The organism is Mesorhizobium sp. B2-3-15, assembly GCF_006442875.1.
Lineage (GTDB): Bacteria > Pseudomonadota > Alphaproteobacteria > Rhizobiales > Rhizobiaceae > Mesorhizobium > Mesorhizobium australicum.
The window spans coordinates 339,204-450,188 of sequence record NZ_VFVO01000003.1 but is presented as its reverse complement, the minus strand read 5'-3'; the positions used below and the strand labels follow the sequence as shown (position 1 = coordinate 450,188).

At 62.1% G+C, this 110,985-nt stretch carries 113 protein-coding genes and 5 tRNA genes (2 of these 118 running past the window's edge); 36 read left to right on the top strand and 82 right to left on the bottom strand.

From position 1 onward, the window contains the following. The 7 genes in view from FJ954_RS09385 to cpaB are tightly spaced (at most 33 nt apart) and all read right to left on the bottom strand, a layout consistent with a single transcriptional unit that may run on beyond the window. On the bottom strand, positions 1 to 74 hold the beginning of the coding sequence (locus tag FJ954_RS09385; RefSeq protein ID WP_015317598.1) for a type II secretion system F family protein. It extends 889 nt beyond the left edge of the window; the window shows 74 of its 963 coding nt (coding positions 1-74); it begins with the start codon at positions 72 to 74; its stop codon lies beyond the left edge, outside the window. Position 75: 1 nt separating this feature from the next. Continuing rightward, entirely contained in the window at positions 76 to 1,041 is a 966-nt protein-coding gene (locus FJ954_RS09380) for a type II secretion system F family protein (protein WP_140661162.1), read from the bottom strand. Between the two features lie 5 nt (positions 1,042 to 1,046). Next, on the bottom strand, positions 1,047 to 2,465 hold the full coding sequence (locus tag FJ954_RS09375; protein WP_140661161.1) for a CpaF family protein: 1,419 nt from the start codon (positions 2,463 to 2,465) through the stop codon (positions 1,047 to 1,049). Continuing rightward, a complete protein-coding gene (locus tag FJ954_RS09370) occupies positions 2,462 to 3,670 on the bottom strand; it encodes a response regulator (RefSeq protein WP_015317595.1) in 1,209 nt (402 codons plus the stop codon). Before FJ954_RS09370 ends, FJ954_RS09375 begins: the two co-directional genes overlap by 4 nt. Positions 3,671 to 3,703: 33 nt before the next feature. After that, positions 3,704 to 3,973 carry a hypothetical protein gene (locus tag FJ954_RS09365; protein ID WP_140661160.1) on the bottom strand — a complete coding sequence of 90 codons (270 nt, stop codon included), beginning with the start codon at positions 3,971 to 3,973 and terminating at the stop codon, positions 3,704 to 3,706. 3 nt (positions 3,974 to 3,976) lie between these two features. Then, positions 3,977 to 5,422 carry a type II and III secretion system protein family protein gene (locus FJ954_RS09360; RefSeq protein WP_140661159.1) on the bottom strand — a complete coding sequence of 482 codons (1,446 nt, stop codon included), beginning with the start codon at positions 5,420 to 5,422 and terminating at the stop codon, positions 3,977 to 3,979. A 30-nt stretch (positions 5,423 to 5,452) separates the two neighbouring features. Continuing rightward, complete coding sequence (gene cpaB, locus FJ954_RS09355) at positions 5,453 to 6,379, bottom strand: Flp pilus assembly protein CpaB (RefSeq protein WP_245262879.1); 927 nt, start codon at positions 6,377 to 6,379, stop codon at positions 5,453 to 5,455. A 238-nt stretch (positions 6,380 to 6,617) separates the two neighbouring features. On the opposite strand from cpaB, the gene parE reads away from it, so the two are divergent. Then, a complete protein-coding gene (gene parE / locus FJ954_RS09350) occupies positions 6,618 to 8,675 on the top strand; it encodes a DNA topoisomerase IV subunit B (RefSeq protein WP_140616147.1) in 2,058 nt (685 codons plus the stop codon). A gap of 44 nt (positions 8,676 to 8,719) precedes the next feature. Continuing rightward, positions 8,720 to 10,789, top strand: a complete 2,070-nt coding sequence (locus FJ954_RS09345) for an FUSC family protein (protein WP_140661158.1) — start codon at positions 8,720 to 8,722, stop codon at positions 10,787 to 10,789. Here the strand turns inward: FJ954_RS09345 and FJ954_RS09340 are convergent. After that, on the bottom strand, positions 10,786 to 11,910 hold the full coding sequence (locus FJ954_RS09340; RefSeq protein ID WP_140661157.1) for a DUF2336 domain-containing protein: 1,125 nt from the start codon (positions 11,908 to 11,910) through the stop codon (positions 10,786 to 10,788). The genes FJ954_RS09345 and FJ954_RS09340 overlap by 4 nt on opposite strands. Before the next feature lie 152 nt (positions 11,911 to 12,062). Between FJ954_RS09340 and FJ954_RS09335 the strand changes: the two genes are divergently transcribed. Continuing rightward, the gene (locus FJ954_RS09335; protein WP_140661156.1) at positions 12,063 to 12,515 is read left to right on the top strand and encodes a MaoC family dehydratase; all 453 of its coding nucleotides are present in this window, start codon (positions 12,063 to 12,065) and stop codon (positions 12,513 to 12,515) included. Then, complete coding sequence (locus tag FJ954_RS09330) at positions 12,515 to 13,396, top strand: CoA ester lyase (protein WP_140616141.1); 882 nt, start codon at positions 12,515 to 12,517, stop codon at positions 13,394 to 13,396. The genes FJ954_RS09335 and FJ954_RS09330 overlap by 1 nt, the downstream gene beginning before the upstream one ends. A 3-nt stretch (positions 13,397 to 13,399) precedes the next feature. Here the strand turns inward: FJ954_RS09330 and FJ954_RS09325 are convergent, their stop codons facing one another. Beyond that, on the bottom strand, positions 13,400 to 14,008 hold the full coding sequence (locus FJ954_RS09325; RefSeq protein WP_140661155.1) for a flavin reductase family protein: 609 nt from the start codon (positions 14,006 to 14,008) through the stop codon (positions 13,400 to 13,402). Further along, on the bottom strand, positions 14,009 to 14,593 hold the full coding sequence (locus tag FJ954_RS09320; RefSeq protein WP_015317585.1) for a nitroreductase: 585 nt from the start codon (positions 14,591 to 14,593) through the stop codon (positions 14,009 to 14,011). It lies immediately after the preceding gene. Between the two features lie 155 nt (positions 14,594 to 14,748). Between FJ954_RS09320 and FJ954_RS09315 the strand changes: the two genes are divergently transcribed. Further along, entirely contained in the window at positions 14,749 to 15,711 is a 963-nt protein-coding gene (locus FJ954_RS09315) for a hypothetical protein (protein ID WP_140616135.1), read from the top strand. Positions 15,712 to 15,714: 3 nt separating this feature from the next. Here FJ954_RS09315 and FJ954_RS09310 read toward each other — a convergent pair whose 3' ends face one another. The 4 genes from FJ954_RS09310 to yidD all read right to left on the bottom strand — a co-directional run bounded on the left by FJ954_RS09310 (position 15,715) and on the right by yidD (position 20,191). Continuing rightward, positions 15,715 to 16,653 (bottom strand): GNAT family N-acetyltransferase, encoded by a 939-nt coding sequence (locus FJ954_RS09310; RefSeq protein ID WP_140616133.1) that lies wholly within the window; start codon positions 16,651 to 16,653, stop codon positions 15,715 to 15,717. A gap of 86 nt (positions 16,654 to 16,739) precedes the next feature. Then, positions 16,740 to 18,716 (bottom strand): threonine--tRNA ligase, encoded by a 1,977-nt coding sequence (gene thrS / locus FJ954_RS09305; RefSeq protein ID WP_140661154.1) that lies wholly within the window; start codon positions 18,714 to 18,716, stop codon positions 16,740 to 16,742. 143 nt (positions 18,717 to 18,859) lie between these two features. Further along, on the bottom strand, positions 18,860 to 19,678 hold the full coding sequence (blaOXA, locus tag FJ954_RS09300) for a class D beta-lactamase (RefSeq protein ID WP_140661153.1): 819 nt from the start codon (positions 19,676 to 19,678) through the stop codon (positions 18,860 to 18,862). A 138-nt stretch (positions 19,679 to 19,816) separates the two neighbouring features. Beyond that, positions 19,817 to 20,191, bottom strand: a complete 375-nt coding sequence (yidD, locus tag FJ954_RS09295; RefSeq protein ID WP_140616127.1) for a membrane protein insertion efficiency factor YidD — start codon at positions 20,189 to 20,191, stop codon at positions 19,817 to 19,819. A gap of 322 nt (positions 20,192 to 20,513) precedes the next feature. Here yidD and FJ954_RS09290 point away from each other — a divergent pair, with 322 nt between their 5' ends. After that, a complete protein-coding gene (locus FJ954_RS09290; RefSeq protein ID WP_140661152.1) occupies positions 20,514 to 21,431 on the top strand; it encodes a LysR substrate-binding domain-containing protein in 918 nt (305 codons plus the stop codon). A 22-nt stretch (positions 21,432 to 21,453) separates the two neighbouring features. Here FJ954_RS09290 and FJ954_RS09285 read toward each other — a convergent pair whose 3' ends face one another. Together FJ954_RS09285 and FJ954_RS09280 are read right to left on the bottom strand one after the other, a co-directional pair. Next, positions 21,454 to 21,939, bottom strand: coding sequence for a cell envelope integrity protein TolA (locus tag FJ954_RS09285; protein ID WP_140661151.1), 486 nt, complete (start codon positions 21,937 to 21,939; stop codon positions 21,454 to 21,456). A gap of 2 nt (positions 21,940 to 21,941) precedes the next feature. Then, positions 21,942 to 22,388 carry an iron-sulfur cluster assembly scaffold protein gene (locus tag FJ954_RS09280; protein WP_015317578.1) on the bottom strand — a complete coding sequence of 149 codons (447 nt, stop codon included), beginning with the start codon at positions 22,386 to 22,388 and terminating at the stop codon, positions 21,942 to 21,944. Between the two features lie 240 nt (positions 22,389 to 22,628). Here FJ954_RS09280 and folE point away from each other — a divergent pair, with 240 nt between their 5' ends. The 4 genes from folE to FJ954_RS09260 all read left to right on the top strand — a co-directional run bounded on the left by folE (position 22,629) and on the right by FJ954_RS09260 (position 25,472). After that, positions 22,629 to 23,264, top strand: a complete 636-nt coding sequence (folE, locus tag FJ954_RS09275; protein ID WP_015317577.1) for a GTP cyclohydrolase I FolE — start codon at positions 22,629 to 22,631, stop codon at positions 23,262 to 23,264. A 42-nt stretch (positions 23,265 to 23,306) separates the two neighbouring features. Next, positions 23,307 to 23,768 carry a phosphoribosyl-AMP cyclohydrolase gene (gene hisI / locus FJ954_RS09270; RefSeq protein WP_015317576.1) on the top strand — a complete coding sequence of 154 codons (462 nt, stop codon included), beginning with the start codon at positions 23,307 to 23,309 and terminating at the stop codon, positions 23,766 to 23,768. 83 nt (positions 23,769 to 23,851) lie between these two features. Beyond that, positions 23,852 to 24,823, top strand: a complete 972-nt coding sequence (locus FJ954_RS09265; protein ID WP_015317575.1) for a patatin family protein — start codon at positions 23,852 to 23,854, stop codon at positions 24,821 to 24,823. Positions 24,824 to 24,914: 91 nt separating this feature from the next. Then, positions 24,915 to 25,472: a dihydrofolate reductase family protein gene (locus FJ954_RS09260; protein WP_140661150.1), complete on the top strand. Its 558-nt coding sequence runs from the start codon at positions 24,915 to 24,917 to the stop codon at positions 25,470 to 25,472. A gap of 23 nt (positions 25,473 to 25,495) precedes the next feature. Here FJ954_RS09260 and recJ read toward each other — a convergent pair whose 3' ends face one another. From recJ to FJ954_RS09225, 7 genes are all read right to left on the bottom strand, one after another. After that, entirely contained in the window at positions 25,496 to 27,277 is a 1,782-nt protein-coding gene (gene recJ / locus FJ954_RS09255; protein WP_015317573.1) for a single-stranded-DNA-specific exonuclease RecJ, read from the bottom strand. A gap of 219 nt (positions 27,278 to 27,496) precedes the next feature. After that, positions 27,497 to 28,480, bottom strand: a complete 984-nt coding sequence (gene glpX, locus FJ954_RS09250) for a class II fructose-bisphosphatase (protein ID WP_015317572.1) — start codon at positions 28,478 to 28,480, stop codon at positions 27,497 to 27,499. A 201-nt stretch (positions 28,481 to 28,681) separates the two neighbouring features. After that, a complete protein-coding gene (locus tag FJ954_RS09245) occupies positions 28,682 to 28,849 on the bottom strand; it encodes a Thivi_2564 family membrane protein (RefSeq protein WP_015317571.1) in 168 nt (55 codons plus the stop codon). A gap of 69 nt (positions 28,850 to 28,918) precedes the next feature. Continuing rightward, positions 28,919 to 29,275 (bottom strand): hypothetical protein, encoded by a 357-nt coding sequence (locus FJ954_RS09240; RefSeq protein ID WP_015317570.1) that lies wholly within the window; start codon positions 29,273 to 29,275, stop codon positions 28,919 to 28,921. A gap of 128 nt (positions 29,276 to 29,403) precedes the next feature. Further along, positions 29,404 to 30,717 (bottom strand): homoserine dehydrogenase, encoded by a 1,314-nt coding sequence (locus FJ954_RS09235; protein WP_140661149.1) that lies wholly within the window; start codon positions 30,715 to 30,717, stop codon positions 29,404 to 29,406. 37 nt (positions 30,718 to 30,754) lie between these two features. Continuing rightward, positions 30,755 to 31,972, bottom strand: coding sequence for an LL-diaminopimelate aminotransferase (locus FJ954_RS09230; protein WP_015317568.1), 1,218 nt, complete (start codon positions 31,970 to 31,972; stop codon positions 30,755 to 30,757). A 44-nt stretch (positions 31,973 to 32,016) separates the two neighbouring features. Continuing rightward, positions 32,017 to 32,409: a hypothetical protein gene (locus tag FJ954_RS09225; RefSeq protein WP_015317567.1), complete on the bottom strand. Its 393-nt coding sequence runs from the start codon at positions 32,407 to 32,409 to the stop codon at positions 32,017 to 32,019. A 98-nt stretch (positions 32,410 to 32,507) separates the two neighbouring features. Between FJ954_RS09225 and phaC the strand changes: the two genes are divergently transcribed. The 4 genes from phaC to FJ954_RS09205 all read left to right on the top strand — a co-directional run bounded on the left by phaC (position 32,508) and on the right by FJ954_RS09205 (position 36,884). Then, positions 32,508 to 34,343 carry a class I poly(R)-hydroxyalkanoic acid synthase gene (gene phaC / locus FJ954_RS09220; protein WP_140661148.1) on the top strand — a complete coding sequence of 612 codons (1,836 nt, stop codon included), beginning with the start codon at positions 32,508 to 32,510 and terminating at the stop codon, positions 34,341 to 34,343. Positions 34,344 to 34,558: 215 nt separating this feature from the next. Beyond that, positions 34,559 to 35,806, top strand: coding sequence for a YcbK family protein (locus tag FJ954_RS09215; RefSeq protein WP_140661147.1), 1,248 nt, complete (start codon positions 34,559 to 34,561; stop codon positions 35,804 to 35,806). Positions 35,807 to 36,050: 244 nt separating this feature from the next. Continuing rightward, positions 36,051 to 36,125: transfer RNA gene (locus FJ954_RS09210), tRNA-Glu, on the top strand. 120 nt (positions 36,126 to 36,245) lie between these two features. Continuing rightward, positions 36,246 to 36,884 carry a DUF4145 domain-containing protein gene (locus tag FJ954_RS09205; RefSeq protein WP_348641123.1) on the top strand — a complete coding sequence of 213 codons (639 nt, stop codon included), beginning with the start codon at positions 36,246 to 36,248 and terminating at the stop codon, positions 36,882 to 36,884. A gap of 53 nt (positions 36,885 to 36,937) precedes the next feature. Here the strand turns inward: FJ954_RS09205 and FJ954_RS09200 are convergent, their stop codons facing one another. Beyond that, entirely contained in the window at positions 36,938 to 37,579 is a 642-nt protein-coding gene (locus FJ954_RS09200; RefSeq protein ID WP_140661145.1) for a hypothetical protein, read from the bottom strand. 721 nt (positions 37,580 to 38,300) lie between these two features. Further along, on the bottom strand, positions 38,301 to 38,540 hold the full coding sequence (locus FJ954_RS09195) for a hypothetical protein (protein ID WP_140661144.1): 240 nt from the start codon (positions 38,538 to 38,540) through the stop codon (positions 38,301 to 38,303). 133 nt (positions 38,541 to 38,673) lie between these two features. Between FJ954_RS09195 and FJ954_RS09190 the strand changes: the two genes are divergently transcribed. Further along, positions 38,674 to 38,886, top strand: coding sequence for a hypothetical protein (locus FJ954_RS09190; RefSeq protein WP_140661143.1), 213 nt, complete (start codon positions 38,674 to 38,676; stop codon positions 38,884 to 38,886). 153 nt (positions 38,887 to 39,039) lie between these two features. Continuing rightward, a complete protein-coding gene (locus FJ954_RS09185; protein ID WP_181177782.1) occupies positions 39,040 to 39,942 on the top strand; it encodes a hypothetical protein in 903 nt (300 codons plus the stop codon). A gap of 167 nt (positions 39,943 to 40,109) precedes the next feature. On the opposite strand, the gene FJ954_RS09180 is transcribed toward FJ954_RS09185, so the two are convergent. The 12 genes from FJ954_RS09180 to FJ954_RS09125 all read right to left on the bottom strand — a co-directional run bounded on the left by FJ954_RS09180 (position 40,110) and on the right by FJ954_RS09125 (position 50,932). After that, positions 40,110 to 40,418: a hypothetical protein gene (locus FJ954_RS09180; RefSeq protein WP_140661141.1), complete on the bottom strand. Its 309-nt coding sequence runs from the start codon at positions 40,416 to 40,418 to the stop codon at positions 40,110 to 40,112. Continuing rightward, positions 40,408 to 43,464: a hypothetical protein gene (locus FJ954_RS09175; RefSeq protein ID WP_140661140.1), complete on the bottom strand. Its 3,057-nt coding sequence runs from the start codon at positions 43,462 to 43,464 to the stop codon at positions 40,408 to 40,410. Before FJ954_RS09175 ends, FJ954_RS09180 begins: the two co-directional genes overlap by 11 nt. A 3-nt stretch (positions 43,465 to 43,467) precedes the next feature. Next, the gene (locus FJ954_RS09170) at positions 43,468 to 43,692 is read right to left on the bottom strand and encodes a hypothetical protein (protein ID WP_140661139.1); all 225 of its coding nucleotides are present in this window, start codon (positions 43,690 to 43,692) and stop codon (positions 43,468 to 43,470) included. Positions 43,693 to 43,706: 14 nt separating this feature from the next. Further along, positions 43,707 to 44,510, bottom strand: a complete 804-nt coding sequence (locus tag FJ954_RS09165; RefSeq protein WP_140661138.1) for a hypothetical protein — start codon at positions 44,508 to 44,510, stop codon at positions 43,707 to 43,709. A gap of 13 nt (positions 44,511 to 44,523) precedes the next feature. Beyond that, positions 44,524 to 44,817 (bottom strand): hypothetical protein, encoded by a 294-nt coding sequence (locus FJ954_RS09160; protein ID WP_140661137.1) that lies wholly within the window; start codon positions 44,815 to 44,817, stop codon positions 44,524 to 44,526. A gap of 11 nt (positions 44,818 to 44,828) precedes the next feature. Then, on the bottom strand, positions 44,829 to 46,334 hold the full coding sequence (locus FJ954_RS09155) for a hypothetical protein (protein ID WP_246681034.1): 1,506 nt from the start codon (positions 46,332 to 46,334) through the stop codon (positions 44,829 to 44,831). Further along, complete coding sequence (locus FJ954_RS09150) at positions 46,331 to 46,723, bottom strand: hypothetical protein (RefSeq protein WP_140661136.1); 393 nt, start codon at positions 46,721 to 46,723, stop codon at positions 46,331 to 46,333. The genes FJ954_RS09155 and FJ954_RS09150 overlap by 4 nt, the downstream gene beginning before the upstream one ends. Positions 46,724 to 47,047: 324 nt before the next feature. Beyond that, positions 47,048 to 48,061 carry an AAA family ATPase gene (locus FJ954_RS09145; protein WP_140661135.1) on the bottom strand — a complete coding sequence of 338 codons (1,014 nt, stop codon included), beginning with the start codon at positions 48,059 to 48,061 and terminating at the stop codon, positions 47,048 to 47,050. 449 nt (positions 48,062 to 48,510) lie between these two features. Next, positions 48,511 to 48,708, bottom strand: coding sequence for a hypothetical protein (locus FJ954_RS09140; protein ID WP_140661134.1), 198 nt, complete (start codon positions 48,706 to 48,708; stop codon positions 48,511 to 48,513). Continuing rightward, positions 48,708 to 48,896 carry a helix-turn-helix domain-containing protein gene (locus FJ954_RS09135; protein ID WP_210243311.1) on the bottom strand — a complete coding sequence of 63 codons (189 nt, stop codon included), beginning with the start codon at positions 48,894 to 48,896 and terminating at the stop codon, positions 48,708 to 48,710. The genes FJ954_RS09140 and FJ954_RS09135 overlap by 1 nt, the downstream gene beginning before the upstream one ends. A gap of 105 nt (positions 48,897 to 49,001) precedes the next feature. Beyond that, entirely contained in the window at positions 49,002 to 49,553 is a 552-nt protein-coding gene (locus FJ954_RS09130; RefSeq protein ID WP_140661133.1) for a hypothetical protein, read from the bottom strand. Next, positions 49,553 to 50,932 (bottom strand): tyrosine-type recombinase/integrase, encoded by a 1,380-nt coding sequence (locus FJ954_RS09125; protein ID WP_140661132.1) that lies wholly within the window; start codon positions 50,930 to 50,932, stop codon positions 49,553 to 49,555. Before FJ954_RS09125 ends, FJ954_RS09130 begins: the two co-directional genes overlap by 1 nt. Before the next feature lie 393 nt (positions 50,933 to 51,325). Here FJ954_RS09125 and FJ954_RS09120 point away from each other — a divergent pair, with 393 nt between their 5' ends. Continuing rightward, a complete protein-coding gene (locus tag FJ954_RS09120; protein ID WP_140616111.1) occupies positions 51,326 to 52,465 on the top strand; it encodes a hypothetical protein in 1,140 nt (379 codons plus the stop codon). 100 nt (positions 52,466 to 52,565) lie between these two features. Here the strand turns inward: FJ954_RS09120 and FJ954_RS09115 are convergent. From FJ954_RS09115 to FJ954_RS09090, 6 genes are all read right to left on the bottom strand, one after another. Continuing rightward, positions 52,566 to 52,641 (bottom strand) — tRNA-Cys (locus tag FJ954_RS09115). A 150-nt stretch (positions 52,642 to 52,791) separates the two neighbouring features. Beyond that, on the bottom strand, positions 52,792 to 53,196 hold the full coding sequence (locus FJ954_RS09110) for a TadE/TadG family type IV pilus assembly protein (protein ID WP_140661131.1): 405 nt from the start codon (positions 53,194 to 53,196) through the stop codon (positions 52,792 to 52,794). Continuing rightward, positions 53,186 to 53,626, bottom strand: a complete 441-nt coding sequence (locus FJ954_RS09105) for a TadE/TadG family type IV pilus assembly protein (RefSeq protein ID WP_041163437.1) — start codon at positions 53,624 to 53,626, stop codon at positions 53,186 to 53,188. The genes FJ954_RS09110 and FJ954_RS09105 overlap by 11 nt, the downstream gene beginning before the upstream one ends. Before the next feature lie 6 nt (positions 53,627 to 53,632). Next, positions 53,633 to 54,874, bottom strand: a complete 1,242-nt coding sequence (locus FJ954_RS09100) for a pilus assembly protein TadG-related protein (RefSeq protein WP_181166292.1) — start codon at positions 54,872 to 54,874, stop codon at positions 53,633 to 53,635. A gap of 113 nt (positions 54,875 to 54,987) precedes the next feature. Next, positions 54,988 to 55,251 (bottom strand): DUF6074 family protein, encoded by a 264-nt coding sequence (locus FJ954_RS09095; protein ID WP_140661130.1) that lies wholly within the window; start codon positions 55,249 to 55,251, stop codon positions 54,988 to 54,990. Positions 55,252 to 55,408: 157 nt separating this feature from the next. Further along, entirely contained in the window at positions 55,409 to 55,705 is a 297-nt protein-coding gene (locus FJ954_RS09090) for a DUF982 domain-containing protein (protein ID WP_015317559.1), read from the bottom strand. Between the two features lie 325 nt (positions 55,706 to 56,030). Here FJ954_RS09090 and map point away from each other — a divergent pair, with 325 nt between their 5' ends. After that, positions 56,031 to 56,858, top strand: coding sequence for a type I methionyl aminopeptidase (map, locus tag FJ954_RS09085; protein WP_015317558.1), 828 nt, complete (start codon positions 56,031 to 56,033; stop codon positions 56,856 to 56,858). 594 nt (positions 56,859 to 57,452) lie between these two features. Continuing rightward, entirely contained in the window at positions 57,453 to 58,214 is a 762-nt protein-coding gene (gene radC / locus FJ954_RS09080) for a DNA repair protein RadC (RefSeq protein WP_140616103.1), read from the top strand. Positions 58,215 to 58,369: 155 nt separating this feature from the next. On the opposite strand, the gene FJ954_RS09075 is transcribed toward radC, so the two are convergent. Then, positions 58,370 to 58,894, bottom strand: a complete 525-nt coding sequence (locus FJ954_RS09075) for a hypothetical protein (protein WP_224528020.1) — start codon at positions 58,892 to 58,894, stop codon at positions 58,370 to 58,372. Between the two features lie 152 nt (positions 58,895 to 59,046). Further along, positions 59,047 to 60,531 carry a trigger factor gene (gene tig / locus FJ954_RS09070; RefSeq protein WP_140661129.1) on the bottom strand — a complete coding sequence of 495 codons (1,485 nt, stop codon included), beginning with the start codon at positions 60,529 to 60,531 and terminating at the stop codon, positions 59,047 to 59,049. Positions 60,532 to 60,891: 360 nt separating this feature from the next. On the opposite strand from tig, the gene FJ954_RS09065 reads away from it, so the two are divergent. Beyond that, positions 60,892 to 60,974 (top strand) — tRNA-Leu (locus FJ954_RS09065). 111 nt (positions 60,975 to 61,085) lie between these two features. Here the strand turns inward: FJ954_RS09065 and FJ954_RS09060 are convergent. Beyond that, complete coding sequence (locus FJ954_RS09060; protein WP_140661128.1) at positions 61,086 to 61,670, bottom strand: GDYXXLXY domain-containing protein; 585 nt, start codon at positions 61,668 to 61,670, stop codon at positions 61,086 to 61,088. After that, positions 61,667 to 62,785 (bottom strand): DUF2157 domain-containing protein, encoded by a 1,119-nt coding sequence (locus FJ954_RS09055; protein WP_140661127.1) that lies wholly within the window; start codon positions 62,783 to 62,785, stop codon positions 61,667 to 61,669. The genes FJ954_RS09060 and FJ954_RS09055 overlap by 4 nt, the downstream gene beginning before the upstream one ends. 234 nt (positions 62,786 to 63,019) lie before the next feature. On the opposite strand from FJ954_RS09055, the gene FJ954_RS09050 reads away from it, so the two are divergent. The 5 genes from FJ954_RS09050 (at position 63,020) to FJ954_RS09030 (ending at position 66,004) form a co-directional block, all read left to right on the top strand. Continuing rightward, a complete protein-coding gene (locus FJ954_RS09050; protein WP_013531315.1) occupies positions 63,020 to 63,160 on the top strand; it encodes a DUF1127 domain-containing protein in 141 nt (46 codons plus the stop codon). Between the two features lie 49 nt (positions 63,161 to 63,209). Then, positions 63,210 to 63,350 carry a DUF1127 domain-containing protein gene (locus FJ954_RS09045; RefSeq protein ID WP_013531314.1) on the top strand — a complete coding sequence of 47 codons (141 nt, stop codon included), beginning with the start codon at positions 63,210 to 63,212 and terminating at the stop codon, positions 63,348 to 63,350. Positions 63,351 to 63,919: 569 nt separating this feature from the next. After that, positions 63,920 to 65,332 carry a methylenetetrahydrofolate--tRNA-(uracil(54)-C(5))-methyltransferase (FADH(2)-oxidizing) TrmFO gene (trmFO, locus tag FJ954_RS09040; protein WP_140661126.1) on the top strand — a complete coding sequence of 471 codons (1,413 nt, stop codon included), beginning with the start codon at positions 63,920 to 63,922 and terminating at the stop codon, positions 65,330 to 65,332. 71 nt (positions 65,333 to 65,403) lie between these two features. After that, a complete protein-coding gene (locus FJ954_RS09035; protein WP_015317549.1) occupies positions 65,404 to 65,706 on the top strand; it encodes a type II toxin-antitoxin system ParD family antitoxin in 303 nt (100 codons plus the stop codon). After that, complete coding sequence (locus FJ954_RS09030) at positions 65,678 to 66,004, top strand: type II toxin-antitoxin system RelE/ParE family toxin (RefSeq protein WP_140661125.1); 327 nt, start codon at positions 65,678 to 65,680, stop codon at positions 66,002 to 66,004. Before FJ954_RS09035 ends, FJ954_RS09030 begins: the two co-directional genes overlap by 29 nt. An 8-nt stretch (positions 66,005 to 66,012) precedes the next feature. Here the strand turns inward: FJ954_RS09030 and FJ954_RS09025 are convergent, their stop codons facing one another. From FJ954_RS09025 to yajC, 6 genes are all read right to left on the bottom strand, one after another. Beyond that, positions 66,013 to 66,963 carry a sterol desaturase family protein gene (locus FJ954_RS09025; protein WP_181177780.1) on the bottom strand — a complete coding sequence of 317 codons (951 nt, stop codon included), beginning with the start codon at positions 66,961 to 66,963 and terminating at the stop codon, positions 66,013 to 66,015. Then, on the bottom strand, positions 66,963 to 67,385 hold the full coding sequence (locus FJ954_RS09020; RefSeq protein WP_246681033.1) for a hypothetical protein: 423 nt from the start codon (positions 67,383 to 67,385) through the stop codon (positions 66,963 to 66,965). The genes FJ954_RS09025 and FJ954_RS09020 overlap by 1 nt, the downstream gene beginning before the upstream one ends. Before the next feature lie 96 nt (positions 67,386 to 67,481). After that, complete coding sequence (locus FJ954_RS09015) at positions 67,482 to 68,330, bottom strand: phytoene/squalene synthase family protein (protein WP_181177785.1); 849 nt, start codon at positions 68,328 to 68,330, stop codon at positions 67,482 to 67,484. 1 nt (position 68,331) lies between these two features. Then, complete coding sequence (locus FJ954_RS09010; protein ID WP_140661122.1) at positions 68,332 to 68,724, bottom strand: Mth938-like domain-containing protein; 393 nt, start codon at positions 68,722 to 68,724, stop codon at positions 68,332 to 68,334. 27 nt (positions 68,725 to 68,751) lie between these two features. Continuing rightward, positions 68,752 to 71,301 carry a protein translocase subunit SecDF gene (gene secDF, locus FJ954_RS09005; RefSeq protein WP_140661121.1) on the bottom strand — a complete coding sequence of 850 codons (2,550 nt, stop codon included), beginning with the start codon at positions 71,299 to 71,301 and terminating at the stop codon, positions 68,752 to 68,754. A gap of 51 nt (positions 71,302 to 71,352) precedes the next feature. Further along, positions 71,353 to 71,694 carry a preprotein translocase subunit YajC gene (yajC, locus tag FJ954_RS09000; protein WP_010909882.1) on the bottom strand — a complete coding sequence of 114 codons (342 nt, stop codon included), beginning with the start codon at positions 71,692 to 71,694 and terminating at the stop codon, positions 71,353 to 71,355. 291 nt (positions 71,695 to 71,985) lie between these two features. Between yajC and FJ954_RS08995 the strand changes: the two genes are divergently transcribed. After that, positions 71,986 to 72,861: an ATP-binding protein gene (locus FJ954_RS08995; RefSeq protein WP_015317542.1), complete on the top strand. Its 876-nt coding sequence runs from the start codon at positions 71,986 to 71,988 to the stop codon at positions 72,859 to 72,861. A gap of 39 nt (positions 72,862 to 72,900) precedes the next feature. On the opposite strand, the gene FJ954_RS08990 is transcribed toward FJ954_RS08995, so the two are convergent. Continuing rightward, positions 72,901 to 73,719: an AraC family transcriptional regulator gene (locus tag FJ954_RS08990; protein ID WP_140661120.1), complete on the bottom strand. Its 819-nt coding sequence runs from the start codon at positions 73,717 to 73,719 to the stop codon at positions 72,901 to 72,903. Positions 73,720 to 73,832: 113 nt separating this feature from the next. Here FJ954_RS08990 and FJ954_RS08985 point away from each other — a divergent pair, with 113 nt between their 5' ends. Continuing rightward, entirely contained in the window at positions 73,833 to 74,729 is an 897-nt protein-coding gene (locus FJ954_RS08985; protein ID WP_140661199.1) for an NAD-dependent epimerase/dehydratase family protein, read from the top strand. A gap of 103 nt (positions 74,730 to 74,832) precedes the next feature. On the opposite strand, the gene FJ954_RS08980 is transcribed toward FJ954_RS08985, so the two are convergent. The 13 genes from FJ954_RS08980 to FJ954_RS08920 form a co-directional block, all read right to left on the bottom strand. Further along, positions 74,833 to 76,365, bottom strand: coding sequence for a peptidoglycan DD-metalloendopeptidase family protein (locus FJ954_RS08980; protein WP_140661119.1), 1,533 nt, complete (start codon positions 76,363 to 76,365; stop codon positions 74,833 to 74,835). A gap of 164 nt (positions 76,366 to 76,529) precedes the next feature. Then, complete coding sequence (locus FJ954_RS08975) at positions 76,530 to 77,189, bottom strand: protein-L-isoaspartate(D-aspartate) O-methyltransferase (RefSeq protein WP_015317538.1); 660 nt, start codon at positions 77,187 to 77,189, stop codon at positions 76,530 to 76,532. Further along, positions 77,186 to 77,944, bottom strand: a complete 759-nt coding sequence (gene surE / locus FJ954_RS08970) for a 5'/3'-nucleotidase SurE (RefSeq protein WP_140661118.1) — start codon at positions 77,942 to 77,944, stop codon at positions 77,186 to 77,188. Before surE ends, FJ954_RS08975 begins: the two co-directional genes overlap by 4 nt. Next, positions 77,944 to 79,248, bottom strand: coding sequence for a serine--tRNA ligase (gene serS / locus FJ954_RS08965; protein ID WP_140661117.1), 1,305 nt, complete (start codon positions 79,246 to 79,248; stop codon positions 77,944 to 77,946). Before serS ends, surE begins: the two co-directional genes overlap by 1 nt. Positions 79,249 to 79,349: 101 nt before the next feature. Further along, positions 79,350 to 80,225 carry a twin-arginine translocase subunit TatC gene (gene tatC, locus FJ954_RS08960; protein WP_023769965.1) on the bottom strand — a complete coding sequence of 292 codons (876 nt, stop codon included), beginning with the start codon at positions 80,223 to 80,225 and terminating at the stop codon, positions 79,350 to 79,352. Next, positions 80,222 to 80,989 carry a Sec-independent protein translocase protein TatB gene (tatB, locus tag FJ954_RS08955; RefSeq protein ID WP_140661116.1) on the bottom strand — a complete coding sequence of 256 codons (768 nt, stop codon included), beginning with the start codon at positions 80,987 to 80,989 and terminating at the stop codon, positions 80,222 to 80,224. The genes tatC and tatB overlap by 4 nt, the downstream gene beginning before the upstream one ends. Positions 80,990 to 81,018: 29 nt before the next feature. Then, positions 81,019 to 81,240 carry a twin-arginine translocase TatA/TatE family subunit gene (locus tag FJ954_RS08950; protein WP_015317533.1) on the bottom strand — a complete coding sequence of 74 codons (222 nt, stop codon included), beginning with the start codon at positions 81,238 to 81,240 and terminating at the stop codon, positions 81,019 to 81,021. 180 nt (positions 81,241 to 81,420) lie between these two features. After that, positions 81,421 to 82,185 (bottom strand): SMC-Scp complex subunit ScpB, encoded by a 765-nt coding sequence (gene scpB / locus FJ954_RS08945; protein ID WP_140616077.1) that lies wholly within the window; start codon positions 82,183 to 82,185, stop codon positions 81,421 to 81,423. Continuing rightward, the gene (locus FJ954_RS08940) at positions 82,182 to 82,982 is read right to left on the bottom strand and encodes a ScpA family protein (RefSeq protein WP_140661198.1); all 801 of its coding nucleotides are present in this window, start codon (positions 82,980 to 82,982) and stop codon (positions 82,182 to 82,184) included. Before FJ954_RS08940 ends, scpB begins: the two co-directional genes overlap by 4 nt. A gap of 62 nt (positions 82,983 to 83,044) precedes the next feature. After that, on the bottom strand, positions 83,045 to 84,064 hold the full coding sequence (gene nagZ / locus FJ954_RS08935) for a beta-N-acetylhexosaminidase (RefSeq protein WP_140616074.1): 1,020 nt from the start codon (positions 84,062 to 84,064) through the stop codon (positions 83,045 to 83,047). Between the two features lie 242 nt (positions 84,065 to 84,306). Then, positions 84,307 to 87,810 carry an SPOR domain-containing protein gene (locus tag FJ954_RS08930; protein ID WP_140661115.1) on the bottom strand — a complete coding sequence of 1,168 codons (3,504 nt, stop codon included), beginning with the start codon at positions 87,808 to 87,810 and terminating at the stop codon, positions 84,307 to 84,309. 103 nt (positions 87,811 to 87,913) lie between these two features. Continuing rightward, positions 87,914 to 89,671, bottom strand: coding sequence for an arginine--tRNA ligase (argS, locus tag FJ954_RS08925; protein WP_140661114.1), 1,758 nt, complete (start codon positions 89,669 to 89,671; stop codon positions 87,914 to 87,916). A 60-nt stretch (positions 89,672 to 89,731) separates the two neighbouring features. Continuing rightward, positions 89,732 to 90,946 (bottom strand): deoxyguanosinetriphosphate triphosphohydrolase, encoded by a 1,215-nt coding sequence (locus tag FJ954_RS08920; RefSeq protein ID WP_140616068.1) that lies wholly within the window; start codon positions 90,944 to 90,946, stop codon positions 89,732 to 89,734. Between the two features lie 76 nt (positions 90,947 to 91,022). Here FJ954_RS08920 and erpA point away from each other — a divergent pair, with 76 nt between their 5' ends. From erpA to FJ954_RS08900, 4 genes are read left to right on the top strand one after another with little or no spacing between them, the layout of a single operon-like run. After that, positions 91,023 to 91,370 carry an iron-sulfur cluster insertion protein ErpA gene (gene erpA / locus FJ954_RS08915; protein ID WP_140661113.1) on the top strand — a complete coding sequence of 116 codons (348 nt, stop codon included), beginning with the start codon at positions 91,023 to 91,025 and terminating at the stop codon, positions 91,368 to 91,370. A gap of 7 nt (positions 91,371 to 91,377) precedes the next feature. Continuing rightward, positions 91,378 to 91,770 carry a VOC family protein gene (locus tag FJ954_RS08910; protein WP_140661112.1) on the top strand — a complete coding sequence of 131 codons (393 nt, stop codon included), beginning with the start codon at positions 91,378 to 91,380 and terminating at the stop codon, positions 91,768 to 91,770. Between the two features lie 7 nt (positions 91,771 to 91,777). After that, positions 91,778 to 92,575, top strand: a complete 798-nt coding sequence (gene xth / locus FJ954_RS08905) for an exodeoxyribonuclease III (protein WP_015317524.1) — start codon at positions 91,778 to 91,780, stop codon at positions 92,573 to 92,575. Between the two features lie 50 nt (positions 92,576 to 92,625). Then, entirely contained in the window at positions 92,626 to 92,943 is a 318-nt protein-coding gene (locus tag FJ954_RS08900; protein ID WP_015317523.1) for a hypothetical protein, read from the top strand. 23 nt (positions 92,944 to 92,966) lie between these two features. Here the strand turns inward: FJ954_RS08900 and FJ954_RS08895 are convergent, their stop codons facing one another. The 8 genes from FJ954_RS08895 to FJ954_RS08860 all read right to left on the bottom strand — a co-directional run bounded on the left by FJ954_RS08895 (position 92,967) and on the right by FJ954_RS08860 (position 103,992). After that, a complete protein-coding gene (locus FJ954_RS08895; protein WP_140616060.1) occupies positions 92,967 to 93,815 on the bottom strand; it encodes a tetratricopeptide repeat protein in 849 nt (282 codons plus the stop codon). Next, positions 93,802 to 95,526: a dihydroxy-acid dehydratase gene (gene ilvD / locus FJ954_RS08890; protein WP_140661111.1), complete on the bottom strand. Its 1,725-nt coding sequence runs from the start codon at positions 95,524 to 95,526 to the stop codon at positions 93,802 to 93,804. The genes FJ954_RS08895 and ilvD overlap by 14 nt, the downstream gene beginning before the upstream one ends. A gap of 290 nt (positions 95,527 to 95,816) precedes the next feature. Next, positions 95,817 to 97,058 (bottom strand): OmpP1/FadL family transporter, encoded by a 1,242-nt coding sequence (locus FJ954_RS08885; RefSeq protein ID WP_140661110.1) that lies wholly within the window; start codon positions 97,056 to 97,058, stop codon positions 95,817 to 95,819. 359 nt (positions 97,059 to 97,417) lie between these two features. After that, entirely contained in the window at positions 97,418 to 100,201 is a 2,784-nt protein-coding gene (locus FJ954_RS08880) for a valine--tRNA ligase (RefSeq protein ID WP_140661109.1), read from the bottom strand. A 315-nt stretch (positions 100,202 to 100,516) separates the two neighbouring features. Continuing rightward, a complete protein-coding gene (locus tag FJ954_RS08875; RefSeq protein WP_140661108.1) occupies positions 100,517 to 101,341 on the bottom strand; it encodes a PopZ family protein in 825 nt (274 codons plus the stop codon). 252 nt (positions 101,342 to 101,593) lie between these two features. Next, positions 101,594 to 102,979: a TolC family outer membrane protein gene (locus FJ954_RS08870; protein ID WP_015317517.1), complete on the bottom strand. Its 1,386-nt coding sequence runs from the start codon at positions 102,977 to 102,979 to the stop codon at positions 101,594 to 101,596. Positions 102,980 to 103,159: 180 nt separating this feature from the next. Continuing rightward, positions 103,160 to 103,828 (bottom strand): protein-L-isoaspartate O-methyltransferase, encoded by a 669-nt coding sequence (locus tag FJ954_RS08865; RefSeq protein WP_015317516.1) that lies wholly within the window; start codon positions 103,826 to 103,828, stop codon positions 103,160 to 103,162. Between the two features lie 90 nt (positions 103,829 to 103,918). Further along, positions 103,919 to 103,992 (bottom strand) — tRNA-Cys (locus FJ954_RS08860). A gap of 217 nt (positions 103,993 to 104,209) precedes the next feature. Between FJ954_RS08860 and FJ954_RS08855 the strand changes: the two genes are divergently transcribed. Continuing rightward, positions 104,210 to 104,461 carry a hypothetical protein gene (locus tag FJ954_RS08855; protein ID WP_140661107.1) on the top strand — a complete coding sequence of 84 codons (252 nt, stop codon included), beginning with the start codon at positions 104,210 to 104,212 and terminating at the stop codon, positions 104,459 to 104,461. A gap of 47 nt (positions 104,462 to 104,508) precedes the next feature. On the opposite strand, the gene FJ954_RS08850 is transcribed toward FJ954_RS08855, so the two are convergent. After that, a complete protein-coding gene (locus FJ954_RS08850; RefSeq protein ID WP_140661106.1) occupies positions 104,509 to 104,769 on the bottom strand; it encodes a hypothetical protein in 261 nt (86 codons plus the stop codon). A gap of 221 nt (positions 104,770 to 104,990) precedes the next feature. On the opposite strand from FJ954_RS08850, the gene FJ954_RS08845 reads away from it, so the two are divergent. Beyond that, positions 104,991 to 105,065 (top strand) — tRNA-Asn (locus FJ954_RS08845). A 141-nt stretch (positions 105,066 to 105,206) separates the two neighbouring features. Here the strand turns inward: FJ954_RS08845 and FJ954_RS08840 are convergent. The 3 genes from FJ954_RS08840 to FJ954_RS08830 all read right to left on the bottom strand — a co-directional run bounded on the left by FJ954_RS08840 (position 105,207) and on the right by FJ954_RS08830 (position 106,559). After that, complete coding sequence (locus FJ954_RS08840; RefSeq protein ID WP_140616501.1) at positions 105,207 to 105,506, bottom strand: DUF982 domain-containing protein; 300 nt, start codon at positions 105,504 to 105,506, stop codon at positions 105,207 to 105,209. Positions 105,507 to 105,549: 43 nt separating this feature from the next. Further along, the gene (locus FJ954_RS08835; RefSeq protein ID WP_140661105.1) at positions 105,550 to 106,002 is read right to left on the bottom strand and encodes a hypothetical protein; all 453 of its coding nucleotides are present in this window, start codon (positions 106,000 to 106,002) and stop codon (positions 105,550 to 105,552) included. A gap of 68 nt (positions 106,003 to 106,070) precedes the next feature. Then, the gene (locus tag FJ954_RS08830) at positions 106,071 to 106,559 is read right to left on the bottom strand and encodes an Hsp20 family protein (RefSeq protein WP_140616045.1); all 489 of its coding nucleotides are present in this window, start codon (positions 106,557 to 106,559) and stop codon (positions 106,071 to 106,073) included. Positions 106,560 to 106,900: 341 nt separating this feature from the next. Here FJ954_RS08830 and FJ954_RS08825 point away from each other — a divergent pair, with 341 nt between their 5' ends. Then, positions 106,901 to 107,332: a cupin domain-containing protein gene (locus FJ954_RS08825; protein ID WP_140661104.1), complete on the top strand. Its 432-nt coding sequence runs from the start codon at positions 106,901 to 106,903 to the stop codon at positions 107,330 to 107,332. Positions 107,333 to 107,428: 96 nt separating this feature from the next. Here FJ954_RS08825 and FJ954_RS08820 read toward each other — a convergent pair whose 3' ends face one another. Next, complete coding sequence (locus FJ954_RS08820; RefSeq protein ID WP_015317509.1) at positions 107,429 to 107,884, bottom strand: carboxymuconolactone decarboxylase family protein; 456 nt, start codon at positions 107,882 to 107,884, stop codon at positions 107,429 to 107,431. 102 nt (positions 107,885 to 107,986) lie between these two features. Then, positions 107,987 to 108,415 carry an SRPBCC domain-containing protein gene (locus FJ954_RS08815; protein WP_015317508.1) on the bottom strand — a complete coding sequence of 143 codons (429 nt, stop codon included), beginning with the start codon at positions 108,413 to 108,415 and terminating at the stop codon, positions 107,987 to 107,989. A gap of 199 nt (positions 108,416 to 108,614) precedes the next feature. Between FJ954_RS08815 and FJ954_RS08810 the strand changes: the two genes are divergently transcribed. Both FJ954_RS08810 and FJ954_RS08805 read left to right on the top strand, forming a co-directional pair. Continuing rightward, positions 108,615 to 109,373 carry a copper homeostasis protein CutC gene (locus tag FJ954_RS08810; RefSeq protein ID WP_181177779.1) on the top strand — a complete coding sequence of 253 codons (759 nt, stop codon included), beginning with the start codon at positions 108,615 to 108,617 and terminating at the stop codon, positions 109,371 to 109,373. Beyond that, complete coding sequence (locus FJ954_RS08805; RefSeq protein WP_140661102.1) at positions 109,370 to 109,858, top strand: GNAT family N-acetyltransferase; 489 nt, start codon at positions 109,370 to 109,372, stop codon at positions 109,856 to 109,858. Before FJ954_RS08810 ends, FJ954_RS08805 begins: the two co-directional genes overlap by 4 nt. Before the next feature lie 126 nt (positions 109,859 to 109,984). Here FJ954_RS08805 and FJ954_RS08800 read toward each other — a convergent pair whose 3' ends face one another. Further along, positions 109,985 to 110,985, bottom strand: the 3' portion of a protein-coding gene (locus FJ954_RS08800; RefSeq protein WP_140661101.1) for an acyltransferase. 22 nt of this gene lie beyond the right edge of the window; only the last 1,001 of its 1,023 coding nucleotides appear in the window; its start codon lies off the right edge, out of view; the stop codon is at positions 109,985 to 109,987.

Below are 110,985 nucleotides of genomic sequence, written 5' to 3'. Positions count from 1 at the left end.
GCAAGCAGGAGGACGGCCACCGGCATCAGCGAGGTCGGCGCGAGGGAAGCGAGGAATTCAATGACGCTTTGCATGTCAGAACTTGAAATTCGACATTTTGAACATGATCAGATTGCCCAGCATCAGCCAGCTGACCGAGCCGCCGATCATGTACCATGTCTTCGGCACGCCCCAGACGTCGCTGTAATATCCCGGCATCATGGCCATGATGGCGGTGAACAGCAGCGCCGGTACGGCCGTCAAAATGTAGGCCGAGAGGCGGCCTTCCGTCGAAATGGCGCGCACCTTGCGTCGCAGCTTGCCGCGTTCGCGGATCGTCGTCGACAACCCATCAAGGATCTCGCGCAGATTGCCGCCCGAACTGGTCTGGATCGACACGGCGGTGATGAACAGCGGCAGATCCTCGTGGCCGACCCGGTCGAACAGTGCATTCAGCGCCGTGACCAGGTCGGAACCATAAGTGACTTCGTCGGCAATGACGCCGAATTCCGTGCCGATCGGATCGGGCATCTCGCGCGACACCATGGCGATGGCCACCGGCACCGGATGACCGGCCTTGAGGCCGCGCGTGATCAGCTCCAGCGCTTCCGGCAGTTGCATGCCGAAACGCTTCAGCCGGCGCTTGCGCATGGAGCGCATCGCCATGACCGGCAGCAACGGCACCAGCACGACGAACAGGATGAGCCCCATCAGCAGCGGCAGCCCGCGCCAGATCGCGGCCAGGGCAACGGCCGTCGCCACACCGCAGGTGATCGTCAGGAATTTCGAAAGCGGCATCACCATGCCCGACTGCGTGCGCAGGGCACGGAACCGGTCGGGCGAAAACAGCGACGTTCCCTCGTCGAGACCGCGCTCCTTGCGCAGCTGGATCAGCACCTGCTCCTGGCTGATCTTGTTTTCCTGCAGTTTCATGCGCCGGTTGATGGCGGTGCGCTTGTCGCTGCGTCCGGCATAGAGCAGGTAGATCGCCTCGGCCACCATGATGCCGGTCAGTGCGGCTCCGGCATAGACGACATATATCGCGCTGAACCCGTCGAACACGCCGGCTACTCCTGCGGCCGGCCGGGTTCGAAATAACGTCCGGGAAAGTCGATGCCCATGGCGCGCAGGTCTTCCAGGAAACGCGGCCGAATGCCGGTCGCCTCGTAGTAGCCAAGGATCTTGCCATCGGCCTCCATGCCGGTGCGCACGAAGCGGAAGATCTCCTGCATCTGGATGACATCGCCTTCCATGCCGGTCACCTCGGCGACGCTCGTCACCTTGCGCTTGCCGTCGGAAAGTCGGGTCAGCTGGACGATGATGTCGATGGCGCTGGCGATCTGGCTGCGGATCGACTGCACCGTCATCGGCATGCCGGTCATACCCAGCATCTGCTCGAGGCGCGAAATGCAGTCGCGCGGCGTATTGGCGTGGATGGTCGCCATCGAGCCTTCGTGGCCGGTGTTCATGGCCTGCAGCATGTCGAAGGCTTCCTCGCCGCGGCACTCGCCGAGGATGACGCGGTCGGGACGCATGCGCAGCGCGTTCTTGACCAGGTCGCGCTGTTTGAGCTCGCCATGGCCTTCGATGTTGGCGGGACGCGTCTCCATGCGTGCGACATGCGGCTGCTGCAATTGAAGTTCCGCCGCGTCCTCGATGGTGATCAGTCGCTCGTCTTCCGGAATGAACGCCGACAGCGCGTTGAGCATCGTCGTCTTGCCTGTGCCGGTGCCGCCCGAAATGATCGTCGTCTTGCGGGCGTGGACGGCCGCGGCCAGCACTTCGGCCATGTTCTGTGTGATGGCGCCGAATTCGACCAGCCTGTGCAGGCCAAGCTTGTTCTTGGAGAACTTGCGGATCGACACCAGCGGACCGTCGACGGCCACCGGGCGGATGGCTGCGTTGAACCGCGAGCCGTCCAGCATGCGAGCGTCGACCATCGGTTGCGATTCATCGACGCGGCGGCCGACGGCGGCCACGATCTTGTTGACGATTCTGAGCAGATGCGCCTCGTCCTTGAACGGGATATGGACCTGCTGCAGCTTGCCTTTCTTTTCGACGAAGCAGTTCTGATGGCCGTTGATCAGGATATCGTTGATATCGGGATCCTTGAGCAGCGGCTCGAGCGGGCCGAGGCCGACCATCTCGTCGACGATGTCGTCAACCAGCGCGTCGAGTTCGGCGGTGTTGATCGCCATCCGCTCCTGGCGGGTCTTTTCCGATACGAAATCGTGCACTTGCCGGCGCATCTCCTCCTTGGGCAAGCGCTCCAGCGCGACGAGATTGATCTCCTCGAGCAGCATCCGGTGGATGCGCACGCGGGCATCGAGCACCTTGTTGGCATTCTTTGCCGGCGCCGCCTCCGCCTTCGCCGGCAAAGCCTTCCGGCTGGTCGGGATGACGACTGCATGATGCGCGACCGGCGTCGATTCAGCCGGACGCGGACGCGCGTCACGGTTCTGCAGGGTGGAAAAACGGCTGGTCATCCAGCTTTCCTTTTCAAGAGGCCCCTGCCGAAGCCGAACAGCGACTTCGACTTGCTCGCGGTTGCCACCGCCTCTTCCGGAAGAATGATCTTCTTCAGGTCGTTGACGACATTGGCGTTGGGATCGATCTCGTGCAGCGGCACGCCGCGGTCGACCGCCTCGCGCACCAGCCGGTAGTTGTTGGCGATGCCGCCGACAAAATGCTCGCCAAGGATTTCCTGGACGTCCGCCTGCTTGATGCCGTTGTCGAACATCTTCTGCTCGAAACGGTTGACGATCACGTTCGGCTTCACTTCCTTGCCGGCGGTCTCGTAGACGGCCTGGATCAGCCGCTGCGTATGGCGCAGGCACGGCACCGTCATTTCGGCAACGATGTAAAGCTTGTTGGAACCGAGCAGCACAGTTTCCGTCCACGGAAACCAGGTGCGCGGCATGTCGATGACGACATTGTCGAAATAGGCCGAAACGAGGTCCAGCATGCGCACCACGACATCGGTCTTGAATGAGCGCATTTCGGACGGATGCGTCGGCGCCGCCAGCACACACAGTCCGCTGGCGTGCTTGGACAGCATCACATCGAGCAGTTGCCGGTCGAGGCGCTCAGGCTGGTTCTCGATTTCGGTGATGTCGAAACGCGGCTCGAGATCGAGATATTCGGCGCAGGCACCTTGCTGGAAATTGAGGTCGACCACGCAGGTCGAGGCGCCGCGCGTCACCGAATGATGCAGCTGGAACGCGGTCTGCAGTGCCAGTGTCGTGGTTCCGACGCCGCCGGCGGCGGGCATGAAGGTATAGATCTGCGACTCGGTGTTTTCCTCGCGCCCGGGTCCCTGCAGAGCCCGCACGACCGAACGCACGAGGTCTGCGGTGGTGATCGGCTTGACCAGGAAATCGGCGACCTTGAGCTGCACCAGGATGCGCACGGCCGCGGCGTTGAACTCCTGGGTGACCACGACCACCGGTGCCTTGCCCTCGAGCCGGCGCATGACGCGCTGCAGGGACTCGATCTCCTCGAGTTTCGCTGCATCCATGTCGACGATGACAACGCCGAACTCGGCCTCCTGGACCTCGCCGCGCAGCTCGGTGACGTTCTTCTCCACCGTCATGAGCTGGATGATCTCGGAGGCGGCGAAGGCCGTCTTCGTGTCCTGCGCGAAGGTCCGGTCTGTCGATACGAGCAGGATTTTCTTGGTGCTGTTTGCCATTCTCGCCGCCTGTGAGGTCGATCGCCGTCTGGATCAGTTGTCGGTGGTCGTTTGCGCTGCCTTGGCACCGGCCGCCTGATCGGGCGTGACGGGTCCGGCACTGCCGCGCTTGGCAGGCACGAGAAGTTTCGTGTTCTGGACGCCGTACTTCCACGGGTCGACCATCTGCATGACGGTGTTGGCGGCCTGCGCCTCGCCGGCGCCGGACGTCACCCCCTCGCTGCGCACGTAGTCGTCGCTGGTGCAGCCGCTTGCCAGGCCGGCAAGAAGCAGGCCGATGCACGATCTCAGGATCAGACGCATGGCTCAGTCCTTCGGCAGGTCGAGGAAATGACCGACTTTGGTGGCAGGAGCGGCCCGTGCGGCACTGCCGTCGGCCAGCGCCAGCGCGCGGCCCGTATCCGGCGCCTTCACCTCCTCGGTGTTGTTGAGGAAATAGTCGACATTGCTGGCTGGCTCCGTGCCATCGGTCGGCTCAGCCATTTTCTTCGACGGATCGACCGGCTTGACCAGATAGGGCGTGACGATGATGACCAGGTCGGTCTCGCGCCGCTGATAGGATTTCGACGAAAACAGCGCTCCAAGCACCGGCATCTTGCCAAGGCCGGGAATGCGAGACGTGGTAATGTCGTTCTGGGACTGCAAAAGCCCGGCGATCATGAAGCTCTGGCCGTTCTTCAGGTCGACCGAGGTCTTGGCGCGGCGCACGATGAAGCCGGGCACGGAAATGTTGCCGATATTGTAGGACGCCGACGCATCGATCGAGGAGACTTCCGGCGCGATGTCGAGGCTGACCAACCCGTCCTTGAGTACGGTCGGCTTGAAATCCAGGCTAACGCCATATTTCTTGTAGCTGACCGAAATCTTGCCGTTTTCCTCCGAAACCGGGATCGGAAATTCGCCGCCGGCCAGGAAGCTCGCTGTCTCCCCTGAACGCGCGATCAGGTTCGGCTCAGCCAGCCGACGGGCAAGGCCGCGCTCTTCCAGCGCCTTAATGGCAATGTCGATCGAGACGCCGTTCGACAGCAGTCGGCCGATGATCTCGCCGGTCCCCGCCGCTGGGACCGTGCCCGGATCCAGTGAAATGTCGCGACCGCCGAAGCCGTAGGCGAAATTGGCGCTGTATTTCGCGCCCAGGTCCTGCCCTGCCTGGCGGTTGATCTCGACGAACCGGACATTGAGCTGAACCTGCTGCGACGAAGAGATATTGACCGAGTTGATCACTTCCTCATTGCCGGAAAAGCGGCTGGCGATCTTGCTTGCCTTATCCGCTGCAACCGCGTCATCCGCCTCACCCGACAGCACGACACGGCCGTTGGCCGAGCCGACCTTGATCTTGGCGTCCGGCACACTGGCACGGATAGTGTTCGCCAATTGGTCGGTGTCGAGCGTCACCTCGATGTCCACGGTGCCGACGAGCTGCTTGTTCTGGTCGAACAGCGCAATGCCGGTGGTGCCGAGATTGTTGCCCAGCACATAGAAGGATTTGTCGGTCAGCGGGTTGACGTTGGCGATCTCCGGATCACCGATGACGATCTGGTAGAAGGCCGCGCTCGTCATGATCGTCTTGGGCTTGCCCTTGGCAACCTTGATCGACGCATTCTTGGTCGACGAGACATAAACGATGTCGTTGTCCGCCTTCGCCGCTCCGGGCAAGGCAAGCACGCCGCTCGCAGCCAGGGTAAACGCCATCGCCAGGGCGCGCACCAAGCGCGACCGAGCCGTCATTCGATATAGGGTACGCATCAACATTGTCCCGTCCCGCCCGGTCCCCACCGGTCTTTACTTCTGGTCCCGCGTTGGAACCTGATATTCCTCGGCCTGCGTGCCGCGCGTCACGATGATCGTCTTGAATTTCGGCTTCTCCGGCTCCTTCGCTATGGCATCGAACAAGGAGCCGGCCACGGCCTGCGTCTTGGAAGCGACGGATCCGCCGAAGGAAGAGATGGTGGTGACGCCGTTCTTGCCATCGCCGCCTTCGCTGGCGGAGCGAAGCGACAGCGACAGCGTTCCGACGGTGCGGGCAAGCGCCACTTTCTGCGCGCCGTCGCTCGTCACCTCGAGGGTCACGGAATTGGCCACCTGCGGCGTCGTCTGGCGCTCGTCGGCGCCCTGCCCGACGCTGAGCACCTTGGCGTCGGCAACGACGATCTCCGAGGTGATGGTCGAACCGGCAGCCCCTTGCGCGTTCTTGGCGACTTCCTGGATTTCGCCGGCATCGCGCGTCAGCACGACATCGACCCGGTCGCCCGGCGTGACGAAGCCACCGACGCCGGCGATCTCGTCGGTGCGGATGGTGACCGCCCGCATTCCGGGCGTCAGCATGTTGGACAGCGTCGCGCGGCCGTTCGGTCCCGACAGCTTTGCGAGCAGCACCGGCTCGTTGATCTCGATCGGCGACAGCGCAACCCGGCCGCCTTCGCCGAGCAATCCATCGATGGTGGCAAAGGCGCCCTGCGGAAGGGAATCCTGCGGCCACGGGATTTCGCTGAGCTTGGCGCGGTCGAGCTCCATGCCATAGCGCAACGGCGCGTTCGCCACCACGATGGTCTTGAACTCGATCCTGGGCGCGGCCGGAGCGGCGATCGAGGCCGTTTTCTCCTGGGCATCGGCCTTCGCTTGGCTCTTGACCCAGAAATCCGCGGCAAAGATCGAGATCGCGCCGAAAACGGCGGCGATGCCGATCATCGTTATGGCCTTGCCCCTCACGCCGAAAACCCCTGATGCCCGTCGTTTCTTGTTATGTTGGGCTCACGCTAGGCGGCATTGTTAAAGAATCAGGAATATTGCGCGGCGGCATTTGACCTATTTCCGCCCGCTTGGTTATCGAATGGTTTTAGGATAAGAGCAGTTAAATCCCCGAACGTAACAGGAACCTCCGTCGCTTGGCGCTGAAAAGCGTGGCAGTATCGACGGGGTGATTCGCAGCTTGGACTCTATGGCAGGCATGGACGACAACAACGATCTTTTCGGCAATCTGGAGAAACAGCCGCAGCCGGTTCGCACGCCGGCGCGCCCGGCGGATCCGCTGGTGCAGGCGGCCGCCAGGCGCCCAGCCGCAACCAAGGATGGCAGCGAGGGCTACAGCGCCGCCGACATCGAGGTGCTTGAGGGCCTTGAGCCGGTGCGCCGCCGGCCAGGCATGTATATTGGCGGCACCGATGACAAGGCGATGCACCATCTGTTCGCCGAGGTCATCGACAATTCGATGGACGAAGCGGTTGCCGGCCACGCCACCTTCATCGATGTCGAACTCTCCGCCGACGGCCATCTCACGGTCACCGACAATGGCCGCGGCATTCCGGTCGACATGCACCCAAAATTCAAGAAGCCGGCGCTCGAAGTCATCATGACGACGCTGCATTCGGGCGGCAAGTTCGACTCCAAGGTCTACGAAACATCCGGCGGCCTGCACGGCGTTGGCGTCTCCGTCGTCAACGCCCTGTCGGATCATCTCGAGGTCGAGGTGGCACGTGGGCGCCAGCTCTATCGCCAGCGCTTTTCGCGCGGCGTCCCGGTGACCGGACTGGAGCAGCTCGGCGAAGTCCACAACCGGCGCGGCACAAAAATCCGCTTCCATCCCGACGAGCAGATTTTCGGCAAGGGCGCGGCCTTCGAGCCGGCGCGTCTCTACCGCATGACGCGTTCGAAGGCGTACCTGTTTGGCGGCGTCGAGATCCGCTGGACCTGCGATCCCTCCCTCATCAAGGAAAAGGATCAGACACCGGCCAAGGCGGAATTCCATTTCCCAGGCGGCCTCAAGGATTATCTGAAGGCGTCGCTCGGCGATGAATTCCAGGTGACGCGCGAAATCTTCGCCGGCAAGAGCGACAAGCAAGGCGGCCATGGCTCGCTCGAATGGGCGGTGACCTGGTTCGGTGGCGACGGCTTCATCAATTCCTACTGCAACACCATCCCGACCGGTGAAGGCGGCACCCACGAAGCCGGCTTCCGAAACGTGCTGACGCGCGGCCTGCGCGCCTATGCCGACCTCGTCGGCAACAAGCGCGCCTCGATCGTCACCTCGGAAGACGTCATGATTTCGGCCGCCGGCATGCTGTCGGTGTTCATCCGCGAGCCGGAATTCGTCGGCCAGACCAAGGACAGGCTGGCGACGATCGAAGCGATACGCATCGTCGAGACCGCGATCCGCGACCCATTCGACCATTGGCTGGCCGACAATCCGCAGGAAGCCTCGAAGCTGCTCGACTGGGTCATCGCGCGCGCCGACGAACGGGTGCGCCGCCGCCAGGAAAAGGAAGTCTCGCGCAAGAGCGCAGTGCGCAAGCTGCGCTTGCCGGGCAAGCTCGCCGACTGCACGCAGAACGCGGCGGCGGGTGCCGAACTCTTCATCGTCGAAGGCGATTCCGCCGGCGGCTCGGCCAAGCAGGCACGCGATCGTGCCAGCCAGGCCGTCTTGCCGCTGCGCGGAAAAATCCTCAACGTCGCCAGCGCCGGCAATGACAAGCTGGCCGCCAACCAGCAGATATCGGACCTGATCCAGGCGCTCGGCTGCGGCACGCGGTCAAAATACCGTGACGAGGATTTGCGCTACGACCGCGTCATCATCATGACCGACGCCGACGTCGACGGCGCACACATCGCTTCGCTGCTGATCACCTTCTTCTACCAGGAGATGCCGGCGCTGGTGCGCGGCGGCCATCTCTATCTGGCGGTGCCGCCGCTTTACTCGATCAGGCAAGGCGGCAAGGTCGCCTATGCCCGCGACGACGCCCACAAGGACGAGCTTCTGCGCACCGAATTCACCGGGCGCGGCAAGGTCGAGCTTGGCCGCTTCAAGGGCCTGGGCGAAATGATGGCCGCGCAGCTCAAGGAAACCACCATGGATCCAAGGAAGCGCACCTTGCTCAGGGTCGATGTGAACGAAGTCGATTCCGCCACCAAGGACAGGGTCGACGAGCTGATGGGCACCAAACCCGAAGCCCGCTTCCGCTTCATCCAGGAACGCGCCGAATTCGCCGAGACGGAAGTGCTGGATATCTAGCCGCTGGCGCGTTTAGCTTGCGTTCCTGACATGGAGACCAGCATGTGACCTGGGCGCGGCTGAAAACCTATTTCGAGTCGAGCCTGGCCGGGCTGACGCAACCGACACGCTCGGACTGGATTTTCGCGCTGCGCACCGTTTCGGCCGGCATGATCGCATTGCTGGCCGCTTACGCGCTGAAGCTCGACCATCCGCAATGGGCGATGATGACGGTGTTCATCGTCGCCCAGCCGGTTGCCGGCATGGTGCTGGCGAAAGGCTTCTACCGCCTGCTCGGCACGCTGGCCGGCGGTGTCGCGGCAATTGGCATCACCACGGCATTCGGCACCGGCCCCTGGATTCTGGTGACGGTGCTTGCTGTCTGGATTGGCATTTGCACCTTCGTCTCGTCGCTGCTGCGCAATCCCGAAGCCTACGGCGCGGCTCTTGCAGGCTACACCGCAATGATCATCGGCCTGCCCGCTTTCGGACAACCGCATCTGGTCGTAGACCTCGCGGTCGCGCGTTGTGCCGAGATCGTGCTCGGCATCGTCTGCGCCGGCCTGACCAGCCGACTGATCCTGCCAAAACTGGCCAGCGACGCCATCGTCTCGCGGCTGAAACGCTGCATTCTCGACCTCGCCACCTATGCCGGCGGTGCGTTTTCAGGCGGCGACCGGGCAACGCTGATCGGCCTGCACCGGAAGCTTGTCGCCGATACCCAGACGCTTGGCGAGATGCGCGCCTATGCCAGGCTCGAAGCGCCGAGCTTCGCGCCGCGCGCGCATCCGGTGCGGCGCACCATCGGACAACTGCTTTCGGCACTTTCGGCGGCGCGCGCGCTCTATTCGCATGCCGCTCCCAAAAACGCCGCCCTCATCCCGGTACGCTCGGAACTGCAGGCCCTTGTCAGCGAACTGGCAGCCAAGCCGGGAGCGCTGGACGATACCTCATCCTGGGTGGCGCGGCTCGACGCGATCTCGATCAGGGCCAGGCAAATGCCCGACGCCTCGATCGAGCCGGGTGAGGACAGGGTCGGCACCATTACCCGCCTTACCATAGCGGCCGATTTCGCCGAGGCGCTGAAACAGGTGCTGCGTGGCCTCGATGCCTTGCGCGCGCCGGTCACGCGCCGTCCAGGTCCCGGCAGCCAGCAGCCGGCCCTGGTGGTGCATCGCGACTATCCCGGTGCTGCGCGCAACGCCATCCGCGCGGCCGTTGCCACGCTGCTGGTGGCGGCTTTCTGGCTGACGACGAAGTGGTCGGAGGCGGCCGGCACCGTCATCCTCGTTGCCGTCGTGTCGAGCCTGTTTGCCGCTCGCCCCGACCCCGTGCAAGTATCCTGGGGATTCTTCAAGGGAACGCTGCTCGCTTTGCCTTTTGCCTTTCTCGTCGGGCAGGTTGCGCTCCCTGCTCTGCCCGGCTTCGGCTGGTTCATGCTGTTCGTCGTGCCGATCATGGTGCCGGCGGCACTCGCCATGGCCAATCCGCGCTATGTCGGCGTGGCGACGGCCTTCGCCATCAACTTCCTGGCCTTCCTCAGCCCACATCAGGCGATGACCTATGATCCCGGCCCCTTCTTCGCCGGCTCGGCATCGATCCTGGTCGGCATCCTCTTGGCCATCGGCGTCTTCATCGTCGTATTGCCGGCCGATCCATGGCTCGCGGCCGACCGCATCGTGCGGGCCATGCGGGAGGATCTGGCGCGGCTTTGCCTGCATGAGCGCGTGCCGAGGCGCTCAGCCTTCGAGAGCCTCGCTTACGACCGGGTCAATCAGTTGATGCCGCTGGTGCAGAATTCCGGCAGGAAGGGCGAGGCGGTGCTGGGCGGCGGCGTCGCTTCCGTCACGGTCGGCCTGGAAATCCTGCGGCTGCGCACGGCCAGCCAAAACCATGCCCTCCCATCGGAAACGACGCTTTCAATCGCCACCTTCCTGAGGGGACTGGCGCGCGAGCTGCTTTTCCGAGCCCCTGGGGATCCGCAAACAGCGACCATTGCCGTCGCCCGGCAGTATGCGGCAGGCATCGCCCAGCGAAACGCCACCGGCGACATGCTGCAGATCGCGGCGTCCCTGCGCATCATCGCCGCGGCGATGGAAGATTTCCCGGATTTCTTCGCAAGGGAGAAAACCTAGGCAGCGGCGATCGCCAGTGCATGGCCGCGTGCGTTCTCACGCAGGGCGTCTAGGTGGATCGATTTGACCAATGCGGCAAGATCGCCTTCGGCGGATTGCCCGCCTAATTCCTTGAGCATCAGCCAACTGACTTCCTGCACGCCAGCAACGCGCTTGCCGTTGGCGACCTCGCGCCAGATCTTCAGGGCGCGCAGGATGACGGCATGCGTGGCGGCAGCCATGCCGGCACTGCGGAACAGCGCCTGCAGGGCCACGTCGTGCCCGCCGGCCAGCAGCGCCCTCACCCGTGGTTCGGACTGCTGGCTGAGCGCGACCAGCGCCGAACCGAAGAAATCGACCTTGCCGTGCGCGATGGTGCGGATCAGGAAGCTCGCGGTCAGATCGCCGCGCAGCCTGAGATGCTCGATCAGCGCCGCGTGCTCTTCTTGGCGCGTGCCCTCGATCAGCGTCACCGAGGCCTTGACGCAAGCATCGCGCATGACCCGGTCGGCACGCGCGGCTCCCATCAATGCCATGACCAACGGCGATGTCTTCAATGTCTCGCCGAGCTTGACGAGCAGCATATGCCGGCAATCGGCAGGCAGCCTGATATCCGATATCAGCGCCTCGCGCACCAGAGGCAGATGCCCGTGGCGTTGCGCCATGCGCTGGAAGCTGAGTGACGCGATGTCGGCGCCGCTATTGGCCAAAAGCACGGCGCATGCCTCCGCCTCCCCGACCTCGGCGATAGCCGCCGAAAGCGCCATCGAGACTACAGGCCGGTCGGCGATCAGCTTCTGCGTTGCCTTCTGGCTCGCCGCCACGCGATTGATCAGGTCGGCGTCGGTGAGCAGCGGCGAGCGCGCCAGCACGACCCCGGCGACCTCCGGCTGGTCGGCGGCAAGCGCACTGATGATCTGCAACGGTGCGTGATGGCTCATCGAGAACGCTTCCGCCATCGCCAGCCGCACTTTCGACGAGGCGTCGTCGAGCAGCAGCGTCAGCGCGGCCTCGGCGGCGCAGCGATCCTCGAACGGCAATTCGCAATTGACATAGGCTCGGGCCAGCGCATGAGCGGCGGCGGCGCGCTCCGAAACCCTGGCCGTGTAGATCCATTTCAGGAAATGCGAAACAACTACCATGCCCGTCTGCTTACGCCCCATGCCGGAAGGTTTCCGGCCCCGTGAGAAGGGTAGGCAGAAATGGTTTACGAACGGTTCACCATGTTCATTAACTGGCTTGCGAGCGCCTGAAGCAGCGCCTATCAACCGTCAGACAGCGCAGGAGGCGGAAGATGGCCGGGCTATATCTGGAGGAGTTTGTTGTCGGCCATGTCTTCCAGCACACGCTGCGCAAGACTGTCACCGAGAGCGACAACATGCTGTTTTCGGTGATGACGCTGAACCCGCAGCCGCTGCATATCGACTTCGATTTCGCCGCCAAGAGCGAATGGGGCAAGCCGCTGGTCAACTCGCTGTTCACGCTCGGCCTGATGATCGGCATTTCGGTCAACGACATCACGGTCGGCACGACGGTCGCCAATCTTGGCATGAAGGAAACCGTGTTTCCTCACCCGGTCTTCCACGGCGACACCATCCGCGTCGAAACATCTGTCGTCTCGGTGCGCGAATCCAGGTCGAAGCCCGACCGCGGCATCGTCGAATTTGAGCACCGCGCCTACAATCAGCATGGCGATCTGGTCGCGAAATGCATCAGGCAAGCGATGATGCTGAAGAAGGCAGACTGATGCGCTCGCTGCTGTTCGTTCCAGGCGATTCCGAACGGAAGCTGGAGAAGGGATTTGGCGCCGGCGCCGACGTGGTCATCGTCGATCTCGAGGACTCCGTGGCGCCGCAGAACAAGGCGCGGGCGCGCGAGATCGCGGCGCGCTTTATCCTCGAACGCAGGGGGCAAACCAACTCGGCGCTTTATGTCAGGGTCAACGACCTCTCGACCGGAATGACGGACGATGATCTTGCCAAGCTCGTTCCGGCAAGACCGGACGGCATCATGCTGCCTAAATCGAACAGCGGCCAGGATGTGCAGCAGCTCGCGGCCAAGCTCAGGGTTTGGGAAGCCGAAAACGGCCTGCCCGACGGGTCGATAAAAATCCTGCCGATCATCACCGAAACTCCGGCGGGCGTGCTCGCCGCCGCCACCTATGCGGGGACAAGCGCACGGCTCGCCGGTCTCACCTGGGGCGCGGAAGACCTTTCGGCCGCGATCGGCGCACGCTCTGCCCGCGACGAGCACGGCCGCTACACCGATCTCTTCCGTCACGCCCGCCTGACGACCATTCTCGCGGCCGGAGCCGCGGAAGTCGCCGCGATCGACACCGTATTTCCCGGCTTTCGCGACATGGTGGCCTTCGCCGCGGAATGTGCCGACGCCGAGCGTGACGGTTTCACCGGGAAAATGGCGATCCACCCCGATCAGGTGCCCGTCATCAACACCGCCTTCACGCCCTCTGCCGAGGCGGTGAGACAATCGGCGGCTATCGTGGCGGCCTTCGAGGCGGCCGGAAATCCGGGCGTCGTCGGCATCGACGGCAAGATGTTCGACCGTCCGCATCTGCGGCTGGCCGAACGCCTTCTGGCCCGCGCGAAAGCGGCCGGGATATCCGCCTGACGGCTACTCCTTGCCCCAGCGTGGCCGCCGCATCGAAAAGACCTCGTCGACGCTGGCGTAATCCATATAACCGAGACGCGCGACATTGCCGGCCTTGGTGATGTCGAACAGGCCGTCTTTCAGGAAAGCATCGTCGATGTGAACGCCGATCACCTCACCGGCGACGACAAAGGCACTCGTCGGTGATCCGTCCAGCGCCTTCGGGCGAAACACTTCCGTCACCCGGCATTCGAGCGCCGCTGGTGCAGCCGCCACGCGCGGCGGCTTGACGAGACGCGAGGGCGCCATGGCGAGATCGGCATAGACGAACTCGTTGACGCCACGCGGTGCATCGACGGATGTGTAGTTCATCTTGTCCGCAAGATCGCGGCTGACCAGATTGGCGACGAACTCGCCGGTTTCCTGGGCAAACGAGGCGCTGTCCTTCTCACCCTCCGAGGAAAACCAGACAATGAAAGGTCGCGTCGAAAAGGCGTTGAAGAAGGAGTATGGCGCCAGATTGACCTCGCCGGCCTGGTTCAGCGTCGATATCCAGCCGATCGGGCGCGGCGCGACGATCGCCTTCGAAGGATCGTGCGGCAGGCCATGCCCCTTGGACGGCTCGTAGAACATTCAGCCCGCCCAAGGTCCGGCATAATCGGTGTAGAGCTTGGCCGGATCAGGCCGTGGCCGCTCCGGCGCCGGACCGGCGTAGGAGCCGATATGGATGAACCCGACGACGCGCTCCTGCGGCGCCAGTCCGAGAATCGCCCTGCCCTCCGGCACGTCGGAATACCAGTTGCTGATCATGTTCGTGCCATAGCCCAGCGCAGTGGCCGCGATCATCAGGTTCATCGCCGCCATGCCTCCGGACAGGAACATCTCCCATTGCGGGATTTTTGGGTTCTCCCTCGGAATAGATACGACACCGATCACCAGCGGCGCGCGCGAGAACCGCGCCAGTTCCTGGTTGCGACGGCCTTCCGGCAACGGCCCCTCGCGCTGTTCGGCCAAGGCCGCTAGTTTTTTGCCGATCTCGATGCGGGCTTCGCCGCGATAAAGGATGAAGCGCCACGGTTCGAGCCGTCCATGGTCGGGCACGCGTGTGGCGGCGGTGATCATCGTGGCGATATCGGCGTCGCTGGGCGCCGGTTCCCTGAGGTCGGGTATCGGCGCTGAATTTCGGGTCAATAGAAAGTCGATGATCGGCGACGCCATGGGCGCAAGTCTCCTGAAACACTCTGTTTTGAGCTGAAGCGCACCATCGGGAATTCGGGCGGCTCGGGCAAAGGCGCGCAAACGCCGGGCTGAAGAGTCCCGGATCGGACTCTTAAGCCTTGAAATTGCCACCGCCATGGGCTTCAACGCAAGGCATGTTTGAGGGGCGACTGCGTCTTTTCCTGGTTCGGCTCTGCGCCGCGCTGTTCCTGCTGCCGGTCTCCATGGCTGTCGCGCAGGAAAAGGACGGCGTCGGCGACCTGAAACTTCCCGGAATTTCGAGCTATGCAACGCCGAAGAGCGAGACCCCGCTGGCGCTTGGCGGCGGTGGCGCCATCACGCTCTCGGCCCAGTTGACCGACAAGGGCACCGACATCACCCGTGGACTCGTCTGGCGTGTCTTCAAGCCCGAAGCGGTGAACGGCAAATTGCCGATGGTCGCCTCCTCCCATGGCGGCAGCGCCGTCTTCCAGCTCGAGCCCGGCAGTTACCTGGTCCACGCTTCCTATGGCCGCGCCGGCGCCACCAAGCGCATCACCGTCGGCAAGGAAGCCAAGCGAGAAAGCCTCGTGCTTGATGCCGGCGGCCTGAAGCTCGATGCGGTTCTGTCCGGCGGCGTGCGCATTCCGCCGAAGAAACTGCGCTTTTCGATATATGAGGGCACCGCCGAGGCCAATGGCGACCGCGCGCTGATCATTCCCGATGTCGAACCCAACAGCGTCGTGCGGCTCAATGCCGGCATCTATCATGTCGTCTCGACTTACGGCGCGGTCAACGCCGTCATCCGATCCGACATCCGCGTCGAGGCGGGCAAGCTGACGGAAGCCACCGTCGAGCATCACGCCGCTGAAATCACCATGAAGCTGGTACGCGAGACGGGCGGCGAAGCGATTGCCGACACCTCGTGGTCGCTGCTCAACGAATCCGGCGATCCGATCAAGGAAACCGTCGGCGCCTTCGCCTCGATGGTGCTGGCCGAAGGCGACTACACCATCATCGCCAAGAACCGCGATCGCATTTACCAGAAGGATTTCACGGTCGTTGGCGGGCAGAACCAGGAAATTGAGGTTCTCGCCACCGAAGCAGCGGCGATGGATCCCGAGGAAGGCGCCGATTAGCCTTCAGGCGGCGAGCTTGGTTCGCGCCGGGAGGAACGGAATGCGACGGCGCGGCAGGCTCGGCGCCAGGTCGAATACACCGCGATAGAGACGGTCGAGCAACGTTTTGCGGTCGCGCAGCGGCTCCAGTTCGTTCCAGCTCAGCACGTTGCCGACGCGCACGTCGATCGCCCTGCCGGACAGCCGCGCGAATTCGCGAATGAGCAGCGAGGTGCGCAAGGTCAGCGAGGCCTTGCCGACGAATTTGGCCACACGCCCGTCGCGCTCGGCCATGTTCATCGGCCCGCTGACCAGATGGAAAAGCCTGCCGTTCTGGCCGGAGAAATGCATGGGGATGACCGATGCCTTGGCCTCCTGGACGAGACGGGCCGGAAACATCTTCCACGGCAGGTCGCGCGCGCGGCCAAAACCCTTGGGCGCAGTGGCCACGCCGCCGGCCGGAAACACCACAATGGTGACACCTTCCCTGAGCAGCCGGACCGCCTCATGGCGCACCGCCATGTTGTTCTTCACCGCGTCCTTGGTCTCGGAAAAGTCGATCGGCAGCGAATAGGGCTCCATCTCGCGGATCCTGAGCAGGTCCTTGTGGATCATCACCCGGAAAGGCCGGCCGAGTTGCTCTGCCAGCGACAGCACGGCAATGCCGTCGCCGATGCCGAAGGGATGGTTGGCGACGATCACCAGTGGCGTGTCGGGCAATTGCGCGGGCGGCCATTGGTCGGGAATTCGCACGCCCACGTCGATGAGGTCCAGCATGCGGCTGAACACACGCTCGCCCGTCGGCACCACCTGGCGGCGCCAGAAATCATAAAGCGCGGCAAAGCGATCGCGGCCTGACAGGCCTTCGACCGAATGGATGAACCAGCGCGCCAGCGCCGGCTGGTGCGGATTGGCGTAGGAAAGCTCTGGGAACGGTCGTTCGCGCGATTTCAGCTTGAGCATAGGGGCTCGTTACAACGTTGCCGTGACAGGGATATGAAAATGGCGGTGGATCGCTCCACCGCCATTCGATCGAAAAACACTCCGATTCAAGCAGCGCGCTTGCGTCGGCGATCAGGCGTGATCGCTTCTTCGGTCAGCCGTTCGATTGCTTCGGCAAGACCAAGCGATTCCTGATCGCGCGAGCCGAGCCGGCGGATGTTGACCGTCTGCTCCTCCGCCTCGCGCTTGCCGCAGACGAGGATGACCGGCACCTTGGCCAGGCTGTGCTCACGGACCTTGTAGTTGATCTTCTCGTTGCGCAGATCGGCTTCCGCCAACAGCCCGGCGGCCTTCAGCTTTGCCACGACCTCGGTCGCATAGCTGTCGGCGTCTGACGTGATCGTCGCCACCACCACCTGCAGCGGCGCGAACCATAGCGGGAAGTGGCCGGAATAGTTCTCGATCAGGATGCCGAGGAAACGCTCCATCGAACCGCAGATGGCGCGGTGCACCATGACTGGCTGCTTCTTCTCCGAATCCGAGCCGATGTAGAAGGCGCCAAAACGCTCCGGCAGGTTGAAGTCGACCTGCGTCGTCCCGCATTGCCATTCGCGGCCGATGGCATCCTTCAACACATATTCGAACTTCGGCCCGTAGAAGGCGCCCTCACCCGGATTGATCGAGGTCTTGATGCGGTTGCCGGACCTTGTCCTGATCGTCTCCAGCACGCCGCCCATGATCGCCTCGGCATGATCCCAGGCCTCGTCCGTGCCGACACGCTTTTCGGGCCGTGTCGACAGTTTGACGCTGATTTCGTCGAAACCGAAATCGGCATAGGTCGACAGGATCAGGTCGTTGATGCGCAGGCACTCGGAAGCCAGCTGTTCCTCGGTGCAGAAGATGTGCGCATCGTCTTGCGTGAAGCCGCGCACGCGCATCAGCCCGTGCAGCGCGCCCGACGGCTCATAGCGATGCACATTGCCGAATTCCGCCAGCTTCACCGGCAGATCGCGATAGGATTTCAGCCCATGCTTGAAAATCTGCACGTGGCCCGGGCAGTTCATCGGCTTCAGCGCAAAGATGCGGTCATCGTCGGTTTCATCGCCGGCGACCGTCACCTTGAACATGGCGTCGCGGTACCAGCCCCAGTGGCCTGACGTCTCCCACAGGCTCTTGTCGAGCACCTGCGGGGCGTTGACCTCCTGGTAGCCCTGCTCGTCGAGCCGGCGCCGCATGTAGTTGACCAGGTTCTGGAACATCTTCCAGCCCTTGGCGTGCCAGAAGACCACGCCCGGCCCCTCTTCCTGGAAATGGAAAAGGTCCATTTCGCGGCCGAGCTTGCGGTGGTCGCGCTTCTCGGCCTCTTCCAGCATCGTTTGGTAGGCTTCGAGCTGCGCCTGGTCGGCCCAGGCCGTGCCGTAGATGCGCGTCAGCATCGGATTGTTGGAATCGCCGCGCCAATAGGCGCCGGCCACCTTCATCAGCTTGAAGGCGTTGCCGATCTGGCCGGTCGAGGCCATGTGCGGACCGCGGCAGAGATCGAACCAGTCGCCCTGCGCATAGATCTTGAGATCCTGGTCCTCGGGAATGGCATCGATCAGTTCGAGCTTGTAGCGCTCGCCCTTGTCGGCAAAGACCTTTTTTGCCTTGTCGCGCGACCAGACCTCCTTGGTGAACGGCTTGTTGCGCGCGATGATCTCGCGCATTTTCTTCTCGATCACCGGGAAATCGTCCGGGGTGAACGGCTCGTTGCGGGCAAAGTCGTAATAAAATCCGTTCTCGATCACCGGTCCGATGGTCACCTGCGTTCCCGGCCATATCTCTTGCACGGCTTCCGCCAGCACGTGCGCGGTGTCATGGCGGATGAGTTCCAGCGCGCGCGGATCGTCGCGGGTGATGATCTCCACCTTGCCGGATTTGCCCAGGGGATCACTGAGGTCGCGCACCGTGCCATCAATGGCATAGGCCACGGCCTTCTTGGCCAGCGACTTCGAGATCGATTCGGCGAGACCCGCACCGGTCATCGCCGCGTCGTAGTCGCGGACGGAGCCATCGGGAAATGTCAGGGAAACGGAATTCAGCATATGGTTCTCCTATCCAGTCCCGCAAACGAGCGCGGGTGGTAAATGCAGATCATCAGCGGTTCGGGGCTGCGACCTGCCAGGGTGCCGGATGTGTCGGCGGCGGCAGTCTTTTATGAGCAGATGCCGCCGCCGTAAAGCCCGGCTCACTTAATCAGCTGTGGCAGATCCTTCAGGAACGCGGCCCGTGTCGCCAACCCCTTCGGCAAGTCGGTGCGTTTCGTATCGACGACGAGCCGGGCGAACACGATCTGGCGGCCGTCTTTCCCAGCCCAGCCGACAAACCATCCGAGCGAGCGCTTGTCCTTGCCGCCCGCGCCGACTCCGGTCGTGCCGGTCTTGCCCTGAACGGCCCAGTCCCCAGCCTTGAAGTTCGGCATGATGGCGCGTGTCATTTCATGCGCCCTGGCCGACACCGGCATTGTGCCGGCGAGCAGTTGCCGCAGGAAGGCAACCTGTTCGACTGGCGTGATCTTAAGCGAGGAGTTGACCCAGGAATGGGTGAGCCCGTCATCCTTGCTAGGATTGCCGGAAACGTCACCATTGCCATAGTTGAACTTCGATACGTAGCCGGCAAATTTCTGAGTTCCGAGCTTACGGGTGATCTCGCGCGAGAACCAGATGATGGAATCGCGTTCCCAGATCGTCGGATCGACGATTTTCTGGTCGCGTTTCACCGCGTTGAACTCAGGCTTGTAATCCCATGCCGGGGTATGTTCATCGGCAAGGATGCCTGCGTCGTAGCCGATCAGCGAAAGCGGCACCTTGAACGTGGAGGCCGGGCTGAAGCGCTGGTCGCAGATACCGTCCTGGTAAAGCGTCTTGCCGCTCTGGGCATCGGCGATCAGCGTGCACTGCACGTCCGCGAGCGGCGCGGACTGCGCGCGCATCGGAAATCCCAGCAGCCAGGCGAGCAGGAACAGGACACCAGCCATGATAAAGGGAAGACGATCGACATTGCGCATTTTCTGCTCGCTCCAGAAGGGGGTTCGCGAGCGGGCTTAGCGAGGTCTCTTGTCTCGATTTTGTCTCAAATGCGCAGTTGTTGTGCAGGCTTGCGTTAACCCTACCGGAGCGTAAACGGCGCGACGCGACCAGCCACCCTAGCCCTGCGCTCCGCCGCGCTTGCGACCAATCCGCCAGTACCGCCATGGCATGAACCAGACGTAGCGGGATGCCAGCGCCTGCGGCACGAGATCGACGCCGTGCGTGCCGAACGGACCGCAGCGCAGCACGCGGAACAACCCCATCCAGCCGCCGGCCCAAAGGCCATGGCGGGCGATCGCCTCATGCGCGTATTCCGAACAGGTCGGCAGATGGCGGCAGGAATTGCCGACAAAGCCGGACAGCGTCAGCTGGTAAAACCGCACGAGCGAGGTGCCGAGCAAGCGGCCCGGCGTCTTGCGCCAGGGGCCGGGCCAGTTGCGGCCGCGCCTCGACGCTCCGGCTGTATGCGCATGCCTGTGCTGGTCGCCCACTGCGATCTCCGCGTTTTCCAGCTGATAGATGTGCGCTTGCACCGGAGAACGCAATCCCGATCGCCGTGCGGTCACGGGCGGGAACGGCGAAATGGCCCTCGGTCGGCTGGCGGCGCCCAGCGGCCAGGATGAGACCATTCTTCGTGATGCCTTGTAGCGCGTCTTTCGTCGCGCCATTGGAACGTCGCGATCCGTATGACGTCGCCAAGGATCTCAAGCAACTGCATCATGGCGGCATCTCCTTGAAGACGATTAGACCGCCGCTGGCCTTCGCCTTCAAACGAGTATAATTTCCGTTTCGGATAATCTTGGGTTATGCGAAATGAAGCGTGGACGCTTGCCCCTGACGGCGTTGAGGAGCTTCGAGGCGGCGGGGCGGCATTTGAGCTTCAGCAACGCCGCCGAGGAGCTTTTCGTCTCGCAGGCGGCGATCAGCCGGCAGATTCGCGAACTCGAAACCTTCCTGCGCCAACCGCTTTTCGAACGGCACCATCGCCGCGTCGAACTGACGGATGCAGGCCGTCGGCTGCTTGCTCAACTGGTCAGAAGTTTCGACGACATCGACAAACTACTCTCGGAACTGGTCGCGGTTCCCGCGCAGGCCGTGGTTCGTGTCAGCGTCGAGCCGTCGATTGCATCCGTCTGGCTGGTACCCCGGCTCAACCGGTTTCGCCAGTTGCGGCCCGATATCGACGTCTCCCTCGAAGTGGACCCAAGGCTGATCGAGTTCCACAGCGACCAGCCCGAACTTGCCTTACGTTTCAGCTCGAACGCGACGTCATGGCCCCGCAGCGAAGCCGAGCGGCTGGCCTCGACAGTCGATTCGCCGGTTCTGTCGCCGGCGCTGCTTTCATCGGGCCCAGCCCTCGGGAAGCCGGCCGATCTTGCTCGCTTCACGCTTTTGCACGAGGAAAACCGCCAGGGTTGGACGCGCTGGTTCGAGGCGGCGGGCGTACCCGCCAACGCCATGCCCACGCGCGGGCCGATGCTTGCGGACGCCTCACTCTCCAAGCAGGCCGCGCTGCTCGGCCACGGCGTGGCGCTGGGCGATCTCCTGCAGATTGGAGAAGAATTGGAGACCGGAGCACTGGTCAAACCGTTCGACATCGATGTCGCATCCGGGGCCTATTGGCTGGTGGCCAGGAGTTTGCACAGTCTCTCCGAACCGGCTGCGGCCTTCGCCGACTGGCTAAGAAGCGAATTCATCGAAAGCAGGCGGGCGCTGAAAGCTCCGGCCTGAGCCGTGCGCTGGCCGGAGCCGGCTACTTTACCTTCTTGTATTTTCCGAGAAGTTTATCGAGGTCGTCGATGTCCACGGACGGATGTCCCGCCGCCGGGTCGACTGCTGGGTAGAATGTGACGACGATGTCGCGCCACAAATCATAGTCGGCGCCGTAGGACGCCAGCCCGGGAAACGGCGCGCAACGCGTGATCGCGCGAATGGCGGCTTCGGCAACCTTATGCCTTGCCGATGTCACGGGGCCGACGATTTTTGGCGGGCCGGCGAGCGATCCGTCCTTGTTCAGGCTGATCCGGACGCGTGCAGTACTTGTGGCATTTGCGGGCACGTTCCAGCAGGGCTGGACGGCCCTCATGAGATAGTCGCCGATATCGCGCTGGACTGCTGGTTCCGCCCCGCTTGAGCCACCGGCCGACACAAGTGAAGCGGCAAGAGTACCGGCGAACACCAAGCCATGGCATGAACGACCGCTCTGGCGGGATCCGCTCACCGTAAGGTCGAAGACCACTCTCAGGCCGCTTCGTCGGCGCGCTTCTTCTCGATCTGGCCGATGGCGTCGACCACGGCGTCGAAAGTCAGCATGGTCGACGCATGACGCGCCTTGTAGTCGCGCACCGGCTCCAGATAGCCGAGGTCGGCGAAGCGGCCTTCCGGCGGCGCGCCGTTCTCCTTCAGCATCTTCAGCATGGTCTCGCGCACCGCGCGCAATTCCTCGGCGCTGGCGCCGACGACATGTTGCGCCATGATCGAGGACGATGCCTGGCCGAGCGCGCAGGCCTTCACGTCGTGGGCGAAGTCGGTGACCACGCCGTCCTCCATCTTGAGGTCGACGGTAACGGTCGACCCGCACAGCTTGGAATGCGCCTTCGCGGTCGCGTCGGGATGATCGAGCCGGCCGATGCGGGCGATATTTCCGGCAAAACCGAGAATTTTCGCGTTGTAGACGTCGTTGATCATTATTTTCCAATCCGTCGCCGCCAAGCGAACAGCGATTGCCGTTGTTGCGTCTTTCATTCGCTCGGCACGACCATATATAATGCTGGCAGTCCGGTATCGACAAGGCGGCGAACGCCACTGTCCTTGCCGGGAAGTTCACGCCGCTTACGGGGCTGGAAACGGGGCGAGTTTCCGACACCGAAAGGTCGTGGTCCGTTCAACTCGTTCCTCCTCAGAGAGGAACTACGGGAGACGCCTTTTATGGATGCCGTCATCAAGAAACTAATGCCCCAGTCCGCCTATATGGAAAAGCCGGTCACCGACCGCCCGAGCGAGGCCGAAGTCGAGGCCGCCGTACGCACCTTGCTGCGCTGGACCGGCGACAATCCGGATCGCGAGGGTTTGATCGACACGCCCAAGCGCGTGACCAAGGCCTATCGCGAAATGTTCGGCGGCTACGACATGTGCCCGGCCGAGGAGCTTGGCCGTACTTTCGAGGAGGTCGCCGGCTACGACGACCTGGTCATCGTCAAGGACATCCAGTTCCATTCGCATTGCGAACATCACATGGTGCCGATCATCGGCAAGGCGCATGTCGGCTACCTGCCCGACGGCAAGGTCGTCGGCCTGTCCAAGATCGCGCGCGTCGTCGATATCTTTGCCCATCGGCTGCAGACGCAGGAAGCCCTGACCGCCCAGATTGCCGGCGTCATCCAGGATGTGCTCAACCCGCGCGGCGTTGCCGTCATGATCGAGGCGGAGCACATGTGCATGGCCATGCGCGGCATCCGCAAGCAAGGTTCCACCACGCTGACCTCCACCTTCACAGGCGTCTTCAAGGATACGCCCGAAGAGCAGGTTCGTTTTGTCACCATGGTGCGCGGCGGCAGGGCGTAAGCCCTTTGCCGACGTCGCGGTCAATAGGAAGATAGACCGGCAATGTCGGCACTGGAATTTCCGGAAGCTCCCTCGGACAAGAAAGCCTTGGAGGAAGGCGCGGTGTTTTCGCCGCGCTTCGATGCCGCCGGTCTTGTCACCGTCGTCGTCACCGATGCCGCCGACGGCATGCTGCTGATGGTCGCGCATATGAATGCACGGGCGCTGGCTCTGACGCTGGAAACAGGCATTGCCCATTACTGGTCGCGCTCGCGCAACACGCTCTGGAAGAAGGGCGAAACCTCGGGCAATTTCCAGCATGTTGTCGAGATGCTCACGGATTGTGACCAGGATGCGGTGTGGCTTCGCGTGAAAGTGTTGGGCCACGACGCAACCTGTCACACCGGCCGGCGTTCTTGCTTTTATCGGACGGTGGGGCTGATCGACGGCAAGGGGACGCTTGCCGACGACGGCAGCAAGCCGCTGTTCGATGCGGAAAACACGTATCGGAAGCCATCAGCTTGAACCTTCTGCCTGACACCGACCACATAGATTCATCATTTCGATACGGCCCGTCCGTATACTAGCCTGGGACAAGGGAGATCATGATGCTCGAATGGGCGTCATTGCGTAACAGACCAGATGTCAGGGAGGCCAACGGCCTGTCCTCGGCAGGCGGCGCATCCGAAACAACCTCCCCCAAGAAAACAGGTATTTCGCTCGCGCTCGGTGGCGGTTGCGCCAGAGGCTGGGCTCATATCGGCGTGCTGCGCGCGCTCGATGAAGCCGGCATCGAAGTCTCGATGATCGCTGGCACCTCGATCGGCGCCCTCGTCGGAGGCTGTTATCTCGCCGGCAAACTGGATGAGCTGGAAGAGTTCGCCCGCAGCCTCACCAGACGACGTATCTTCGGCCTGCTCGATCTCAACCTGCGCGGCAGCGGCCTCTTCGGCGGCATGAAGCTGGACGCGCGCCTGCGCGAGCACGTGGCCGGCATCCGCTTCGACGATCTGCCCAAGCCATTTGTCTGCGTCGCGTCGGAAATCCGTACCGGCCACGAGATCTGGCTGTCTAGCGGTTCGCTGATCACAGCCATGCGCGCGTCCTACGCGCTGCCTGGCGTGTTCGAACCGGTCGATTGCAACGGCCGCGTGCTGGTCGACGGAGCGCTGGTCAACCCGGTGCCTGTTTCGGTCTGCCGCGCCTACGAGCAGCCGCTCGTCGTGGCGGTCAACCTCCACTACGACCTGTTCGGCCGCGCCGCCGTGATCAAGCACAGCGCCGGCGAGCTGGTTATCGAAAAGGATGCGCCAAGGCCCGGCCAGGTCGACGCCCAACACCAATCGCACCAGACGCGTTTGGGCATCACCGGCGTGATGGTCGAAGCCTTCAACATCATCCAGGACCGTATTTCGCGGGCGAGACTTGCCGGCGATCCGCCCGACATGTCGCTGCAACCCAAGCTCAGCCATATCGGCCTCACCGAATTTCACCGGGCCGACGAGGCGATCCAGCTCGGCTACCAGGCGACGATGGCGCAGATCGGCGAACTGACGCGGCTGCAGACGGTTCTCGCCTAGACCATTTCCTCAAGTTGTATTGGCCTCAGGACAACTGATTGCAAAACGCAATTGGTTATGGTGATCTGCGTCAATCCAGGCGGAGGTGCCGATGGCCAGGATTGTCTATTCCATGCTGACGTCGTTGGACGGCTATATCGCCCGATCGAACGAGGACATCGGCTTGCCAGTGCCCGAGGCGGAACTGCACCAGCATTTCAACGACATGATGAGACAGGCCTCCGCCGTGCTCGCCGGACGGCGCATGTACGAAACCATGCGCTTCTGGGACAGCCCTGAACGCGAGACCGGCGCCACCGAGGTCGAGCGGGATTTTGCCCATGCATGGCGCGAAACGCCGAAGATCGTCTTCTCGACCACGCTTCGGCAAGTCGGGCTCAATGCCCGGCTGGTGGATGGCGATGCGGAGGATGCGGTACGATCTCTCAAGGCGCAGGCCGATGGCCTCGTCATCCTTGGCGGCGCCGATCTTGCCGCCTCTCTGGCACGAGCCGGCCTCATCGACGAATACCGGCTCTATATGCATCCCGTGGTGCTGGGTGGCGGCAAGCCATATTTTCAATCCGGCCTGTCGCTGGCGCTGACCCCGCTCGGCACGCAAAGTCTCCCCCAGGGCGTGACGTTGCTGCGTTATGCGCCGGCCGGCTGAATTGCGCGGGTTTCCGGCGCGCCCTACGCCCGCGCGGCGTCGATGATGCGAAACTGCACCGTACGGTTGCCGTTCCAGTAATTGCCCGACAGCGAGCCGGCGACATGCACCGTCTTGCCGCGGTTCTTGGAAAGGAACTCGCCAAGCACCGTATCGACGGCGCGAAAGGCGATCGCCTGGATGCGGCCGCCGCTCTCCGACTGTAAATCGGCGCGAATATGGTTGGTGCCGACCGGCCTGATGTCGGCCAGCCGATGGCGCGGCAGCACGAAAACAGGCGCGACATGCCCGGCACCGAAGGGCCCCGCCTTTTCCAACGCATCGAGCAGGCCGAGCGTCGCGCCTTCGGCGGCAAGCGCGCCGTCTATCGCCAGGCTTTCCTCATCCTGCAACCTGAAAACGTCGGCGGCTGCCCGCTCCTCGAAGAAGGCCCTGAGCTCACCCAGTCTTGCCCGCTCGACGGTGATGCCCGCAGCCATGCCATGGCCGCCGCCCTTGACGATGAGCCCGGCATTGGCGGCTTCGCGCACCAGCCGGCCAAGGTCGAAACCCGACACCGAACGGCCCGAGCCCGTGCCGGTGCCGTTGGCGTTGAAGGCGATGGCAAAGGCCGGCCGCCGTGCGTGATCCTTCAGTCGTGAGGCAAGCAGGCCTACGATGCCGGGGTGCCAGCTGTTGCTGGCGGTGACGACGATCGCCGGGCCGCTGCCGCCCGCGAGCTCGGCATCGGCTTCGGCGCGCGCGGCGGCGAGCATCTCCTGCTCCATCAGCTGCCGCTCCTGGTTCAGCCGGTCTAGCGTCTCTGCGATGGTCTGCGCCTCGACGGGATCGTCCGTTGCAAGCAGCCGGCTGCCGAGTGCCGCATCGCCAATGCGCCCGCCCGCATTGATGCGCGGACCGATCAGATAGGCGAGATGGAAGGTGCTGATCGGCTCGCCAACGCGCGACACTCGTGCCAGCGCGGCCATGCCTTCATTCTTCTGCTGTCGCGCCACTTGCAAACCCTTGACGACGAAGGCGCGATTGACGCCCGTGAGCGGCACCACGTCGCAGACGGTGGCAAGCGCCACGAGATCGAGCAGGGAAAGCAGGTCGGGCGGCGTGACATCGCTCAGGCCACGCAGCACCTTTGCGGTCTGGACCAAGGCGAGGAACACGACACCGGCGGCACAGAGATGGCCCTGTCCGGAAAGGTCGTCGTCGCGGTTTGGATTGACGACGGCAATGGCCGCAGGCAAGACGCCGCCGACCTGGTGGTGGTCGAGCACCACGACATCGGCGCCGGCGGCATTGGCCGCGTCGATCGAAACGGCGCTGTTGGTGCCGCAATCGACTGTGACGATCAGCGTCGCGCCGCGCGATACCAGTTCGCGCATGGCATCGGGATTGGGACCGTAGCCCTCGAAAATACGATCCGGGATATAGATTTCGGACGGCACCGAGAAATGCGTGAGAAACCGCTTCAGCAAGGCCGACGAGGCCGCGCCATCTACGTCATAATCGCCGAAGATCGCAATTTTCTCCCGCGCCATGACGGCGGCGGCGATGCGGATAGCGGCCTTGTCCATATCGGTCAGCGAGGCCGGGTTCGGCAACAGGTCGCGGATCGTCGGGTCCAGAAACCGCTCGGTCTCATCGGCGGCCACGCCGCGTCCGGCAAGAACGCGCGCGACGATGTCGGGCACGCCATGACCCTGTGCGATGGCGAGCGCGATCATGTCCTGCCGTTCGGTCAGCCGGTGCTCCCAGGAGAGACCGGTTGCCGACTGCCTGACATCGAGGAAGAGGCGCCTTTCGCCCATCATGCGCTTTGCCAACTCATGGTCGGCGGCAGGATAAGCCAAAGGCCGCGGGAGACTTCAAGAAAAACTACGCTTTCCGCCTTTCAGCCGTGCACCCACCGTTCGCTGGCCGCCCGAGACATCAGAGGCCGCATGCCGATCGGGCGGTGTCATCGTTAAACCCTTGCCGCCATCGGAGGCAGCCAGATGGCTAACAACTGCGGCCCGGCTTCGCAAGCGGGTCTAGAACTTATCCATATCCTGGTGCCTGGCCTTGATCTCGCGCACGGTCCGCGATGACGATCGCAGCACGATCGTGTGGGTGGTGATGTATGTGCGGCCGAACTTGACGCCAGCCAGCATGTTGCCATCGGTGACACCGGTGGCCGCAAACAGCACGTCGCCGCGCGCCATGTCTTCCGCTTGATAGATCCGCTTCGGATTGGAAATGCCCATCTTTGCGGCACGTGCGACCTTTTCCGGCGTATCGAGGATCAGCCTGCCTTGCATCTGGCCGCCGGTGCAGCGCAACGCTGCCGCGGCCAGCACGCCTTCCGGCGCGCCCCCGGTGCCGAGATAGATATCGATGCCGGTTTCTTCCGCGTCCGTGGTGTGGATGACGCCGGCGACGTCGCCGTCGCCGATCAGCCGGATCGCGGCGCCCGTGGCGCGCACGGCATCGATCAGCTTGGCGTGGCGCGGACGGTCGAGAATGCAGGCCGTGATGTCGGACACAGCAACGCCCTTCGCTCGCGCAAGGCTGGCGACGTTTTCGGCCGGCGAGGCGTCGATATCGATGACCCCGTCGGCGTAACCGGGACCGACCGCGATCTTGTCCATGTAGACGTCGGGCGCGAACAGCAGGCTGCCCTTCTCGGCGATCGCGATCACGGCGAGCGCGTTCGGCAGGTTCTTGGCGCAGATCGTCGTACCTTCGAGCGGATCAAGCGCGATATCGACCGCGGGCCCTTTGCCGGTCCCGACCTCCTCGCCGATATAGAGCATCGGCGCCTCGTCCCGCTCGCCCTCGCCGATCACCACCGTGCCCTTGATCGCGAGGCGGTTGAGCTCCTCACGCATGGCATCGACGGCGACCTGGTCGGCAGCCTTTTCGTCGCCGCGGCCGCGCAGCCTGGCGGCCGCGACCGCGGCCCGTTCGGTGACGCGCACCAGTTCCATGGTGAGTATCCGGTCAAGGCCGGCGACGATGTTCTGGGCCACATTCATTCGGCAAATCCTCGTTTGATGCCGCCTCCCGCCAGAGGCGTGCTTGTTTTGTCAAACGACCATGACAACGGCAAGACCTGCCGGATGGTTTATCGAAAGGATAGCAATATCAATCGATTGAACCGAATTTTTGAAAACAATGCCGGCCCGGTTTGAGATGAACCGAGCCGGCACGAAACAGAAATTGCCGTCTTCGTGGTCCTAGAAAACCGCGAGGTATTTGAGCAGCGAAATAATGCCGATGATGATGACGATGACCTGGACGATCTGCCTCATCCTGGCATCAAGCGGCAGCCGCTGCACCAGGTAGAGAACGAGAATGATGACGAGAAATGTGATCAGGATGCCGATTAACACGGACGAAGCCATAGTGCCCTCCTTAAATGACTTGCTGAAACGGAGAAATGAGCCGGCATTGCCGGCTCAATATCGGCGCGGTCAATACCAGCGGCGCGAGGTGTCGTTCATCGACTGGCCGACGGCAATCCCGGCCAGAAACCCGAGCAGGCCGATCACGCCAACCACGGCGGTCGTCGTGCCCGGATTTTCACGCGCGACTTCCGAAACGGACTGGGCCTGGCTGCGCAACTGCTGCGCTGTCCGCGAGGCGCGGGAAGCGGCAGTATCGTAGAAATCCGATGCTTGCTCACTGGCATCATCGAGCATTTCCGCGCTGCGCTGCGAAATGCTCTTGTTGATCTTGGTGATCTCCTTGCGCAGGTCGGCGATCTGCTTTTCCAGCGTCTTCTGGATGTCGCCGATGTCAGGGGCGTCGGATTTGTTGGTATCGGCCATGAAGCGGCTCCCTTGGTTGCTGACCAAGAGAACGGTACCGACGCCAATTCGTTCCGGCGGCAGCGGGACGTCCTCACCGAACCGAGATACACCGCCGGTGGTTATGCCCACGGCAACGAGGCTGCCTGCTACCCTGCCCGCTCGATGCGGATGACCTGTGGCTTGTCGGTCAGATGGCCGTCCTTGGTAATGCCGTCGACAGCCTTGCGCACGGCGGCCTCGGTAGTCTCGTGGGTGACGAGGATCACCGTCTTCTGCGCCGCCGCCTCGCCGCTGACCGCATGCTGGACGATCGATTCCAGCGAAATATCGTTGTCGGCCATGCGCTTGGCGATCGCCGCGAACACGCCGATGCGGTCGTGCACGGTCAGCCGGATGAAGTAGCCGCCGGCATGGCTGCGCATCTGCGCCTTCTTATACGGTCTCAGCTCCTTCGCCGGCCGGCCGAAGACGGGACCATGCTGGAAGCCGGGCCGGCTCTTGGCGATGTCGGCGATGTCGCCGATGACCGCCGAGGCGGTGGCATTGCCGCCGGCGCCGGGGCCCGAGAGCAGCAACTCGCCCAGGATATCGGTCTCGATCGCCACCGCGTTGGTGACACCATGCACCTGCGCGATGACCGAAGCAGTCGGCACCATGGTTGGGTGCACACGCTGCTCGATGCCGCTTTCGGTGCGCTGGGCGACACCGAGCAGCTTGATCCGGTAGCCGAGATCGCCGGCGGCACGGATGTCGGCCTGGGTAATGTTAGAAATGCCTTCCATGTAGATGTCGTTGGCGGCGATTTTGGTGCCGAAGGCAAGGCTGGTCAGGATCGACAGCTTGTGCGCCGTGTCATGGCCCTCGATGTCGAAGGTCGGGTCGGCTTCGGCATAACCCAGCCGCTGCGCGTCCTTCAGCACGACGTCGAAGGAGACGCCCTCGGCCTCCATGCGGGTCAGGATATAGTTGCAGGTGCCGTTGAGGATGCCGAAGACACGAGTGACGGAATTGCCGGCCATCGCCTCGCGCATCGTCTTGATGACCGGGATGCCGCCTGCCACCGCGGCCTCGTAATTGAGCAGCACGCCCTTCTTTTCAGCGATTTCGGCAAGCGCCACGCCATGCTTGGCAAGCAGCGCCTTGTTGGCGGTGACGACATGGCGGCCGGCTTCGAGCGCGGCCTTCACCGAGGCGCGCGCCGGCCCCTCATCGCCGCCGATCAGCTCGACGAACACGTCGATCTCGGCGGTCTGCGCCATCTTGACCGGATCGTCGAACCAATTCGCGGAGCTCAGATCGATGCCACGCTCGCGTTTCCGGTCGCGTGCGGAAATCGCCGACACGATGATGTCGCGCCCGCATTGGCGGGTCAGTTCCGCCGCCTTGTCGCGCAACACGCGCGCCACCGATGCACCGACCGTGCCAAGTCCAGCAATTCCAACACGCAGTGCTTCAGCCATGGAAGGCGACGCCCCTCAAATAAGATCGAATTTGTATTTACCGGTGGGCGGACAGCGGCACCACATTGTTGGGCTGCTTGGCGCTGGCCGACAGGAAGCGCTTGATGTTGCGCGCCGCCTGGCGGATCCGGTGTTCGTTCTCGACCAGCGCTACGCGCACGAAATCGTCGCCATGCTCGCCGAAGCCGACACCGGGCGCCACCGCCACATCGGCGTGCTCGATGAGCAGCTTGGAGAATTCGAGCGAGCCCAGATGACGGAACGGCTCAGGGATCGGCGCCCAGGCGAACATCGAGGCCGCGGGGGCCGGAATGGTCCATCCCGCGCGGCCGAACGCATCGACCATCACGTCGCGGCGTTTGTGATAGATGTCGCGCACCTCGGCGATATCGGCGCCGTCGCCATTGAGCGCGTGCGCCGCCGCCACCTGGATCGGCGTGAAGGCACCGTAGTCGAGATAGGATTTGACCCGGGTCAGCGCCGAGATCAGCCGTTCGTTTCCGACGGCGAAGCCCATGCGCCAGCCGGGCATGGAGAAGGTCTTCGACATCGAGGTGAACTCGACGCAGACGTCGATGGCGCCCGGCACCTGCAGCACGGAAGGCGGCGGATTGCCGTCGAAGTAGATTTCCGAATAGGCGAGGTCGGACAGGATGATGATGTCGTTCTTCTTGGCGAAGGCCACCACGTCCTTGTAGAAATCGAGCGAGGCGACCAGTGCCGTCGGGTTCGATGGATAGTTGAGGATCAGCGCCAGCGGCTTCGGGATCGAATGGCGGACGCCGCGCTCGAGCGCCGGAATGAAGCCGTCATCGGGCTCGACTTGCAGCGAGCGGATGACCCCGCCCGACATGATGAAGCCGAAGGCATGGATCGGATAGGTCGGGTTGGGGCACAGGATCACGTCGCCGGGCGCGGTGATCGCCTGCGCCATGTTGGCGAAGCCTTCCTTCGAACCGAGCGTGGCCACCACCTGGGTGTCGGGGTTGAGCTTCACGCCGAAGCGGCGGGCATAGTAGTTTGCCTGGGCGCGGCGCAAACCGGGAATCCCGCGCGACGAGGAATAGCGGTGCGTGCGCGGATCGCGCACGACCTCGCACAATTTGTCGACGATGGCCTTGGGCGTCGGCAGGTCCGGGTTGCCCATGCCGAGGTCGACGATGTCGGCGCCCCGCGAACGGGCGCTCGCCTTGAGCCGGTTGACCTGCTCGAACACGTAAGGCGGAAGCCGGCGGACCTTGTGAAATTCTTCCATGGCAGTTCCAGACAGCAAGGGAGCGTTGGGCGCGCGCTATATACTCATTTGCAGGTAGGGTCGAGGGCGGGGTCGCATTTGCCTTCGATCTGCTTCAGGGTCTGCGGACCATGTTTCTTGGCGAGATCGGTCAGCGCCGCCTGGTTGGTGACGGCCGCGCCGCCGCCCTTGGCGCCCTGCCCGTTCTCGTCGGCCTTCAACTGGGCGAGCTTGGCTTTCTTCTCGGCCTCGGTGAATTGTTTCGCCGCCACCTGCGGCGGGATGTTGAGGTTCGGAAAGGTGCCGGTGTCCTTCGGGCCCGCGTCGGTGGCCATCGGCACCGGACCGCTGGTATTCGTGCTCGAGCATCCGGCAACGGCCAGGAGCATGAGGGCCGCGCTGATGCGGCAAAAGTGGCCGGCACCGAAAAAAACAGTCTCGCCAAACTTAATCGTCATATTGTTTCCTTGGCAGCCGGGGTAGAGCGAGATTGGACCCTGTCGGATGTCCCATGTTAATATGTCAAGAAAACGCTTCCGGAGGAACCCCGCGAACCATGTCCAAAACACCCGATTCGGGCAAAGCGGAAGATGGCGGACCTTCGACGGTCGAGCAATATCTGGTGAAGGACCCGGAACGCTTCGCGCTGAACATGGCGCGGATGATCGAGCAGGCTGGCAAGGCGGCTTCCGCGTGGGCCGAACCGCGCGAAAAAGGTGAGGTGCGCGACCAAGTCGCCGAGCCGGTGGTCGACATGGTCAAGACCTTCTCCAAGCTCAGCGAATACTGGCTCGCCGATCCGCAGCGGGCGCTCGAAGCGCAGACGCGGCTGTTCGCCGGCTACATGACGGTTTGGGCCAACGCCATCCAGCGCGTCAGCCCCAATGCCGAGGGCGCCGACGATGCCGTCAAGCCGGAGCGCGGCGACAAGCGGTTCCAGGACCCGGAATGGGGCCGCAACGCCTTCTTCGACTTCTTGAAACAGGCCTATCTGGTCACCTCGCGCTGGGCGTCCGAACTGGTCGACCATGCCGAAGGCCTAGACGAGCACACCCGCCACAAGGCGAGCTTCTACGTCAAGCAAGTATCCAACGCCATCTCGCCGTCCAATTTCATCCTGACCAATCCCGAACTGTTTCGCGAAACCGTCGCCTCCAACGGCGAAAACCTGGTGCGCGGCATGAAGATGCTGGCTGAGGACATCTCCGCCGGCAAGGGCGACCTCAAACTGCGTCAGGCTGACTATTCACCCTTCGAGATCGGCAGGAACATCGCCACCACGCCCGGCAAGGTGGTCGGCCGCAGCGATGTCGCCGAGATCATCCAGTATGATGCGGCGACCGAGACGGTGCTGAAGCGCCCGCTGCTGATCTGCCCGCCTTGGATCAATAAGTTCTATATACTCGACCTCAACCCGCAGAAATCCTTCATCCGCTGGGCGATCGAGCAAGGCCACACCGTTTTCGTCATCTCCTGGATCAATCCGGATGAACGCCACGGCGCCAAGAACTGGGAAGCCTATATCAGGGAAGGCCTGCAATACGGCCTCGACACGATCGAGAAGGCGACCGGCGAGCGCGACGTCAATGCTATAGGCTACTGCGTCGGTGGCACGTTGCTGGCGGCGGCCTTGGCGCTGATGGCTGGGGAAGGCGACGACCGCATCAAGTCGGCGACCTTCTTCACCACGCAGGTCGACTTCACCCATGCCGGCGATCTGAAAGTGTTCGTCGACGAGGAACAGGTCGCGGCGGTGGAAAAGTCGATGAACGAAAAAGGCTATCTCGACGGCACCAAGATGGCGACCGCCTTCAACATGCTGCGCTCGGGTGACCTGATCTGGCCCTATGTTGTCAACAACTACATGCGCGGCAAGGACCCCCTGCCCTTCGACCTGCTCTACTGGAACGCCGATTCGACCCGCATGGCGGCGGCCAACCACTCCTTCTACCTGCGCAACTGCTATCTCGAGAACAACCTCTCGCGCGGCACGATGGAACTGGCGGGCCACACGATCTCGCTCGGCGATGTCACCATTCCGGTCTACAATCTCGCCTCCCGGGAAGATCACATCGCGCCGGCTCTGTCCGTCTTCCTTGGCTCGAAATTTTTCGGCGGCCCGGTCGAGTACGTGATGGCGGGATCGGGCCATATAGCTGGCGTCGTCAATCCGCCCGCATCCAACAAATATCAGTACTGGACCGGCGGTCCGCCGAAGGGCGACTTCGACCAGTGGATAGCCTCCGCCACCGACCATCCGGGATCCTGGTGGCCGCACTGGCAAGGCTGGATAGAGGCCAAGGACAACACCCGTGTGCCTGCCCGCAAACCCGGCAAGCATATGAAAACCTTGGGCGATGCTCCCGGGACCTATGTCAAGGTGCGTGTGTAACGGACTGTAATGTCTGGTGAGTTGACGCCCCCGCAAAAGCGGGCGAAATGGTGTCGTCAACCATCAAGCGGCCGCAATTCGGCAATCGCTGCAAAAATACTTACAGGCTTGCTGATTTGACACAGGTCTCGTTTCCGGATCGGAGACAAAGGTCCACCTGACGCGGACATACCAGTCGGCGCCAGGTATATACCGATCGGACACCGAGGGGGAATTTGACTTTGAAATCAGCAGGATGGAGCCTCGCAAAGGGAGAACGCCGCGCCATTGTGGCAGCGCTCTGCTCCATACTTCTGGCCTCCTGCACATCGGCTGGCGATCCGACAATGTCGGTTGGAATGCCCGGCTATAATGCTTCCGAATCGGACCTCCACGCCGCCTCTGCGGGCAAGCCTCTCGCCGCTGATTCGTCGTCGCAAGTGGCGACAGAGCAGACGACCGTGATGAGCGAAAGCGACACGGCACTCCCCGAAAAGGTTGCTTACGTACCGATTGCCAAGCCTGGGGCCACTTTCCCGCTCACCATACCGGCCGGCGCGGAAACGATCGCGGGACAGACGCCGCAGTCCTTGCAGCAGCCGGTACAGACGGCGCAGCAGACAGACGCGGTCGCCAAGAAGATCGCCGCCGCCGATGCCGCCGCCACCGCGCCGACGCCAGCCGCGGCACCGGTGATGAACAATCCGGTGTACGTGACCGCCGGCGAGGCACCGCAAGCCGACGCGCCGAAGAAAAAAGGCTTCCTGGCGTCGATGTTTGGCGCCACCCCGGCTTCGGCCACGCCTGCTCCGCTGGTCAACACCCGATCGGGCGAACAGCCTGCCGTGCAGCCCAAGCCTGCTCCGCCCGCGGCAAAACCGATCATCACTTTGGCCTCTGCTGATTCCACGCAGAAGCCACTGCAACTGGCTTCACTTGGCGGCGATGCCGGTCACATCACCGGCAGCGACGCCTTGCCCGGCGTGCGCCAGACGGCCCTGTTCGAGATCAAGCGCAAATCCGGCCTCGACGATGAAAGCGACGTCGACCTCAACGAGGACGAAGGCTCGGGCGGCTCCTATCAGGTTGCCTCCGCCGCCGGCATGGCTCGGCTCGCGCCCAACGGTCTCTTGAAGCAGAATGAGAGCGTCGACGTGGCTTGCCTGAAGCCGTCCCTTGTGCGCGTGCTGAAGACGATCGAAGGCCATTACGGCCGCAAGATGATGGTAACCTCGGGCTATCGCGATCCGGCCCGCAACCGTCGCGCCAACGGCGCCAAGAATTCGCTGCACATGTATTGCGCCGCCGCCGACATCCAGGTGCCCGGCGTCTCCAAGTGGGAGCTTGCGAATTACATCAGGACCATGCCCGGCCGCGGCGGCGTCGGCACCTACTGCCACACCGAATCGGTTCATGTCGACGTCGGCCCCGAGCGTGACTGGAACTGGCGCTGCCGCCGGCGCAGCGGCGGTGACGACGGCTAGCGGCGATTTGGCAGGCTGGAGCCTGCCAGCGGAAGTCCCCGACTTCGTCATCCACCGGCAGAGCAGGAGCGAAGCTCCATCGCGAACACCCGAGGATGCCGGGGCGCCTGACGTCACCGCAAATCGCAAGCTCTTCCGCCCCCGCGAAAACGCTGATTTGGCAGGCTGGAAAAAAGTTGTCCAAGGCGGCACCTAACGGGTTGCCGGTTGCGCGCAACGCCAGTATAAGCCGCTTCGTCTGAGCGCGCCCATCGTCTAGCGGTTAGGACACCGCCCTTTCACGGCGGTAACAGGGGTTCGATTCCCCTTGGGCGTACCAGATAGTTCAAGCACTTAGCACCTACTCCCCTGAAGTTGTCGAATAAGCGCCGAATATACGGTAGCGAACTATCGCGGACGGAGGAGAATATTCCATGGCCGCTTTCGGGGGATAAGCCAGATGAAGTGCCCACACTGCACAGTTTCGATCCACGCAGCCTGGTCGGCGAAAAGCGTTGTGTACCAGACGACGACCACTCCGTTCGCGTATAGATCAATGATGTGCCCCGAATGCAGCAAGTGGGTCATTGAACTAATGGATAGCAACAAGGGGGGCGTCTGGGCGCTGGTAGAGCCTCGGGCTGCGGGTCGCGGTCCAGTTCCGCCAGAAGTACCAGGGGCAATCGCAGCTGACTACCTCGAAGCTTGCAACGTACTTCCTTTGAGCCCCAAGGCATCCGCTGCCCTCTCTAGGCGCTGCTTGCAATCGATGCTTCGGGCGCGTGGCTACACTGCAAAGGATCTGGCAAAAGAGGTCGACCTGCTACTTGCTGAGACTGACGCCTCCAAGGCGATCCCGGTTTCGCTACGGACCGTTGTCGACGGTATTCGGAACTTCGGCAATTTCTCCGCTCATCCGATCACCGATCTGACGAGCTTGCAGGTCATAGACGTCGAACCAGAAGAGGCTGAATGGTGCCTTGAGGTGCTAGAAGAGTGCTTCGATCATTTCTATGTGCGCCCCATTCAAGCTGCAAAGCGAAAGGCTGCCTTGGACGCCAAACTAGCGGGTGCTGGCAAGCCAATTTCCAAGGGATAAACGGAACAGCCCGCCACCGTGAGGCAGCGGGCCATTGTTTCGCTTTCGGTAGATCAGGCCGTGGCAGCCGCGAGACGCCTTACCTCTTCAATGAAGAGGTGCAGGCATTCGACATCCCAGTTCCATTCGTTAAGAGGTGCCTCTGGCTGGTCCGGATACAGTGATGTATCGAATTGAAGCGTTGTCGCTTTGGCAGCTATTCCTGCTACGGAGTGAGCCGGGATCGCTCTCATACGTTTGCCGATTTCATCGAGGACGATCGCAGCGTCTTCACATTCCTTGGTGATCGGATCGCATTGTACGTGGCGCAGAGTCCAATATTCCCTGTGGTCCTTGAACGGGAGATGGCGCTCCGGCTCGCCGTGCTTTTCCTCGAACTCACTGTGTGTGCGCTCGCACTGGGCATGGATAACGCGATATTTGGTGTGGTGCTCCTCGAACTGCGCTGCCAGTGCGACCAACGCCTCGTCATGTGGCAACAAGTTGGCACCAGCTTCGAACGGAACGAGCGCACCCGATGCCGCAATGGCTGTACTGGCTACGAGGCTGCGACGATTGACCAGCTGATTCATAATTGATTTCCCTGCTTCGATTGTGGGTGGTGGCGCTGCATGCACGGCGATGGTCACTGAGTCGCGGCGATGAAACGACCCGAAGAACCGGCGTAGCTGGGGAAATCCTGGCAAAACGGTCATGATGGTTTCTCACTGGTAAATGGGGCTATCACGGCCCGCATGGCGATCGGCGCCAAAGCCGGGGGGTGATAACTCGCCAGCGAGACGAGCCGGTGGTTTTTAACCGTGAGGTCTGGACAGCACCACCGCCCCCGGCCTATAAAAGGCCGTTCGCGGCAGCCGCCAAGCTGCGCGTCCTCCCAAAGAGGGAGATACGACTTACGATCGCGCCAACGATTTTAGGTCGTCACTGGTCCGGGTTATCACGCCCACGGACACGTTCCGCTTATTCGCTGATTTCGTCAAGCACTCCTGAAAGGGAGTTGGCTTGCGCGCGCATAGATTACGCGATGCTCAGTTAGGGCAAACAATTGGGGCGGGCTGCGTGATACCGACGCGTCGGGTTGATCGCGCACGGCGATGGCATGATCACAGACTTATTTCTCACAGCGGTCGCTGCTTTTTCCATTCTGGTTCCACTCTACTTCATCCTCAAATGACAGTAGTGCGTCGGCCTCCAGTTTCAACGTGAACAAACCGGGGATTCACATTTGCCCGGTTCCGATCTAGATTCTCGGCATGGAAAGCGTATTTGACGATCTCGCCAGCGCCTTGAAAGCCCCTCAGACTGGCCAGGGAAGCCGCTACAGCACGTTCGCCCTGAAGATGGCAGCGAACTTGCTCCTAGGCTTCGCGATCGGTCTGGGAATCGCCATAGGTCACGCTGTAGCGGGCTGAGCACTCACTCGATCATACTCCGCACCGGCCCGGTGGTATTCCACTGGATGAACTCGACTTCCTTCCCCGTCACTTCCCGCACAGACTGCAACAGCACCTCATGCAGGATCCGAGTGGCGCGGTATTGCTCGCAGTGTGGCGATATGAACGGCTTCACGATGCTTTTGTGCAGCGCTTCGGCCGCCACGAGAAAGCGCTCGATTTCAGCTTGGGAAAGCTGTTTGGATGGTTTGGACCTGGCCATTTGGCGATCTCCGTTTGAGTGGGCCGCCGCAACGTGAGGATTTTATTCCTGATCTCGCCATGGTTGGCAAGCCCTAGCCGCCGGGCGCATATTAGGTTCCGCCTAGTGGAGCTAGACACCTTTAGAGAGCAAGATGGCCCAGACGATCCGGTTCGCGATCTTTGCGGTTTCGGCTGCTGCCGCCGGCTTGGCGTTTTTCGCCTTCCATTCCTTCTGGACGTGGACCGCGCCGCTCCTGATCTTGTTCGTCGGCTCCATGCTTGCCGAACACATTTTCAACCGGCTGGCGTCGGACGAAGAAAAGCAGCGCGATCTGGAAGATCGCGTGCGCAATCCGCCGTTGTAAGGCCACGCTGTAGCGGGTTGATGCCTGGTATTTGCGCTACTGCAATATTAGGCCATGATCCCTTCTGCCGGGAGGATGATCTCCGGCATGGCGATTCTTGCGTCCCGCCCCTTTCCCGGTAGTATCGCCATCCGGCGGTGGGGGCGCGGGACAATGAAAAAGAATTTCTGGACGTTTACACACTACATGCGAGAGGTCGCCTGGTCAGATTGGCGTGGACGGTTGGTTATACTCACCGTTCTTATCGCTTCTGCAATAACATTCATAATTTGGTGGCGTTACCCCGACGCATCGAACGTTACCACGTTCTTTGGTGCTGCGTTCGCATCTTGGGTTAGCGGATTTATACTATTTATTATCACCGGCTTTGTAATCGCATTGGTTACGCTCCTTAGGCCGGAACGAGAGATTTTTGAAGCCAGAGCTAGGAACCTTCTACAGAGACAAACTGGCCCGCATATAAACTACATTATCTCAAAACTACACGACCTTTTTGAGCCCTATTTGGAAGAGATGACTAGAGACATCGCTATAATTGACTATGACGTCACATCAAAGATGTTTCTCCTAACGCAGGATTCCGTCCTTAGTTACCGAAGCTATTTGCCCGACATACCTGTTGTCTTCGATTCTCAGGTTGGCTACGTCAACGGAAACAAGTCGCCGGATGGAAAGAAAAAAGCGTCTTTCACTTTTTTGAAGGTGGACGGGAAGACCGTTGGGTCATCTGAGGAATTTGATGTCTCAATCAGGAGGGACTTTCAAATCTCCGTTCATCCTCTGTCAACCGTTAAGGTGCGATATAGATTAACCTATTGGGTTTTGGCAGACGCGGAACCAAATCGACAACTGGTAAAAAGGTTCACTCGCAAACTTCTCGTAACCGTACACAACCACCTTTCGACGGAAACGGTCACGGTTTATCACCCGAATGACGAAGAGTTGAAATGGAGCATTCCAGCCGGGGAGCAGGCCCAAGTGGTGAACATGAATGAATTGACGCCAACCAAGGACGCAAATACGTTTGCCTTCGATTTTCGCCTTAGTTTGGCTTGAAAACGACCTCAGGATGCCTTAGGTTTTGGCTACATAAGGAGATTGAAAATGCGTAGAGGTGACGACATCGGCGGCTAAAACCCGCGAATCATTGATGCGTATATTCCATGGAAGGCCCCAACGAGCGTGGGGCCTTTTGCATTTTGGAATGAGTGCAGGCGCCGGCATCAAGCCTGACCCTTTGGCTCGGCGGCGACCAGGGCGGCAGCTACCCGCCTCTCGTTCATGTCATCCGTGGCGCCGGCAAGCTCGATGACGAATTGAGGCACCCACTCGCTGCGGAGCGTGAACCTATGGACCGAGCCGTCCGGCATTATGAACTGGAAGGCCAGATGGCCGCCGTCCTCCGATGTTCCAAGGGCATAGGCTGAGATCTGCGCTTCGTCGAAGCTCCCGAACTGCGCACGGAATCCCTTGCGGCTGTCCCCAACCAGAGCGGCGTACTCGGGCGGTACAGGCCAACTCTTACCGACCATAGATCCCTCGCATCGCGTCCTTGACGGCAAGCACGACCTGCCGACGCATTTCTACGGCGCTGTCCTTGCTGACTTGTGCGCCAGCATGGATGGTGATCGGCACTGAGACGCTGATCGGCCGCTGGCTCATGTCACCGCTTTTGTTGGCGGGCGCCTGTGCCGCTGACCGGGCATCCTGGAATTGATCCGGCCTTGCAATGATCACGCGCTCGTTCGGGTTCTTGAAGAACTCGACCTTTTGCGTGTCGCCGGCATCAATCATGCCACCGGTGGCAAAGCCTGCCGCCTTGTTCGAAGCAGCGAGCGCTTGCGCATAGGCTGCGGCATACCCCGGAGAACTCGGGCTGATGCCGTTGAGCATGGCGTTGTAGGGATCGCCACCATGCAGGGCTGTAGGAGCCGAGCCGAGCGAGGAACCACCGGAGGGATAGCCCAGCGGTGACTGACCGCCGTAGACGATGGAGCGGGCGATCTGCTCAGGTGTGGCGCCAAGGCCCGACGATCCATAGCCGATGTTGCCACCGCCAACGATGCCGGCCGCTTTGAAGTTGGACTTGATCTGCGACAGCACATCGAGGAACGTCGCGGTTTGCGGATCAACGGTCGATGCCGAGGAAGACGAGCCGGTGCTTGAGGATGAGCCCGACCCGCTGAAGCCGCTGCTGCTCTTGAGGTCATCGAGCAACTGCGCGGTCTTGCGCGTGTTGGCCTCGATGTTCATCCAGATCGTCCAGGCGCGATCGCTTTCCTTGGTCGGCTGCGTACCGGTGAAGGCAGATTGCGCGTTCGCAAGCGCCTGGGCGAACATCAGCGACTGAGCGGATGGCACCACCGTGCCAGCGCCCTGCGGCAAGACAATCTCGGGACCATGCTCGCCGACGAGATATGGCAGGCCAGCCGCCACTGGGCCGCCGGCCGCGCGCGTGCCACCAAATCGGGTGACTGCGACGCCGCTGGAGCCGCCGGAAAGACCATACGAGGAGCCATATCCTGAAGACTCGGCGCCGCCATTGTAAGAGGGGACCGAATAGGCTTGCTGGGTCATGTCGGTTTGGCCGCCATAGCGTGTGACGCCAATCCCGCCGGTGGTGCCGACGTCGTAAATCGACTTTGAGCCAGTCCCGACCTGTTGCGTAACAACCGAAATTGTGACGGTACGGTTTTTGATGGCCTGGATTGCCGCGTTGAGCTGCTTGGCGGCGCCTGTGTCGGCGACGAGCTCCTGATTGGTCCGGACCAGCGAGTCGACAAAGTTGTTGACCTTGTCGACGGGGAATCCGTCCGTGATCAGGGTCTGTCGCACCATGTCGAGACCCTGATACACGGCGTTGACGGTGGCGTTACCCGTGGCCATCGCAGCAAAGAGCTTCTGCACTGTGGCCGTTGCATCGGCAATCTCGCTGTTGGCGTCCTTGATGCCAGCAACGTCGCCAAAGAAGGCTTGAATGTTGTCCTTGCCGCCAGCGGCGGCGAGAGCCTGCTTCAGCACGTCAACCTGGGTGGTTGTGGCGCGGAACTGCGATTCAAGCTGGACCATTCCGGCCAACTGGTTCTGCCGGGCATTCTGCACCGCAGCGTCTACCTGCTGGAACAATCCGAGAGTGGTCTGAAGTTGGCCGTTTGCCTGGCCGGCAAACTGACCCGCCAAAGAGCGCGTTACCCCGAAACCGCTGCCCGAGTTCATGGTGCCGAACAGCTTGGCAATAGTGGCGTCGGCACCGCCGGCCTTCTCACTGACATCCTTGAACCCAGCAGAGATTTCAAAGAGCGTGTGCTGTGCCTTCGCGCTGTCCTGCACGATCGTGCTGATCCCGGTGTCGGCCGAGATTGACCTCTCCAGATCCGCAGCCTTTTTCGCGGCGTCCTCCAGCGACCTGGCAAACGCATGCGCCTCGGCATTCAGCTTAGGGTCAAGCTCAAGTCGTCCGATCTCGCTGTACAGGGCTTGCGCGCTGATGGTGCCATCGTGAACCCTCCCTGAGAGCGCTCGAAACGCCTCCGAACCTGCCTCACCAGTCAGCGCGAATTCACCGCCAAGCGCGGACATGTCGATGCGGAGTGCGTTCAGATCCGCTGATAGCGTTTTCCTCGCGTCTGAAATCTGATTCTTAAGGTCGGCCGCCGCGATCGACTTTGGAATCTGGTTCGCCTGCTCTTCATACTGCTTGGCCGCGATTGCCGCCTCCGGGTACGCCTTGGCGATGTCATCAATGAGTTTCCTGTTGTTCTCCAGGACCGTATTGACGTCGAGAACACTCCCCTTGATCCCGCTGAAAGCCCTAATGGCAGCCTCAGCGCCGAACGATATCGCCAGAAAGCCGAGCGTGAAAGGATTGAAGACGGCGGATGCCAATCCGCCAAGCGCCTTCATGCCATTGCTCAGGGTCAAGACACCGGCACCAGTTCCAACAAGCCGCTCATTCAGAACGATCAGGCTGCCGGGGATGCGCGAGAAATTGCCACGCGCGATTTCTGCCCCAAGGACAGAGAACTCCCTGGTTACACCAGCACCAAGGCCTGCCGTTCTAGTCTCGGCAACGCCAAGTTCGGCCATACCAACGGCAGCGGCTCTGCTCGATACCGCCACTTCTTCATTGGCCACAGCCAAGCCCAGCATACCGGGAGTGATCTTCGACAGATTGCCCCCTGTCGCCTCAAGCGCGGCGGCGAAATCCTTCGCGGCAATAGTGCCCGTGGCGAGCCCGGCTCCGCCGCCGCTGCCGAGCGTGCTCAATTCAGCGTTGGCTAACTTGGTCGCCGCAGCGACACTCGACAGGGCCGCAGTTGTGGCTGCGGTGTTCGCTGTCAGTTTCGTCAGCGTGGCGCCGGCGGCGGTGCCCGAAGCTGTCAGCTTGCTGAGCAAAGCATTGGTTTTGTCCACGCCGGCGGCGATCTTGGCCAGCCCTTCGGACAAGCCGGCGCCATTCAGTTTTGCAGTGAGCTCTGCATCGAATTTCGCGGCGATCTGCTGCGCCTGGGCGAGCTTGGCCTCGAATGGGCCAATATTGCCAGAAATCTCAATGACGACGTTGCCCGCGACTTCCATGGTTCATTCCCCTCCGGCTGCCGGCGTGGTCAGTTGTTCCCTGATCAGCTTGGCCAAATGCTTGCCGATACTGACGATCTCGGCGGAGCCGGAAAGCTGGGCCAAGGCGATATCGAGGCCAGCGAGATCCGCGTACGCAACCGACAGGTCAGCCAGGACGGCTTGGTAGCGCGCGGCGGCCTTGTCCCGCGCGGCTTTGAGGTCGTCCAAGGTGACGGCGGCTGACATGTCGCGATCCCCGATCAAGCTGCGACTGCCCGAGCCGGAATGCCCGGATTGTCGGCGCGGTATTCGGATTCGTTGGCGTAGAATTTCCCGAGGGCGACTTCGTCCGCAGATGCCGCCGGGTAGGCGTTCTGGCCAGGAATGACCTTGAGAACATTGTCGCCTGACTTCACCAACCACGGAGTTGGAACGGCTTTCTTCTCGAAGTCGTCGAATACGCGATCCTCGAGGCCGGTGACGGCCTTTATGTCGTTGCGAGCAACAAGCATCGCCGCCTCAGCGGCTTCGGCGGTTTCCTCCGCCTCTGCAATCCCCGCGACCTGGCCACCATCAACCCGACGTTCCATCACCAAGTCGCGAAGCTGCCCGAAGATGTCATCCGACAGTCCGGAGAGGGCCGGGGGTGCTGAAAGGACTGCATCCGCAACCCTTTCATCCCGGCTGCCACTGATGAACGCCATGCGCTCGCCGGGCTTCATTTCCCTGACAAGCGCGCGAATTTCCTGCCGCTCAAGCGCAGCGGCGATGTTGTTAGGATCCGGCTGCGGGAAGGCCGAAGCGAAAATGGCCGCCCGCGCCTGCTTTGCATCGGACAAGGCCTTTGCGATCGGCGCGAACGCCATTTTGAGGCCAGGCAAATAGGTCTTTGCCGCCTCGTCCTTGATGGCCTTGCTGCGACCGATCTCCGTCAAGCTCGCATCAGTCTTAATGGCATCGGCCCGCTTGCTAAACCGATCGGCGATATCGAGGCAGGCCGTTGCAGCCTCACGAAGCTTGTCGTCTTTGACGCGGGTTACAATCTGCTGCGTGCGAAAGTTCATGATTGTTCCTTTCTCAGACCGAAGCGGCCACGACGGAGTTGATAAGCTCGTTGCCACGCGCGCGGGTCTCGTCCTGCCAATTCAACCCGCCAGTGGCGGCAAACTCAGCATGTCGAAGCGGCCACGGCCTGGAATCAGGATGACCAAAAAACCCACGGACCGGCGTCGGACCGACTGGCACATTTTGGTTTTCGAGCGCCCTGTCGTGCGCGGCCAAATTGATGAACGCGGCCTCCAATTCGGCTAAAGCCGTTTGGTATCGGGCACCGGCTTCGGCGTGGGATTCAAGCAGTTCGGCAGGCGTCATTTTCGGGGTTCCTATCGTTGAGGGGATCGGGCGGCTTCGGCAAGCATGCTGTCGATCTGGTCGTATGGGCTGCGATGGCCTGTCGGGACGGAGTACTGGTTGCTGGTGCTCGTCCCGCGCCCATACGGAACGGAGTAGGCGACTGGCGCCGGCCGCTGCTGAAGGATCATGTTGGCGAGACCGGCAACCGCGTTCGCGATATCGTCATGGCCGTTCGGCGCATGGTCGATGGATTCTTTGCCGCCGCGTGCAACACGACGCTCCAGGCCAACGATCTGGTTGACCAGTTTGTCATCGTCCAGGAGGTCGATCGTGCGACTGTTCAGGGCGGGCAGGAGATCGCGGTAAAGGTCGGAGCGGGAATGTTCGGCAATGCGGTAGGTGATGCCGTGCTTTCGGAACTGTTCACGTGGCCATTCGCCCGCGTATCGATCGCCGGTGACTGACGACACGCCATACGACTTCAGCAAGGCGGCAAAGTCCGACACAGCACCTTCGGGAGAGAAAGGCGGCTTGCGCTCCCTGGTGGCATCCAGAACGCCCCGGCGGCCGTCCTTGTGGCCGATCGCAAGCGTCATCGAATCGTTGCTGCCGCCCGAAGGGTCGACAAAGGCATGATATGCGATCCCGTTCAGCCTCTCGCGCTCCGTCACGTCCAGCGACACGCAAGCCTCAACCACTTCGCGGGTAACAAACGCCTCGATATCTGCGCGCCACTCTGCAAGCCATTCAGCAGCAGCTGCCGAATAGTCTCGCTCCAGGGCGGCATCGATCACCGATTGCCGAACGCTCGGGTTCATCTCCCGCGTCGTGGCCTTCCAAACCAGCGGGGTTCCGTCCTTGCCCCAATACCGCCTGTAAGCGTCCCACAAGGCGCCCTTGCGGGCATAAGGGCTGCTGGCACAGATCAGCATCGCGTTGGGGATCGTGGCCATGCCGGGCCGGATTGCGTCGAGGATGGCATAGTCGGGTTCGGCAGCATCGTCGGTGCGCCAAAATGCGATCTCGTCAGCCAGGACAGCGGCGTAGGTGTAACCACGTGTCGAGCGGAACGATGCTGTGCCAACTTCGATGGTAACGGAGTTGGTGAGGTCGAAGGCGTCGGCTGTCTCGCGTTCGATGAGTTGCGCAAGGCTCTTGATGCCGGTCAGCATGGCCTTGATGTAACGAATGATGACACGGGCCTGTCTGCGATCGGCAGCAAGCACCAGCACAGTGGCGCGTTCACCTGGTGCAAGGTATTGGCGATAGTCGAAGAAGCAGGCCAGGAAGACGGCAACCAAGGCCATCACGAACGACTTGCCACCACGACGGCCAGTCACAAGCCATGCCTCGCTGCCGGCCTCTACTGGCGCCGTGGTGCGGCCAGTGTGATGCTTGTACATCTCCAGTTGATCGTCGGTCATAGGCAGACCGAAGAGGGCAGCCAGGAAAGCGAACCACGCGGCGTAGGAAGCCCGGTTCTTGAACCAGGGCGCAAAGAGCAACGGGCTATCGCAGGCTTCGAGGATGTTCACGCGGCACGCCCCGCAATGATGTCCTGTAAGGTCGGTGTCACGTCCCGTGCCCGACGTTGCAAGCCAACATCGGCCAGCAATCGGCGCTGTGCATTGGTCAGGGCCATGAACTCCCCGAGATCCACCGGATCGCCAGAGAGGTACGTCGCGCCAGCATCCTTGATCATCGCCCCCAAGAGAGCGGCACCGTCAACGATCTCGCGTTCCATCGCAGACAGTTGTTCCATGCCCCCCAAGTCGCTTGCGAGCTGATCCCGTAGCTCGAACGTGGCCTGTGCCGCCTTGGTCCTGCGGTCCAGATCGTCAAGCGTGCGCAACCGTGCTTTCGCCCCTTTCGGTGCGGTAACGGTGCTGCTTTCGGCTTCTATCTGATCGGCTTCTGCGAGCAATTTACAGGCCTCTTATTCGACGAATATGCAATGTATAGCATGGCATGGCAGTTAAGTCATTGATTTTACTAGTTCACGTGAGTTCGCGGGCGTTCAAGTTACCGCCTTTGCACGGCGGGTACTCGCATACGAAGGTCTGCACCTTCTCCCGCCAGAAAAAGACAACGGGTGCGGGTGAGCGTCGGTGCTCTGCTTTGCACTTCCAATTTGCTAGCGGGACAAGCGGGACAAAGCGCGACATGTCCCGGTGTGTCCAGGTGACGGTAAAGCGGGACAGGACGGGACATATACCTTTAGGTATGTCCCGGTGTCCCGGTCCCGGCCTCACCCTGCACATCGCCAGGCATGATCATCGTAGAACTGCACGTGGCCGTGTTCTCTCAGCGCATCGCGAGCACGTTGAAAGGCCTTCCGCTTGGCTTCGGCCGTATCATCGGCAGAGTGCAGATAGAAGTGCTGCCGCCAATGATCGATCATGACGACATTGCATGGGGGCCAATCTGATCCTTGCTTGCGCACACCATGTTCGACGAGCGCATCGTCAAGGGCATTGAGTGCGGCGCGGTTTTTGGCTGAGAGAGCGGTTTTCTTGGCCGCGGTTGATTTCACGCTGGTATCCATCTCGGGAACGAGGGTTCCGTGAGATTGCACCAGCCGGAATCCCCATGAGCCGGTACTGTCGGCATCCTTGTGGCGTTCGACCGTCAAGGTTGCCGTCATGGCTTCCTTATCTCCCTCCACCTTCAGGCGGGTATCGAAACTACCCCAGAAATGGGTGTGCATTCGAGCCCGGCTGTCGTCTTGCCAGCCAGTATGAGCAACTGTGAGGATGGAGGCGCCGGTTTCCCGTAGGATGCGCTGCACGCCATGCACCCAGGCACGTGCGGTCTTGTCCTCGATCTCGGAACCGGCCATTGAGCCGCCGAAGATGTCGATCACAACAAGCGCGAAGTTCCCACGAATGTTCATGGCGGCGATCAGCGCCGTGATGTCGTCTGCCACGTCCAGGCGGATTTCTTTTGGGTAGAGGTAGGCGCGGCGATCACCCTCATCTATCCGGTGATGCTCATACCAGCCTGGGATTCTAAGGCGTCCGACACCATTCGCCCCTTCGGTGGCTACGAACAGAACGCCGCCGGGGCTGACGGGGTTGCCGTGCCAGTCCTGGCCGGTATCGACACCGAGACCAATGTCGATGGCTAGGAAAGACTTGAACGCGTTGCTCTTACCGAACATGACGGCGGTAGAGCGCTTCTGGATAAGCCCCTCCACCAGCCATTCCGGTTCCGGCATCGCGCACATATCCTCATAGCTGAGGAGTTGGATCTTGTTGTCCATCAATAGCCCCTCCGCGCCTGCTGGCGGTATTCAACGGCCGCAAGCTCGATATGAGACGCTACCGGCGGCAGCACTGGCCGCCACGGTCTGTTGCTGAACTCGGCAACGATGCCGGCGACGTAACTGTACGATCGCGCGGTCCGGTCGTGCTCATAACCCGCCTCGTCAAAGCTAAGCACTGCGCATTGCAGATGGTTGCGAGATGCTGTCAGGTGCCGCAGAGCTGCATCGATATACAAGTCCATGCTCGGGGGATTGGGGCGGAAGGTCATACGGCGCCCCCGTAGGCGAGCCGGGCAACAGTCAGCGCCACCGGTACCGAGATCGGAAAGCGCGCGATGATACGTGACGCTTGCCTGAGACGGAGCGTTTCGCTATTATCGTGATCTCCGCTGCTGTGTTGAAAACCGACTTCGCGACGCTCGCCCTGCCCGGCGGGCTTTCGCATTTTAGGTGGCGTCTGCATTCGCGCCTCCTGCAATCAACATCTGGTGGTATCGGCGGATCGCCGCGCAAGCCAGGAGCGGGTTAAGATGGAACCGCTCCATGATGTCGACGGTAGCGGACCTGGGGCGCACGTCCTTCGGCGTTGCGGCCAACCATTGAGCCGCCGTCTCGATCAGTTGAAGTTCTCTTTCGCCGGTCATTACGCGGCCTCCCGAACCGGGAGCGAATGAAGGAATGCGGATAGATCCTCGCTGAGGATAATTGTGCGCCTACCCGCTTTCCTGGCACTCAACTTGCCAAGCTTGATGGCTTCAAAAATCTTAGTGCGGCCGATGCCAGAACGGTCAACGGCTTCCTCGATGGTCAGGCCAAATTTCTGATTTTCCAAGGTCTTGCTCCATGAACTGCGGAACGTCCGCGTGAATTCATGGGCGTATGGATGCTGCAGTAGGCCGAGACTAACCACCGCACGAAATGGGCATTTCGTGTTTGGCTATTTATCGATGAAATTGGAGACACGCGATTGAGCGACATCGCGATAGCGGGCATACGCCCGTTCAACCGTGGCTTCTGACAGCTTTTGGGTGCCAGCCACTTCGCCCACAGATTTCTCCTGACTCCACCCGTTGGCCACCATTCCGCAAACTACATGGATGGCAATCTTTACGTCTCGATCCTGCAGGGTGATGTCCCGAAAGGCAGACGTTTGCCCCTTACCATCGGCGCCGAATCCCAGCATTCGACCGACTGATTCCGCTTCCTTACGGCCTCGATGCTTCCCCTCCCTGATCATTTGGTTGAGCAAACCAGCACTTTCATAGAAATAGCGCAGAACCCAATCAGGAACCGGCAATTCGCTATCCATTGCTAGTCGAAGACCGACCCACGGCAATATCGGATTGAAGCTTTTGGCGTGGGTTTCACCGATCCGAGAAATCGCAAGAGTTCTCCATTTCACTTGCCAGTCCGGCGCGGTTACATCGATGCCATTTTGTTTGGCCTCAATCTTATCGGTTGCTTCGTCCCAAGGTTTGTTGAGAGCCATCACGCGCGAACTCCCATCTGAACGACGTTGCTGCCTTCCTGCGGTAGGAGCGGCACGACGGCCGCCGCCGCCATATCTTCCAGGCCATCGGCAATCCACCTGCCATAGTGCCTTTCGATCATCGGCACCGACGTGTCATGCAACGCCGCCACCAATCTGATTGGCAGGTTTGCCCGGATGCCGCGCACGATCGAGCTGTGCCGCAAGCTGTATGGGATCACGCCCGGCATTCCTGCACGTTGCCGGATTTCCCGCCAAGGCCTTTGCAATTCACTCGCGAACTGCCATGGGCCACGGCCAGCGCGTTCCCAGCCGATCGAGCCGGCCACTTGTTTGCTGCGCCACCGCTCCAGCAGATTTTCGTCATTGCCCCTGCCTGTGGTCGCGGGCAGCAATGCGTCCAGCACGTCATTGCCTACCGGATGTGGTGTGCTGGCGATCTTGCCGCCACGGCCCTTGCGGGAGCTTGGAACCATCAATCGGCCCTGCCCGCGCTGCACATCGCCGACCTTCATGCGAGCGATTTGCGAAAACCGTGCGCCCGTCGCTGCCAGCACCACAACGAACCGGAATAGGTCGCCATCCCAATTACCTTCTGTGTCGATCTGACGAGCGGCGGCGAGGATGATGCCCACTTGAGCGGCGGAAAGGATCTGATTGTCACGGGCCAGCGGCGCCGCGTCGTCACTGTCAACCTTCTCCGCCTTGAGGCCATGCTTGATGATCGCCGGCAACGTCGGGTCCAGTCGCTCCCGATGCGCGGCATAGGCACCGTTGAGAGCGGCTTTAAGGTCATTAATTAAACGCTGTTCGGTCGAGCTCTTCAATTCCTCGGGCAAACCTTTGCGCCACGTCAGCAGGTCGCTTTCCTTCAACTCGTGTAGGCCGATAGATGCCAGTGGCGCGGCGGGAACCGCCTCCTGCTTGCCGCGCTTGTCCTGCCCGAGCACATATCGCCGCAACCGCTGGCCAGCATCAGAGCGTACCGTGCGGCCCTTCCTTCGGGTGTCTCTGGCGTCACGTTCGGCCACGTAGGTTTCGACGGCAAGTCGAATGGTCAACACTGGACCAGCAGCGGCGGCTTTCGCTTCCTGCCGGGCCGTGGCTATGATTTGGCGGGCTTGTGTTTCCGCTTGGGTGAATGTCAGCAGACCGTCAGCCGGCTTGTCGTTGACATCGTTGGCGGGGCCGACCGGCGCCTGTAGGTAGTTCGCCCCTGCCCCGTGATTGCGCCACCGTGCGAACCAGACGCCACCGCGCTTCCCGCGCCGATACCAAATCGCAGCATCGGCGTCGAGACGGCGGGCATACTCCCCTGCCAACAGCTTCGAGCGAGCGCTTGCCGTCGTGATCGGGGCTTCCTTGAGCGTCTTGGCCATCGTCTTTCCGCCTTGCTGCTTTGAAAACACGTCGAATATACGTCGAATATACGTCCTTGTACATAGGTGAACGTCAGCGTATGGATTGCCGAGAAAATAAGGACTTTCGCGCACGTGGGCGGACACAATGAGTTCGAATTGTCAGCCCTTTCACGGCGGTAACAGGGGTTCGATTCCCCTTGGGCGTACCAGATTTTTCAGGCCTCGGTCTCTCCTTCCCGATTCTACACAGCGAGTGCCCGGCAGATTTGGCAGGGCGGCACCGCATCGACAATTTGAGGATCACGGCGTCCGTTGCGGCCGATGCTCAAGCCTGTTGCGGTGACCGCTCGGATTCTCGACCTTGTCGAGCAAACGGGCCGGTGGTTAAATGGACCGTAAGGGAGCGCTCACATGGCAGTTCACCTTTCGGCGGATACACGCGCTCCTGCGGCAACGCCTCCAAAATATCTCTTTGGTCCGCTCGCGGACTTTCTGATGCTTGGCGGCAGCGCATTCCTGATTTTGCCCGTGCTGTATTTCGTGCCGCTGAGATACGAAGGGCTCGTTGCGGCGACGATGCTTTTCCTGGCTTATCTGATCAACTATCCGCACTTCGCCCACTCCTACCAACTCTTCTACCGCAATTTTGGGCGGAAGCTGCGTGGCGACGGATACGACAGGAACCTGCAGATCCGCTACATCTTCGCCGGCATCGTCGTTCCCCTGCTCATGGGCGCATTTTTCGCTTATGGCTCGATAACGGCTAACGCCCGGCTCTTGGGGAATGCAACCAACGCGATGTTCTTTTTCGTGGGTTGGCACTACGTCAAGCAAGGCTACGGCATGTTGATGGTGGATGCCGTCCTGAAGCGCCGGTTCTTCACCGATCCGGACAAGAAAATCCTGCTGGTCAACAGCTATGCCGTTTGGCTGTTCGCGTGGCTTCAGACGAACACGGCGGTCAGCCAGGGAAAATACCTGGGGCTGGAATATTACACGTTTGCCACCCCTGCATGGCTCAATGCGATTGCACTCTCGGCCGCGGCCGCCTCCACGGCTGCCACGGTTGTGATGCTGATCAATCGCTGGACCAGGAATGGCGGCAGCCTGCCATATAACGGCATCATCGCCTACAGCGCGTCGCTATATCTTTGGATTCTGATCGTAAGGACAAACCCGCTCTGGCTGCTCGTAGTGCCGGCGCTCCATTCCTTGCAGTACCTGGCGGTGGTCTGGCGCTATCAGAGCAATGTCGAGCGTGATGCGCGCGATGCCGAAAAAATTCCGCAATCCAGAATCCTGTCGATTCTTGGTCCGGCCTACAGAGTGCGGCTCCTGGAGTTCATTAGTGCTGGCCTCCTCCTTGGCGGTCTGGGTTTCTGGCTGATTCCGACCGCGCTGACCGCCATTGTCCCCTATGACCGGGAGGTCCTTGGGTCGTCGCTGTTCTTCTTCATCGTGTTGATTTTCATCAACGTACACCACTATTTCCTCGACAACGTGATGTGGCGCCGCGGCAACCCCGAGGTGTCGAGATATCTGTTCCGTTAGAGCTTTTTGCGCCCAAGCGGAACCGCTCGGCGTAATGCGTAATGGACCAGGGACGGCTCCAATCCCGTCCCGGACCGACGATCCAGCCGCATCGGGATTTTGGAGGCCTCGCCTCGGAATCGAACCGAGGCTTCCGAGATTTGCAGTCTCTAGCGTAGCCGCTCCGCCACGAGGCCATACGTGCTTTCGTAAAGGGCACACGTTTAAAGATTCTTGATGTCTTGGATAAAAATTTCGACAATCCCGCGCTGGCAAAAGAGCCTGTTACTGGACGGAATGGAACCGTTCCAAACGTCCTTCGCCGACATGGCAGGGACAGCCCACGTCTAGCTGCCGACCAGCGGCACGGTAACGGTCGTCGCATAATTGATCGGAAAGGCACTGAAGTACGGGAAGTCTATGACGAACGCATAGGCAGCGGTCAGGTGCGCCATGCGAAAGCCGCCGCTCACGGGATCGATGGCGATCGTGACGTTGACATCCTTCAGACCCAGCGCAAGCAGTTTCTGCGTCGCGATCGCCTGGATGTCGGCCTGAGTCAGCGTGTTGTTAAGCTGCAGGGACCGTGCGGACGCCTCCAGCGTGTACCGAACGCTTGAGGCCGAATTCATCGACCAGCCGAAGGCGAAGATTCCGAATAGCAGCATGATGAGGAACGGTGCGATCAGCGCGAATTCGAGCGCGGCTCCGCCCGATCGATCGGCCCTGAAGCCCCTCGCATTACCGAACACGGATCAACTCCTGGTGGCCGATCGTGCTGGGGGCGGAAAAGACGCCGAAGGTGAAGGGCGGGGTCCAGGTGGCCGATGCCTGGATCTGAACAAAGACCGCCGACAACTTCGGTCCGCTGCACAGCGTCGAGGCGTCGACCACCGTCGTCCCGCATTTGTGGATCCGGCTCAGCGTGACCTGTCCGTCGTCCGGCCGCTTCTCCCAGCTCGAAAGGGCAACGGCCTGCGTTGCCGCATCGTCAGTCGACCCAGCCAGCACCAGGTTTGCCGCTGTCTTGACGCCGGCGCGCATCGACAGTGAGTTCGTGACGTATGACCAGCCGTCGACGATGCCGAGCAGCGCCAGGCACAGGAAGGGCAGCACCATCGCGAACTCAACGGCCGCAGCGCCTACCTCATCTTTAAGAATTGAGTACGATCGGCGATCCACGGAAGGTTACTCGACCAGCATCACGGACTGCGCGGCGAAAATATCGCCCATTCCAAGGCTCGTGCAATCCTGATTGATGGTCGCGTTGCCGGACCATTGGATCATGTCGGCGACAACCTGCGTGCACCCGCTTTTGCCGGAGAAATTCCCGAGATAGTTTACCTGCTGCCTGGGGAAGTAGAGCGCGCCGGTCAGCAACGAGGTTGCCGTGCCGTTAAAGGTACTCTGTCCGCCGGTGGCCGTTCTGTCGCCATACATCAGCACGCCCGAGTAACTGCCGGACGTCGGCGCGCTCAGATTGACCGTGGCGTTGCCGTTCATCGACACACGCGAGGCGCCGGCGAGGTAGATGGTGACGCCGTCACCGAAGACGTTGGCGTTCGCATTCACTTTGAAATCGCCCCCCTGGACGACGTAGACCCCAGGCGAAAGGGTGACATCGCCGCTGAGGCTGAGTCCACTGCAGTAGGTCCCCGGCTGGATCGTTTGCGTCGTCTTGTTGCCATTGATATTCTTGCAGGGGTTCGAGGCCGCCGGGGCCGGAAGGCCGGCAAATGGATCCGCGGCAGGCAGCGCCTGGGTGATCGGGGCCGCGCAAACGGTGGTGACGGGATTGCTAAGAGAGACGCCGCCCGCCGTTATCAGGCAATCGACCTGGAGACCCGCCGATCCCTGAAGCTTGATGGCATCCGAGGCGATCGAATTGGCCATCACCGAGCAGCCGGTGAACTTCACGCTGGTGTTGCCAGAAAACAGGGCAGCCTGCGAGGCGGTCGGATCGAGCGCGAGTATGCAGGCCTTCGAAGCATTGGTGATGAGGGCCACGGCCCTCGCCTGTTCTGGAACCTGGGTCTGAGTGAAGATCAGGGTGAACATCCGATCGAGCTTTTGGCCGACGATCACTTCAACCGCTTTCTTGGCCGTGTTCGGTCCGGACGCGGGCGGCGTATTGACGACGATCGTGCCTGCGCCAAGCCCATTCGTCGCGGCCGACTGGGTCGCCGCCGCGACGATCGTCGGCGTATCGGAACCCGAGATCTGCTCCAGCGCGCCGGCATAGGCCGCGGCATCCGCCGTGGCCTGCAGTCTCAAGCTGTTATAGTACCAATAGGAGGTTTCCACGCCAAAACCCGCCGCACCGACAACGATCGGCAGGGTGAGGGCAAAGATGGTGGCGACGTTCGCGGCTCTGCTGCGGCCTATGCCGGCCGCCGTCAGCCGTATCCGGGTGAAGCAGTTGAACACCATGGTCAATTAGAAAGCACGCATATATGAACGAAAGGCTAAAACTTAGGCTCATTTTCGATCAGGGGTGCCATTGTTTGATCGGAGGTGCCATCGTCTGATCGGCGTCCGCCGCTTCAGGCGGAAAGAACTGGCACGGACTCACTGTTCGACTCAGCCAACAATTCTCTTTGCACGGCCAGGAAGAACCTGCGCACTTCGTCGCTGGCTGCCGTTCTGTCCCTGCCCGTCCCGACAACGAGATCGAGCAACTCCGTCGCTTTTGCCTTCCAGAACGAGGTGGCGGTCTCGCCATGCAGATTGCCGAGCTTGGCGGCAACTTCCCTGACCAAGAATAGCTGACGATCGATCGGGAACGCACGGACTTTTTCTGGGTACATCTTCCGAACCATGAAACTGACGCAACGAATCAACCATTGCCGAACAAGCAATGGCTAACAGCGAAGGTGGAAACGGAAGCTTAACGGTGACCGGCGATGCGTCGCGCACGCGAATTGTCATGTACTTTCGAACCCGAACTGGTTCACCCGGCGGCCCTCAGGCCGGCAGTGCTCTCGCCTCGCCGCCGCGCTTGCGCGGCACCATCATGTCGCCGGCCATCAGTCCGGTGACACGGCAGAACGCCATGAACGCCCGGCAGGCGTCTTCGGTCTCGACCACATCCACCGTGGCACCGAAACAGGCATTGAAGGCTTTCTGATACACCGGCCCCTGCCGGCGTGCCGGCCAATCCTGCAGAAAATCGAGCGCCTGCTCGACGCTGTAGATTTCCTCGACGGGCAAGCCGGGGCCTGGTGCGATGCGCACCGGCACCTCGAATTGCAATCTGTCCATTCGACATCTCCCGAACCGGCATCGCCCAAGCAACGCCGTTCGTCGTCAAAAGTTGCTTCGTTCGTTTTGTGCCACGGAAATGTGTCGTCACTGCGGAAACCCGCCGCTTTGCTGCAGCGGGCAAAGGCAAAGCCTGCCGGCACCAGGCGGCCCGGCAGTGAAAGCAACGCCGCGAAAAACGGGAAAGCATTGCCTCGGCAAGCGAATATCCGGCGGCTGGGACCGCATCAGGCAGTTCTTCCTTGAACCTTTCGCTCCCAAGTGCCAAATCTGGTGCCACTTACGCGCCTCACTCCTGCCGCGCGCCACCTTCTATATGGACAAAATGGTCACCTATCTCGACGCCGCCACTGCACCGCTCAGAAACACCGGCCAGATCCGCCTCTATGGCGAGGAAGGCTTTGCCGGCATGCGCAAAGCATGCGACCTCACCGCGCGCTGCCTGGACGAGCTGGTGCCAATGGTCGGTCCCGGCGTCACCACGGACACGATCGACCGTTTCGTCTTCGAGTTCGGCATGGACAACGGCGCGCTGCCGGCCACACTCAACTATCGCGGTTACACGAAATCGTCCTGCACCTCGATCAACCATGTCGTCTGTCACGGCATTCCCGACAACAAGCCGCTGAAGGATGGCGATATCGTTAACATCGACGTGACCTACATCCTCGATGGCTGGCACGGCGATTCCTCGCGCATGTATCCGGTCGGCACGATCAAGCGCGCCGCCGAACGCCTGCTCGAGGTCACCCATGAGTGCCTGATGCGCGGCATCGCCGCGGTCAGGCCGGGCGCGCGCACCGGCGCCATCGGCGCCGCCATCCAGACCTACGCCGAAGCGGAGCGCTGCTCCGTGGTGCGCGATTTCTGCGGCCACGGCGTCGGCCAGCTGTTCCATGATGCCCCAAACATCCTGCATTATGGCAGCGCCAATGAAGGCGTGGAAATGCGCGCCGGCATGATCTTCACCATCGAACCGATGATCAATCTTGGCCGGCCGCATGTGAAAGTCCTGTCGGACGGCTGGACGGCGGTGACGCGCGATCGCTCGCTGTCGGCGCAGTATGAGCACACGATCGGCGTGACCGACACCGGCTGCGAGATTTTCACGCTGTCGCCCAAAAAGCTCGACCGCCCCGGCCTGCCGGTTTAGGACACCGTGGCGAGGTCTTGAATAGCGGCCTATTTCCAGTGTTTGCGCGGCCGCCAGTCTCGTCCTGATCTCTTAGCCAGCGCATTATTTCCCGGCAACTGCGCGGACGGCCATCGCTAACCCTGCCATTGATGCAGGGATCGTAGCGTTCGCGCCGGTAATTGTCGTGCCGTTCCCGATAACGCTCCCGGCGGTCCAGCATGCGCAGGAGCTCCCGGCAGTTATGCGGCTTACCGTCGCTGTAACGGCCGTCCGTGCAAGGATCATCGTATTGGATGAAATGGATCGGGAGGTTCTGATCAGAGCGGCTACCGGCGGGTACGGCATCGATCACCAGGGCAGCCATTGCAGGGCTGAAGCTCAGAAACAGCCCGACGGACAGCAGGATACGAACGAGGCTGGGCATCTTGGTTCTCCAATGCGGGGCCATCAATGGCGATGCCGTGAGCTTGCGCGACCCCCATTGCCGCGACATTGCGTTGAGGTCGGTGGCTTACTTATTCCTTGCCGCCGAAAAGACCTCGACCGCCCCCGCCCGCCGTCCTAGTGTTTCGCGGGGATCAGCGATCATTGCTCGGGCTGGATGGGCGGCACATGGCGACACAGGGCGATGACGACGAGCGGAGTTTCTTCTCCGAGGTGCCGGTGCGGCAAGCCACGAAGGCCAGACAGGCTCCCGCCGAAAAGCCTCACTATCTCGGCCACCGTGATCGTCTGCGCGAGCGCTTTGCCTCGGCCGGCCCGGATGCCTTGCCCGACTATGAACTGCTGGAACTCCTGCTTTTCCGCCTGATCCCGCGCGCCGACACCAAGCCGGTCGCGAAGGCGCTGCTGGCCCGCTTCGGCACGTTGGCCGAAGTGCTCGGCGCGCCCGTCGGCCTGTTGCAGGAGGTCACGGGCATCGGCCCGACCGTGGCGCTTGAGCTGAAGGTCATCGCGGCGACCGCCCAGCGCATGGCGCGCGGCGAGGTTCAGGGCCGCGAAATCCTCTCGTCATGGCAGCAGCTCCTCGACTATTGCCGCTCGGCCATGGCGTTCGAGGCGCGCGAGCAGTTCCGCATCCTTTTCCTCGACAAGAAGAACGCGCTGATATCAGACGAGGTGCAGCAGACAGGCACGGTCGACCACACGCCCGTCTATCCCAGGGAAGTGGTCAAGCGCGCGCTCGAACTGTCGGCCACCGCGATCATCCTGGTCCACAATCACCCCTCCGGCGACCCGACGCCGTCGCGTGCCGATATCGAGATGACGAAAGAGATCATCGAAGCCGCCAAGCGGCTGGGCATTTCCGTGCACGACCACATCATCATCGGGCGAAAGGGCTATTCCAGCATGAAGGGCCTGCTGCTGATCTAGGTCTTGTATTCGCGAGACGGCAACGCCACGGCGCTGGCGATTATCCTGGCCGGAATTTGAAATCATTCAATTGTGGAAAGAACGATGCTGATGCCGCGCACTCGCGGATCAATCTTCCAGTGGCGACAGCCCAAAAGATCGCCACTCTTCTAAAATCAAGGCCGATCGGTCTTGCAGCTGCCGGCAATCTGGCTGACCGCCTCGTCGAAGCCGGCGAGGTCGAAATCGGCTTGGCCACGCCCCGACAACAATCCGAAGCGCCATGACAGCAGCAGGCGGTTTGCCGGAACGAGGCGCTTGATGCCATCGGCGCCGTCGCGCATCAGCTGCCTGCCGCGCGTGCCGACGGACCAGCTCTCGTCGAATTTGCCGGCGCCGTCGATGGTCACCGACATGGTGATTTTCCGGCTTGCGGAGACCGCGTCGTTCAATTGCAGCCATTCGGTCCAGGCCGGCTCGCCGTCAGCCCGGCAAGCGATGGTCAGCACCGGGCTGTAGCTCAGCGCGCCGCCTCCGGTGATCAGTTTGTTGGTGGCATAGACCGACGCCGTGACGAGGCCGTCATTGGCCGTGTCAAAACGCCAATTCTCCGTACCGGCCCCGGCAGCGCCGCAGGCCAAGGCAAGGAAAAGCACCGTGGCGGCAGCGCGCCTCGTTCCCACGAACACCCCCAACGACATCACCAATTACCTCTGGCCTTCCAACCAACCAGATAATGATCAAGGCTTCGTATCGCCACCGGTGCCCATCAGGAACGAATCCGATGTTGCAGTTTGGCAACGAAAAAAGGCCGCCCGGAGGCGGCCTTTTGGAATTCGCTGCAATGAGCGGCCTATTCGGCGTCCTTGGCGGCCTTCTTTTTCGGCGCGGCCTTTTTTTTCGGCTCTTCCGTCTCGTCAGCGGCATCGCTTGCCTTGGCTTCGGCCTTCTTCGACGCGGCTTTCTTGGCCGGCTTCGCCTTGGCCTTGGTCTCGTCTTCCTCGTCGTCGGCCATCAGCTCTTCCTTGCTGACCTTGACGTCGGTGACCGAGATCTGTTCGAGCAGGTGGTCGACAACCTTCTCCTCGAACATCGGCGCCCTGAGCGCGTTGAGCGCCTCGGGATTGCTGCGATAGAACTCGAAGGCTTCCTGCTGCTGGTTGGCCGGGAAGCGGCGAACCTGCTCGAACAGGCCGCGTTGCAGTTCCTCGTCCGAAACCGTGACGCCGGCCTTCTCGCCGATCTCGGCCAGCACCAGGCCAAGGCGCACGCGGCGCTCGGCAAGGCGCATGTATTCGGCGCGCGCATCTTCCTCGGTCGTCTCTTCGTCGGCGAAGGTGCGGCCGGCGGCTTCCAGGTCGCGGTTGACCTGCGCCCAGATGTTGTTGAACTCGGCTTCGACGAGCTTCGACGGCGCTTCGAACGAATAGGCCGCATCGAGCTGATCGAGCAGCTGGCGCTTGACCTTCTGGCGCGTCATCGAACCGAACTGGTTCTCGATCTGGCCGCGCACGATGTCACGCAGGCGCTCGAGCGATTCCAGGCCAAGGTTCTTGGCGGTCTCGTCGTTGATTTCGAGCTCGCCGGGCTTCGACACTTCCTTGACGGTGACCTCGAAGGTCGCTTCCTTGCCGGCCAGATGCGCCGCCTGGTAGTTTTCCGGGAAGGTCACGGTGATCTGCTTCTCGTCACCGGCCTTGGCGCCGATCAGTTGATCCTCGAAGCCCGGAATGAACTCCTTGGAGCCCAGCACCAGCGGCTGGTCGTTGCCGGCGCCGCCAGCGAAAGCCTCGCCGTCGATCTTGCCGACATAGTCGATCGTGACGCGGTCGCCTTCGGCGGCCTTGCCGGTCTTCGGCTCGTAGCTGCGCGCCGATTCGGCGACGCGCTTGACCTGGTCGTCGATTTCCGAATCCGGAACGTCGAACACCTGGCGCGTCACCTTGATGTCGGAGAAATCCTTGATCTCGATCGCCGGAATGACCTCATAGTTGAGGCGGAACTCGAAGTCGGCGCCTCCGGCCAGGATCTTCTCGGCTTCCTTCTCGTCCTCGGTCATGATGACCTCAGGCTGCATGGCGGCCTTTTCGCCGCGCCCGGTGATGATCGAGCGGGTCGAGTCGTTGAGGATCTCGTTGACCACTTCGGCCATGAACGACTTGCCATAGACCTTGCGCAGGTGCTGCACCGGCACCTTGCCCGGACGGAAGCCGTTGATGCGGACCTTGTTGCGGGCGTCCGACAGCCGCGCCATCAGCTTGGCTTCCATATCACCGGCCGGCACGGTGATCTTGATCTCGCGCTTGAGACCGGAATTGAGAGTTTCGGTGACCTGCATCGTAAAACCTTTGTTTTCACCAATGAGGCTGCCAAACGGCTCCCTGCCGTTCACAGCCTGCCGGTAATTCTTGCCGGGAATGGCTTTTGGTACGGAACCTGGCGATTTGACCGGAAATACGGCTCAAACTCTCCCAAACTGCGTTCCAAAATGTGAATAAGTTCTTGTTTTTCCTACTTCTTATCACATCTTGTAGAAGCGGATCGTCGCGTTCCGTCACATTTGACACGCCTTTTGTCACAGGCGAGCCTAATTTTCAACAGTCTTCGCGTTTAGGCGAATAACCAACATTCCGGCCCTGAGCCAACATCTTGTCTCCGACATTGACAGAATGATGGCTACATGGGATTGCCGGGCCACGCGGGTATGGCGGAACTGGTAGACGCACCAGATTTAGGTTCTGGCGAGAGATCGTGGGGGTTCGAGTCCCTCTACCCGCACCACCCTTCGCTCTTCGAGCTTCGGGTGGCAGGTCACCCGGAGCTCGCTAGACGAAGGAGCGTCCTGCGAGACCTGGCGAAGAGGACCGGCGTCGTTATCGCGCGTCCCACGACCTAATAGAGCGGCTCCTCGAAAAGCGTCTTGTCGCCATCCATCAGCGCCTTGATCTGCGCCGTGCCGTCGGCGGCGAGCGCCAGCTTGATCCCGAACGGGCGCACCCGCATGTCGCTCTGGATCGCCATCCCCTCGCCTTCGGGCAGATAGAAGCGCTCGATGCCGTAATCCGGCGCGATCGTCATGCCTTCGCCGCGAAGATCCCAACCTGCGGCGACATGGCCCGAAATGTCGGCTTCGTCCGCGGCGGCCGGCGTCGGTGCCGTGCCGAACCAGGCGGCGGTCGGCGTCCAGTAGCCGTCGGCGCCCTTCTTCAGCCGGACCACGATCGAGGTGTCGTCGCTGGACTGTTTGTCGGACGCAATGTTGGCGATCATTTTCACCGGTATGCGCGAGATGTCATAGCCGAGGACGATATAGTCGCCGCGCAGCAAGTCGCGCGGATCGACTGGTTGGATCTTCAGCAGCACTTCCTTGCCGTTACGCAGGATCGCCGCACGGCTGGCAATGATCCAACTGAGAAAACCGAGTTGGACGAGCGCCAGCACCAGCGCCGAGATGACAAGCCTCTTCCCGGTCATCATGCCGTGGCTCCCCCAATGGCCGGACCCTTCATGCGTTTTTCGACGCGGATGATGACGATCGCAAGCACGCCCAGCAGCAGCGCGGCGGCGAGGAAGAAGCCGGCGGTGTCGAGCATCGACTGAAGCGTCACGACATAAATGATGGCGAGTTCGAAGGCGAAGCCGAGATAGGCCAGCCAGCGCAGCCCGCGGCTCTCACGGCCTGCGAACACGACAGCCGCGACGATCCCCGCCAATGCGACGACCGAAGCGATGACGAAACCGCTGTTGTAGGTGCTCTCGTCAGCCAGTTCGAACTGGATGATGGCCAGGCCGGTGAGGAAGCCGAGCAGCGCGTGTAGGGGCAAACGACCGCCGAGTTGCACGATCCTGTCGACCGGTTCCGGCGCAAGAACGGCAGCTGCGAAAAGCGCGACGGAGACGATGACCAGAGGGATCGCTACCGGCAGTGTCGCGTGATCCATGGCCAGGAGCACCAAATAGAAAAGCAGCGACAGGATGATCAGATGCCGCGCCGGCTGGCTGCGGGTCCAGAACGATACGGCAAACAGCACCACCGCCATGACGATGAAGGCGTGCGGAAACTCGCTACGGCTGTAATAGTCGAACCCTTTCAGGAACAGCCAGGCATCGGCGATACCGATCGCTGTCACGGTCAGCGCGTTGGAGCGCAGCGCCACCGCCGCCAATGCCGTGCCGGCGCCCCAGGTAACCAGGGCGGAAGCCTCGTCGCCGGACAAATGGTACATCTGCCCGATCAGCGCGATCGAAGCGCCGAACGCGGCCGCCGCCACGACCCACAGGGCTTCGCCGATCGCCGCATGGTCGCGCGTCTTCAGCACCGCCCCGCCGACATAGCCGCCAAGGATAACGGCGAACAGCGCGGCCACCCGTGCCAGCCGCGGGATCGCTTCCCAATTGGCGGCGACGAAGATCAGGATGGCCGCTCCAAAGAGCAGGGCTGCCATCATCGCGAGGATCGAGCCGAAGCTGAGCGACTGGCGGCCGTTGGCGTCGACGTCACGGGTCAGGGAATCGGCTGTGGCGGCGTCGATCAGGCCTGCCTGCCGCCACCGCGCGATATCGGACCTTAGTCGTGATGAATAGCCCGCCATTCCCCTTCTCCCCCAGTTGGTCTTTTTTCAGCCGATCAGCCCAAACCGTTGACGTCACGGCACTTTCTGATTCTGGCTTCTTTGTGTCGGGTCGGTGAAACCGCGTTAATGTTGCATTGCACAATTTGCATTGCTGCCATGCAGCCATAGCGCTTTTAAATCGATATGGGTCCCCCTACTTATGGTTCGTACACAAACGGAATGATCCGCAAGAAAGACGAAACGAGAACTACCATGAACCTGATCCGCAACTACCGCAACTGGCGCCGCTACCGGGACACCGTCTCCGAGCTGAGCCGCCTGAGCAACCGTGAACTGACCGACCTCGGCATCAGCCGCAGCGACATCCCTTACGTCGCTCGCAAGGCGGTCTAATCCTTCGGGCCGCGAATGGTCCGAACCAGTTTTGAAAAAGAGAACGACAATGAACTTGATCCGCAACTATCGTAACTGGCGCGTTTATCGCGAGACGGTTACCGAGCTGGGTCGCCTTTCGAACCGCCAGCTGCATGATCTCGGTATCGTCCGCGACGAAATCAAGATCATCGCCCGCCAGGCGATCTAACCAAGGAATTTCGCTGGGGTCGACCTCCTCCCCGACCCAAGCGAATTCGGTCCGCCCTTACCTCCTCCCAAGGGTTGACCATCAAAACGGCGCCCGCCGCACCTCCTCCCGCGGCGGGCGTTGTTTCCCCGGGGCAAAAGCATTTTGCCCCAGAGGTTTCGCCCTCTCTAAAAATGCGAAGAGAATTTCGTCTGAGCCGACCTCCTCCCCGGCGATGACGAATAGGCCCAACCTTCACCTCCTCCCGAAGGTTGGCCACCCAAACGGCGCCCGCCGCACCTCCTCCCGCGGCGGGCGCTGTTTCCCCGGGACAAACGAATTTTACCCCAGAGGTTTCGCCCTCTCTAAAAATGCGAAGAGAATTTCGTCTGAGCCGACCTCCTCCCCGGCGATGATGAATCGGTCGGCCTTCACCTCCTCCTGAGGGTCGACCCCCAAAACGACACCCGCCGGACCTCCTCCCCCGGCGGGTGTCGTTGTATTCAGGGGCAGGTGTTCCCGACCAGGCGTTTCGCGTTACCGCCACGCGACAATTGCAATCGCCGCGGCAAGCGATTATTCCGGCGGCCATGAGCAAAAATCCAATCCATATCATCGGCGGCGGCCTCGCCGGTTCCGAAGCGGCATGGCAGGCGGCCGAGGCCGGTGTTCCCGTCATCCTGCATGAAATGCGCCCGGTTCGCGGCACCGATGCCCACAAGACCGATGGCCTGGCCGAACTCGTCTGTTCCAATTCCTTCCGCTCCGACGACGCCGAAAACAACGCCGTCGGCCTGCTGCATGCCGAAATGCGGCTGGCCGGCTCGCTGATCATGAGCGCCGGCGACGCCAACCAGGTGCCGGCAGGCGGCGCGCTGGCCGTCGACCGCGATGGTTTTTCCGACGCAGTGACGAAAAAGCTCGAGGCACATCCGCTGATCACCATCGAGCGCGAGGAAGTTCCCGGCCTGCCGCCGGCGGAGTGGGACCAGGCGATCATCGCCACCGGGCCGCTGACCGCGCCGTCGCTTGCCCAGTCGATCGCCGAAGCGACCGGCGCCGATGCGCTCGCTTTCTTCGATGCCATCGCGCCGATCATCCATTTCGACACGATCGACATGGATACCTGCTGGTTCCAGTCGCGCTACGACAAGGTCGGGCCTGGCGGCACCGGCAAGGATTATATCAACTGTCCCATGGACAAGGATCAGTACCTCGCCTTCGTGCAGGCGCTGGTCGACGGCCAGAAGACCGAGTTCAAGCAATGGGAAGGCACGCCCTATTTCGACGGGTGCCTGCCGATCGAGATCATGGCCGAACGCGGCGTCGAGACGCTGCGCTACGGACCGATGAAGCCGATGGGCCTCACCAATGCGCACAATCCGACGGTGAAGGCCTATGCGGTCGTCCAGTTGCGGCAGGACAATGCGCTGGGCACGCTCTACAACATGGTCGGCTTTCAGACCAAGCTGAAGCACGCCGAACAGGTGCGCGTGTTCCGCACCATTCCGGGCCTCGAAAACGCCGACTTCGCCCGCCTTGGCGGCCTGCACCGCAACACCTACATCAACTCGCCGACCTTGCTGGACGCCTCGCTGCAGCTGAAGTCGCGACCCGGCCTGCGCTTCGCCGGCCAGATCACCGGCTGCGAAGGCTATGTCGAGAGCGCCGCCATCGGCCTGCTCGCCGGGCGCTTCGCCGCGGCCGAGCGGCTCGGCCATGCACCATCGCTACCGCCGCTTACCACCGCCTTCGGCGCGCTGCTCAACCACATCACCGGTGGCCACATCGTTTCCGACGACGAGCCGGGCAAACGCTCTTTCCAGCCGATGAACGTCAATTTCGGCCTGTTCCCGCCGGTCGAGGCGCCGAAGAGCGAGGGCAAGCGCATGCGCGGCAAGGACAAGACCGTCGCCAAGCGCCACGCCATCACCTCGCGTGCCCTGCAAGACTGCCGTGAATGGCTGGGTGTGCCGGCGCAGACGGCTGAGGCTGCCGAATAAGCTCGCGGCCTGATTGGACGCTCGGCGTAAAGTAGGATACTATCCTACTTTACGCCGAGCGGAGCCGTTCCATGGAAGCAGCCGAGAAACTATCCGTCACCGTCACACCCGCGATGGCACGCATGATCCGCGAAAGAGTCGAGGACGGTTCGTTCGGCTCGGCCAGCGAGGTTATCCGCGCAGCTCTTCGCGCTTTCCAACGCGAAGAAGAGGAACACGCCGAGCGCATGGCCTCGATCAGGGCGCGTGTGAAGGCGTCGATCGAGGATACGAGACCCGCCGTTCCGCTCAATGAGGCAATCGACAGAGTAAAGAACCGCATTTCGCAACTGGCGCGAGACAATGATGATTCAGCGTCTCGCCGTCGTTCTTAGCGAAGGAGCTATATCCGACCTCGAGGCTATCGCCGCCTATGTGCTTGAGAGCAGCGGAAGCGAAAGCATCACCAACGGTTTCGTCGACCGGATCAAGGAACGCTGCCTGGGCGTTGGAAACGTCCCTCGTGGCGGTCGCCCGCGTGATGACATCGCGCCGGGACTGAGGACGGTTCCTTTCGAACACTCCGCTGTTATAGCCTACGTGGTCGAAAGCGATGTCGTTCACATCGTCAACATCTTCTACGGCGGCCGCGACTACGAAGCGCTGATGCGCGATAGCGACAAACCCTCTTGACCGGACAGCTACTCGGCCGGCTCGGCGGTCGCTAACGGCAAGCCTGGCTTGCCCGCCTCCGCAGGATTTCGCCTGACATAAGCAGCCTTCAGCGTCTCCGAAGTTTCGCGTGAGCCGTCATGGCTCCAGCCTGGTGGCTTGATCAGGTAGTTCAGTCGCTCGCTCACTATCAGCCCCGGCGCGAAGGCATCCCTGAACATGCCGATCCATTCGTGGAACGCCACTTTCAGCGGATTGAAAGTGCCGAGATTTTTCACGATACCGTAGCGCGGCCGGTCCTCTTCCAACTCCTCGACGAAGGTGCCGAACATGCGGTCCCATATGATCAGCGTGCCCGCATAGTTGGCGTCGAGATAGCGCGGGTTGGTGGCGTGGTGGACGCGGTGGTGCGAGGGCGTGTTGAAGATGAACTCGAACCAGTTCCACATCTTGCCGATCGTCTCGGTGTGGATCCAGAACTGCCAGACCAGGTTGAAACCGAAGGTGAAGGCAATCACCGCCGGATGGAAGCCGAGCAGCACCAGCGGCGCCTGCAGCACGAACATGAAGGTGAACAGGCCGGTCCAGCTTTGCCTGAGCGCCGTCGACAAATTGTAGTGCTGGCTGGAATGGTGGTTGACGTGCTCCGCCCACACCCAGCGCACCCGGTGCGCGATGCGGTGGTAGACGTAGTAGCGCAGATCATCGAGCAGGAAGGCCGCCAGGAACACCCAAACCGACAGGCCGAGATTGAAGACCCGGAACTGCCATAGCCACAACAGCGCCCAGTAGGACACGACGCCGAGCAGCAGCCCGGCGACGACGTTGCCGGTGCCCATCATCAGGCTGGTCAGCGTGTCGCGGGTCTCGAACGAGCCCTTGGCGCGACCGGTCCGCACCAGCCAGAGCTCGATCAGGATCGCGGCGACAAAAAACGGAATGGCCAGTTGGGTGACCTGCGGAAACTCGTAGCTGTCCATCACGCTGCCTCCTTCCCGGAACTCGTGTCTCGCGGCCCAAGAGCGTTCCGCAAGGCCTGCACGTCGGCGGCATTGGCGAAGCGGAAGCGGCCGCCCTTCCAGGTGAAGTCCGTCAGCCGCAGCTGGATCGTGTCCGTCTCGTCAGTTTTGGACACAACGACGTCCCGAGGCGTCACGACGCGGGTCAGAAAGCAGTCGCCGATACCGTGGACGATGCCCGTGCGGCCATGGCCAAGATCGAGAAAAGCGGATCGGCTGTCCGCGGTTAGTCGAACCGCGGTCACAATCTCGTCGGGAAAGTCCTCTGCGAAACGGCCCGTGGCTTGATCCGCGCCGGTCAGAGTGACCATATTGCTGCCGCCGGTGAAATGCACGGCGGCTACCGACAGCGCGATGCCCAGAACGACGATCACGACCAGCACGGGCAAGCTCATGAACGGGAATCTCCTCCGGGCCAGCCTGTCGTCTTAGGCGACAGTTCTCGGCAGGCGGACTTCTTAACACGATTGACGTTTACGTCAATGTGTCGGCCAGCCCTTGCCCGCATGGCGCAGCAGCAGCCAGTGTCGGCGCAACGCCGATAGCCGTGCCACGCCCCCGAGCGGGGCCTGGCGCGAGCCTTCCATCTTGTCGAGATAAGCGCGCGACAGCGCCAGCGGCAGGAATGCCGGACGCAACGACCCCGGCAGCGCGGCAGCACCCCGTTCGAAGGCGGAAAGATGTTCGCGCGCCAGCGAGATCATCGCGGCCACGGCGCGCTGGGCACCAGGACCGCCATCGCCGGCAATAAACTCTTCCGGCGACGAGCCCGCCGCCGCCAAGATGTCAGCCGGGACAAAACACTGCCCGCGCCCGCGGTGCAGCGGCAACAGAAGCAAAAGGCCCGTCATTGCCTGCGCGCAGCCCGCCCTGCCGGCCAGTTCGGCGAACCTTGGCGCCTCGACAGGATCGAGCACCATTGCCGCAAGCTGGATCAGCGCGGCTGCCGTCTCGCCGCAATAGCCTTCCAGATCGGTGCGCGACGGCATCGGATCGTCGTAGAGATCGAAGATGCGTGCTTCGAGCATGTTCTCAAAGGCCAGTTTCGGCAGCTTGAACGCCGCAATGGTGGCGTTCAAGGCTTCGGCAACAGGATGGCCCGCGCCCGCCTCGCCGCCGGCGGCGATGACATCGCGCCACCATTGCAGCCGGACCTCCCCGGGCAAAGGCTCATGGATGCGGTCACGAATGCCTGATATCTCGGCATTGAATGCGTACAGCGAAAACAGCGCCTTGCGCTTGTCGGCCGGCGCGTAGAGCGCGGTGAGATACCGATCATGGTCGGCGACGCGCACCGCATCCATGACGATTTCAGTATTCTGCGACATATCAATCGACAGCGATGAGCGCGGCTGCCACGGCGCGGTTTTCAGCCAGAAGGACATTGTAGGTCCGCACTGCTGCCCCAGTCGACATCGGGTCGGACGCTATGCCGGCATCCTTCAGCGCGGCCCGCAGTGCCGCCGGCAACGGCCTGAGATCCCGACCCATGCCAACCAGCAGGATCTCGACCTTGTCGGCCTCGGCGAGCAGCCTGTCGAAATCCGCGACAGTCAGCGCCAGGGGATTTGCCGGCTCCCAACCATGGATGCCTGTGGGCAGGCACATGAGAGAGCCGCGATGCGACATGTCGGCAAAGCGGAAGCCGCCATTGCCATAGGCCTCGATCGGCGCGCGGCCGGGGAAATGCGCCTCGCGGATGATGATGCCTTTGCCGGCCATCACTCTATCACCCCTCGGGGCCGCGCGTCAGGTCGCGACGGCCTTGCCGCCGCTGACCGGCTTTTCCTCGTCGGCCGAAGCCTGCGGCCGCAGCTTGAACAGGATGAGCAACGGCGCCGCGATGAAGATCGACGAATACGTGCCGAACACGACGCCGAACAGCATCGCCAGCGTGAAGGAGCGGATCACTTCGCCGCCGAACAGCACCAGCGCCAGCAGCGCCAAGCTGGTCGTCACGGACGTCAGCGTCGTTCTCGACAACGTCTCGTTAATGGCGTTGTTCAACAGCTGCGGCAACGGCATTCGCTTGTATTTTCGCAGATCCTCGCGGACGCGGTCATAGACCACGATCGTGTCGTTCAGCGAATAACCGATAATGGTCAGGATCGCCGCCAGTGACGACTGGTTGAACTCGAGCCCGGTGATGACGAAGAAACCGAGCGTCATGACCACATCGTGCACTGTCGCGACAATGGCGCCGACCGCGAACTGCCATTCGAAGCGGAACCAGACATAGATCAGGATGCCGGCCAGCGCGACGATCATGGCGATCGTGCCTTGCTTGGCCAACTCGCCGGAAACCGTCGGGCCCACCACTTCGACGCGACGGAAATTATACTGATCCTGCAGCTCGCCGCGCACCTTGTCGATCACGGTCTGCTCGGCATTTTCACCGGCATCCTGCGTGCCGACGCGGATCAACACGTCGTTGGGTGCACCGAACTGCTGCACCTGCACTTCGCCGATGTTCAGTTCCGTCAATCTGCTGCGGATGTCACCAATATTGGCATCGCCGCTCTTCGACTGCACCTCGATCAGGGAACCGCCCTTGAAGTCGATGCCGTAATTGATGCCGACGCTCATGAACAACACGACGGACAATATCGACAATGTGCTGGACAGCGCGAACGTCCACCGGCGGATACCCATGAACGGAATTTTCGTGCCCGGCGGAACGAAAGTCACCGGTGCGCGCGGCAGTTCCTTCGGACGTGCGCGGCGCAGCCAGATCGACACCAGCAGGCGGGTGAAGGTGAAAGCGGTGAAGACCGTGGTCAGGATGCCGATGGCATAGGTGATGGCAAAGCCCTTCACGGGTCCGGTACCGAGATAGAACAGCACCACTGTCGCAATCAGCGAGGTGACGTTGGAATCGACGATGGTCGCCAGCGCCTTCGAGAAGCCGGTGTCGATCGCCTGGATCACCGAGCGGCCGGCGCGTCGCTCCTCGCGGATACGCTCGTAGATCAGCACGTTGGAATCGACCGCCATGCCGATGGTCAGCACGATACCGGCAATACCGGGCAAGGTCAGCGTCGCGCCGAGCAGCGACAGCAGCCCGACGATCATAGCCACGTGCACCGCCAGCGCGATATTGGCGAGGAAGCCGAGGAAACCGTAGGCGACGAACATGAATGCCACGACGAGGATCGAACCGATGATGCCCGCGACCTTGCCCGCATGGATCGAATCCTGGCCCAGGCCCGGACCCACGGTACGCTCCTCGATGACCGTCAATGTCGCGGGCAGCGCGCCGGCGCGCAGCAGCACGGCGAGGTCGTTGGCGCTTTGGGCTGTGAAATTGCCGGAGATCTGGCCGGTGCCGCCAAGGATCGGTTCACGGATCTGCGGCGCCGAAATCACCTGGTTGTCGAGGATGATGGCGAACAGCTTGCCGACGTTCTGCGCGGTGGCCTGGCCGAAGCGGGCGGCACCCTTGGAATCGAAGCGGAACGAAACCACCGGCTCGTTGTTCTGCGAATTGTACGTCGCCTGTGCGTCGACGAGGTTTTCACCCGACACGATAACGCGGTTCTCGATCAGGTATGGAACTGGCGGATCGTCCTGGGAATAGAGCACCGACGAACCGGCTGGCGGGCGCCCCTTGAGCGCGTCCTGCACCGGCATCGACTGGTCGACCATCTGGAAGGTCAGCTTCGCGGTCTGGCCGAGAATTTCCTTCAGCCGCTGCGGATCCTGCAGGCCAGGCACCTGGACGAGGATGCGGTCCTCGCCTTGCCGCTGCACGATAGGCTCGGTCGTGCCGAGTTCGTTGACGCGGCGCTCGACCACCTCGATCGATTGTGCCAACGCGGTCGACGTGCGGTATTTGATGCCGGCGTCGGTGACGGTGAACTTGAGCAGGCCCGGCTCGGAATCATCGAGCGCCATTTCCTGGATGGAACCGCCGGTGAACAAGCCGGCGGCGACAGGATCGGTCAAAGTCTTCAATGCCTTCTTGGCGGCATCGAGCTGGGCGGGATCGGTGATGCGGACCTGCAGGGTCTTGCCGGTGCCGGCAAGACCGGTATAGCCGATCTTGGCATCGCGCAGCAGTGTGCGGATTTCGTCGCGCGTCGTCTCCAACCGATCCTTGATCAGATCGTTCTGGTTCATCTCCAGCAGGATGTGCGAACCGCCCTGCAGGTCGAGGCCGAGCGTCATCTGCCGCTTCGGCACCCAACCGGGCAGCTGAGCCAGCGTGCTGGCGGGGAACAGGTTGGGCGCGGCGAGGATCACTGTGGCGGCCACGGCCAGCCAGATCAGGATCATCTTGAAGCGCGAGAAATAAAGCATAGGGCGTCGTCCGTCAGAGCGTGTCCGCGGATCGCTCCGCCTTGAATCTGGTTATTTCTTGGCGTTCTGGTTGGCGACCGGTTCGCCCTTGACTCGCACATCGGCGATCGTCGAGCGCAGCGCCGTCACCTTGGTGCCGCCGCCAAGATCGATCTCCAGCTCGTTGTCGTCGATCACCTTCGTCACCTTGCCGACAAAGCCGCCGCCGGTGACGACAGTGTCGCCGCGACGAACCGCCGCCAGCATCTCGCCGCGCTTCTTCAGCTGCGTGCGTTGCGGGCGGATGATCAGAAAATACATGATCACGAAAATCAGGACAAACGGCAAAATGCTGATGAACATATCGGGAGAGGCGCCGCCGATGCCTTGGGCGTATGCCGGTGTCACGAACATCGAGGTACTCCTGAATTTTGAAAAACAGCCACCAAACGATCAAGCGGGATTTGGCGGCCCCTAGAAATTTGGCCGGAATATAGTCGGTAAAGTTGTCAATGCAACTGCGCGGCCGGGCAAATCGGCTGCTTTTCCGGCCTGTTTAGCCGTGTTAGAGCAGGATCGCGAAAACCGCGAGCCGGTTTTCGGAAAAGATCACGCTCGAACAAATGGTTGCAACCGGTTTCGAAACCGCCGGAATCGAACCGGACCTACCTGCCACCGCAAAAACCGAAGCAAAAAAGACCCGACATGACCGATACCAGCATCGACGCCCTGAACCAGAAACTCGACCGCCTGATCGAGGCGGTCAGCCGCCTCGCGCCGCCGCCGGCGCCTGAAACCGACCTCAACGTGGCCGACTGCTTCGTCTGGCAGGCCGATCCCGGATATCTGGAGCCGGTGCGCAAGGTCAACCGCGTGGATATCGGCCTGATCCGCGGTGTCGACCGCGTCCGCGACATCCTCGTCGACAACACTGAGCGCTTCGCCGCCGGTTTCGCCGCCAACAACGTCCTGTTGTGGGGTGCCCGCGGCATGGGCAAATCGTCGCTGGTCAAAGCCGTACACGCGCGGATCAATGCCAAGGCGAAGCCCGGCCTGCCACTCAAGCTGATAGAAATTCACCGCGAGGACATCGACACGCTGCCGAAGCTGATGGGCCTGCTGAAGGCGGCCCCCTTCCGCGTCATCCTGTTTTGCGACGATCTGTCCTTTGACCATGACGATACGTCCTACAAGTCGCTCAAGGCAGCACTCGAAGGCGGCGTCGAGGGCCGTCCGGCCAACGTCATCTTCTACGCGACCTCGAACCGCCGCCACCTGTTGCCGCGCGACATGATCGACAATGAGCGCTCGACCGCCATCAACCCATCGGAAGCGGTCGAGGAAAAGGTCTCGCTATCCGACCGTTTCGGGCTGTGGCTCGGCTTCCATAAATGCTCGCAGGACGAATATCTCGACATGGTCAACGGCTATGCCAGCCATCATGGCCTCGACATCGACCCCGAGCAGTTGCGCGCCGAAGCGCTGGAATGGGCCACCACACGCGGCAGCCGCTCAGGCCGCGTCGCCTGGCAATTCACCCAGGATCTGGCCGGCAGGCTCGGCAAGCCATTGAAGGATTGAGGCGATGGATCGCGCCGCCAACCCGATCAACCGACAGCGTCATTTGGGCGGCGTCCGTCGCAAATCGCGCGGCGTTTGACCGATCTCGCGGCGCATCCAATGCGCCAGGTGTGACTGGTGCGCGAAGCCCGTCATTTCAGCTACTTCGCTTGTGCTGAGGTCGCCTCGCTGCAGCAGAACGCGTGCGCGTTCAACGCGACGCCGTAACACATAGCGGTGCAGGGTGACGCCCGTCGCCACTTTGAACCATGTCCGCAAATGGGAGCTGCTCGCGCCGGCAACGCGGCTTAGTCGATGAATCGAAAGCGGCTCGTGAAGAGACGCCTCGATGTGCTCCAGCACGCGTTTGAGCTGGGTATCCGACAAACGGTTCGTTCGACCGATATCAGGTTCACCAAGGCCGAGCAGCCTCACCGCCAGTGCGGCGCCAATGCTGTCGGCAAACAAAGGGCCGCTTGGCGAATCTGCATTCAGTTCGCTCTCGAGCGCCCAGGCGAGATGTGCGATGCGCTGGTCGCGAAGCAGGTGGCGCGTGTCGAGCCGCAATGCTTGCCCCTTGCCGCCAAGCTCCGCCACCACCCTTTCCATCAGCGCTGGCTGCAACGCAATCTCGATCGTGTCGAACGGGGTTTCGGCCTCGAAGCCGCCCTCCTGGCCGGCTGGCACCAGGTCGATATCCCCGGCGCGCCTGACGAAATATCGCCCAACCTGATCGCAGTAGGAGCGTGTCGCCGCGCTGGCATGCACCATGATGCGATGGTGTGGAGCCCGGGACAGGCGGTGGACTCCGGCTTCGATATGCCGGGAGGCCATTGTTACATCGGACACGGCTTGAGCCGGAGCGTATCGCGACTGCATGCTCTCTCGATTCATGGCAAAACCTGTCCGAGATTTGGCAATTCCCGCGCGATTTTCAATGCCGTCGACCTGTACTCACGCCTCTCCATCAAACTTGGACGAGAGGTTACACCATGAGTTTCTATGTTGTTGTCGGAGCGGGCCCGGTCGGTCGCGAAACCGCTCGCCTTCTTGGCGAGGAAGGACATGATGTCGTTCTCACCAGCCGAAGCGTCGGCTCGAACGCATTGCGGAACGTGCGGCCCATGCAGGCCGATGCTACCGATGCGTCGGAACTCGCGCGTGTCTGCCAAGGCGCCGATGCCATCTTCATGTGCGCCATGGCCACCTATCACAGGTGGCCAACCGATTTTTTCCCCATCATCGACGGCACCGTGCGCGCGGCCGAAGCGGTCGGCGCGAAACTCATCGTGTTGGGCAACCTCTATGGCTATGGGGAAAATGCCGATAGCCCGCTTCGTTCCGACCTGTCCCTGGATCCTACTTCGAAGAAGGGAACGGCCAGGGCGATCATGTGGCAGCGAGCCGCCCGTGCCGACGTGCCGGCAATCGAAGTGCGGTCCAGCGACTATCTCGGCCACGGCGCGATCAGCTACTTCTCGCTGGTCGCCCTGCCCTCCATCATCGAAGGGAAGCCTACGGCTTTCATTGGAAACCTCGATGCGACGCATGCCTGGGCCTTCACCAAGGACGTCGCCAGGACGCTGGTCGCGGCTTCCCGCTACACGGGCGAATGGGGACGGGCGTTTCACGTCCCCTCGCAATACGCCTCACCCCGGGAGCTCATCCAGAAAACCGCTGCGATGCTTCGACAGGAGGTCTCGGAAATCCGTTCTTATTCGATTGCCGAGATGGAAGCACTGGGTATGCATGAGCTCATCGAGATGAGCTATCTTTTCGAGAACCCCTTGCTGGTGGATTCTTCCGACGCCGAGGTGCTTCTCGGTATCAAGGCCAGCAGCCTTGAGGTCATGATCGCCGACACGCTGCGTGATCATCTCCGCGCTTGAGGGCCGGCCTTCGACAGAACTGAAAAAGCCCGCTCCTTGCGGAACGGGCTGAGCCGGCGGGCTGGACTGGAGGTCAGGCGGCCCGCATATCGCTTTTTTTCTTCTATTCGAGATAGCCTGACGGATCGACCGGGGCGGAGTTCTTGCGCACTTCGAAGTGCAGCTTCGGCGAATCCGTCGTGCCGCTCATGCCCGAGAGCGCGATTTCCTGGCCGCGCTTGACCTTCTGGCCGCGCTGGACCTCGATCGAGCTGGCATGGCCATAGACGGTGACCAGGCCGTTCTCGTGGCGCACCAGCACCGTGTTGCCGAATTCCTTGAGGCCGTCGCCGGCATAAATGACGACGCCGTTCTCGGCCGCCTTGACCGGCGTGCCCGTGGGCACGGCGATATCGACGCCGTCCTTGCCGGATCCGAAACCGGAGATCACCCGGCCGCGCACCGGCCAGCGCATCTTGCCGATGCCGGTGGCATCGGGTGCCACCGCGTCGTCGTCCTCGGCCTGCTGGATGACCTTGGCGTCCTTCTTCGGCGGCGTGTAGGAGGCCAGCGTTTCCGAAGGCGTGGCCTTTGCCGGGACTTGCGTTGTCGCGGTGGTCACCGGATCGACCTTGGCCGGCTTGGCGCTGGCAACCGTCGCCGTTCCGCCGCCCGGCACCTTCAAGGTCTGGCCGATTTTCAATATGCCGTCCTTCATGCCGTTGGCCTGCTTCAGCGCGACCACGCCGACGCCGGTCTTTCTGGCAATCGAGGACATCGTGTCACCCGACTGGACCGTATACGTACCGGCGGCGCCGGTTGCCTTGGCCATCTGCGCCGGCTTGGGTTCCTTGGGCTGGTTCGCCGTGGCCGACGCATCGACCTGGGCGGCGGACTTGCCCTCCTTCAGCTTAGGCTGCTGCGGCAGCACCGCCATCTTGTCCGGCGCGCTGGCCGGCAGGTCATGCTTGCCGTCCTTTGCCGGCTTTGCGTCGGCGACCTTCGGCTCGGCCTTGCTCGAATAGGCATAGGCCGGGATGACGATCTTCTGGCCGGTCTTCAGCCCCTTGGTCGGGCTCAGGCCATTCACCTTCATGATGACATCGGCCGGCACCTTGTAATGCGCCGCCAGGCCGGAAATGGTCTCGCCGTCCCTGACGGTGATTTCGGTCGCGTGCGGCGTGCCTGCCTGGGCCATCCTCGGCTCGTCGGGCTGGGCATTCTTGAAAGGCTTGGCGGCCGGCGCGACAGTGCCGGTCGTCGTCCTGTCGACATGAGGAGCGGGCCGAACCAAGGCCGGCGCCGATGCGACACGCACCGGATTGGCGGCAGGCGCGAGCGCTGGAGCCGGCTGCGCCTGCGCGGAAGCCGGCGGCGGCAAAGGCCGGCTCGAAACCGGATCGAGGCTGGAACGGCTCACCGACTGCGTGTGGCTGCCATCAAGCGGAGCAGCCGAGACATCGCCCGGATAAGGCTGCACCGCATCCTGCTTGTTGATGATGGCACGTTGATTGTTGGTCGAGGACGTGAAGACGTCGTCGACACTGTTGAACCGCGAAGCCTGGGAACTGCACCCGGCCGCCGCGCCTGCAATCATCAGAACAGCGCAGCCCCGCGCCAGATTGCGACTATTTGTCTTCAAAACACTGAGTTGCATCGCACTAACCCGCACAAACGCTGCACCAACTGGACAGGATTAAAGCGCGTTAATGTTACTGGCCGGTTAACCCATTAGAATCCGACGAAAATTTTCTTAAAACATTTGGGGATGATCAGCGGCACGATGGCGAGCCCGAAAGAGATCCGGCGGCCGGCCGGAAACTAGATAACCGCTGCAATGCTTCGCAGGATCGGCTGCAGCCGCACGAGGCCGATATCCTCGCGCTCGAAACGGCTGCCGACCTTGGTGAGCTTGGCCAGCACCTGCTCGCCCTCCTCCGGCCCGATCGGCGCGATGACGATGCCGCCGCTCGACAATTGGTCGAGCAGGAAGCGCGGCAAACTGTCGAATGCAGCCCAGGCGACGATGCGGTCAAACGGCCCTTCATTGGGCAATCCGTTGGAACCATCGGCCTGCCGCACGATGGCATTGCCTATGCCGAGTGCCTCGAAACGCTGCCTGGCTTGCTCGACCAGCGTCTTGTACCGATCCACGGTCACGATCCGCGCCGCCAGCCGCGACATGACAGCCGATGTGTAGCCGGAACCGGTGCCGATCTCGAGCACGCGGTTTCCCGTTTCAATGGCCAATGCGGCGATCACCGCCGCCTGCAGATCCGCCCCTTCGATCGCTTCGCCGCATTCGATCGGCAGCATGCGGTCCGACCAGGCGATCTGGTGGTATTGCGCTGCCAGGAAGCCGCGTCGCGGCGTCGCCTCGAAAGCCGCGATCAGCGCCTTCGGCACCGTTCCCCTGCCGCGCAGGCGCAGCAGGAAAGCGGCAAATCCTTCGCGATCATCGATTGGAAAGCCCTGATTCATGCAAGCGCCTTGCTCAGCTGGTCACGGATCTCATGCGCGGTAAGGTCAAGCTGCAGCGGCGTCACAGACACCAGCCTGTTGCGCAGGGCAAAGAGATCGGTGCCCTGCTTGCCCTCGACCGGCTCGCGGCCGAAGCGCAGCCAGTAATAAGGCAGGCCGCGCCCGTCGCGGCGCTCGTCGACCCACAGGCTGTGCACCAGCTTGCCCTGCGTGGTGACCACCGTGCCGGCCACTTCCTCGGGAAGGCAGTTGGGAAAATTGACGTTGAGCAGGACGCCGTCCGGCAGCGGCGTCGCGACGAGCTTCTTCAGCAGTGCCGGCGCCAGCGCTTCGGTGGTCTCATAGGGGACGACGCGATCCTCGCCGACAGTGCTGTAGCCCTGGCTGAGCGCTATCGACCGGATACCGAGCAGCGCGCCTTCCATGGCGCCGGCGACGGTACCGGAATAGGTCACGTCGTCGGCGATGTTGGCGCCCGAATTGATGCCGGACAGGATCAGGTCGGGTGCACCGGGCAGGATCTTCTTGACGCCCATGATGACGCAATCGGTCGGCGTGCCGCGCACGGCAAAATGCTTCTCGCCGATTTTCCGCAACCGCAGCGGCTCCGAGATCGACAGCGAATGCGCATAGCCCGACTGGTCCTGTTCCGGCGCCACCACCCAGACATCGTCGGACAGGGTGCGGGCGACGCGCTCGAGCGAGGCCAGGCCCTCGGCATGGATGCCGTCGTCATTGGTCAGAAGAATGCGCATTATTTCGATTCGATCTTTTCCAGGCCGCCCATGTAAGGCCGCAGCACTTCAGGAATGGTTACGCTGCCATCCTCATTCTGATAGTTTTCGATGACAGCTATGAGCGCGCGGCCGACAGCGGTGCCCGAACCGTTCAGCGTATGGACGAAGCGGTTGCCCTTGCCATCCTTGTCCTTGTAACGGGCATCCATACGGCGCGCCTGGAAATCGCCGCAGACAGAGCAGGACGAGATTTCGCGATAGGCGTTCTGGCCGGGCAACCAGACCTCGATGTCATAGGTCTTGCGCGCGCCAAAACCCATGTCGCCGGTGCAGAGCACCATGGTCCGGAACGGCAGCTCAAGCCGCTTCAAGACTTCCTCGGCGCATTGTGTCATCCGCTCATGCTCGGCGAGTGAGGATTCCTGGTCGGTGATCGAGACCAGCTCGACCTTGTAGAATTGATGCTGGCGCAGCATGCCGCGCGTATCGCGGCCCGCCGAGCCTGCCTCCGAACGAAAGCAGGGCGTCAGCGCCGTGAAGCGCAGCGGCAGCTTTTCATGCGCCGTGATTTCTTCGCGCACGAGGTTGGTGAGCGGCACCTCGGCGGTCGGGATCAGGCCAAGCCTGCCCTCCCCATGTGGCGTGAAGAACAGATCCTCCTCGAACTTCGGCAACTGGTTGGTGCCGAACAGAACGTCGTCCTTCACCATCAGCGGCGGGATCACTTCCTCATAGCCGTGCTCCGTCGTGTGCAGGTCGAGCATGAACTGGCCGATGGCGCGTTCCATCCGCGCCAGGCCACTCCTGAGCACGGTGAAGCGCGATCCCGACAGTTTCGCCGCGCGCTCGAAATCCATCATGCCGAGCGCTTCGCCGATCTCGAAATGCTCCTTCACCCAGTTCGGCCGTGTCGGCACCTTGCCGACGACATGCTTGACGACATTGTCGTGCTCGTCCTTGCCGACCGGCACGTCGTCGAACGGCACATTCGGCAGCACCGCCAGCGCATCGTTCAGCGCCTTGTCGAGCTCGCGCTCGCGCGCCTCGCCGTTCTGGATGAAGGTCTTGATCTCGCCGACTTCGGCCTTGAGTTTCTCGGCAAGGGCGGCATCGCCCGAACGCATGGCGTTGCCGATCTCCTTCGAGGCGGCGTTGCGGCGCTCCTGCCTGGTCTGCAGCTCGGTGACATGTTCGCGCCGCGCCTCGTCCTTGGCGATCAGCCCGTCGACCGTGGACTGCGCCTCATCCGCCGACCACGAGCGCTTGGTGAGCGCCTCGACAAGGGCCTTCGGGTTGTCGCGAATCCATTTGATGTCAAGCATGGTGTCCGTCCTCAAGCTGGGTTTGAGGGGCGTAAACCGCATCCTTGATCGATGCAAGATGGGCCGGGCGGCGGTTGTCGTTTTCCGCCGCCGCCGATGCCCTACGAGGCCGCCGGCGCTGGCGGCTCGTCCGGCGCCTTGTCGGCCACGGTCTCGCCGGCTTCCTGCTTCTCGCGCGCAAGCCGCTGTTTCTCCTGGTCGCGCTCGATCCACCGCGCGGCCCAGATGGAAACCTCGTAGAGAAGGATGGTCGGAATGGCCAAGCCGATCTGGCTCATCGGATCCGGAGGTGTCAGCACCGCGGCAACGATGAAGGCGATGACGATCGCCCATTTGCGTTTTTCGGCCAGCGCCTTGGACGACAGCATGCCGACGCGCGTCATCAGGCTGGTTACCACCGGCAGCTGGAACACCAGGCCGAAGGAGAAGATCAGCGTCATGATCAGGCTGAGATATTCCGACACTTTCGGCAGCAGCGAAATCTGTACCTGGTCGTCGGTGCCGACCTGCTGCATGGCGAGGAAGAACCACATCACCATCGGCGTGAAGAAGAAATAGACCAGCGAGGCGCCCATCAGGAACAGGATGGGCGATGCGATCAGGAACGGCAGGAAGGCATTGCGCTCGTTCTTGTAGAGCCCGGGCGCAATGAATTTGTAGATCTGCGTGGCGATCAGCGGAAAGGCGATGACCATGCCGCCGAACATGGCGAGCTTGACCTGCGTGAAGAAGAATTCCTGCGGCGCGGTATAGATCAGCTCGACCTTGTGCGGGTCCAGCCCTGCCCATTTCGTCGCCCACTTGAAGGGGACAACCAGAAGGTTGAACAGCCTCTTGGCAAAGAAGAAGCAAACCAGGAAGGCAACGAAGAAGCCACCGAGAGACCAGATCAACCGCCTGCGCAGCTCGATCAGATGCTCCATCAGAGGCGCCGACGATTTTTCGATCTCGTCCTTTTCCTTGTCCGAAACGCTCACTTGGCGGCTCCAGCCGTCTTTTTGGCTACCGGCTTCTTGGCCCCAGCAGGTTTCGGTTCGGTTCTCGCAGGCGCCTTGGCAGCAGGCGCCTTGGCTGCAGGCGCCTTGGCGACGGCAGGCTTCGTCACAGCCGCGGTTTCAGGAACTGCCGCTGTCGTGGCCTTTGTCGACGCCTTGGGCGTGGGTGCGGTTTTTGCCGCCCCCGCGGGTGAGGCTTTTGCCGCCACCACCTTAATGGATGGCGCTTTTGAAGCCGGCACCGCCTTGGCGGTTTTCCTGGATGCCTTCGGTTCCGTGGAAGCCGCCACCACCGATTCATCGGTCATCGCCGGGAACATCGATGCTGGTGTCGTGACTTCCGGGCCATTGACGCCAGGCATGGTCGTTGCACCGTTTTTCAACGGCTCGGCCGCCTGTGGCGTCGCCGCTGCAGGGGCCGATGGATCGGCGGCCGGCTTCGGCTTCATCGCCGCGTCGACGCCGGCGCGCACATCGGCTGCCGCCTGCTCAAACGGATTGAGCTGCTTCTTGATCTCGGCGACTGGGCTGAGACCCCGGAGTTCGTCGACCGACTTCTTGACGTCGTCGAGCTCGGCTTCCTTCAAGGCCTCGTTGAATTGCTTCTGGAAATCGGCGGCCATGGCGCGCAACTTCGCCGTCGTGCGGCCGAATGTGCGCAGCATGTTGGGCAAATCCTTCGGCCCGACGACCACGATCATGACGATCGCGATCACCAGCATTTCGGTCCAGCCGACTTCAAACATGGCAATCTGTTCCGACTAGAACTTTTGGCTCAGCTCTTGCTGGCCTTTTCCTTCGCGGCCGAAACGGTCTCATCGGCACGGTGTTCGACGGTGCGCTTGTCGTCGGCAACGTCGTCGTCGGCCATGCCCTTCTTGAAGCTCTTGATGCCCTTGGCCATGTCACCCATCAGCTCGGGAATCTTGCCGCGGCCGAACACCAGCAGCACGATCACCAGCACGATCATCCAGTGCCAAATCGAAAATGAACCCATAACCAAATCTCTCTCGAATGTTTTCCCTGGCGATGATCTATGCGTTTTCGCTTTGGGATTCAAACACAACCGCGACAGAGTTTATGAAAGGCCGACGGATGTCACGCATTTTCGGCGATGCGGCCCGCTACCAAACGGCGCATGTAAAGCCGGAAAGCAGCTTTTGAAAGGCGCTCGTGGTCAATCTTCCGTGACGCGCGGCGTCAGCAGACCGAGCTCCTCGAGGTCGATGTCGGTCAGTGGATCCTCGTCCTCGGTCAGCGCGTCGGGATCGGCCGGCGGTTGCGGGATGGAGAAATTCGACGGCATGCGGCCCGATAGCAGGCCGGCGCCCTTCAGTTCCTCCATGCCTGGAAGATCACGGATTTCCTCGAGTGCGAAATGGTCGAGGAAGGTTTCGGTGGTGCCATAGGTGACGGGGCGGCCGGGCGTTTTGCGGCGGCCGCGCATGCGCACCCATTCCGTTTCGAGCAGCGTGTCGAGCGTGCCCTTCGAGGTTTCGACACCTCTGATGTCCTCGATCTCGGCGCGCGTCACCGGCTGGTGGTAGGCTATGATCGCCAGCACCTCGAGCGCCGCTCGTGACAGCTTGCGCTGCTGCACCGTATCGCGGCTCATCAGGAAGGCCAGGTCGCCGGCGGTTCGGAAGGCCCAGGCATCGCCGACCCGCACCAGATTGACGCCGCGCCGGGCGTAGATCTGCTGCAGCTCCCTCATGGCTAGCGCGACATTGATGCCATCGGGAAGGCGTGCGGCAAGCTGCTTTTCGCTGACGGGTTCGGCGCTGGCGAACACGATCGCCTCCGCCATGCGCACGGCTTCCGCCATATGCAGACGCTCGGCCGGGTTCTGCACCTGCTCGGCCACATCCTCGGAGAACAACTCCTGCCCAGGCTCGTCCTCGACCTTGAACGGGATAACCGAAGCGTTGGCGCGTTCGCTCATGATGCCACCTCGACTGCCTTGATTGCTTGCGTGCGGCCGCGCAAATAGATCGGGGCAAATGTCTGATCCTGCCGCACGTCCATCGTGCCGTCGCGCACCAGTTCCAATGTTGCCGCGAAGGAACTGGCGATCGCCGTGCGCCTTTCCTCGGGGCTGGTCATGTACACGATCAGGAAACTTTCCAGTGTCGTCCAGTCGCTTACAGCCCCGACAAGGCGGGTCAGGATGTCGCGCGCGTCCTTGAGCGACCAGACACCGCGCCTGGCGATCGTCACGTTGTTGATCGCCTGCTTCTGCCGCTGCTGGGCATAGGCCGTCAGCAAGTCGTAAAGCGACGCCGAATAGGCGTTGCGCTTCTCGATGATCACCATTTCCGGCATGCCGCGCGCGAATACGTCGCGACCGAGCCGGTTGCGGTTGACCAGACGCGCAGACGCGTCGCGCATGGCTTCGAGCCGCTTCAGCCGGAGCTGCAGCACCGCCGCCAGTTCCTCACCGCTTTCGCCCTCCTCGCCCGGCTGCTTGGGAATCAGCAGCTTCGACTTGAGGAAGGCCAGCCAAGCCGCCATCACCAGATAGTCGGCGGCAAGTTCGAGCCGCAGCGCCCTCGCCGTCTCGACAAAGGTCAGATATTGCTCGACCAGTGCCAGGATCGAAATGCGCGCCAGATCGACCTTCTGGGTACGGGCAAGATGCAGGAGAAGGTCGAGCGGGCCCTCGAAGCCGGCCACGTCGACGACCAGCGACGGATCGCCGGTGACGCGTGAATCGTCATTCTCGGCCCACAGGCGGTCCATCGGTGCGGCCTTCGGAGCCTTGCTTTCCAATGCTTCCGCCACTGCCCTGTCACTTCCCTTGGCTATGCCACCGCGTCGAAATAGGTGGCGAATTCAGCGCGTATCTCGGTTTCTTCTACCGTGTCGCTTTTCTTTATATAGGTCATTGCCCGCTTGGCGCGCTCCAGCGACTTGCCTTCAAGCCCTTTGGTGCGCGATGCGATCCCCGCCATCTCCTCGAAAACGCCGTTGCAGTGAAGGACCAGATCACAGCCGGCCGCAAGGATCGAGGCGGCCTTTGTCGGGAAATCCCCAGAAAGTGCCTTCATCGAGGTGTCGTCGCTCATCAAGAGCCCGTCGAAGCCGATCTCGCGGCGGATGATCTCGTCGATGACCTTGCCGGAAGTCGTCGCCGGGTTCTTGGGATCGATGGCGCTGTAGACGACATGCGCGGTCATCGCCATCGGCAGATGGTTGAGTTCGCGGAACGGGGCAAAGTCGTGCCGTTGCAGATCGCTGAGCGAGGCGTCGACGACAGGCAGCTCGAAATGCGTGTCGGCAAACGCCCGGCCGTGCCCCGGAACATGCTTCATCACGGGCAGCACGCCGCCCGCCATCAGGCCTTCGGCCGCGGCGCGGCCGAGTTCGATGACCGGACGCGGATCCTTGCCATAGGCGCGCGCGCCGATGACATCGCTGGCCCCTTCGATCGGGACGTCGAGCACCGGCAGGCAATCCGCCGATATGCCGTAGCGCAGGAGGTCGAAGGCATGCAGCCGCGCCATCAGCCAGGCGGCACGCGCGCCGGCGTCGTGATCGTCGCGCCAAAGCGCCCCCAGCGCGCCACCGGCCGGATAGTTCGGCGCCAGCGGCGGTCGCAGGCGCTGCACCCTGCCGCCTTCCTGGTCGATGAACACCAGCGCGTCCGGGCGCCCGATGCAATCGCGCATCTCGGCGACGAGATCGCGGATCTGCTCGGCCTCGCCGATGTTGCGGGCGAACAGGATGAAGGCCCACGGGCACTCATTGCGATAGAAACGGATCTCTTCGCGGGTGAGCGTTTTCCCGGCACAGCCGAGGATCATGGATTTTGATTCGGTCATTTCAGGAGTCTAGAGCCTCGCGCGGTCAAAGGGAATCATCCCTGACCGCATAGGACGGGCTGCAAAACAGGCTTCCACATGAAAAAGTCGGCGCGGCCTTGGGCCGCGCCGACTTTGAGAGATTGGATCGACGTCTAGAGCATGATGCCGAAAAGTGTGAAACGGTTTTCGGACATGCTCTATCTCTTTGATTTAGAGACGGAATCAGATTTCAGGTCGACTCGACCTGAAATCATCCGGCTCTAGCGCGATACGAAGCAGTTGCCGCCCGCGGTCTTGTAGCTGGTGCACAAATTGATCGCATCGTTGCGCGACTGAGCCGGAACGCGCACGCGGTAGAACGTGCCCTTGCCGGCGATCTCGGCCTTGACGATGTTGGCCGTGCGGCCGGAGAGCACGCTGCCGTAGCGGCGCTGCAGGTCCTGGTAGGTCGACTGGGCACTCTCTACCGTCGGCTGAGAAGCGATCTGCATCGACCACGACCCGCTGCCGGTCGCGGTCGATGCGGGATCGATGGAAGCGACCTGATCTGGCTTGACCTCGCCGACCACGTCGACCGGCTGGTCGGACGGACGCTGCGGCGCGATCGCAACCTTGGCCGGCGTGTTGGCCGACTGCGCCTTGGCTTCAGCCTTGGCAGGCTTGGCCGCGGGCTTCAGAGCCGGCTCATCGTCGGCCTGCGCGGCGGCGGGCGCCACGGTGCCAGTCTGGTCGGTGCCAGTCTGGCCGGTGCCAGTCTGGCCGGCACCGGTCTGGGCGGTACCGGTCTGGTCGGCGCCAGTCTGGTCGGCGCCAGTCTGGTCGGCCCCGGTCTGATCGGTATTGGCCTGCGCGGCAGGCGCCACATGCTGTGGTGCCGGATCGGTCGGCTCCGCCGCGGCGACCTGGGGTGCGGCCGGTGCCGGATCCTCACGCGCCACCAGCGAGCCGTCGGACTTGACCACCATGGTCCTGACCTTGCGCGGCGCAACGGCAACGACATCGTTGCTGGTGCCCTTGTCGGCTTCCTGCAGGACCTGCGCGATGCGATCCTCCGACTTCGGCGTGGGCGCCGCAATGTTGGCGGGGGCCGCACCAGCGGTCGAGACGTCGCCTGCGCCATCCGTGCCGGCGGCAGTGTTCTGGTCGGGAGAAAGATCGACGGCGCGGGCCGGGTCCTTCGCCTGCACGTCCACCGGCTCCTCGGCGTTGGTGACGAGCTTCTGCTGGACCGGCTCGGCCGGCTTCGCGCCCTTGACCACCGCGTCATAGACCTTGTTGTCCTGGTTCGGCACCACGGTGCCGCCCGGATTTTCCGGCTTGATCTTGATCGGTGAATTATCGGCCTTGACGATCACCGGAGCCTCACTGCCGCCCTTGCCGCCGAAAGACAGCGCAAAGGCGCCAAGACCGCCCGCGACCGCCACGGCACCGACTATCGCCGCGATGAAGAGGCCGCGCCGGCCGGACGACCGGGCGGCTTCCTGCTCGCCGAGACCCGGAACCGACATCGCTTCGTCCAGTTCGGGATCGTAGTCGAGTTCATCGACGGTGAAATCGTCCGCCTGCGAGATCGGCTGGCTGCCGGGCAGATCATCGAAGCCTTCAGCAGCATCGGCATAGGTCGAGGCCGCCGCCGCGCGGGCAGGCATTTCCGCCGGCCGTGCCGCATAGGTCCGCGCTTCCGGCTGATAGGTCGGCCTGGATTCTTCATATTCCGGATTGACCGCGTCATATCCCGGATTGGCGTTGCCATATCCCGGATTGGCGTTGCCATATCCCGGATTGGCGTCGCCATATCCCGGATTGGCCGCGCCGTATCCCGGATTGAACCCGGCATTGTAGGATTCGTCCGCATAGGCGGCGCTAGTGGCAGAAGCAGGCGCGACCTCCACCGAATTCATTTCAGTCAGAAGGCTGGCGAATTCGGCGTCGAGATCGTCATAACCGGATGCTACCGGCTCATCGTCTTCGAAATGCAACTCTGGAATGTCGAGATCGTCGGCCAGCGCCACGACGCGCTCCGGCACATCGACCGTCTCGACATCGGGCATCTCTTCATAACGCGAGGACTGCTGCGCCTGCGGTGCCGATGGAGCCACGTAGGGAGCGGCTGCAACCGGCTCGGCCGGCCGGTAGGACGGCACCGCGGCCGTTTCCGGTGCTGCCGTCCAGGCCGCCATCGAGGCGGCAGGCTGCGCGGCAAATGCCGGCTGTTGGGGAACCGGTGTCACGCGGCTCCACGAACGGGCCGGCTCCGACGGCGCGGAGCGTTCCGCCAGCCAATCGAGCGAATCGGCTTGATCCTGCAGGGAAGCTGTTTCCTCATGCGGGTCAACGCCCTCGGCCCGGGTGGCGTCGAAGGCGCCATTGTCGAAATCGACCTCGCCCTGCTCAGCGGTCTCCGAGCGGAAATCATGGTCCTGAAGCTCGTCGAGCAGCAGGTCGTCGAGGTCAACGTCGGCGGCATGGGCGGAACCGGACTGATGCACATCCTCGGACGCTGCTTCATCGAGATCCCAGTCGAGATCACCAACAAGATCGACAGGTTCCTCCGCGACCTTTGCAGTCGAGACGAGTGGCGGCTGAACAGGCGCGGCGGCCGGCTGGGGCACGACCGGCTGAGCCATGGCCGGCTCCCTGGCCGACGGCAGCGTGCGCGCGGTCATGGCGCCAAGAAGCGCGTTCAACTCGTCTTCGAGGCTTCGTTCGTCCGTGATGGGCGCCTGCACTGGCGACGCGATGGCTGCCGCGGGCGCCATCGGCTGCGCGGGAGCCGCTGCGATTTCGGCGACGGGCTCTTCGGCGGGCTCGGCAAACGCCTCGTCCAAATCCAGGTCGAAAGCATCATCCGAAATGGCTTCAGCGCCTGGAATCTCGTCCTTCATGCCGATGACATCGGCAAGCAACTCATGTGCTGGCGGCTCCTCAAAAGCCTCTGGCTCATCGGCCTGAACGTCAAAATCCACGTCGACATCGGCCATGGCATCGTCGAACTGACCAACGAAATCCTCGCCGGAGATCGACTGGGTCTCATCCGCGGTGGCCGGCGCCGGCTCTGGATATTCGGCAGCAGCCACTTGGCGCTGATCCGCCGAATGGTCGTCGAGCATCAGCTCGTCCTCGAGCGAGATCGCAACGGCATCGTCGAATTCTTGATCGGAAGCCGGCTCGGCCGCTGCCGCCACTTCTGCAACCGGCGATTCAACGGCATACCGGGGCTCGGCGGCCTCGTCCTCGATATGGAAATCCCGGTCGAGGGAAGCGGCAAGCTCGTTTTCCATCGGCAGATCGTCGTCGAAGGCCGAAACGTCTTCGAGCGAGCTGGCCACGGTATTGTCGAAATCGATGTCGGCGGCAGGCTCGACGGACTGCACGGCTTCCGCGGCGCCGGCATGGCTGGCGGCCACCGTCCGGTCATCGACCTCAGCCATGTCCAGGTGAAAATCGTCGTCAAGCGACAGCGCGAGATCGTCATCCGACACATCGATTGCCACCGGCTCGAATGCCGGCTCATGAGCCTCGACAAGCGGAGCGACGACGCTGTCGGCAGCGTCGAATTCGCCCATCAGTTCCTTCTCGAGATCGATGTCGAAATCGCCCTCTCCCGCAGCCTGATCGGCGACCATGGCTTTCGGCTCGGCCGGCGCCTGCGGCTTGACCGGCTGGCGGGGGTCGAATCCCATGATCCTGGTCAGTTCCGCGAACGGATCATCGGCGGCGATGTCGTTGTTGTCGGCTACTCTCAGCTGGGTTCTGTCTGCCATTATTGTTCCCGAACTCGCACTCATTCGGACGCCATGGACGTCGCGCAGGGTTGGCCCTTACCAGCGCAATGTGGGCAAAAGGTGACAGGTTTTTTAGTCAAACCTAACGCATTTCGGTGGGCGCGGCGGCCCCGATCAACGTCAGGCCGGACGTCAGAACATCCGAAACAGCCTGCACCAGCCCTAGTCTGGCATGCGTCAATTGTCGGTCGTTAACCTTAACAAAACGTAAGTCCGGATTATCCGTACCCCGGTTCCAGTGTCCATGGAAACTGGAAGCCAGATCATAAAGATAAAATGCCAGCCGATGCGGCTCGAGCGCAAGAGCGGCGGACTCGATCAGGCGCGGATATTCCGCAAGCTTCCTGATCAAGCCGATTTCCCCTTCGTCGGTCAACGACGTTGACGCTGCCGCCAGGCTGTTGCGGTCGAAATTCGCCTCGCCCAATTGTTCGCTCGCCTGCCGGAACACCGAATGGCAGCGCGCCGAGGCGTACTGCACGTAAAACACCGGATTGTCCTTGGACTGTTCGGTCACCTTGGCGAAGTCGAAATCGAGCGGCGCATCGTTCTTGCGATAAAGCATCATGAAGCGGATCGGATCGCGTCCGACTTCTTCCACCACCTCGCGCAGCGTCACGAAGTCACCGGACCGCTTCGACATCCGCACCGGCTCGCCATCGCGAAACAGCTTGACGAGATTGCACAGGAGAACGGTGAGCTTGACGTCGTCGCCGGCAATGGCCCGCGCCAGGGCTTCCAGGCGCTTGACGTAGCCGCCATGGTCGGCGCCGAGAACATAGATCAGGTCGACGAAGCCGCGGTCGACCTTGTCCTTGAGATAAGCCACGTCGGCCGCGAAATAGGTGAACGAGCCGTCGGACTTGACCAGCGCCCGATCCATGTCGTCGCCGACGGCGGTCGACCGGAACAGCGTCTGTTCGCGGTCTTCCCAGTCGTCCGGCTTCTCGCCCTTGGGCGGCGGCAGCTTGCCCTTGTAGATATGGCCCTTCAGCGTCAGGTCATTGATCGCCGAGCGGATCTTCCTGGCATTGTCGGCATGCAGCGTGCGTTCGGAGAAGAACACGTCGTGATGCACATTGAGCAGTGCAAGGTCCTCGCGGATCATCACCATCATCGCATCTATGGTGCGATCCTTGACGATGGCCAATGCCTCGTCATCCGGCATCTGCAGCAAGGAACGGCCAAACTCCCTGACCAGAGCCTCGCCGACGGAGACCAGATAGTCACCGGGATAAAGTCCTGCCGGAATCTCGCCGATATCGTCGCCAAGCGCCTCGCGATAGCGCAACATCGCCGAGCGCCCGAGCACGTCGATCTGCGACCCGGCGTCGTTGATTACATATTCCTTGGTCACGTCGTAACCGGCGAACGCCATCAGGTTGGCGAGCGCATCCCCGACGACGGCGCCCCGGCAATGGCCGACATGCATCGGCCCGGTCGGATTGGCCGAGACATATTCTACATTGGTTTTCCGGCCGGCGCCGATCGTCGAGCGGCCATAGTTGGGACCCTCGCCCAAAAGCGCCGACAGATGCGCCTGCCAGAAACCGTCCTGGAGCCTGAGATTGACGAAGCCGGGACCGGCGACCTCGGCGGCGGCGACATCCTTGTCGGCCCGCAGGGCGTCTGCCAATCTCTCGGCCAGCGCGCGCGGTTTCTGTCCGGTTGGCTTGGCCAGCACCATCGCCGCATTGGTCGCGAGATCGCCATGGCTGGCGTCGCGCGGCGGCTCGACGGCGATGCGCGACAGATCAGGCGAAACGCCGTCCTGGTCCTTCAGGTCTAGCGCTTCGACAGCCTTTGTGACTCGCGCGGTGAAATCGGCGAAGATGTTCATGGTGTATGCTCGGTGGCTTTATGACGAATCCGGCCCTTTGGCCGGCAAATCGAGCCCGCCCTAGCTCAAATCCGGGGTGCGGTCAAACAAACGCCTGTGTTCCTTGAGCGCGTAGGTGTCGGTCATGCCGGCCAGGAAATCGGCGACGCTGCGCGCTTTGATGCGATCCTCGGCGCGGTCCAGCCCTTCGCGCCAGCCGTCCGGCATGGCGCGCGGGTCGGCAAAATAGACGTCGAACAGGTCCCGGACGATCTGCTCGGCGTCCGCACGCACCCGCATGACCTCCTCGTGCCGGTAGAGGTGCTTGTAGAGGAAGGCCTTCAGTTCCTTCTCGGCTTCCGCCATCTCGATCGAAAATGTTACCATCGTTTCGCCCGCCGCCCTGACCGCGTCAGCGCTCAGCGGCCTGATCCGCTCCAGATTGGCGGTGGTCGACTTGATCACATCCTCGACCATGGCCGTGATCTGGCGCCGCATCAATTCGTGGCCGGTGCGCACGTCATCAAGCCTGGGATAGCGCTCGCGCACAGCTTTCAGGATCGTTCCAGGCAGCGAAACGGCCTTCAGCATGTCAAGCGCCAGCAGCCCTGACCTCAGCCCATCATCGATATCATGCGTGTTGTAGGCAATGTCGTCGGCAATCGCCGCGCACTGCGCTTCGATGCCGGCGAACCGGTCGAGCTCGAGATCCTGTAGTTGCGAGTAGTCGCGGATCGCCTGCGGTACCGGCCCTTTCAGGCCTTGGCCGCTACTGTCGGTGAGCGGACCATTGTGCTTGACCAGGCCTTCCAGCGTTTCCCAGCTCAGGTTGAGCCCGTCGAATTCAGCGTAGCGCGCCTCCAGCCTGGTCACGATGCGCAGCGATTGTGCGTTGTGGTCGAAGCCGCCCCACGCCGCCATCTTTTCGTTCAGCGCGTCCTCGCCTGTGTGGCCAAAAGGCGTGTGGCCGAAATCATGCACCAGCGCCACCGCTTCGGCGAGATCCTCGTCGCCACGCAGCGCCCGCGCCAGGGCACGTGCGATCTGCGCCACCTCGATCGAATGGGTCAGCCTTGTGCGGTAGTGGTCGCCTTCGTGCGCGATGAAGACCTGCGTCTTGTGCTTGAGCCGCCGAAACGCCGTCGAATGGATGATCCGGTCGCGGTCACGCTGGAACGGTGTGCGGGTCGGACTTTCCACCTCGTCGAACAGACGGCCCCGCGAACGTGCGGGATCCGTGGCGTAGGCCGCGCGCGGCCGATAGCCAAAACCGATGTCGCCAAGCTCATTTGTCATGGCTGATGCTGCCGCAGTTGACTTGCCCCGTCGCGCTTCATACCTATCATGTGAAACCGAAAGCAAGGTGACGCCCATGGGCGCGGATGCCAAGACTGCCATGAAAGTCGATATGACCGAGGCCGCGGCCAAGCGAATCGCCAGGATTGTTTCGGCCGAAGCCGGCAAGACGGCGCTGCGTGTGTCCGTCGAAGGTGGCGGCTGCTCCGGCTTTTCCTACAAATTCGATCTGGTCGACACACGCAATGACGACGACGTCGCCATCGAGAAGGATGGCGCCACGGTGCTGATCGACGACATGTCGCTGGTCTATATGGGTGGCTCGGTGATCGATTTCGTCGACGATCTGATGGGACAGTCGTTCCAGATCAGGAACCCGAATGCGGTCGCCTCCTGCGGCTGCGGCACCAGCTTCTCCATCTAGGACCGAGATGCCCGCAACTGGCGCGGTTCGTCAGGTTGCGCTCTCAGCCGGTCGCGACCTCGACGCGACGCTGGCCTTTTGGCGCGACGTCCTCGGCATGAGCATTCATGCCCGCTACGATCCGCCCGGCATCGCCTTCATCATGGCAGGCAATGTCAGGCTGTTGTTTACCGACGGCATCCCGGCCGGCAACCTCTATCTCGACATGTCAGGCCTCGAAGCCTTTTATGCCGAGGCCAAGGCAGCCGGCATTCCCTTCACCGCGCCACCGGCGCTCGTCCATCGCGACACCGAGGGCCAGTTCGGCCCGGCGGGGGAAAGCGAATGGATGGCCTTTATAAAGGACCCGGCAGGCAATACGATCGGTTTGGTCGAACGCCGTCCGCCGCAGGAACAATGAGACCGTCATGAAAATCGTCACCTGGAACATCAACGGCGTGCGCGCCCGCATCGGCAACCTGACCCATTGGCTGACCGAGAGCGCGCCCGACATCGTCTGCCTGCAGGAGATCAAGACGGTCGACGAGCAGTTCCCGCGTGCCGAGATCGAGGCGCTTGGCTATAATGTCGAAACCCATGGCCAGAAGGGCTTCAACGGTGTCGCCCTGCTGTCGAAGCTTCCTTTCGACGAGGTCATCAGGGGCCTGCCGGGCGACGACATCGACGAGCAGGCCCGTTTCATCGAGGGTGTTTTTTCCACCGACAAGGGCGCACTTCGTGTCGCCTCGCTCTATCTGCCCAACGGCAACCCGATCGATGACGAGAAGAAGTTCCCCTACAAGCTGTCGTGGATGGCGCGGCTGGAGCGGTGGGCGCAGGAGCGCCTGAGGCTGGAAGAGGCGCTGGTGCTGGCCGGCGACTACAATGTCATCCCCGAGCCTATCGACGCGCGGTTTCCGGAGAACTGGCTGGGCGACGCGCTGTTCCAGCCGCGGACGCGGCAGGCCTTCCGCCGGCTGCTGAACCTCGGCTTCACCGAAGCGGTGCGCGCGGTCACCGATGCGCCTGATACCTACACGTTCTGGGATTATCAGGCCGGCGCCTGGCAGAAGAACAACGGCATCCGCATCGACCATCTGCTGTTGTCGCCGGAAGCCGCAAACCGGTTCTCATCGGCTTCGATCGAAAAACATGTGCGCGCCTGGGAAAAACCGTCCGATCACGTCCCGGTAGCGATCAACCTCGCGCTGCAGCCGGCCGGATAACCAGAGAAACCCTCATATCGCCACATTCCGACGCATGATGGGAGATCATCATGGCGGCCGGGGTTCCCATGACCATTCGATTTGCTCTTTGTCCGATCGGCTTGGCACTCGCCACGGCCGCGATCGTGCCGGCCTTCGCCGCGCAGGAATGTCTTGCCAATGGAAAATCCTATCCGGTCGGCCAGGTCGCCTGCCTGACGGTCGCCGATCAGAGTCATTTGGCTCGCTGCGACATGGTGCTCAACAACACATCGTGGACAAAGGTCGGCGATAGCTGCCCCGCAAACACGATGGCGCCGCACCTGCACGTCACGCCGATCTCCACACCCGCGCCAAGCATGGTGCCGACCGAACCAACCGAAAACTGATTTTCTGGTTCCTCGAAAGAACCTTACTGATCGACGTTGCTGCCCTTGGTCAGGATATCGTCGGCCAGTGAGATCGCGGTGCGACGGTCGGCTTCGCCGGCAGCGGCGAAGGCCTCTTCCTGCATGCCGCGAATCCAGGGCTGATCGGCCGGGGAAGCACGCTCGAGGGCCGCTGTCATCATCGCCAGGCCGCGCACGACCTTGCCGCTCTGGAACAACAGATGGCCAAGCGTCGCCTGCGCGCCGGCATGGCCCTTCTCGGCGGCGAGCTGGAACCAGCGCCCGGCCTGCTTGACGCTGGCCTTCACGCCGCCTTCACCCTTCAGGAACATCTGCCCCATCTCGAACTGGGCGTTCGGATTGCGGTAATTGGCGGCGGCGCGCATGTAGTATTCCTGCGCCGCCACCTCGTTCTCGCTGACCGGGCTGCCGGGAATGCCCTTGCGCAGATAGTCGCCCAGCGCCACCAGCGCGTCGGAGACGTAGCTTTCTTCCGGAGAGCCGGGCTCGACGTCCTGGTCGACGATCTCCGAGAAGAACTTGAACGCCTCATAATCGTCGCGGGCCACGCCGTCGCCTTCGGCATACATGCGGGCAAGCTTCCAGGTGGCGCCGATCTGGCCGTTCTCGGCGGCGTATTTATAGGCCTCGGCCGCCTGTTCCTTGTGGCCGTTCTTGTAGGCGGAGAAGCCAAACTGGAACACCGCCCAGGGGCTCGACTGCGGCTTCACTCCGGTCTTGTCGTCGAACACCTTGTCGTCGAAAGCCATGGCCTGGCCCACGGCGCCAAAGATCGCAACCGCGACCAGTGCCGGAAGGACAGATGACCTCAGCAACTCTGGTGTTGACTTCAACAACTCAGATATCCGCATAGCAGTGTGTTTCTTTCGCACCGCCCGGATGGGTGACCGCGCCATCCCGGGCGGACCCTACCGTCTGTGCGTATTTCCATATCGCGCCCGACTGATAGTCGGTCGTACGCGCCTTCCATGTCTTCGCCCGAGCCGCCAGCTCGCTATCGGACAGCGCCACCTCTATCGTGCCGTTCACCGCGTCGATCGTGATCACGTCGCCATCCCTGACGAGACCGATCGGACCGCCAACGGCCGCTTCTGGCCCGACATGGCCGATGCAGAAGCCGCGTGTGGCGCCCGAGAAGCGACCGTCGGTGATCAGTGCCACCTTGCCGCCCATGCCCTGGCCGTAGAGCGCCGCCGTCGTCGACAGCATCTCGCGCATGCCAGGACCGCCGCGCGGTCCCTCATAGCGGATGACCAGAACCTCGCCTTCCCGGTAGTTGCGATGCGTCACCGCTTCGAAACATTCCTCTTCCGAATCGAAGCAGCGCGCCGGACCGGAGAATTTCAACTCCGCCATGCCCGCGACCTTCACGATCGCGCCTTCGGGGGCAAGGTTTCCCTTCAAGCCCACGACACCGCCGGTTTGGGTAATAGGTCTGTCGGCCGGGCGGACCACATCCTGGTGTTCATTCCAGGCAACGTGCTCCATATTTTCGGCCAAAGTGCGGCCAGTGACCGTCAGGCAATCGCCATGCAGATAGCCATGGTCGAGCAGCGTCTTCATCAGCAGCGGAATGCCGCCAGCCTCGAACATGTCCTTGGCGACATATTTGCCGCCCGGCTTGAGATCGGCGATGTAAGGCGTCTTCTCGAAGATGCGCGCCACGTCGAACAGGTCGAATTTCAGTCCGGCCTCATGCGCGATCGCCGGCAGGTGCAGTGCCGCATTGGTCGAGCCACCGGTGGCCGAGACCACGGTCGCCGCGTTTTCCAGCGCCTTCAGCGTGACGATGTCGCGCGGGCGGATGTTTTTGGCGATGAGCTCCATGATTTTTTCGCCGGAAGCGAAATTGAAGCGGTCGCGCATTTCGTAGGGCGCCGGCGCGCCGCAGGAATAAGGCAGCGCGAGGCCGATCGCCTCGGCGACCGTGGCCATGGTGTTGGCGGTGAACTGGGCGCCGCAGGAACCGGCCGATGGACAGGCCACCTGTTCTATTTCAAGCAACTCGGCATCGCCGATCGTGCCGACCGAATGCTGGCCGACCGCTTCAAACACATCCTGCACGGTGATCTGACGGCCGCGATAGCTGCCGGGCAGGATCGAACCGCCATAAATGAAGATCGACGGCACGTTGAGCCGCACCATGGCCATCATCATGCCGGGCAGCGACTTGTCGCAGCCGGCGAGCCCGACCAGCGCATCGTAGCAATGGCCGCGCATGGTGAGCTCGACCGAATCGGCGATGACCTCGCGCGACACCAGCGACGACTTCATGCCCTGGTGGCCCATGGCGATGCCGTCGGTGACTGTGATGGTGCAGAATTCGCGCGGCGTGCCGTTGGCGGCCGCGACGCCCTTCTTGACCACCTGCGCCTGGCGCATCAGCGAAATATTGCAGGGTGCCGCTTCGTTCCAGCAGGATGCGACGCCGACCAGCGGCTGCGCGATCTCTGCCGCCGAGAGGCCCATGGCATACAGATAGGACCGGTGCGGCGCACGCGCCGGACCGACAGTCACATGGCGGCTAGGGAGCTTAGCCTTTGAGATGACCTTGGCGTCCATTCTCTTCCTTGCCGCGGGCGGTGCGGCCCGTCCCATCGCCGAGCCTTTTGGCGCGGGTCCCGAGACAAGATCGAGGTGCGCCGGGTTTATGGCGGGAAATGGGCAATTTCCTCGACCTGACTTCCAGCGCAGGGGTTGTTCAGGAAGTGTTGCCAAAACGTCACAATTGGACGAGGCGGCCCCAGTGGGGATTATATGCAACGAAGCTTGAATGATGGGCGTATCGGCGATGCCGGTGCCAACAAAAAAGGCCGGGCAATGCCCCGGCCTTCCATTATAATTTCAAAAGCTTAGAACTTGATCTTGAGGCCGCCAGAAAGCGCCGTGACCAGATCGTTACCGAAGTCGTAGCTGGCATCGGTACCGGCCACGTACCCGTTTTCATCGGTAAGCGTACCGGAGTGGCCGCTGGTCAGCACGCCAATCGCGCCAGCCAGACGAAGTTCGATATTGGGGCGGGGCGTGTAAGCGACGCCGCCACCCAATGTCCAGGTGTCAGTCTGTGAGCCGTAGCCATGTGAGGTACCGCGATCCCAGGTAAGCTGGCCGGCGGCGCTCCATTGATCGTTGAATTTGTGACCGATGCCGCCCGAAACGGTCCAGCCGTCACGATACATCAGATCGAGAGAAGTCCACCTGACCGGCTGCGGAGAGGTCGTTGTACAAGCAGCAATCCCTCTCGTGGCCTGCGAGCAGATCGGAATGCTCTGTAAAACACTCCAGTTGACCCACTTGATCGAGCCGAAGGCAAGCCAGTCAGGAGCTATGCCCGACTGTAGCTTAAATTCCACGGAATCCGGCATCGAAGCTTCACCGTAGATCGGAATAATCGGACCACCGACATGAGTCAGATCAAGGGTGCCCGCAATGTTATCCAGCCTCACCTGGGAATTATAGACGAGGCTAGCCCGCAACGCGATCTCAGGAATTTCGTAGGCCAGCCCCGCTCGCCAGCCCCAACCGCTGCTCGTCAGGTCGACGCGACCGGTACCGGAGAAATTCGGCAGAAACGGCGTCACAAGGTCTTCCTTGAAACCATAGACTTCCTGGTAAAACACACCGCCAATGAAGCGGACTTGGCCCTTGCCAGCATCCATTTTATAGGAGCAGGTGCCCGCGTAATTGTTGCTTTTGATTTCAGTTTCCATGTTGGACTGCGCGCCAACCCATTGGCCAGGGGCCGTGTGCGCCCCCCAAGGCTGCGAGTAGTCGAACATGCAGTCGACCCCCGGCACGACCTGGGCCTTAACGCCGATGCGCGGCACCCAGTAATTCTCGCTATCGTTGGCAGTGGTCGAGCCTACGACGGTACCGTTGAGCGGATCCGTATCCTTTGCGTTCTTGAGCTTGCGATCCGGCATCACATAGGTCGTTTCCGCTTCCGTTGCGAACGGCGCCGGATCGAACAGAAGATCGATATCATATCCGCCACGCTCAATGCCGCCGGCATGCGCCGAACTCATCGCCGCACCCACCACAGCCAGCGAAAAGCATCCTGCTCCCACCAGTGCTTTCAGACGCAAATTGTTCATGGATGTCCTCCCCGAATAACTAGTGCATCAAGCTAGAACCAATTCAGGTTAACGGTGCAACAACGAATTGATTGGCGTACATGTACATGTTCCCGCAACGTATTTTGGACAAAATGCGAGCGGATGCCGCGGCGCCAAAAAAGGGCCTTTGGCGAGGTTTGCCTTTCCCAAAAAAGGAAAAAAACGGCCAGAAAGGCCCAAAAAAAGCCGATTTAAGGGGTCTTCGGCCCCATTGTTACATTATGGCAACAATGGGGCAAAAACTTCCGTTTACGTCAACATTAACGCAACGGAATGCCGATTTTCGAGGCAAAAGACTACCAATTTTAGAGGGTGCTAAAGTCTCGCGAATCTGCCTTTCAGCCGGCGTCACGAACCCTGGTCAACGCCACCGAAAGCTTGTCCTGCGCGGCGCGATATTCGGCGAGCTTTTCCCGCTCGCCTTCCACGATCTCGGCCGGCGCGCTGGCGACGAATTTCTCATTCGACAGCTTCTTGTGCAGGCGCGCGATTTCCTCGGTCACCTTGACCAGTTCCTTCTGCAGCCGCCCGGCCTCCGCGGTGAGGTCGATCAGGCTGCCAAGGGGCAGGCAGATCGTCGCCTCGTTGAGCACGATCTGTGCCGACCCCTTGGGTGCCGCATCGGCGAGCGAGATGTCGCCGACACGCGCCAGCCGCTTGATCGCCGACTCCTCGCGAACCAGCCGCTCGCGCGTCACATCGTTGGCGCCGACCACGACCAGCGGCGCTATGGCTGCCGGCGGCACGTTCATCTCCGAGCGCACCGAGCGGATGCCGGAGACGAGATCGACCAGCCAGTTGATGTCGCCAGCCGCTTCATGGTCCTCGAAATCCGGCGACGGCCATGCGGCATGGCACAGCAGCGAGTCCCGATCCCTGCCCTCGCCCGCCGTCTGCGCCCACAGCTCCTCGGTCATGAACGGCATCATCGGATGCAGGAGCTTGTAGATCTCGTCGAGCACGAAGGCGACGCAGGCGCGGCTTTCGGCCTTGGCGGCCTCGTCCGAGCCCATGAACACCGGCTTCAAGAGTTCCAGATACCAGTCGCAGAACAGGTTCCAGACGAAGCGGTAGGCGGCTCCAGCCGCCTCGTTGAAGCGATACGAGGTGATGCCGTCGGTGACCTCGCGCGCGGCGCGCGTCAGTTCGGTCAGGATCCAGCGGTTGACCGCCAGCTTGGCGTCGTTCAGCCAGAAATCGTCATTGCGCGCGACTTCGTTCATCTCGGCGAAACGCGTCGCGTTCCACAGCTTGGTGCCGAAATTGCGGTAGCCGGCGATACGCGCCGGATCGAGCTTAACATCGCGCCCTTGGGCAGCCATCACCGTTAGGGTGAAACGCAGCGCATCGGCGCCATATTCGTCGATCAGGTCGAGCGGATCGATGACGTTGCCTTTCGACTTCGACATCTTGGCGCCGTTCTTGTCGCGCACCAGCGCATGCATATAAACGGTGTGGAACGGCTCCTCGCCCATGAAGTGGAGGCCCATCATCATCATGCGGGCGACCCAGAAGAAGATAAGATCGAAGCCGGTCACCAGCACGTCGGTCTGATAATAAGTCTTCAGCTCCGGCGTCTGCTCCGGCCAGCCCAGCGTCGAGAAAGGCCACAGCGCCGACGAGAACCAGGTGTCGAGCACATCCTCGTCGCGGGTCAGGATCTCGCCCGGCTTGAAGTTCTCGAGCTTGTCCTCGACCCAGGCCTTCCACGGCCCTTCCAGCGCCAGATAATATTCGATGGCGGCGCTCAGCGCCTCTTCCTCGGTCTTCTCGACGAAGACACGCCCATCTGGCCCGTACCAGGCCGGAATCTGGTGACCCCACCAGAGCTGGCGCGAAATACACCAGGGTTCGATATTCTCCATCCACTGGAAGTAGGTCTTGTCCCAGCTGTTGGGGATGATTTTGGTGCGCCCCTCGCGCACCGAGGCGATCGCCGGCTTGGCGAGCTCGGCGGCATTGGCGTACCACTGCTCGGTCAGGAACGGTTCGATCGGCACGCCGCCGCGGTCGCCATGCGGCACCGCGTGGCGGTGCGGCTCGACCTTGTCGAGGAAGCCGCCGGCCTCCATCAGGTCGACGATCTTCTTGCGCGCAACCAAACGGTCGAGGCCGTCGAGCTCGTCCCAGACGGCCTGGCGCTCCGGCGTCACCTCGACGCCGGCGAGGAAGTCCTCATTATCCCTGAGCTTGATGGCCGCTTCGACGGTCAGGATGTTGATCGCCGGCAGCTTGTGGCGCTTGCCGACCTCGAAGTCGTTGAAATCATGCGCCGGCGTGATCTTGACCGCTCCGGACCCCTTTTCCGGATCGGAATACTCGTCGGCCACGACAGGGATCTTGCGCCCGACGATCGGCAGGACGACATTCTTGCCGACGAGATGCCGGAACCGGTCGTCCTCTGGATTCACCGCGACAGCCGTGTCGCCCAGCATTGTCTCGGGACGAGTCGTCGCCACGATGACGAAGGTTTTTGGATTCTCGGGATCGAACGTCACGCCTTCGACCGGATAGCGGAAGTGCCAGAGATTGCCGTTGACCTCCTGCTGCTCGACTTCGAGATCGGAGATCGCGGTCAGCAGTTTCGGGTCCCAGTTCACAAGGCGCTTGTCCTTGTAGATCAGCCCTTCCTTGTACAGCGTGACGAAGACTTCGAGCACGGCCTTGGACAGGCCTTCATCCATGGTGAAGCGTTCGCGCGACCAGTCGGCGGAAGCGCCGAGACGTTTCAGCTGGTTGAAGATCGCGCCGCCCGATTCGGCCTTCCACTCCCACACTTTCTCGATGAATTCCTCGCGGGTGAGATCGCGGCGGTGGATCTGCTTTTCCATCAGCTGCCGCTCGACCACCATCTGCGTGGCGATGCCGGCATGGTCCATGCCGGGCTGCCACAGGACGTTCTTGCCACGCATGCGCTCGAAGCGCACCAGAATGTCCTGCAGCGTGTTGTTGAGCGCATGGCCCATATGCAGCGAGCCGGTGACGTTGGGCGGCGGAATGACGATGGTGAAGGCCTCGGCCCCCTCCTCCGCCCCAGCGCCGGCGCGAAACGCGTCGGCTTCCTCCCACACCTTGGCGATCTTCGGCTCGACGGTTTTTGCGTCGTAGGTCTTTTCAAGCATGGGAAAACGGTCCGCGCTGTCGGAAATTTTGCTGGTTCGGTGTAAATCGGAAGGTCTTGGCCAAGTCAACCGCGAGGGATGTCCTGAGGCTTCACAAGCAGATAGGCGTCGGCCTATTCATTTCAACGGACGGGCCGTGGGCGTCTTGACGCCAATGGATCGCTGGACCCAGACCCCGGGGCTCGCGCACCTTCATTGTCAGCGACTCCGACGGCAACCTGCTCGCCTTCGCCAGTTCGGCAACCAGTGACTGATCCAACCACAACGAGAAACGCCGCCTCGGCGGCGGCGTTTCTCGGGATGCTAGCCTGGACGTTATTGCGCTCCGCGTGCCACGCGCTCGATCTCTTCGCGCACCAGCCTTTCGACCAGCGTCGGCAGATTGTTGTCCAGCCAATCCTGCAGCATCGGACGCAGCATTTCTTCGGCCATCTCGTCGAATGTCTTCTTGCTGCGGCTGGCAAAGGCGTCGGACAGTTCGCCGAAGGCGGCCGCGACCTGGCGGCCGGTATGTTCGGAAAGAATCGCGGGACGCACCGCCGGCGTTTCGTGCGCCGCCGCGCGCGCCTCACCCGTACCCGTTGGAGCATCGCTTGAAGGAGCCGGGTCGATCGTAGGTTCCGCCGCCACTGGTTTGCTTGCCGAAACCTCCGGCTGTGCCGCTGGCCTGCGGACGCTCCGGTCCGGCATCGCCTTGGCTTGCTCGCCAACCGCCGCGATCTCGCGCCGCCAATCGGCGACGATGGCTTCACTTGTCGCAACCTCCGCGGGAGCCGCTGGCGCGTCGGCGGCAGGCTCGGCGGCAACCCGGGCGCTGACCTCGGCCAGTGTCATCGGCGTCCTGCCCGGAACTGGACCGGCACGCGGCGGCGCGTCCATGCGCGCAATCGCCGGCTGCGTCTGGATTGTTTCGGTCACAGCGACCGGCTTCCTGACCTCGGGAGCGGCATGCAGTTCGGCGCGGAACGCATCGATGTCGGCGGCCGCGACAGTGCTCGCTGCCGGCTCCAGGTCCTGCTGCAATTCGTCGGCCTCGCCGGGCTGCTTGCGGCCATTGTCGCTGTCTTCGATGATCCTCCTGATGGAAGCCAGTATCTCTTCCATGGAAGGTTCGCGCTGTGCGCTGCTTGCCGTTGCCATCGTCACATCCGCCGCCCTTGTGACCCGTTGCAGATTTCCGCTCCGGCAAAAGCCGGATTCGAATCATGGCGACAGCGTAACCGACGGATCGCCGCACGAGAATCCCCAATCTGGGGACATGTGGGATTTCAACAGATTAGAGCAAATCCGCCAAAGCCGTGTGACGGTCCCGTCAGCCACCGACCAAGGGAGGACGATGGTCCAACGGTGTCGATCGAATCCTAGCCAGAAAACGCCGATCGAGCGAACGGCCTAGCGGCCGTCCGGCGTACGCAGGCCGATCCACTTGTCCTTGACGGCATTGTAGTGCTCTTCGGGCCTATACTTCGTCACCTGCAGCGCAAGCCGGTCGACAGACAAGCGGCCAATCGCCTGAAGGATGGCATAGCTCGCCACGACAACGTCGTGTTCGGAATTGGCCTGGTTGATCTTGGCGGTAATCACGGTGGCCTGCGCATTGAGTACGTCAAGCGTCGTGCGCTGGCCGACATTGCGTTCCTCGATGACGCCGTTCAGCGCCAATTGTGCGGCGTCGATAACCTGCCTGTTGGCGGATACGCTTTGCTGCGCGGCGGTGTATTGCGACCATGCCGTGGCGATGGCCTGGCGCACCTGGTCGCGGGTAACGTCGACCTGGATGCGTGCTTGCCCCAGCGATTCCTTGTTCTGCCGCACGACCGCCGACGTCCGGCCGCCGGAGTAAATTGGAATGGTCAGCGTCGCGCCGATATTGGCCGAGGTCGAATTGCCGTTGGAACCGGTGATGTCGGGAATGGACTTGCGGTAATCTTCCGAAACGCCGGCCGAAGCCGACAGCTGCGGCAACAGCGCGCCTTCAGCCGATTTGACTGAAAACGCTGCGGCGTCGACCAAATGCTGAGTGGCAAGGATGGCCGGGTGTTCGGCCGAGCCGACGGCGATCGCCGCGTCGAGGCTCGACGGCAGCAACCGGCCCAATGGCGAAGCGGGCCTGAGCTTGCCAGGCTCGTCACCGACGACCTGGTGATAGGTCGCAGCGCTGGCCAGCGCCTGTGCGCGGGCCGCGCTCAGCGATGCCACCGCGGACGCTCGTGAGGCATCGGCCTGCGCGACATCGGTGCGCGTGCCTTCGCCGACTTCGAAGCGCGAGCGCGCGGCGCGCGCCTGCTCGCTCAGGAACTGCAGGTTCTGCTCGGTCAGCACCGCGATCTGCCGGTCGCGAATCACGTCCATATAGGCCATGGCCGCGTTGAACAGCGTGTTTTCCTCGGTATTGCGCAGGCTTTCCACCGACGCCTTGACCTGGGATTCGGCGGCCGCGACATTGTTCCTCGTCTGAAACCCGTCGAACAGCGATTGATTGATCTGAATGCCGTAGCTGCCGCTTGTCAGTTTCGAACTGCCGCCGCCATTTGCCCGGCGCGTGTTCGTATAATCGATGTTGGCTGAACCTGTAACCGTCGGGCGCCAGCCCGACTTGGCAATGGCCACACTCTCGTCGGTGACACGCACGCCGGCGCGCGATGCATTCAGCGTGGAATTGTACTGATAGGCTTTTGAAAGCGCGCCGGTGATGGTTTCAGCCGAAGCAGCCAGTGGGGATAGCGCGGTCGCCGAAACAAGGACGGCGGTGAAAAGTGACTTGCGTACTGACGGCACGGTGTATCCCTCATTCGTTTTCCATGGGAACCGCGCCGCGCCGGCTTCTCCTTCCAGAGCAGGCGGCGTGGCGTGTTTATGTTCCCTGTCGCTCAGCCCAAAGTGCCCCCAGTCTGGGATCAGCAACGATCGTTCAAATGCAAGCGACCATGACAAGGTCTTTGCTGCAAGGCAAATCATTCAGAATTCGAAAGCATGCTCACGTTCGAACCCGGGTAGTGGCTTAATTGCCGCATTAAAGGCCCTTCTCCCGGTTACAACCCCCCCGGCTTTGACAAAAAGTCGCGCCACGCCTGAATTGCCCTGGCCCTCGACCGCCACCAGGCGGCCGCCTTCGGCGAGCTGGTCGAGCAGCGCCGACGGCACTTTACTGACACTGCCGCCGATGAAGATAACCTCGTAAGGCGCCTTCGCGGCATGGCCTTGCGCCAGGGCGCCCTGAACCACGGTCACATTGCCGCAGCCAAGCCCGGACAGGGTCGACGCGGCGGTTTGCGCCAGTGCCGAATCGCTTTCGAGCGCCACGACGGATCTCGCCAGGCGCGACAGGATGGCCGAGGCATAACCGGTGCCGCAACCGACATCGAGCGCCGAGTCGGTCGGGTTGATCTCGGCCAGTTGCATCAGCTTGGCCAGTGGCGAAGCTTCCATCAGGTAACGCGGGCCATCGGCGCTGTCGGCGATGCGGATGTCCTCGTCGATATAGGCCAGATCGCGCTGGCGATCGCCGACGAAGACCTCGCGCGGCACGGAAAGCATCGCATCGAGCAGCGGCGCGCTGGTCACGTCGGTGGTGCGAACCTGACCATCGACCATCTTGACGCGAAGTTCGGAAAAATCAGCGCTCATGCTCCAACCAATCTGCTTGCCGCGCCAGAATCGCGGTTCATTTCGACCGGAACTTCAGGCTCCGGCGCTGACGCGCTGGAGCCCGGGTATTGGAGGCCTCGCCCGGAATCGAACCGGGGTGCAAGGATTTGCAGTCCTCTGCGTAACCACTCCGCCACGAGGCCTCATTGCTCCCGGCGTTCCACCCGGTTCCAATAGGTTGCGGCGAAAATGCCGTCAAGCGGCCACGCGCATTCCAAAACGGTTTCCTTGCGCCGGCTCCGCGCCCTGTTAGATCGCCGTCGGAGCCGCCCACTCCCATTGGCAATCCGTTAAGCATGGCAAATGATCGAGCGAAACTCCGCGCACCGGCTTGCGTTGAGAAACAGGGAGGACTGCATCATGGCCCTGGCCAAACCGAAGGACGAAACGCACGAAACCGAAAGCGTGCCGCTACTGGGATGCGAGGAATTGGTGCGCTATGCCATCGACTGCCTGAGAATAGAAGGCACCGGCAGGCTTTCACCCCGCGACCGGGCGCGCCTGGCCTCGGCTTCAGCCGTCCTGAAGGAGATCAGCGAAGATCTGAAAGCAGGCCAGCAACCGGATTCGGAGGAATCCGGCACCGACACGGAGAAACAGCGCGACGATTGATTCTCGTCGAAGGCGACCGCCATGCGACATGCATCGGTATCGGCCGCTCAATTCGGCCGGCGTCGCCGCTCCCACCAGACGACCAGGCGGCGCCGGTGGCGGCGCACCATGGCAATTTCGTAGGAAAGCACCAGCAATCCGAGCGGCACCATCCAGAAGCCGAGGATCGGCAAGAACCCGAGAATGCCGCCAAGGGTCAATAGCACGCCGATCGTGATTCTGAGGCCGCGCGACTGCGGCATGGTGAATTCGCGCCCGAACACCGAGATCTTTCTTGCGGGTTTCGGGTTTTCGTCCGCTGCCGTCATCGCGAAGAACTGCCTGTGTTAGGGCTCGACAATCTCATTTACGAAAGCCGCGACCGCCCTTTCGGTTCCGCGCTCGTCGCCAAGACGGCTAATATGAGGGTGGGCAAGGCCGATTGCGAGAAACGCCTGAGCGAAAAAGTCTCGGAAAAATGCGAAATGCTTCTTTGCAAAGCCGAAACGGGTTTGCTATAGGCTGCGCCACTTGCTCAAAGAGCCTCCGTTCCCCGGTAGCTCAGTGGTAGAGCAACCGGCTGTTAACCGGTTGGTCGCTGGTTCGAATCCGGCCCGGGGAGCCAATTTCTCAAAAGACCTCTCTGCCTGCCATCGTCGGCACCACGCGACATAGTGGGGTTCGCCGTGGCTGTGACCCGTCCTGCTAACCCGTATGGGACTGCGGGCAGCGACACCTCTAGGCAGTGCCGCTGCCGTTGTCGCAGCTAGGCGGCCACCCCACCGCGGCCAGATTTGGTGCCGCTCATCCAGGGCAGCGGAGCAAGCGGCTCCTGCAGCATCTTGACGGATCTCGCGAACCCAGCGACGGCATCGCGCGCGACCGAGAGTGGTATCTGGCCATCGTAAGCACGCTGGCAAGCCCGGAAGGCCGTTTCGAAAATCGGGCCTCGACGCTCCCGCGGCCACTCATCCAGGAAATCGAATGCATCCTCAAGGCTTCCTATTTCTTGGATGAACTGGCCATCCTTGACTAACACCGGTCGATCGAACGTCCTGTCGCCCATATAGTCCTCCATTCGGTTGAGGGTGTTCGTTTGCTTCAGCTTTTCACGCGACGGCATGCTCAGGCTCCGCGAACATGCCGCCATCCCCACACCTGGGTGGGACACCGGCATATGCCGGAACCGGCGGCGGATCATCGTCGTCGTCATCTCGCCAGGGGTACCGCAGCCAGTTGCGCCTGGTTTTGTTGCTACGCTGGTCTGAGGACGGACTGCGATCAAACGGTGCCCTGGCCGTCGGCTTGCGCGCAATCTCGTCCAGGGTGTGGAGCGCACGAAGAATCTCGCTGACCTGCGCCATCGCACCGTTGTTCAATTGACGCAGGGTTGGATTGTCAGGAACCGCATGGGCGTCCGAGGCCCAGAAGGCGAGCAGAGCCCTCTTCTCGCCGATCGTCATGTTCTCGTTCAGGACGTCCTCGGGCGTACGCAGCGCAGCGAATTCCGCTGCGTAATCCGTCGGTTTGGATTCATGAAAACTGTAAGCTTGGGATCTCATCTCCGTTCTCCGCGATCTGTGCCTCCCGGCCGAGCCGGGAGGCGGACCACAGACTGAGGTTTCTTGTATCAGGCCACCTTGCGTTGCGGCTCGGCATCCACATCTATGGACTGCTTGTTGCCGCCATCCTGAAGCGGAACCGCTGCGGCGTTGGAACCGATCTCGATGCGCCGGGGCTTGAGTTCCTCGGGCACTTCGCGGACCAGGTCCACCGACAGCAGGCCATTATGAATATTCGCCGCCTTGACCTTGACGTGGTCTGCAAGTTTGAACACCTGCTTGAAGTTGCCTATCGCCAGGCCCCGGTGGAGGATCTCCCGATGTTGCTGATCGGGCTTTCTCTGTCCGATGACGGACAATTCAGGGCCGTTCTGCACAAGTTCCACTTCGTCGAGACCGAAGCCGGCGACGGCCATCGTGATACGATAGTCGTTGTCGCCATTCTTCTCGATGTTGTAGGGCGGCCAGTCGGAGCGCACACTGTTTTCGAGCATGTCGAAGAGCCGGTCGAAGCCGACCGTGGTGCGGTAAAGAGGCGAATAATCAAAGCTTCTCATAGCCATATCCTCCGTGAAGCAACATGGTTTACGGGTCGCCGCAGCGTCGCCGCGACGCGGTATGTCGAGCCGAAGCCTCGACGGAAAACGATCTGGGAATCACGATTTTTTTATTCAAGAGGTCGCCCGAAATTTTTTTGAAGCGGCACTACGGCCATTCCTGACCGGGCATGCATCAGGCCTTGCGGCGACAGCCCTCCGGTTGGAAGCGGGTGAGGAATATGGCCCGGGTGCTGGATCAACTGCCCGTGCAAATGCGCGCCAGGTTCGGCCTCTGGTCACGAGCGACCTTGCACGCTGCCGCCGCCGCGAGATAGATGCGTCGGTCAAGGGAGGACATCATGCGGAAAATCCTGGCATCGGTATTGCTGCTCACGGCAGCATCGTTCGCGACCGGCGCTCATGCGCTGGACAGCAGCGGAACCCCGGTCGTCGTGACGCCACTCGCATCACGCACCACCACTGCATCCGGGCAGCCGATCACGCTGCCGCGGAAGAACGTGCAGGTGCTGGTCTCGACCTATGACATCGCGCCCGGCGCGACCTTGCCGGTCCATCGCCATCCTTTCCCGCGCTACGCCTATGTCCAGGCTGGAACGCTGAGGGTCACCAACGTCGAAACCGGCAACAGCAACACCTACAAGGCTGGCGATTTCATCATCGAAATGATCGGGCAGTGGCACCAGGCCACCAACATTGGCGACGGGCCGGTCAAGCTCCTGGTGATCGATCAGGTCGAGGAAGGCGCCAAGAATACCGAATTGCGACAGTAGCCACCAGGTTACATAGGTGCTCCCGGCGGGGCGGGAAGGCAATGCGCCGCCCGCCCCCTCGCCTCGCGGATCCAGCCCCCCATGTGAACCCGGCGCTCAGCCCCAGGCGCCAACCGGCTGCCGGGTCGTCGCGTTCAGCCTATTGAAGGCATTGATCAGGGCGATCTGGATGACCAGTGCGGCAAGGGCCTTCTCGTCATAATGCCGGGCCGCCTCCTCCCAGATATCGTCCGGCACCGCGTCCGGTCGGTCGGCGAGCCTTGTGCCGGCTTCTGCCAGCGCCAATGCCGCGCGTTCGGCGTCGGTGAAATAAGGCGTTTCCCTCCAGGCAGCGAGGGCAAAGATGCGCTCTTCCTTCTCGCCGGCTTTCTTGAGCTCGCGCGCGTGCATGTCGACGCAGACGCTGCAGCTGTTGATCTGACTGGCGCGCAGATGCACGAGCTTGCGTGTCACATAGGGCAGGTCCGCTGCCTCGGTCGACTTGTCCAGCGCCAGAAACGCCTGCAGGGCGCCTGGGATGAGCATCACCGGGCTCTTGATTCTCGCTTGCATGTGTCTTCTCCTTTTGAACTGTTCTCCGGGCGTGTTTTCCCGGCCCGGACGCCTCGCATCCAGGGTTTCGACTTGATGGAACTGTTAGCTGCCTGCCGGGTGTCAGGTCTGTTTTGAGGTAACCTGTTCGAGCCGTTCGAGAATGCGCGGCCAGCCGCTTCCCATGCCGATATAGCCACGCTCGTCGGCGGGCCGAAATCCCGACTGCTCCATTCGCACCCGGGTCGCCATCCCCTCGGGTGTCAGTAACCACGTCACCACGGTTTTCAACCCGCTGTCCGATTCCGTCCCATCGCCCCAGCTATAAGCCAGCAGCCGCGGCGCCTCGACTTTCAGCACCATGCAGTTCGTCACCCCGGACCACCCGGGAACTGGTGTCGCACGGAATGTGAAGCGATGCCCCTCTTGGGCAGCGAAATCATTCTGCATGAGCCATTCGCCGACGAGTGCCGGCACGGTCAGTGCGCGCCATATCTTTTCCGCCGAATATGGAATCAGCCTTTCGACGACGATCGATTTGGTTTCCGTCATGCCTTGCTCCTCTCGTTGCTGTCGTGGTGCCACGCGCAAAATCATAACCCATCAGCTATGTATAACCCATAACCCTGCAGTTATGTGACTGTCAAGAACGGAATCTGCCGTCTGGTCCAAGTGGCGGCGTAGCGTTCACGCTTCCGCGCCAGGCGCCCGGGTGCTAGGGCTTGCGCAACACCATGGATTGGATCGCCCCTTGACCCCAAAAATTCGCCCGCCGCTTATCGAAATCTGTGTCGAAGGCATTGATGGCCTGCTCGCCGCGCAGGCCGCCGGCGCCGACCGGATCGAACTCTGCGCCAGCCTTGTCGAAGGCGGCACCACGCCGAGCCTCGGCACCGTGCGCGCCGCTCTCGACCAGGCGGCCGTGCCGTTTCATGTCATGGTACGGCCGCGCGGCGGCGATTTTCTCTACAGCGAGACCGAATACCGCTCCATGCTCGCCGACGTCGCCGCGCTCCGCGAACTCGGCGTGCCCGGCGTGGTGTTCGGCTGCCTGAACCCCGACGGGACCATCGACGAGCAGCGCATGCGCGAATTGACAGAGGCCGCCGGCCCCTTGAACGTAACCTGCCACCGCGCCTTCGATATGACGCGCGATCCGGCTGAAGCCCTGGAAGCGCTGATCCGCTGCAGGGTTGGCCGCGTGCTGACCAGCGGCCAGCGCGACACGGCGATCGAAGGCCTGGCATTGCTGCAAGAGCTGGTCCGGCTGGCCGGCGAGCGCATCATCATCCTCGGTTGCGGCGGGCTCGATCTCGGCAATATCGCCGAGGTGCGCGCAAGGACTGGCCTGGCCGAAATGCACTTCGCCGCCCTCAAGGACGTGTCGAGCGCCATGCGCTACCGCAATCCGAAGGTCGGCATGGGCGGCTCCGATCTCGACCGCGAATATCGCAACACGCTGACCGATACAGCGCTGGTAGCGGCGACAATCGCGGCGGCCAAGGCATGACCTCGCCCATAGACCGCATTGCGCAGGCCGACGAAGCGGCCGTACTGGCGCTCAACAACGAGCACGCCGCCGAATTGTCCTGGCTCGAAGCCGAACGGCTGTCGTTCCTGCTCGGCGAGGCCTTTTACGCGCGCCGCATCGGCGATCTCGAAGCCTTCATCATGACCTTCGACCAGAATGCGAATTACGACAGCCCGAACTTCGTCTGGTTTCGCGAGCGCTACATCAGCTTCATCTATGTCGACCGCGTCGTCGTGGCGGCGCACGCAAGAGGCCGCGGCCATGCTCGCCGGCTCTATCGGGACCTGTTCGACCATGCGCGGAGCGCCGGTCACGCGCTGGTCACCTGCGAGGTCAACACCGACCCGCCCAACCCCGCCTCGGATGCCTTCCACGCCGCACTCGGCTTCGCCGAAGTCGGCGACGCGGTGATCCACGGCGGCAAGAAAGCGGTGCGCTATTACGTCAGGCAGATCGCCACCTGATCGGTGGCACCCGCCGACTCACCCGGACGTTGCGCCACCCCCAAAAACAGCTAAGCGCTGTCTGACGAAAAGGGACCTCGCGGTCGTACGGCTATCGTCTGGCCACCATCAAAACAATCGGGCGGCTCACCAATTGCGGTTGAGCCATTCGCGTGCTGGGCGCTCGATCAGGTAGTAGCTGCAGAGCGCGCAGGCAAAAACCCCGGCCAGCATCGGCCATGGATTGCTGCCCTGCTCGTAGACGAATTTGTAGAAGGGCTGCTGCCACAGATAGAGCGAATATGACCATAGACCCAGCGTCGTCATCGGCAGGGACGACAGCCATCCGGACAAGAACCGCGTGCTGAAATCCAGCGCGTTGACGGCAATCGCCAGCAATGGCACCGCGGCCAGGTAGTGGATCGGTGTCGGTACCGAGTCCATGAACAGGCAAACCGCGCCGACGGCCGCCGCAACGGCGACATAAGGCCCCTTCAGCAAGGTCGGCAGCATGCCGTCCGCTTTGAGCAGGCAGATCGCGGCCGACAGCAGGATCGAGGCGATGTGCACGTCGGTGCGCCAGTACGTGGTCTCATAATCCATGTGCAGGAACCAGTAGGAAACCGCGCCATTGACCATGGCCACCAGAGCCAGGACCAGCAGCAGCGGGATGACACGGCTGCGGCTGGCAACGACCGCGCTGATCGCCGCCAGGATGATATAGGCATGTTCTTCGATGCAGAGCGACCAGATGTGGTCGAGCGCGCCGGCCCGATTCAGGAGAATTCCGGCATAGTTGTAGGTGAAGGTCAGCGCCGTCAGGGCCGCCTTCCATTTGAAGGCGATGAACGTGCCTGAGAGCGCGATCATGGCGACGACGACAAAGACCAGAAGCGCCGGATAGATGCGCGAGAACCGGCGTTTGAAAAATTTCTTCAGCGGATAGCGTTCGATGAACAGGATTTCGGCCATCAGCCGGCCGCTGAGCACGAAGAAGAATTCGACGCCCAGCACGCCCAGATTGATCCCGGGAACGGGAAAAAAATGCCCGATCAGCACGAGCGCGATCGACAGACCGCGCCAGCCATCGAGATAGGCCAGTCTTGTCCTGGCCGGTCGCTCGACGATCGCTCGGGGCGGAGCCAGAT

What these genes read in the sequence shown, in the direction of transcription:
- FJ954_RS09375 (WP_140661161.1), bottom strand. Translation starts at nt 2,465, where the DNA reads ATGACCAGCCGTTTTTCCACCCTGCAGAACCGTGACGCGCGTCCGCGT.
- FJ954_RS09370 (WP_015317595.1), bottom strand. Translation starts at nt 3,670, where the DNA reads ATGGCAAACAGCACCAAGAAAATCCTGCTCGTATCGACAGACCGGACC.
- FJ954_RS09365 (WP_140661160.1), bottom strand. Translation starts at nt 3,973, where the DNA reads ATGCGTCTGATCCTGAGATCGTGCATCGGCCTGCTTCTTGCCGGCCTG.
- FJ954_RS09360 (WP_140661159.1), bottom strand. Translation starts at nt 5,422, where the DNA reads ATGTTGATGCGTACCCTATATCGAATGACGGCTCGGTCGCGCTTGGTG.
- parE (WP_140616147.1), top strand. Translation starts at nt 6,618, where the DNA reads ATGGACGACAACAACGATCTTTTCGGCAATCTGGAGAAACAGCCGCAG.
- FJ954_RS09340 (WP_140661157.1), bottom strand. Translation starts at nt 11,910, where the DNA reads ATGGTAGTTGTTTCGCATTTCCTGAAATGGATCTACACGGCCAGGGTT.
- FJ954_RS09335 (WP_140661156.1), top strand. Translation starts at nt 12,063, where the DNA reads ATGGCCGGGCTATATCTGGAGGAGTTTGTTGTCGGCCATGTCTTCCAG.
- FJ954_RS09330 (WP_140616141.1), top strand. Translation starts at nt 12,515, where the DNA reads ATGCGCTCGCTGCTGTTCGTTCCAGGCGATTCCGAACGGAAGCTGGAG.
- FJ954_RS09325 (WP_140661155.1), bottom strand. Translation starts at nt 14,008, where the DNA reads ATGTTCTACGAGCCGTCCAAGGGGCATGGCCTGCCGCACGATCCTTCG.
- FJ954_RS09320 (WP_015317585.1), bottom strand. Translation starts at nt 14,593, where the DNA reads ATGGCGTCGCCGATCATCGACTTTCTATTGACCCGAAATTCAGCGCCG.
- FJ954_RS09315 (WP_140616135.1), top strand. Translation starts at nt 14,749, where the DNA reads ATGTTTGAGGGGCGACTGCGTCTTTTCCTGGTTCGGCTCTGCGCCGCG.
- FJ954_RS09310 (WP_140616133.1), bottom strand. Translation starts at nt 16,653, where the DNA reads ATGCTCAAGCTGAAATCGCGCGAACGACCGTTCCCAGAGCTTTCCTAC.
- thrS (WP_140661154.1), bottom strand. Translation starts at nt 18,716, where the DNA reads ATGCTGAATTCCGTTTCCCTGACATTTCCCGATGGCTCCGTCCGCGAC.
- blaOXA (WP_140661153.1), bottom strand. Translation starts at nt 19,678, where the DNA reads ATGCGCAATGTCGATCGTCTTCCCTTTATCATGGCTGGTGTCCTGTTC.
- FJ954_RS09290 (WP_140661152.1), top strand. Translation starts at nt 20,514, where the DNA reads ATGAAGCGTGGACGCTTGCCCCTGACGGCGTTGAGGAGCTTCGAGGCG.
- FJ954_RS09280 (WP_015317578.1), bottom strand. Translation starts at nt 22,388, where the DNA reads ATGATCAACGACGTCTACAACGCGAAAATTCTCGGTTTTGCCGGAAAT.
- folE (WP_015317577.1), top strand. Translation starts at nt 22,629, where the DNA reads ATGGATGCCGTCATCAAGAAACTAATGCCCCAGTCCGCCTATATGGAA.
- hisI (WP_015317576.1), top strand. Translation starts at nt 23,307, where the DNA reads ATGTCGGCACTGGAATTTCCGGAAGCTCCCTCGGACAAGAAAGCCTTG.
- FJ954_RS09265 (WP_015317575.1), top strand. Translation starts at nt 23,852, where the DNA reads ATGCTCGAATGGGCGTCATTGCGTAACAGACCAGATGTCAGGGAGGCC.
- FJ954_RS09260 (WP_140661150.1), top strand. Translation starts at nt 24,915, where the DNA reads ATGGCCAGGATTGTCTATTCCATGCTGACGTCGTTGGACGGCTATATC.
- recJ (WP_015317573.1), bottom strand. Translation starts at nt 27,277, where the DNA reads ATGATGGGCGAAAGGCGCCTCTTCCTCGATGTCAGGCAGTCGGCAACC.
- glpX (WP_015317572.1), bottom strand. Translation starts at nt 28,480, where the DNA reads ATGAATGTGGCCCAGAACATCGTCGCCGGCCTTGACCGGATACTCACC.
- FJ954_RS09245 (WP_015317571.1), bottom strand. Translation starts at nt 28,849, where the DNA reads ATGGCTTCGTCCGTGTTAATCGGCATCCTGATCACATTTCTCGTCATC.
- FJ954_RS09240 (WP_015317570.1), bottom strand. Translation starts at nt 29,275, where the DNA reads ATGGCCGATACCAACAAATCCGACGCCCCTGACATCGGCGACATCCAG.
- FJ954_RS09235 (WP_140661149.1), bottom strand. Translation starts at nt 30,717, where the DNA reads ATGGCTGAAGCACTGCGTGTTGGAATTGCTGGACTTGGCACGGTCGGT.
- FJ954_RS09230 (WP_015317568.1), bottom strand. Translation starts at nt 31,972, where the DNA reads ATGGAAGAATTTCACAAGGTCCGCCGGCTTCCGCCTTACGTGTTCGAG.
- FJ954_RS09225 (WP_015317567.1), bottom strand. Translation starts at nt 32,409, where the DNA reads ATGACGATTAAGTTTGGCGAGACTGTTTTTTTCGGTGCCGGCCACTTT.
- phaC (WP_140661148.1), top strand. Translation starts at nt 32,508, where the DNA reads ATGTCCAAAACACCCGATTCGGGCAAAGCGGAAGATGGCGGACCTTCG.
- FJ954_RS09205 (WP_348641123.1), top strand. Translation starts at nt 36,246, where the DNA reads ATGAAGTGCCCACACTGCACAGTTTCGATCCACGCAGCCTGGTCGGCG.
- FJ954_RS09200 (WP_140661145.1), bottom strand. Translation starts at nt 37,579, where the DNA reads ATGACCGTTTTGCCAGGATTTCCCCAGCTACGCCGGTTCTTCGGGTCG.
- FJ954_RS09195 (WP_140661144.1), bottom strand. Translation starts at nt 38,540, where the DNA reads ATGGCCAGGTCCAAACCATCCAAACAGCTTTCCCAAGCTGAAATCGAG.
- FJ954_RS09190 (WP_140661143.1), top strand. Translation starts at nt 38,674, where the DNA reads ATGGCCCAGACGATCCGGTTCGCGATCTTTGCGGTTTCGGCTGCTGCC.
- FJ954_RS09185 (WP_181177782.1), top strand. Translation starts at nt 39,040, where the DNA reads ATGAAAAAGAATTTCTGGACGTTTACACACTACATGCGAGAGGTCGCC.
- FJ954_RS09180 (WP_140661141.1), bottom strand. Translation starts at nt 40,418, where the DNA reads ATGGTCGGTAAGAGTTGGCCTGTACCGCCCGAGTACGCCGCTCTGGTT.
- FJ954_RS09175 (WP_140661140.1), bottom strand. Translation starts at nt 43,464, where the DNA reads ATGGAAGTCGCGGGCAACGTCGTCATTGAGATTTCTGGCAATATTGGC.
- FJ954_RS09170 (WP_140661139.1), bottom strand. Translation starts at nt 43,692, where the DNA reads ATGTCAGCCGCCGTCACCTTGGACGACCTCAAAGCCGCGCGGGACAAG.
- FJ954_RS09165 (WP_140661138.1), bottom strand. Translation starts at nt 44,510, where the DNA reads ATGAACTTTCGCACGCAGCAGATTGTAACCCGCGTCAAAGACGACAAG.
- FJ954_RS09160 (WP_140661137.1), bottom strand. Translation starts at nt 44,817, where the DNA reads ATGACGCCTGCCGAACTGCTTGAATCCCACGCCGAAGCCGGTGCCCGA.
- FJ954_RS09145 (WP_140661135.1), bottom strand. Translation starts at nt 48,061, where the DNA reads ATGGACAACAAGATCCAACTCCTCAGCTATGAGGATATGTGCGCGATG.
- FJ954_RS09140 (WP_140661134.1), bottom strand. Translation starts at nt 48,708, where the DNA reads ATGACCGGCGAAAGAGAACTTCAACTGATCGAGACGGCGGCTCAATGG.
- FJ954_RS09130 (WP_140661133.1), bottom strand. Translation starts at nt 49,553, where the DNA reads ATGGCTCTCAACAAACCTTGGGACGAAGCAACCGATAAGATTGAGGCC.
- FJ954_RS09125 (WP_140661132.1), bottom strand. Translation starts at nt 50,932, where the DNA reads ATGGCCAAGACGCTCAAGGAAGCCCCGATCACGACGGCAAGCGCTCGC.
- FJ954_RS09120 (WP_140616111.1), top strand. Translation starts at nt 51,326, where the DNA reads ATGGCAGTTCACCTTTCGGCGGATACACGCGCTCCTGCGGCAACGCCT.
- FJ954_RS09100 (WP_181166292.1), bottom strand. Translation starts at nt 54,874, where the DNA reads ATGGTGTTCAACTGCTTCACCCGGATACGGCTGACGGCGGCCGGCATA.
- FJ954_RS09095 (WP_140661130.1), bottom strand. Translation starts at nt 55,251, where the DNA reads ATGTACCCAGAAAAAGTCCGTGCGTTCCCGATCGATCGTCAGCTATTC.
- FJ954_RS09090 (WP_015317559.1), bottom strand. Translation starts at nt 55,705, where the DNA reads ATGGACAGATTGCAATTCGAGGTGCCGGTGCGCATCGCACCAGGCCCC.
- map (WP_015317558.1), top strand. Translation starts at nt 56,031, where the DNA reads ATGGTCACCTATCTCGACGCCGCCACTGCACCGCTCAGAAACACCGGC.
- radC (WP_140616103.1), top strand. Translation starts at nt 57,453, where the DNA reads ATGGCGACACAGGGCGATGACGACGAGCGGAGTTTCTTCTCCGAGGTG.
- FJ954_RS09075 (WP_224528020.1), bottom strand. Translation starts at nt 58,894, where the DNA reads ATGTCGTTGGGGGTGTTCGTGGGAACGAGGCGCGCTGCCGCCACGGTG.
- tig (WP_140661129.1), bottom strand. Translation starts at nt 60,531, where the DNA reads ATGCAGGTCACCGAAACTCTCAATTCCGGTCTCAAGCGCGAGATCAAG.
- FJ954_RS09060 (WP_140661128.1), bottom strand. Translation starts at nt 61,670, where the DNA reads ATGATGACCGGGAAGAGGCTTGTCATCTCGGCGCTGGTGCTGGCGCTC.
- FJ954_RS09055 (WP_140661127.1), bottom strand. Translation starts at nt 62,785, where the DNA reads ATGGCGGGCTATTCATCACGACTAAGGTCCGATATCGCGCGGTGGCGG.
- FJ954_RS09050 (WP_013531315.1), top strand. Translation starts at nt 63,020, where the DNA reads ATGAACCTGATCCGCAACTACCGCAACTGGCGCCGCTACCGGGACACC.
- FJ954_RS09045 (WP_013531314.1), top strand. Translation starts at nt 63,210, where the DNA reads ATGAACTTGATCCGCAACTATCGTAACTGGCGCGTTTATCGCGAGACG.
- trmFO (WP_140661126.1), top strand. Translation starts at nt 63,920, where the DNA reads ATGAGCAAAAATCCAATCCATATCATCGGCGGCGGCCTCGCCGGTTCC.
- FJ954_RS09035 (WP_015317549.1), top strand. Translation starts at nt 65,404, where the DNA reads ATGGAAGCAGCCGAGAAACTATCCGTCACCGTCACACCCGCGATGGCA.
- FJ954_RS09030 (WP_140661125.1), top strand. Translation starts at nt 65,678, where the DNA reads ATGATTCAGCGTCTCGCCGTCGTTCTTAGCGAAGGAGCTATATCCGAC.
- FJ954_RS09025 (WP_181177780.1), bottom strand. Translation starts at nt 66,963, where the DNA reads ATGGACAGCTACGAGTTTCCGCAGGTCACCCAACTGGCCATTCCGTTT.
- FJ954_RS09015 (WP_181177785.1), bottom strand. Translation starts at nt 68,330, where the DNA reads ATGTCGCAGAATACTGAAATCGTCATGGATGCGGTGCGCGTCGCCGAC.
- FJ954_RS09010 (WP_140661122.1), bottom strand. Translation starts at nt 68,724, where the DNA reads ATGGCCGGCAAAGGCATCATCATCCGCGAGGCGCATTTCCCCGGCCGC.
- secDF (WP_140661121.1), bottom strand. Translation starts at nt 71,301, where the DNA reads ATGCTTTATTTCTCGCGCTTCAAGATGATCCTGATCTGGCTGGCCGTG.
- yajC (WP_010909882.1), bottom strand. Translation starts at nt 71,694, where the DNA reads ATGTTCGTGACACCGGCATACGCCCAAGGCATCGGCGGCGCCTCTCCC.
- FJ954_RS08995 (WP_015317542.1), top strand. Translation starts at nt 71,986, where the DNA reads ATGACCGATACCAGCATCGACGCCCTGAACCAGAAACTCGACCGCCTG.
- FJ954_RS08990 (WP_140661120.1), bottom strand. Translation starts at nt 73,719, where the DNA reads ATGCAGTCGCGATACGCTCCGGCTCAAGCCGTGTCCGATGTAACAATG.
- FJ954_RS08985 (WP_140661199.1), top strand. Translation starts at nt 73,833, where the DNA reads ATGAGTTTCTATGTTGTTGTCGGAGCGGGCCCGGTCGGTCGCGAAACC.
- FJ954_RS08980 (WP_140661119.1), bottom strand. Translation starts at nt 76,365, where the DNA reads ATGCAACTCAGTGTTTTGAAGACAAATAGTCGCAATCTGGCGCGGGGC.
- FJ954_RS08975 (WP_015317538.1), bottom strand. Translation starts at nt 77,189, where the DNA reads ATGAATCAGGGCTTTCCAATCGATGATCGCGAAGGATTTGCCGCTTTC.
- surE (WP_140661118.1), bottom strand. Translation starts at nt 77,944, where the DNA reads ATGCGCATTCTTCTGACCAATGACGACGGCATCCATGCCGAGGGCCTG.
- serS (WP_140661117.1), bottom strand. Translation starts at nt 79,248, where the DNA reads ATGCTTGACATCAAATGGATTCGCGACAACCCGAAGGCCCTTGTCGAG.
- tatB (WP_140661116.1), bottom strand. Translation starts at nt 80,989, where the DNA reads ATGTTTGAAGTCGGCTGGACCGAAATGCTGGTGATCGCGATCGTCATG.
- FJ954_RS08950 (WP_015317533.1), bottom strand. Translation starts at nt 81,240, where the DNA reads ATGGGTTCATTTTCGATTTGGCACTGGATGATCGTGCTGGTGATCGTG.
- scpB (WP_140616077.1), bottom strand. Translation starts at nt 82,185, where the DNA reads ATGAGCGAACGCGCCAACGCTTCGGTTATCCCGTTCAAGGTCGAGGAC.
- FJ954_RS08940 (WP_140661198.1), bottom strand. Translation starts at nt 82,982, where the DNA reads ATGGACCGCCTGTGGGCCGAGAATGACGATTCACGCGTCACCGGCGAT.
- nagZ (WP_140616074.1), bottom strand. Translation starts at nt 84,064, where the DNA reads ATGACCGAATCAAAATCCATGATCCTCGGCTGTGCCGGGAAAACGCTC.
- FJ954_RS08930 (WP_140661115.1), bottom strand. Translation starts at nt 87,810, where the DNA reads ATGGCAGACAGAACCCAGCTGAGAGTAGCCGACAACAACGACATCGCC.
- argS (WP_140661114.1), bottom strand. Translation starts at nt 89,671, where the DNA reads ATGAACATCTTCGCCGATTTCACCGCGCGAGTCACAAAGGCTGTCGAA.
- FJ954_RS08920 (WP_140616068.1), bottom strand. Translation starts at nt 90,946, where the DNA reads ATGACAAATGAGCTTGGCGACATCGGTTTTGGCTATCGGCCGCGCGCG.
- erpA (WP_140661113.1), top strand. Translation starts at nt 91,023, where the DNA reads ATGGGCGCGGATGCCAAGACTGCCATGAAAGTCGATATGACCGAGGCC.
- FJ954_RS08910 (WP_140661112.1), top strand. Translation starts at nt 91,378, where the DNA reads ATGCCCGCAACTGGCGCGGTTCGTCAGGTTGCGCTCTCAGCCGGTCGC.
- xth (WP_015317524.1), top strand. Translation starts at nt 91,778, where the DNA reads ATGAAAATCGTCACCTGGAACATCAACGGCGTGCGCGCCCGCATCGGC.
- FJ954_RS08900 (WP_015317523.1), top strand. Translation starts at nt 92,626, where the DNA reads ATGGCGGCCGGGGTTCCCATGACCATTCGATTTGCTCTTTGTCCGATC.
- FJ954_RS08895 (WP_140616060.1), bottom strand. Translation starts at nt 93,815, where the DNA reads ATGCGGATATCTGAGTTGTTGAAGTCAACACCAGAGTTGCTGAGGTCA.
- ilvD (WP_140661111.1), bottom strand. Translation starts at nt 95,526, where the DNA reads ATGGACGCCAAGGTCATCTCAAAGGCTAAGCTCCCTAGCCGCCATGTG.
- FJ954_RS08885 (WP_140661110.1), bottom strand. Translation starts at nt 97,058, where the DNA reads ATGAACAATTTGCGTCTGAAAGCACTGGTGGGAGCAGGATGCTTTTCG.
- FJ954_RS08880 (WP_140661109.1), bottom strand. Translation starts at nt 100,201, where the DNA reads ATGCTTGAAAAGACCTACGACGCAAAAACCGTCGAGCCGAAGATCGCC.
- FJ954_RS08875 (WP_140661108.1), bottom strand. Translation starts at nt 101,341, where the DNA reads ATGGCAACGGCAAGCAGCGCACAGCGCGAACCTTCCATGGAAGAGATA.
- FJ954_RS08865 (WP_015317516.1), bottom strand. Translation starts at nt 103,828, where the DNA reads ATGAGCGCTGATTTTTCCGAACTTCGCGTCAAGATGGTCGATGGTCAG.
- FJ954_RS08855 (WP_140661107.1), top strand. Translation starts at nt 104,210, where the DNA reads ATGGCCCTGGCCAAACCGAAGGACGAAACGCACGAAACCGAAAGCGTG.
- FJ954_RS08850 (WP_140661106.1), bottom strand. Translation starts at nt 104,769, where the DNA reads ATGACGGCAGCGGACGAAAACCCGAAACCCGCAAGAAAGATCTCGGTG.
- FJ954_RS08840 (WP_140616501.1), bottom strand. Translation starts at nt 105,506, where the DNA reads ATGGGCGACAGGACGTTCGATCGACCGGTGTTAGTCAAGGATGGCCAG.
- FJ954_RS08835 (WP_140661105.1), bottom strand. Translation starts at nt 106,002, where the DNA reads ATGAGATCCCAAGCTTACAGTTTTCATGAATCCAAACCGACGGATTAC.
- FJ954_RS08830 (WP_140616045.1), bottom strand. Translation starts at nt 106,559, where the DNA reads ATGAGAAGCTTTGATTATTCGCCTCTTTACCGCACCACGGTCGGCTTC.
- FJ954_RS08825 (WP_140661104.1), top strand. Translation starts at nt 106,901, where the DNA reads ATGCGGAAAATCCTGGCATCGGTATTGCTGCTCACGGCAGCATCGTTC.
- FJ954_RS08820 (WP_015317509.1), bottom strand. Translation starts at nt 107,884, where the DNA reads ATGCAAGCGAGAATCAAGAGCCCGGTGATGCTCATCCCAGGCGCCCTG.
- FJ954_RS08815 (WP_015317508.1), bottom strand. Translation starts at nt 108,415, where the DNA reads ATGACGGAAACCAAATCGATCGTCGTCGAAAGGCTGATTCCATATTCG.
- FJ954_RS08805 (WP_140661102.1), top strand. Translation starts at nt 109,370, where the DNA reads ATGACCTCGCCCATAGACCGCATTGCGCAGGCCGACGAAGCGGCCGTA.